Annotated in this window: 110 protein-coding genes; 62 read left to right on the top strand and 48 right to left on the bottom strand. The window is 72.1% G+C overall.

All coding sequences use genetic code 11. The annotated features are described in order from the left end of the window. Positions 1-462: 462 nt before the first annotated feature. A complete protein-coding gene (locus ACZ5VD_RS35205) occupies positions 463-3,237 on the top strand; it encodes a M4 family metallopeptidase (RefSeq protein WP_468684601.1) in 2,775 nt (924 codons plus the stop codon). 227 nt (positions 3,238-3,464) lie between these two features. After that, on the top strand, positions 3,465-4,367 hold the full coding sequence (locus ACZ5VD_RS35200) for an aminoglycoside phosphotransferase family protein (RefSeq protein WP_468684599.1): 903 nt from the start codon (positions 3,465-3,467) through the stop codon (positions 4,365-4,367). Between the two features lie 31 nt (positions 4,368-4,398). Here ACZ5VD_RS35200 and ACZ5VD_RS35195 read toward each other — a convergent pair whose 3' ends face one another. The 3 genes from ACZ5VD_RS35195 to ACZ5VD_RS35185 form a co-directional block, all read right to left on the bottom strand. Next, positions 4,399-5,502 carry a hypothetical protein gene (locus tag ACZ5VD_RS35195; RefSeq protein WP_468684597.1) on the bottom strand — a complete coding sequence of 368 codons (1,104 nt, stop codon included), beginning with the start codon at positions 5,500-5,502 and terminating at the stop codon, positions 4,399-4,401. A 101-nt stretch (positions 5,503-5,603) separates the two neighbouring features. Continuing rightward, a complete protein-coding gene (locus ACZ5VD_RS35190) occupies positions 5,604-6,161 on the bottom strand; it encodes a DUF1990 family protein (protein WP_468555042.1) in 558 nt (185 codons plus the stop codon). A gap of 39 nt (positions 6,162-6,200) precedes the next feature. Continuing rightward, entirely contained in the window at positions 6,201-8,012 is a 1,812-nt protein-coding gene (locus tag ACZ5VD_RS35185) for a serine/threonine-protein kinase (RefSeq protein WP_468684595.1), read from the bottom strand. A gap of 523 nt (positions 8,013-8,535) precedes the next feature. Between ACZ5VD_RS35185 and ACZ5VD_RS35180 the strand changes: the two genes are divergently transcribed. The 3 genes from ACZ5VD_RS35180 (at position 8,536) to ACZ5VD_RS35170 (ending at position 12,709) form a co-directional block, all read left to right on the top strand. Beyond that, a complete protein-coding gene (locus tag ACZ5VD_RS35180) occupies positions 8,536-10,806 on the top strand; it encodes a M4 family metallopeptidase (RefSeq protein ID WP_468684594.1) in 2,271 nt (756 codons plus the stop codon). 163 nt (positions 10,807-10,969) lie between these two features. Next, a complete protein-coding gene (locus tag ACZ5VD_RS35175; protein WP_468684592.1) occupies positions 10,970-11,674 on the top strand; it encodes a DUF2470 domain-containing protein in 705 nt (234 codons plus the stop codon). 57 nt (positions 11,675-11,731) lie between these two features. Further along, on the top strand, positions 11,732-12,709 hold the full coding sequence (locus tag ACZ5VD_RS35170) for a bile acid:sodium symporter family protein (protein ID WP_468555046.1): 978 nt from the start codon (positions 11,732-11,734) through the stop codon (positions 12,707-12,709). Between the two features lie 135 nt (positions 12,710-12,844). Here the strand turns inward: ACZ5VD_RS35170 and ACZ5VD_RS35165 are convergent, their stop codons facing one another. Beyond that, positions 12,845-13,408 (bottom strand): snapalysin family zinc-dependent metalloprotease, encoded by a 564-nt coding sequence (locus tag ACZ5VD_RS35165; RefSeq protein WP_468555047.1) that lies wholly within the window; start codon positions 13,406-13,408, stop codon positions 12,845-12,847. 222 nt (positions 13,409-13,630) lie between these two features. Here ACZ5VD_RS35165 and ACZ5VD_RS35160 point away from each other — a divergent pair, with 222 nt between their 5' ends. The 4 genes from ACZ5VD_RS35160 (at position 13,631) to ACZ5VD_RS35145 (ending at position 18,144) form a co-directional block, all read left to right on the top strand. Next, positions 13,631-14,659, top strand: a complete 1,029-nt coding sequence (locus ACZ5VD_RS35160; protein WP_468684590.1) for an ArsR family transcriptional regulator — start codon at positions 13,631-13,633, stop codon at positions 14,657-14,659. 201 nt (positions 14,660-14,860) lie between these two features. Then, positions 14,861-15,811 carry a hypothetical protein gene (locus ACZ5VD_RS35155; protein WP_468684589.1) on the top strand — a complete coding sequence of 317 codons (951 nt, stop codon included), beginning with the start codon at positions 14,861-14,863 and terminating at the stop codon, positions 15,809-15,811. 90 nt (positions 15,812-15,901) lie between these two features. Beyond that, positions 15,902-16,360, top strand: coding sequence for a hypothetical protein (locus ACZ5VD_RS35150; RefSeq protein ID WP_468553839.1), 459 nt, complete (start codon positions 15,902-15,904; stop codon positions 16,358-16,360). 203 nt (positions 16,361-16,563) lie between these two features. Next, positions 16,564-18,144 carry a hypothetical protein gene (locus ACZ5VD_RS35145; RefSeq protein ID WP_468684587.1) on the top strand — a complete coding sequence of 527 codons (1,581 nt, stop codon included), beginning with the start codon at positions 16,564-16,566 and terminating at the stop codon, positions 18,142-18,144. A gap of 66 nt (positions 18,145-18,210) precedes the next feature. Here the strand turns inward: ACZ5VD_RS35145 and ACZ5VD_RS35140 are convergent, their stop codons facing one another. Next, complete coding sequence (locus ACZ5VD_RS35140; protein ID WP_468553841.1) at positions 18,211-18,798, bottom strand: TetR/AcrR family transcriptional regulator; 588 nt, start codon at positions 18,796-18,798, stop codon at positions 18,211-18,213. A 95-nt stretch (positions 18,799-18,893) separates the two neighbouring features. Between ACZ5VD_RS35140 and ACZ5VD_RS35135 the strand changes: the two genes are divergently transcribed. After that, the gene (locus ACZ5VD_RS35135; RefSeq protein WP_468684584.1) at positions 18,894-19,937 is read left to right on the top strand and encodes an NAD(P)-dependent alcohol dehydrogenase; all 1,044 of its coding nucleotides are present in this window, start codon (positions 18,894-18,896) and stop codon (positions 19,935-19,937) included. 107 nt (positions 19,938-20,044) lie between these two features. Here the strand turns inward: ACZ5VD_RS35135 and ACZ5VD_RS35130 are convergent, their stop codons facing one another. Continuing rightward, positions 20,045-21,571, bottom strand: coding sequence for a hypothetical protein (locus ACZ5VD_RS35130; protein WP_468553843.1), 1,527 nt, complete (start codon positions 21,569-21,571; stop codon positions 20,045-20,047). A 196-nt stretch (positions 21,572-21,767) separates the two neighbouring features. Here ACZ5VD_RS35130 and ACZ5VD_RS35125 point away from each other — a divergent pair, with 196 nt between their 5' ends. From ACZ5VD_RS35125 to ACZ5VD_RS35115, 3 genes are all read left to right on the top strand, one after another. Then, on the top strand, positions 21,768-23,279 hold the full coding sequence (locus ACZ5VD_RS35125) for a hypothetical protein (protein ID WP_468684583.1): 1,512 nt from the start codon (positions 21,768-21,770) through the stop codon (positions 23,277-23,279). Positions 23,280-23,405: 126 nt separating this feature from the next. Next, complete coding sequence (locus ACZ5VD_RS35120; protein ID WP_468684582.1) at positions 23,406-23,534, top strand: hypothetical protein; 129 nt, start codon at positions 23,406-23,408, stop codon at positions 23,532-23,534. Positions 23,535-24,095: 561 nt separating this feature from the next. After that, the gene (locus ACZ5VD_RS35115) at positions 24,096-24,746 is read left to right on the top strand and encodes a hypothetical protein (protein WP_468684580.1); all 651 of its coding nucleotides are present in this window, start codon (positions 24,096-24,098) and stop codon (positions 24,744-24,746) included. Between the two features lie 468 nt (positions 24,747-25,214). Here ACZ5VD_RS35115 and ACZ5VD_RS35110 read toward each other — a convergent pair whose 3' ends face one another. Next, complete coding sequence (locus tag ACZ5VD_RS35110; RefSeq protein WP_468553847.1) at positions 25,215-25,565, bottom strand: hypothetical protein; 351 nt, start codon at positions 25,563-25,565, stop codon at positions 25,215-25,217. Positions 25,566-25,726: 161 nt separating this feature from the next. On the opposite strand from ACZ5VD_RS35110, the gene ACZ5VD_RS35105 reads away from it, so the two are divergent. Next, a complete protein-coding gene (locus ACZ5VD_RS35105) occupies positions 25,727-25,960 on the top strand; it encodes a hypothetical protein (protein WP_468684579.1) in 234 nt (77 codons plus the stop codon). A 14-nt stretch (positions 25,961-25,974) separates the two neighbouring features. Here the strand turns inward: ACZ5VD_RS35105 and ACZ5VD_RS35100 are convergent, their stop codons facing one another. Together ACZ5VD_RS35100 and ACZ5VD_RS35095 are read right to left on the bottom strand one after the other, a co-directional pair. Then, positions 25,975-26,493 (bottom strand): P-loop NTPase family protein, encoded by a 519-nt coding sequence (locus ACZ5VD_RS35100; protein ID WP_468553849.1) that lies wholly within the window; start codon positions 26,491-26,493, stop codon positions 25,975-25,977. Positions 26,494-26,816: 323 nt separating this feature from the next. Continuing rightward, the gene (locus ACZ5VD_RS35095; protein WP_468684578.1) at positions 26,817-27,956 is read right to left on the bottom strand and encodes a M23 family metallopeptidase; all 1,140 of its coding nucleotides are present in this window, start codon (positions 27,954-27,956) and stop codon (positions 26,817-26,819) included. Between the two features lie 463 nt (positions 27,957-28,419). Here ACZ5VD_RS35095 and ACZ5VD_RS35090 point away from each other — a divergent pair, with 463 nt between their 5' ends. Together ACZ5VD_RS35090 and ACZ5VD_RS35085 are read left to right on the top strand one after the other, a co-directional pair. Next, entirely contained in the window at positions 28,420-29,790 is a 1,371-nt protein-coding gene (locus tag ACZ5VD_RS35090) for a cytochrome P450 (RefSeq protein ID WP_468553851.1), read from the top strand. A gap of 112 nt (positions 29,791-29,902) precedes the next feature. Then, a complete protein-coding gene (locus ACZ5VD_RS35085; RefSeq protein ID WP_468553852.1) occupies positions 29,903-30,328 on the top strand; it encodes an ATP-binding protein in 426 nt (141 codons plus the stop codon). Between the two features lie 61 nt (positions 30,329-30,389). Here ACZ5VD_RS35085 and ACZ5VD_RS35080 read toward each other — a convergent pair whose 3' ends face one another. Together ACZ5VD_RS35080 and ACZ5VD_RS35075 are read right to left on the bottom strand one after the other, a co-directional pair. Continuing rightward, complete coding sequence (locus ACZ5VD_RS35080) at positions 30,390-31,385, bottom strand: MASE1 domain-containing protein (RefSeq protein WP_468684576.1); 996 nt, start codon at positions 31,383-31,385, stop codon at positions 30,390-30,392. 101 nt (positions 31,386-31,486) lie between these two features. Next, positions 31,487-32,317, bottom strand: coding sequence for a PP2C family protein-serine/threonine phosphatase (locus ACZ5VD_RS35075; RefSeq protein WP_468553854.1), 831 nt, complete (start codon positions 32,315-32,317; stop codon positions 31,487-31,489). 181 nt (positions 32,318-32,498) lie between these two features. On the opposite strand from ACZ5VD_RS35075, the gene ACZ5VD_RS35070 reads away from it, so the two are divergent. Next, on the top strand, positions 32,499-33,035 hold the full coding sequence (locus ACZ5VD_RS35070) for a DUF2269 domain-containing protein (RefSeq protein WP_468553855.1): 537 nt from the start codon (positions 32,499-32,501) through the stop codon (positions 33,033-33,035). A 390-nt stretch (positions 33,036-33,425) separates the two neighbouring features. Then, on the top strand, positions 33,426-34,817 hold the full coding sequence (locus tag ACZ5VD_RS35065) for a Tat pathway signal sequence domain protein (protein ID WP_468684574.1): 1,392 nt from the start codon (positions 33,426-33,428) through the stop codon (positions 34,815-34,817). A 34-nt stretch (positions 34,818-34,851) separates the two neighbouring features. On the opposite strand, the gene ACZ5VD_RS35060 is transcribed toward ACZ5VD_RS35065, so the two are convergent. Next, entirely contained in the window at positions 34,852-35,580 is a 729-nt protein-coding gene (locus ACZ5VD_RS35060) for a DUF1775 domain-containing protein (protein WP_468553857.1), read from the bottom strand. 285 nt (positions 35,581-35,865) lie between these two features. On the opposite strand from ACZ5VD_RS35060, the gene ACZ5VD_RS35055 reads away from it, so the two are divergent. Genes ACZ5VD_RS35055 through ACZ5VD_RS35040 form a run of 4 tightly spaced genes read left to right on the top strand, consistent with a single transcriptional unit; the run spans position 35,866 to position 41,242 of the window. Further along, entirely contained in the window at positions 35,866-37,683 is a 1,818-nt protein-coding gene (locus ACZ5VD_RS35055; RefSeq protein ID WP_468553858.1) for a methylmalonyl-CoA mutase family protein, read from the top strand. After that, complete coding sequence (scpA, locus tag ACZ5VD_RS35050; RefSeq protein ID WP_468553859.1) at positions 37,683-39,857, top strand: methylmalonyl-CoA mutase; 2,175 nt, start codon at positions 37,683-37,685, stop codon at positions 39,855-39,857. The genes ACZ5VD_RS35055 and scpA overlap by 1 nt, the downstream gene beginning before the upstream one ends. 5 nt (positions 39,858-39,862) lie before the next feature. Beyond that, the gene (gene meaB / locus ACZ5VD_RS35045; protein ID WP_468684572.1) at positions 39,863-40,858 is read left to right on the top strand and encodes a methylmalonyl Co-A mutase-associated GTPase MeaB; all 996 of its coding nucleotides are present in this window, start codon (positions 39,863-39,865) and stop codon (positions 40,856-40,858) included. Between the two features lie 51 nt (positions 40,859-40,909). Next, positions 40,910-41,242 carry a glyoxalase superfamily protein gene (locus ACZ5VD_RS35040; protein ID WP_468553861.1) on the top strand — a complete coding sequence of 111 codons (333 nt, stop codon included), beginning with the start codon at positions 40,910-40,912 and terminating at the stop codon, positions 41,240-41,242. Positions 41,243-41,485: 243 nt separating this feature from the next. On the opposite strand, the gene ACZ5VD_RS35035 is transcribed toward ACZ5VD_RS35040, so the two are convergent. Next, on the bottom strand, positions 41,486-41,608 hold the full coding sequence (locus ACZ5VD_RS35035; protein ID WP_468684570.1) for a hypothetical protein: 123 nt from the start codon (positions 41,606-41,608) through the stop codon (positions 41,486-41,488). Positions 41,609-41,820: 212 nt separating this feature from the next. Between ACZ5VD_RS35035 and ACZ5VD_RS35030 the strand changes: the two genes are divergently transcribed. From ACZ5VD_RS35030 to ACZ5VD_RS35020, 3 genes are all read left to right on the top strand, one after another. After that, positions 41,821-42,939 carry an acyltransferase family protein gene (locus ACZ5VD_RS35030; RefSeq protein ID WP_468553863.1) on the top strand — a complete coding sequence of 373 codons (1,119 nt, stop codon included), beginning with the start codon at positions 41,821-41,823 and terminating at the stop codon, positions 42,937-42,939. Positions 42,940-43,133: 194 nt separating this feature from the next. Continuing rightward, entirely contained in the window at positions 43,134-44,477 is a 1,344-nt protein-coding gene (locus tag ACZ5VD_RS35025; protein WP_468553864.1) for a hemolysin family protein, read from the top strand. Next, positions 44,474-45,493: a hemolysin family protein gene (locus ACZ5VD_RS35020; RefSeq protein ID WP_468553865.1), complete on the top strand. Its 1,020-nt coding sequence runs from the start codon at positions 44,474-44,476 to the stop codon at positions 45,491-45,493. Before ACZ5VD_RS35025 ends, ACZ5VD_RS35020 begins: the two co-directional genes overlap by 4 nt. A 58-nt stretch (positions 45,494-45,551) precedes the next feature. Here the strand turns inward: ACZ5VD_RS35020 and ACZ5VD_RS35015 are convergent, their stop codons facing one another. Beyond that, entirely contained in the window at positions 45,552-46,484 is a 933-nt protein-coding gene (locus tag ACZ5VD_RS35015; RefSeq protein WP_468684568.1) for a M56 family metallopeptidase, read from the bottom strand. 6 nt (positions 46,485-46,490) lie between these two features. Continuing rightward, positions 46,491-46,880 carry a BlaI/MecI/CopY family transcriptional regulator gene (locus ACZ5VD_RS35010; protein WP_468553867.1) on the bottom strand — a complete coding sequence of 130 codons (390 nt, stop codon included), beginning with the start codon at positions 46,878-46,880 and terminating at the stop codon, positions 46,491-46,493. Between the two features lie 147 nt (positions 46,881-47,027). Here ACZ5VD_RS35010 and ACZ5VD_RS35005 point away from each other — a divergent pair, with 147 nt between their 5' ends. Further along, positions 47,028-47,603, top strand: a complete 576-nt coding sequence (locus ACZ5VD_RS35005; RefSeq protein WP_468553868.1) for a TerD family protein — start codon at positions 47,028-47,030, stop codon at positions 47,601-47,603. Positions 47,604-47,704: 101 nt separating this feature from the next. Continuing rightward, on the top strand, positions 47,705-47,998 hold the full coding sequence (locus tag ACZ5VD_RS35000) for a hypothetical protein (RefSeq protein WP_468553869.1): 294 nt from the start codon (positions 47,705-47,707) through the stop codon (positions 47,996-47,998). A 64-nt stretch (positions 47,999-48,062) separates the two neighbouring features. Here ACZ5VD_RS35000 and ACZ5VD_RS34995 read toward each other — a convergent pair whose 3' ends face one another. The 3 genes from ACZ5VD_RS34995 to ACZ5VD_RS34985 form a co-directional block, all read right to left on the bottom strand. Continuing rightward, positions 48,063-50,063: an alpha/beta hydrolase gene (locus ACZ5VD_RS34995; protein WP_468684567.1), complete on the bottom strand. Its 2,001-nt coding sequence runs from the start codon at positions 50,061-50,063 to the stop codon at positions 48,063-48,065. Between the two features lie 115 nt (positions 50,064-50,178). Further along, positions 50,179-50,847, bottom strand: a complete 669-nt coding sequence (locus ACZ5VD_RS34990) for a response regulator (protein ID WP_468553871.1) — start codon at positions 50,845-50,847, stop codon at positions 50,179-50,181. After that, on the bottom strand, positions 50,844-52,022 hold the full coding sequence (locus ACZ5VD_RS34985; RefSeq protein WP_468553872.1) for a sensor histidine kinase: 1,179 nt from the start codon (positions 52,020-52,022) through the stop codon (positions 50,844-50,846). The genes ACZ5VD_RS34990 and ACZ5VD_RS34985 overlap by 4 nt, the downstream gene beginning before the upstream one ends. A gap of 119 nt (positions 52,023-52,141) precedes the next feature. On the opposite strand from ACZ5VD_RS34985, the gene ACZ5VD_RS34980 reads away from it, so the two are divergent. Next, entirely contained in the window at positions 52,142-53,050 is a 909-nt protein-coding gene (locus tag ACZ5VD_RS34980; protein WP_468684566.1) for an SMP-30/gluconolactonase/LRE family protein, read from the top strand. Positions 53,051-53,123: 73 nt separating this feature from the next. Then, the gene (locus ACZ5VD_RS34975; protein WP_468553874.1) at positions 53,124-53,690 is read left to right on the top strand and encodes an isochorismatase family protein; all 567 of its coding nucleotides are present in this window, start codon (positions 53,124-53,126) and stop codon (positions 53,688-53,690) included. Positions 53,691-53,742: 52 nt separating this feature from the next. On the opposite strand, the gene ACZ5VD_RS34970 is transcribed toward ACZ5VD_RS34975, so the two are convergent. The 6 genes from ACZ5VD_RS34970 to ACZ5VD_RS34945 all read right to left on the bottom strand — a co-directional run bounded on the left by ACZ5VD_RS34970 (position 53,743) and on the right by ACZ5VD_RS34945 (position 60,476). After that, a complete protein-coding gene (locus ACZ5VD_RS34970) occupies positions 53,743-54,567 on the bottom strand; it encodes a hypothetical protein (protein WP_468684565.1) in 825 nt (274 codons plus the stop codon). Positions 54,568-54,605: 38 nt separating this feature from the next. Continuing rightward, positions 54,606-55,871: a glycosyltransferase family 4 protein gene (locus tag ACZ5VD_RS34965; RefSeq protein ID WP_468553876.1), complete on the bottom strand. Its 1,266-nt coding sequence runs from the start codon at positions 55,869-55,871 to the stop codon at positions 54,606-54,608. Positions 55,872-56,032: 161 nt separating this feature from the next. Further along, positions 56,033-57,487: a glyceraldehyde-3-phosphate dehydrogenase gene (locus ACZ5VD_RS34960; protein ID WP_468684563.1), complete on the bottom strand. Its 1,455-nt coding sequence runs from the start codon at positions 57,485-57,487 to the stop codon at positions 56,033-56,035. A 94-nt stretch (positions 57,488-57,581) separates the two neighbouring features. Beyond that, complete coding sequence (pdxR, locus tag ACZ5VD_RS34955) at positions 57,582-59,132, bottom strand: MocR-like pyridoxine biosynthesis transcription factor PdxR (protein ID WP_468684562.1); 1,551 nt, start codon at positions 59,130-59,132, stop codon at positions 57,582-57,584. Positions 59,133-59,136: 4 nt separating this feature from the next. Next, positions 59,137-59,868: a B3/B4 domain-containing protein gene (locus ACZ5VD_RS34950; protein ID WP_468684560.1), complete on the bottom strand. Its 732-nt coding sequence runs from the start codon at positions 59,866-59,868 to the stop codon at positions 59,137-59,139. 2 nt (positions 59,869-59,870) lie between these two features. Further along, the gene (locus tag ACZ5VD_RS34945) at positions 59,871-60,476 is read right to left on the bottom strand and encodes a LysE family translocator (protein ID WP_468553880.1); all 606 of its coding nucleotides are present in this window, start codon (positions 60,474-60,476) and stop codon (positions 59,871-59,873) included. A gap of 254 nt (positions 60,477-60,730) precedes the next feature. On the opposite strand from ACZ5VD_RS34945, the gene ACZ5VD_RS34940 reads away from it, so the two are divergent. Further along, the gene (locus tag ACZ5VD_RS34940) at positions 60,731-62,170 is read left to right on the top strand and encodes a hypothetical protein (RefSeq protein WP_468684655.1); all 1,440 of its coding nucleotides are present in this window, start codon (positions 60,731-60,733) and stop codon (positions 62,168-62,170) included. Between the two features lie 95 nt (positions 62,171-62,265). Beyond that, positions 62,266-62,730, top strand: coding sequence for a hypothetical protein (locus ACZ5VD_RS34935; RefSeq protein ID WP_468684559.1), 465 nt, complete (start codon positions 62,266-62,268; stop codon positions 62,728-62,730). Between the two features lie 25 nt (positions 62,731-62,755). Here ACZ5VD_RS34935 and ACZ5VD_RS34930 read toward each other — a convergent pair whose 3' ends face one another. Continuing rightward, positions 62,756-63,631: an NAD(P)-dependent oxidoreductase gene (locus ACZ5VD_RS34930; RefSeq protein ID WP_468684558.1), complete on the bottom strand. Its 876-nt coding sequence runs from the start codon at positions 63,629-63,631 to the stop codon at positions 62,756-62,758. A 135-nt stretch (positions 63,632-63,766) separates the two neighbouring features. On the opposite strand from ACZ5VD_RS34930, the gene ACZ5VD_RS34925 reads away from it, so the two are divergent. After that, positions 63,767-64,261 (top strand): lamin tail domain-containing protein, encoded by a 495-nt coding sequence (locus ACZ5VD_RS34925; RefSeq protein WP_468684557.1) that lies wholly within the window; start codon positions 63,767-63,769, stop codon positions 64,259-64,261. Between the two features lie 28 nt (positions 64,262-64,289). On the opposite strand, the gene ACZ5VD_RS34920 is transcribed toward ACZ5VD_RS34925, so the two are convergent. Continuing rightward, on the bottom strand, positions 64,290-64,436 hold the full coding sequence (locus tag ACZ5VD_RS34920; protein ID WP_468553885.1) for a hypothetical protein: 147 nt from the start codon (positions 64,434-64,436) through the stop codon (positions 64,290-64,292). 180 nt (positions 64,437-64,616) lie between these two features. Here ACZ5VD_RS34920 and ACZ5VD_RS34915 point away from each other — a divergent pair, with 180 nt between their 5' ends. The 3 genes from ACZ5VD_RS34915 to ACZ5VD_RS34905 all read left to right on the top strand — a co-directional run bounded on the left by ACZ5VD_RS34915 (position 64,617) and on the right by ACZ5VD_RS34905 (position 66,268). Further along, a complete protein-coding gene (locus ACZ5VD_RS34915; protein WP_468553886.1) occupies positions 64,617-65,387 on the top strand; it encodes a serine/threonine protein kinase in 771 nt (256 codons plus the stop codon). A gap of 103 nt (positions 65,388-65,490) precedes the next feature. Beyond that, positions 65,491-65,865 (top strand): SH3 domain-containing protein, encoded by a 375-nt coding sequence (locus ACZ5VD_RS34910; RefSeq protein WP_468553887.1) that lies wholly within the window; start codon positions 65,491-65,493, stop codon positions 65,863-65,865. A 28-nt stretch (positions 65,866-65,893) separates the two neighbouring features. Continuing rightward, complete coding sequence (locus ACZ5VD_RS34905) at positions 65,894-66,268, top strand: peptidase M23 (protein WP_468553888.1); 375 nt, start codon at positions 65,894-65,896, stop codon at positions 66,266-66,268. 81 nt (positions 66,269-66,349) lie between these two features. On the opposite strand, the gene ACZ5VD_RS34900 is transcribed toward ACZ5VD_RS34905, so the two are convergent. Continuing rightward, positions 66,350-67,549 carry a serine hydrolase domain-containing protein gene (locus ACZ5VD_RS34900; RefSeq protein ID WP_468684556.1) on the bottom strand — a complete coding sequence of 400 codons (1,200 nt, stop codon included), beginning with the start codon at positions 67,547-67,549 and terminating at the stop codon, positions 66,350-66,352. 343 nt (positions 67,550-67,892) lie between these two features. On the opposite strand from ACZ5VD_RS34900, the gene ACZ5VD_RS34895 reads away from it, so the two are divergent. The 6 genes from ACZ5VD_RS34895 to ACZ5VD_RS34870 are packed head-to-tail and all read left to right on the top strand — an operon-like array spanning position 67,893 to position 73,136. Then, positions 67,893-69,317 (top strand): ATP-binding protein, encoded by a 1,425-nt coding sequence (locus ACZ5VD_RS34895; RefSeq protein ID WP_468684555.1) that lies wholly within the window; start codon positions 67,893-67,895, stop codon positions 69,315-69,317. After that, the gene (locus tag ACZ5VD_RS34890) at positions 69,314-69,736 is read left to right on the top strand and encodes a roadblock/LC7 domain-containing protein (RefSeq protein ID WP_468553891.1); all 423 of its coding nucleotides are present in this window, start codon (positions 69,314-69,316) and stop codon (positions 69,734-69,736) included. The genes ACZ5VD_RS34895 and ACZ5VD_RS34890 overlap by 4 nt, the downstream gene beginning before the upstream one ends. Next, on the top strand, positions 69,733-70,095 hold the full coding sequence (locus tag ACZ5VD_RS34885; RefSeq protein WP_468553892.1) for a DUF742 domain-containing protein: 363 nt from the start codon (positions 69,733-69,735) through the stop codon (positions 70,093-70,095). The genes ACZ5VD_RS34890 and ACZ5VD_RS34885 overlap by 4 nt, the downstream gene beginning before the upstream one ends. Beyond that, the gene (locus ACZ5VD_RS34880; RefSeq protein ID WP_468553893.1) at positions 70,067-70,675 is read left to right on the top strand and encodes a GTP-binding protein; all 609 of its coding nucleotides are present in this window, start codon (positions 70,067-70,069) and stop codon (positions 70,673-70,675) included. The genes ACZ5VD_RS34885 and ACZ5VD_RS34880 overlap by 29 nt, the downstream gene beginning before the upstream one ends. After that, entirely contained in the window at positions 70,672-71,910 is a 1,239-nt protein-coding gene (locus ACZ5VD_RS34875; protein ID WP_468553894.1) for a cytochrome P450 family protein, read from the top strand. The genes ACZ5VD_RS34880 and ACZ5VD_RS34875 overlap by 4 nt, the downstream gene beginning before the upstream one ends. Next, positions 71,907-73,136: a cytochrome P450 family protein gene (locus tag ACZ5VD_RS34870; protein WP_468684554.1), complete on the top strand. Its 1,230-nt coding sequence runs from the start codon at positions 71,907-71,909 to the stop codon at positions 73,134-73,136. Before ACZ5VD_RS34875 ends, ACZ5VD_RS34870 begins: the two co-directional genes overlap by 4 nt. Positions 73,137-73,267: 131 nt before the next feature. On the opposite strand, the gene ACZ5VD_RS34865 is transcribed toward ACZ5VD_RS34870, so the two are convergent. After that, positions 73,268-74,800 (bottom strand): helix-turn-helix domain-containing protein, encoded by a 1,533-nt coding sequence (locus ACZ5VD_RS34865; RefSeq protein ID WP_468553896.1) that lies wholly within the window; start codon positions 74,798-74,800, stop codon positions 73,268-73,270. Between the two features lie 270 nt (positions 74,801-75,070). Between ACZ5VD_RS34865 and ACZ5VD_RS34860 the strand changes: the two genes are divergently transcribed. The 5 genes from ACZ5VD_RS34860 (at position 75,071) to ACZ5VD_RS34840 (ending at position 80,330) form a co-directional block, all read left to right on the top strand. After that, positions 75,071-75,691, top strand: a complete 621-nt coding sequence (locus ACZ5VD_RS34860) for an L-threonylcarbamoyladenylate synthase (RefSeq protein ID WP_468553897.1) — start codon at positions 75,071-75,073, stop codon at positions 75,689-75,691. Between the two features lie 150 nt (positions 75,692-75,841). After that, positions 75,842-76,597, top strand: coding sequence for a dienelactone hydrolase family protein (locus ACZ5VD_RS34855; RefSeq protein ID WP_468553898.1), 756 nt, complete (start codon positions 75,842-75,844; stop codon positions 76,595-76,597). 186 nt (positions 76,598-76,783) lie between these two features. Next, entirely contained in the window at positions 76,784-77,641 is an 858-nt protein-coding gene (locus tag ACZ5VD_RS34850; protein ID WP_468553899.1) for an MHYT domain-containing protein, read from the top strand. Positions 77,642-77,688: 47 nt separating this feature from the next. Continuing rightward, the gene (locus tag ACZ5VD_RS34845; RefSeq protein ID WP_468684553.1) at positions 77,689-79,203 is read left to right on the top strand and encodes a metallophosphoesterase family protein; all 1,515 of its coding nucleotides are present in this window, start codon (positions 77,689-77,691) and stop codon (positions 79,201-79,203) included. A gap of 71 nt (positions 79,204-79,274) precedes the next feature. Continuing rightward, positions 79,275-80,330 (top strand): LLM class flavin-dependent oxidoreductase, encoded by a 1,056-nt coding sequence (locus tag ACZ5VD_RS34840; protein WP_468684552.1) that lies wholly within the window; start codon positions 79,275-79,277, stop codon positions 80,328-80,330. Between the two features lie 26 nt (positions 80,331-80,356). On the opposite strand, the gene ACZ5VD_RS34835 is transcribed toward ACZ5VD_RS34840, so the two are convergent. After that, positions 80,357-81,331, bottom strand: a complete 975-nt coding sequence (locus tag ACZ5VD_RS34835) for a TauD/TfdA dioxygenase family protein (protein ID WP_468684551.1) — start codon at positions 81,329-81,331, stop codon at positions 80,357-80,359. Between the two features lie 235 nt (positions 81,332-81,566). On the opposite strand from ACZ5VD_RS34835, the gene ACZ5VD_RS34830 reads away from it, so the two are divergent. Together ACZ5VD_RS34830 and ACZ5VD_RS34825 are read left to right on the top strand one after the other, a co-directional pair. After that, positions 81,567-82,397, top strand: coding sequence for an aldo/keto reductase (locus ACZ5VD_RS34830; protein ID WP_468684550.1), 831 nt, complete (start codon positions 81,567-81,569; stop codon positions 82,395-82,397). Positions 82,398-82,546: 149 nt separating this feature from the next. Beyond that, positions 82,547-82,981, top strand: coding sequence for a cupin domain-containing protein (locus ACZ5VD_RS34825; RefSeq protein WP_468684549.1), 435 nt, complete (start codon positions 82,547-82,549; stop codon positions 82,979-82,981). A gap of 32 nt (positions 82,982-83,013) precedes the next feature. Here ACZ5VD_RS34825 and ACZ5VD_RS34820 read toward each other — a convergent pair whose 3' ends face one another. The 4 genes from ACZ5VD_RS34820 to ACZ5VD_RS34805 all read right to left on the bottom strand — a co-directional run bounded on the left by ACZ5VD_RS34820 (position 83,014) and on the right by ACZ5VD_RS34805 (position 87,125). Further along, on the bottom strand, positions 83,014-85,353 hold the full coding sequence (locus tag ACZ5VD_RS34820) for a SpoIIE family protein phosphatase (RefSeq protein ID WP_468553905.1): 2,340 nt from the start codon (positions 85,351-85,353) through the stop codon (positions 83,014-83,016). A 65-nt stretch (positions 85,354-85,418) separates the two neighbouring features. Further along, on the bottom strand, positions 85,419-85,886 hold the full coding sequence (locus ACZ5VD_RS34815; protein WP_468553906.1) for a peroxiredoxin: 468 nt from the start codon (positions 85,884-85,886) through the stop codon (positions 85,419-85,421). After that, complete coding sequence (locus ACZ5VD_RS34810) at positions 85,883-86,263, bottom strand: DoxX family protein (RefSeq protein WP_468553907.1); 381 nt, start codon at positions 86,261-86,263, stop codon at positions 85,883-85,885. Before ACZ5VD_RS34810 ends, ACZ5VD_RS34815 begins: the two co-directional genes overlap by 4 nt. 31 nt (positions 86,264-86,294) lie before the next feature. Further along, a complete protein-coding gene (locus tag ACZ5VD_RS34805; RefSeq protein ID WP_468684547.1) occupies positions 86,295-87,125 on the bottom strand; it encodes an AraC family transcriptional regulator in 831 nt (276 codons plus the stop codon). Positions 87,126-87,212: 87 nt separating this feature from the next. Between ACZ5VD_RS34805 and ACZ5VD_RS34800 the strand changes: the two genes are divergently transcribed. Beyond that, entirely contained in the window at positions 87,213-88,364 is a 1,152-nt protein-coding gene (locus ACZ5VD_RS34800) for an MFS transporter (protein ID WP_468684654.1), read from the top strand. 11 nt (positions 88,365-88,375) lie between these two features. Here ACZ5VD_RS34800 and ACZ5VD_RS34795 read toward each other — a convergent pair whose 3' ends face one another. Both ACZ5VD_RS34795 and ACZ5VD_RS34790 read right to left on the bottom strand, forming a co-directional pair. Next, entirely contained in the window at positions 88,376-88,897 is a 522-nt protein-coding gene (locus tag ACZ5VD_RS34795) for a MarR family winged helix-turn-helix transcriptional regulator (RefSeq protein WP_468553910.1), read from the bottom strand. An 82-nt stretch (positions 88,898-88,979) separates the two neighbouring features. Next, positions 88,980-89,765, bottom strand: a complete 786-nt coding sequence (locus ACZ5VD_RS34790; protein ID WP_468684546.1) for an SAM-dependent methyltransferase — start codon at positions 89,763-89,765, stop codon at positions 88,980-88,982. A 78-nt stretch (positions 89,766-89,843) separates the two neighbouring features. Here ACZ5VD_RS34790 and ACZ5VD_RS34785 point away from each other — a divergent pair, with 78 nt between their 5' ends. Beyond that, a complete protein-coding gene (locus tag ACZ5VD_RS34785) occupies positions 89,844-90,035 on the top strand; it encodes a hypothetical protein (RefSeq protein WP_468684544.1) in 192 nt (63 codons plus the stop codon). Between the two features lie 81 nt (positions 90,036-90,116). Here the strand turns inward: ACZ5VD_RS34785 and ACZ5VD_RS34780 are convergent, their stop codons facing one another. The 5 genes from ACZ5VD_RS34780 to ACZ5VD_RS34760 all read right to left on the bottom strand — a co-directional run bounded on the left by ACZ5VD_RS34780 (position 90,117) and on the right by ACZ5VD_RS34760 (position 94,396). Beyond that, a complete protein-coding gene (locus tag ACZ5VD_RS34780; protein ID WP_468684543.1) occupies positions 90,117-91,301 on the bottom strand; it encodes an NAD(P)/FAD-dependent oxidoreductase in 1,185 nt (394 codons plus the stop codon). Further along, a complete protein-coding gene (locus ACZ5VD_RS34775) occupies positions 91,298-91,492 on the bottom strand; it encodes a ferredoxin (protein WP_468553936.1) in 195 nt (64 codons plus the stop codon). The genes ACZ5VD_RS34780 and ACZ5VD_RS34775 overlap by 4 nt, the downstream gene beginning before the upstream one ends. Positions 91,493-91,545: 53 nt before the next feature. Further along, positions 91,546-92,778, bottom strand: coding sequence for a cytochrome P450 (locus ACZ5VD_RS34770; protein WP_468553914.1), 1,233 nt, complete (start codon positions 92,776-92,778; stop codon positions 91,546-91,548). 213 nt (positions 92,779-92,991) lie between these two features. After that, a complete protein-coding gene (locus ACZ5VD_RS34765; protein ID WP_468553915.1) occupies positions 92,992-93,714 on the bottom strand; it encodes a response regulator transcription factor in 723 nt (240 codons plus the stop codon). A 31-nt stretch (positions 93,715-93,745) separates the two neighbouring features. Continuing rightward, a complete protein-coding gene (locus tag ACZ5VD_RS34760; protein WP_468684542.1) occupies positions 93,746-94,396 on the bottom strand; it encodes a TetR/AcrR family transcriptional regulator in 651 nt (216 codons plus the stop codon). 192 nt (positions 94,397-94,588) lie between these two features. On the opposite strand from ACZ5VD_RS34760, the gene ACZ5VD_RS34755 reads away from it, so the two are divergent. From ACZ5VD_RS34755 to hemC, 7 genes are all read left to right on the top strand, one after another. Next, positions 94,589-96,070 (top strand): MFS transporter, encoded by a 1,482-nt coding sequence (locus ACZ5VD_RS34755; protein ID WP_468553917.1) that lies wholly within the window; start codon positions 94,589-94,591, stop codon positions 96,068-96,070. A 205-nt stretch (positions 96,071-96,275) separates the two neighbouring features. Next, entirely contained in the window at positions 96,276-96,725 is a 450-nt protein-coding gene (locus ACZ5VD_RS34750) for a hypothetical protein (RefSeq protein ID WP_468684540.1), read from the top strand. After that, positions 96,722-97,708, top strand: a complete 987-nt coding sequence (gene ligD, locus ACZ5VD_RS34745) for a non-homologous end-joining DNA ligase (protein ID WP_468553919.1) — start codon at positions 96,722-96,724, stop codon at positions 97,706-97,708. Before ACZ5VD_RS34750 ends, ligD begins: the two co-directional genes overlap by 4 nt. A 130-nt stretch (positions 97,709-97,838) precedes the next feature. Further along, a complete protein-coding gene (locus ACZ5VD_RS34740) occupies positions 97,839-98,615 on the top strand; it encodes an NPP1 family protein (protein WP_468684539.1) in 777 nt (258 codons plus the stop codon). A gap of 85 nt (positions 98,616-98,700) precedes the next feature. Further along, a complete protein-coding gene (locus ACZ5VD_RS34735) occupies positions 98,701-99,231 on the top strand; it encodes a hypothetical protein (protein WP_468684537.1) in 531 nt (176 codons plus the stop codon). Continuing rightward, positions 99,228-99,695, top strand: a complete 468-nt coding sequence (locus ACZ5VD_RS34730) for a GNAT family N-acetyltransferase (RefSeq protein WP_468553922.1) — start codon at positions 99,228-99,230, stop codon at positions 99,693-99,695. Before ACZ5VD_RS34735 ends, ACZ5VD_RS34730 begins: the two co-directional genes overlap by 4 nt. A 139-nt stretch (positions 99,696-99,834) precedes the next feature. Beyond that, entirely contained in the window at positions 99,835-100,770 is a 936-nt protein-coding gene (hemC, locus tag ACZ5VD_RS34725) for a hydroxymethylbilane synthase (protein ID WP_468684535.1), read from the top strand. Between the two features lie 25 nt (positions 100,771-100,795). Here hemC and ACZ5VD_RS34720 read toward each other — a convergent pair whose 3' ends face one another. The 4 genes from ACZ5VD_RS34720 to ACZ5VD_RS34705 form a co-directional block, all read right to left on the bottom strand. Next, positions 100,796-101,311 carry a hypothetical protein gene (locus ACZ5VD_RS34720; RefSeq protein WP_468553924.1) on the bottom strand — a complete coding sequence of 172 codons (516 nt, stop codon included), beginning with the start codon at positions 101,309-101,311 and terminating at the stop codon, positions 100,796-100,798. Positions 101,312-101,501: 190 nt separating this feature from the next. Beyond that, a complete protein-coding gene (locus ACZ5VD_RS34715) occupies positions 101,502-102,362 on the bottom strand; it encodes an ABC transporter permease (RefSeq protein WP_468684534.1) in 861 nt (286 codons plus the stop codon). Beyond that, entirely contained in the window at positions 102,322-103,161 is an 840-nt protein-coding gene (locus ACZ5VD_RS34710; RefSeq protein WP_468684532.1) for an ATP-binding cassette domain-containing protein, read from the bottom strand. Before ACZ5VD_RS34710 ends, ACZ5VD_RS34715 begins: the two co-directional genes overlap by 41 nt. Next, positions 103,158-103,613 carry a MarR family winged helix-turn-helix transcriptional regulator gene (locus tag ACZ5VD_RS34705; protein WP_468553927.1) on the bottom strand — a complete coding sequence of 152 codons (456 nt, stop codon included), beginning with the start codon at positions 103,611-103,613 and terminating at the stop codon, positions 103,158-103,160. The genes ACZ5VD_RS34710 and ACZ5VD_RS34705 overlap by 4 nt, the downstream gene beginning before the upstream one ends. Positions 103,614-103,888: 275 nt before the next feature. On the opposite strand from ACZ5VD_RS34705, the gene ACZ5VD_RS34700 reads away from it, so the two are divergent. Then, a complete protein-coding gene (locus tag ACZ5VD_RS34700; protein WP_468684529.1) occupies positions 103,889-104,677 on the top strand; it encodes an RNA polymerase sigma factor SigF in 789 nt (262 codons plus the stop codon). 55 nt (positions 104,678-104,732) lie between these two features. Here ACZ5VD_RS34700 and ACZ5VD_RS34695 read toward each other — a convergent pair whose 3' ends face one another. After that, positions 104,733-105,071, bottom strand: coding sequence for an ANTAR domain-containing protein (locus tag ACZ5VD_RS34695; RefSeq protein ID WP_468553929.1), 339 nt, complete (start codon positions 105,069-105,071; stop codon positions 104,733-104,735). Positions 105,072-105,252: 181 nt separating this feature from the next. Between ACZ5VD_RS34695 and ACZ5VD_RS34690 the strand changes: the two genes are divergently transcribed. Continuing rightward, positions 105,253-106,056, top strand: a complete 804-nt coding sequence (locus ACZ5VD_RS34690; RefSeq protein WP_468553930.1) for a VOC family protein — start codon at positions 105,253-105,255, stop codon at positions 106,054-106,056. A gap of 31 nt (positions 106,057-106,087) precedes the next feature. Here ACZ5VD_RS34690 and ACZ5VD_RS34685 read toward each other — a convergent pair whose 3' ends face one another. Continuing rightward, positions 106,088-106,828 (bottom strand): neutral zinc metallopeptidase, encoded by a 741-nt coding sequence (locus ACZ5VD_RS34685; protein ID WP_468684528.1) that lies wholly within the window; start codon positions 106,826-106,828, stop codon positions 106,088-106,090. A 213-nt stretch (positions 106,829-107,041) separates the two neighbouring features. Here ACZ5VD_RS34685 and ACZ5VD_RS34680 point away from each other — a divergent pair, with 213 nt between their 5' ends. After that, positions 107,042-107,944 carry a hypothetical protein gene (locus ACZ5VD_RS34680; protein WP_468684527.1) on the top strand — a complete coding sequence of 301 codons (903 nt, stop codon included), beginning with the start codon at positions 107,042-107,044 and terminating at the stop codon, positions 107,942-107,944. Here the strand turns inward: ACZ5VD_RS34680 and glgX are convergent. Then, entirely contained in the window at positions 107,907-110,078 is a 2,172-nt protein-coding gene (gene glgX, locus ACZ5VD_RS34675) for a glycogen debranching protein GlgX (protein WP_468684525.1), read from the bottom strand. The genes ACZ5VD_RS34680 and glgX overlap by 38 nt on opposite strands. Beyond that, the gene (locus ACZ5VD_RS34670; RefSeq protein WP_468684524.1) at positions 110,075-110,587 is read right to left on the bottom strand and encodes a pep a2; all 513 of its coding nucleotides are present in this window, start codon (positions 110,585-110,587) and stop codon (positions 110,075-110,077) included. The genes glgX and ACZ5VD_RS34670 overlap by 4 nt, the downstream gene beginning before the upstream one ends. A gap of 310 nt (positions 110,588-110,897) precedes the next feature. Between ACZ5VD_RS34670 and ACZ5VD_RS34665 the strand changes: the two genes are divergently transcribed. Next, on the top strand, positions 110,898-111,197 hold the full coding sequence (locus ACZ5VD_RS34665; protein ID WP_468553937.1) for a DUF5133 domain-containing protein: 300 nt from the start codon (positions 110,898-110,900) through the stop codon (positions 111,195-111,197). 73 nt (positions 111,198-111,270) lie between these two features. Further along, positions 111,271-111,899: maltotransferase domain-containing protein (locus ACZ5VD_RS34660; RefSeq protein ID WP_468684523.1), on the top strand; the 629-nt coding region annotated here is incomplete at its 3' end.

The raw sequence follows: 111,899 nt of genomic DNA, 5'->3' as shown, positions 1-111,899 counted from the left end.
GGCCAAAAGCGTTCACGACGTGAAGACCACGTGGAGTCCGCGTGGAGGCGTCGAGCGTCTCGCATCCGCGCACGTGGCCGGGGTGCGGCGGGACGGTGGCGCGGGACGGTGACACCGGTCGGTCGCTCGGTGCCGAAGGATGACATTGGCTCGTATCGGATCCAGGGGGCCCTTTCGAGGCCGGTCGGTGTCCCGGGAAATCTCGGCCATCCGCCGCTTTCCGGCCCGGGTTTCCTCGGGGCCGGAAGTGACCTGTGGAAACCCCGGCCCCATTGATGAGTGGGCGTATCGCCGGTTGCATGGCCCTGCCCGGCGGCGATCCGCCGTCGGTCCGGATCCTCGCTCTGAGGATTTTCCTGCTGTGGGGATGGGGGGACTGTGCGTCAGTCCGGAACGAGTTCGGAGAGACCGACCGCGTTATCGAGAGCGGGACGACACGGCATTTCCGGTGCGGCGGCGCTCATGGGCGTCGCCGCACTCGTCGTGTCGGCGCTGCCCACCGCCGCGAGTGCGGCGCAAGCGGCACCACCACCGAGTCCGGGAGAGGTGATCCCGGGACAGCGAACGGCGACACCGGCCCTGGTGGAGGGGATCCGGGAGCAGGCCCCGGCGGCACGGAACGCGGCGGACGCGGCCCGCGCCCATCTCGCCGACCAGCGGCAGCGCTACCGCATCGCGGACCCGGGCCGCGACCTGGAACCCGGCGGGACCGTCACAGCCGACGGCCAGGAGACCGTGCGCCTGCGCCAGCGGCACCACGGCGTGCCGGTGCTGGGCGGCGAGTACGTCGTCCGCATGGAACGGCGGGACGGCGACCGGGTCGTCACCGGCACCTCGGGCCGGTACTTCACCGGGCTGCGGGCCGACACCACCGCCGAGGTCGACGACGCGCTCGCCGTCGAACGGGCGGTGGACGCCGTACTGTCCGGGCTCGGCGGCGAGACCTTCACCGCCCATGAGGACGACGAGGAGGACGGGACCTCGCTCACCGGCACCTCCCACGGCCTGGTCGTACTGCCCACCGGAACTGGTGTCCTCACCCGGCATGTCACGGTGCGGGGCAAGGATCCGGCGAGCGGCGAACCGGTGCTGCGCGAGGTGTACATCGACGCGCAGGCCGGATACCCGGTCCTCCAGTACAACGGCATCCGGACATTCACCGCATCCGGTACGGCAGCCTCCGGTACGGCCGCCTCCGCCGGGACCGCGACAGGCCGCCGCGGTGGCGCCGAGGAGCCGGCCGCGACGGTGGCGGGCTCCGGCGTCAAGCTCGACGGCACGACCGTCGAACTGCAGGTCACCCACGACGAGTCGCGCGACGCCCATGTCCTGCGCGACCGGTCCCGGATCCAGAACGACACCGGCGATGTCCTCGCCACCTGGGACGCGCGCGACAAGTCGGTCGGTGACGTCGGCGGCGTCTGGCCCGACGGCATCCAGGAGTTCGCCTCGCCGACCCCGGCCTTCGGCGCCGAGGCGACCGAGGCGGGCGCGGTGGACGCCCACTGGGCCTCGGGGCAGGTGTACGACTACTACAAGAACAAGCACGCCCGGGACAGCCTCGACGGCCGGGGCATGACGGTCAACTCCCTGGTCGGGGTGACCGATTACGGCCAGCCGTACGTCAACGCCTTCTGGGACGGCCAGAAGATGGTGTACGGCTCCGGCGACGACGAGTACCGCCCGCTCTCCGCCGGGCTGGACGTCGTGGGACACGAGATGACCCACGGTGTCATCGACCACTCCGCCGGCCTCGTCTACGCGGGCCAGTCCGGCGCCCTGAACGAGGCGGTCGCGGACTACTTCGGCAACGCCATCGAGACGGAGGTGTCCGGCGGTGCCATGGACGACCCGGACTCGGGGCTCCTGGGCGAGACGCTCTGCCGGACCAGGACCGCGCGCGAGTGCGCGCTCCGCGACCTCAACGACGGGCGCACCACCGCCAAGCACTTCCTCGGCGTGGGGTTCGGCACGGACAGCGGCGGCGTCCACCTCAACTCCACCATCTTCTCAGGGGCGTTGTGGGACATCCGCGAGGACCTCGACCCCGCGCTCGCCGACCGGATCGTCTACAAGGCGCTGACCGAGTACCTCACCCCGCTCGACGGATTCACCCAGGGCCGGGACGCGGTGGTCGCCGCCGCCAAGGCCCTCGGGATCGGCGGCCAGGACCTGACGGCCGTCCAGCGGGCCTTCAACGCCCATGGCATCGTGGCCAACTGGGAACTGGCCCTGGGCATCGACTCCGACCTGCTGCTGGAACGCGTCAACACCGCCGACTCGCGCGTCGGTGCGGGTGGCGACTGGTGGACGGCCTCCTCCTCCAACGAGGAGGGCTCCGAGCCGTACTCGGTGTGGGCCGGACGTACCGACGGCACGGGCCGGTTGAAGCTGATGAGCCCCAACGACGGCCGCTACCACGTGAATCCGGCCACCGACGGCAGGACGGTGGTGTGGCAGGCGCACGGGGCCAGCGGCGTCGACATCCTCGCCCGGCCTCTCGCGGGCGGACCCGTGAAGGTCCTGTGGCACGGCCGGAGCGTGGGCAGCGCGCTGGACGTCGACGGTGACGTGGTGGCCTTCGCCTACAACAACTACGGCGGCCGGGCGGGCGTGGCCTATCTGAGCCTCAAGAACCCCTCCGACGTGGTCCAGCGCGGAGGCGGCACCTACCGCAGGGCGACCTTCCCCTCCGTCAGCGACGGGAAGGTCGTCTACCAGGACCGGCGGCGGGTGAGTCTGGTGTACGAGTCCACCACCCGGGTGATCGACGTGGCGACCGGCGAGGAGACGGTGATCCAGCAGGCCGCACCCACCGCCAGTCCGGGACCGACGGCCGTCACCGGCACACACGTCTACTGGCTGGTCGACGAGATCCGCCAGAACGGCGTCACCACCCTGCGCCGGGCCGGACTCGACGGCTCGGGCATCACGGATCTCAGCACGGAGACCGGCCCGGAGGCACTGAACGTCTCCGACGTGACGGCTTCCGAGGCGGCGGTGACGATGATCGCCCGGACGCCGGACGGCGAGTACCGCAACGAGTCGCTGGCCAAGCTCTGGCAGTTCTCGCCGTCCGCCACCGGCGAGGGCGTGCGCCGGAGCCGGGTCTCCTGCAACCGGGGCGAGCAGCTCTCGGCCTCGGCGGCACCGGGCACCCAGGTGGTGTGGCTCGACGCGACCACCGGCGTCAGCAACGTGGTGACGCGAACCCGGCCGAGCGGTACCTGCGGCTGACCGGTCCGGCAGCGGGCGAAACGGTGGTCCGCCGGCCTCTGGTCCGGCGGACCACCGGCCGCCCGAAGGCCGCGTGACGCCGAGTGCGGCGTGCGGTCGTTCGTGGGGTCGTCGGGTCGTGGGGTCGGTCGGGTCGGTCGGGAAAGCGATCGACAGCCGGGGCCACGAGACGCTGTGATGGTGGTGACCGTCCGCCGCACGGAGCGGGCCCAGCGCGGGAGTTGTTCTTGGCGACGACCGGGAGAACCGCGGACCACCGGCCCGCGATCGACGCCGTACTGGCCAGGCGCCTGGTCGACACGCAGTTCCCGCAGTGGGCCGAGTTGCCGCTCGAACTGCTCGACCCGGCCGGTTCGGACCATGTGATCCACCGGCTCGGCGAGGAGTTGTCCGTCCGGCTGCCCCGGCACGCGGGGGCCGTAGGACAGGCCGCCAAGGAGTTCGAGTGGCTTCCCCGGCTCGCCCCGCACCTGCCCCTGGCCGTCCCCGTACCGGTGGGGGTGGGTGAGCCCGACTTCGGCTACCCCTGGCCATGGGCGGTGTCCCGCTGGCTGGACGGCGAGGTGGCCACCGCCGAGGCCCTGGCCGACTCGTCCCGGACCGCCGTCCGACTGGCGGAGTTCCTCACCGCGCTTCAGGCGTTCACACCCGAGGACGTCCCGGTCACCGTCGTCCGCGAGGACCTCGCCGGTGGTCCGCCGGCCGACCGGGACCGTGCGACGCGCACCGCGATCACGGAGCTGGACGGCAGGTTCGACGCCACGGCCATGACCGAGCTGTGGGACGCGGCGCTGAGCGCCCCCGGATGGGATCGCTCGCCGGTCTGGTTCCACGGCGACTTCCACACCGGCAACCTGCTGACCGTCGACGGCCGCCTCAGCGCGGTCATCGACTTCGGCGGGCTCGGTATCGGTGACCCCGCCTGCGACCTGATCATCGCCTTCACCCTGATGTCCGCCAGGAGCCGGGCTGTTTTCCGCGGCGCGCTCGGCATCGACGACGCCACCTGGACCCGGGGCCGCGGCTGGGCCCTGGCCACCGGCCTGAACGCCTACACGTCCTACGCCGCCGTCAGCCCCCGGGTCGCCGCGCAGACCAGCCGACAGATCAACGCGGCCCTCATCGGCTGATCGACTGGTCTGCGGACCGGCGGGCGGGTTGCTAACCCGCCCGCCACATCAGGGCCTTCACGCCCTTGCCCTCGCCCGTGAAGGACACCATCGCCGGGCGGTCGCCCTTCGGGAGCAGGTGGACGGTGCACAGGGTCAGGGCGGAGTTCGGTTCGAGACGCGTGTTGGGCACGCTGCCCCGGCACTCGTCGATGCCCTCGCCCTCCCCGGCGCCGGAGAAGGAGAGGTCGAGCAGCGGCACCGGCTGGACCTCACGGCCCCCGGCGGAGCGCATCCCGATGCCGTCGTCCATGGTCGGCAGGAGCTTCACCTTGCCGTCGTTGCGGTACGCGACCGTCACGTACCAGGGCACGAGCTTCTTCTGGCTGTCATTGAGGTCGTACGCGTCGAGATCCTTCAGGCTGCCGACGCGCACACTCTTCGGCGTGACACGGATCGGTACGGCGACGCCGTCGGTGGTGACGTCCTCGTGTGCCGAGTCGGCGGTCGTGCCCGCGGCCAGCAGTCGGCCACCGTTGTCGTCGCCCTTGCCGTCGGCGACCTTCCACAGCAGGGTCTCACCGGCCTCGTCGGCGTAGGCGACGGTGGCGGGCTTGTGCCCCTTGGGCAGCATCACGAGCCGGCACACCGTGGCCGTGGCGCCGGCCGCCACCGAGGCGGGGCCGGTCTTGTCGCAGTTGTCGGGGAGCGACGAACTCGATTGGGTGGCAAGGGGGTTGGACCACAGGGAGACCGTCTCGCCGGGCGTGCCGTCCGCGAGGGTGACCGAGAAGTTCGCCTCCGGGTCCGGCTGGGCCAGCGGCGCCGAGCCGGTGTTGGTGTACTTGACGGTGAGGTAGTAGGGGATCAACCCCTTCAGGTCCTCGTCCAGTTGTACGTCTTCCAGATCCGCCGCCGTACCGCGCGCGAGCCGCTGGGGCGCCAGCGTCAACCGGTGGGAGGTGCTGCGGTCGGTCCACACCGCCTTGCGCACCGTCGACTCGACCGTCAGTGCCGTGGCCACGGCGGGTTTGCTGGTTCCCTTGTCGGAACCTGATCCCGTCCCGGAGTCACCCGCCCCGCACGCCGTCACGACCAGCGCGAGCACTCCACCCCCCGCGATCGCGGCCGTCGTCCTGCGCGTACGCATGAGCATCCCCGTAACTTTCCTCTGTTCCGTTCGCAACGCGATCAGCTTACGTGTCCTGCCACGGCCTCTTTCGCCACGTGAACCGCTCCCCTTCGGAGGGCGAAGGCTCAGGCCAGCGCGCGCAGATACCGTCGCCGGGCGTACCGCTGGGCGAGGAGGAGGAAGGGGAACAGGTACCGCCAAGTACCCGCGGGGGCGGGGCGGGTCAGGGATCTGAGGGTGAGGAAGACCGTGCCTCCGTGGTCACGGTGGACGACGAAGGCCTCCTCGCCGCTGACCGGGTGGCCGTGCCGGGTGCCGTACGCGAAGCCGCACCGGCCGGAGGTCTCCACCACGGCGACGACCTCGACGGGCTCCCGGACGACGAACCCGCCCCACCCCGCCGTGACGCTGTAGCGCCCCCGCTCCCGCGCCCGGGTGCGGCCTCCGTCCGCGGAGGCCACCCTGAAGCCGCTGCGTGTCTTGACCTCCCAGCGCATGACGGCGTCCGCCGCGGTGCGCCAGGCGTCCTCGCCCCGGCCGATCTCGACGGTCCGTTCGAACCGCCGGAACCCGGGCGGACCGTCACCCCAGTGCGGGTCCTCCGGACGTGTCCCGCCCGGGATGCCGTAGCTCAGGCCGTCCCGTGAGGGCGGCGCGCCCGGCCGGCTCGCGTCCGCCGTCATCTGTCTCTCCTCGTGCCGGAAGCCGGAAGCCTCGCCCGATCAGCCATCGGCGGGGTACAAGCGGGTCACCTTGCCGGCGGCGTCGGCCTTCAGGTAGCCGGTCTGACCGTACTCGCCGCTCAGGTAGATGTTCATGCCCCCCGGAGTGCCGAAGACGTTGCTGGGCGGATCCAGCAGCAGGTAGCGGGATTCGGGATCCTCGACGTTCAGCTTCCGCTCCGCCTCTTCGAGAAGCGCCGGGACCCGGTCCCAGTCGAAGTCGTCGAGACCGACGGGCCGCAGGGAGGACGGCAGTGAGCCCTTGATGATGCCCTGCTCCACGCCCTTGCCGGGGCGGTAGGTGTAGGTGTCGTACTTGGTGTCACTGCCCTTGACCATCAGCCAGGCCGACACGTACTCCGGGTGGACGGAGAGGCTTCCGTACATGTCCCGGCCGGTCTCGTCCTTGAACGCCTTGATGGCGGTGCGGATGCCGTGCGGACTGAGCATGCCCGTGGCCCCCGGTTTCGCCGACTGCCGGGCGGCCGGGGAAGCGGCGGTCGGAGAGGTGGCCGTCTTCGACGGCGGGCCGGTGGTTTCCGGGGCCGAGACGCTGGACGAGACGCGTGCGTCCGGGGCACCCGCGTCCGAGTCGCCCGAGTCGCCGCCGAAGGGCAGCAGCCACCCGAGCAGAACCAGCGCGCCGACCACCGAGGTCCCCGAGACACCCAGCAGGACCGACCGGCCGGGGACGCGTCGGCGTTCGGTCCGCACGGGCGCGGTCACCGGCAGGGGTACGGGTCCGCCGGACGGGACCGGCGGTGGTCCGAACCCGGCGGGGGCCGCCGCACGCGCCGGACCGGGGGCGTCGGACGGGACGAACGTGGCCGGTTCGGCGGTGGCCTCCGGCGCGACGGGCGCCGAGGCGGGCGGCGGGCTCAACCGGTAGGAGGTGGGCTCCTCGCGCGAGGGCGCAGGACCGGCGCCCGACCAAGGACCGGCGTCCGCAGCCTCCTTCCCCGGCATCTCCGCCTGTGCCAGATCGCGGTCCAGCTCGGCCGCGGGCGGGCGCGCCGACGGATCCCGTACGAGCACGCTCACCAGGATGTCGCGCAGGGCACCGGCACGCACCGGCGGCGGTACGTCGTCGTGGAGGACGGCTGCGAGGGTGGCCAAAGTGGTGCCCCGGCGGAGCGGGTGGTGCCCCTCGACGGCGGCGTACAGCATCATCGCCAGCGACCACAGGTCGGAGGCGGGGCCGCCCTCCTGGCCCGAGACGCGTTCCGGTGCCATGAAGTCGGGCGTTCCGATGAGGGACCCGGTGGCGGTGAGGGCGGTCGTCTCGCGGATCGCGGCGATGCCGAAGTCGGTGAGGACGGCACGACCGTCGGGGCGCAGCAGGACGTTGGCGGGCTTGACGTCACGGTGCTGGATTCCGGCCTCGTGCGCGGCGCGCAGCGCGGCCAGCACACCCCGGCCGATCCGGGCCGCCTCGGCCGGTGGCATCGGCCCCTCGGCGAGCCGGTCGGCCAGCGAGCCGCCGCCGACCAGTTCCATCACGATCCACGGGTAGGTGCCGTCGCCGCCGTCGACTATGTGGTGGATGGTCACGACGTTCGGATGGTCGATCCGGGCCAGGGCCCTGGCCTCGCGCAGCACGCGCTCGCGCAGCATCCGCGCGCCGTCCGGGTCGTACTCGGCGAGGTCCCGGTCGGGCGGGCGGACTTCCTCGACCGCCACCGACCGGTGCAGCACCAGGTCCCTGGCCCGCCAGACCGTCCCCATCCCACCGCCGCCGAGGCGGGCCTCCAGCTCGAAGCGCCCGTCGACGACCCGTCTCCCGGTGCCTCTGCCGGCCTCACTCTCACTCATGTACGGGAGCTTAATTGTCGCCACCGACGCCGTTCGCCGTCCCGGCACCGGCCCGGGCGGGCGCATCGGCGGCGCTCCGGCGTCGACGCCCGTCCGCTCGACCGGCTCATGGTCAACTCCCGTGTGTGGCACGCCTGATGGCGGTTGCGCGGCGGTCACACGGCACGGCACCGGAGGAACCCGCCCGGCTGAAAATCTCTGCTCGCATGACAAACCCGCAGCACGCAATGGTCAATTCAGGCCGTTACTTTGTCTCGCCCATGACAACCCTGTGAGCGCGGTGCCACCCTTCTCTCGAACGTTCACCAATCGTTCACTCCCCCACCTCATCCCCCACTCCCCCCACATCGCGCCACCCCACCCCCACGCCCCACCCCTCGCACGTCACGGTCGGCGCGGAGACCCGCGCGACCTGGCGTATGCGGTGTTCCTTCCCGTTCGACGGGCCCCTGTCCGACACCACCCCGTCGGTCCCGCCCGTCCCGGCCCGGTTCCCCGACCGGCCTCACAGAAGGAGAAGCCCGTGCCCCGGCCCCACCACTCAGCCCACCGGCGCAGATACACCGCCGCCCTCGCCCTGACCACCATCACGACCCTGCTCACCGTCGGCATACAGAGCGGCTCCGCCGGGGCCGCCCCGGCCGACCCCGGTCCCGCCGGGAGCAGCGCCGCACCTCGCGCCGGCGCCGCCCCCGTCGCCCTCTCCCCCGCCAAGCGCGCCGCCCTCCTGAAGAGCGCCGGCCAGGCCGCAGCCGGCACGGCCCGCGAACTCGGCCTCGGCGCCAAGGAGAAGCTTCAGGTCAAGGACGTCATCAAGGACGCCGACGGCACCGTCCACACCCGCTACGAGCGCACCTTCGCCGGGCTCCCGGTCCTCGGCGGCGACCTCGTCGTGCACACCGGTGCCGGCGGCACGACCGCGTCCCGGGCCACACAGACGCCTGTCGCCGTCGCCTCCACCCGCCCGGCGGTGACCGCCGCGAAGGCCGGCACCAAGGCGCTCGCCGCCGCGAGGAAGGCCGACACCGCGCGCGCCGAGGTCGGCGACGCGCCCCGCCTCGTCGTGTGGGCCGTCTCCGACGCGCCCTCGCTGGCCTGGGAGACAGTGGTGGAGGGCGTCCAGGAGGACGGCACGCCCAGTGAGTTGCACGTCGTCACGGACGCCGCCTCCGGCAAGACCCTCCAGACCTACGAGGGTGTGCACACCGGCACGGGCGTCGGCCAGTTCAACGGTCCGGTGCCGCTCGGCACCACGCTGTCGGGTTCGACGTACCAGCTGCTCGACGGCGACCGGGCCGGGCACCGCACCTACGACCTCAACCAGGGCACCTCCGGCACCGGCACCCTGTTCACGGACGACAACGATGTCTGGGGCAACGGCACCCAGGCCGACCGGCAGACCGCCGGGGTCGACGTGGCCTTCGGCGCGGCGGCGACCTGGGACTACTACAAGGACGTGCACGGTCGCAACGGCATCCGCAACGACGGTGTCGCCGCCTACAGCCGTGCCCACTACGGCAACAACTACGTCAACGCCTTCTGGTCCGACAGCTGCTTCTGCATGACCTACGGCGACGGCTCCGGCAACGCCGCCCCGCTCACCTCGCTCGACGTGGCCGCCCACGAGATGAGCCACGGTGTCACCAGCGCCACCGCGGGTCTGACCTACGCGGGCGAGTCCGGCGGGCTGAACGAGGCGACGAGCGACATCTTCGCCGCCGCCGTGGAGTTCCGCGCCGACCTGCCCGCCGACGTACCGGACTACCTGGTCGGCGAGAAGATCGACATCAACGGTGACGGCACCCCGCTGCGCTACATGGACAAGCCGTCCAAGGACGGCGCCTCCCGCGACTACTGGAGTTCCACCCTCGGCAGCGTCGACGTCCACTACTCCTCCGGCCCGGCCAACCACTTCTTCTACCTGCTCTCCGAGGGCAGCGGGACGAAGACGGTCAACGGCGTGGACTACGACAGTCCCACCTACGACGGCGGGGCGGTCGCCGGCATCGGTATCGAGAACGCCGCGCGCATCTGGTACCGGGCGCTGACGACGTACATGACCTCGTCGACCGACTACGCGGCGGCGCGCGTCGCCACGCTGCGGGCGGCGGCCGACCTGTTCGGCGCGTACAGCGCGACCTACCTCACCGTGGCCGACGCCTGGGCCGCCATCAATGTCGGTGGTCGTATCGCGCTGGGCGTCAACGTGGCCGGGATCGGCGACCGGAGCAGCGGGGTGGGCCAGGAGGTCGGCCTCCAGGTGGAGGCGTACACCACCAACTCGGGCGCCACGCTCTCCTACGAGGCGACCGGTCTGCCGGACGGGCTCGCCCTCGACGCGGACGGCCTGATCTCGGGTGTGCCGACCACCACCGGGTCCAGCGAGGTCGAGGTGACCGTCACGGACAGCACGGGCTCGTCCGTCACGGAGGCCTTCACCTGGCGGATCGCGTACATCTACGCCAACTCCACCCGGGTGGACATCCCCGACGTGGGGGCGGCGGTGGAGTCGCCCGTCACGGTCACCGGCCGCTCGGGCAACGCGTCGGCCACCACCCAGGTGTACGTCGACATCGTGCACACCTACCGCGGTGACCTGACCGTCGACCTGGTCGGCCCGAACGGCACGGTGTACTCGCTGCTCAACCGCAGCGGCGGCGCCGCCGACAACGTCGACCAGACCTTCACCGTGGATGCCTCCGCGCAGCCCGTCGAGGGCACGTGGAAGCTGCGGGTGCGTGATGTCGCGGCGATCGACGTGGGCTACATCCGGGGCTGGCAACTGACTCCCTGACCTCGGCCCGCTCCCCGTCCGCCCGGCACCGGTCACGGTGCCGGGCGGACGTGTTCCGGGAACCGGCTGTCCCGGAAGGGCACTCCACTCCCAAGAATTCTTAGGTTAGGCTTACCTAAGTACACCGTGCGGTTCTCTTCGACCACGCAACTGGAGAACAGAGATGGCCCTTCGTCGTTCCCACGTCACGCAGCCGAGCCCTGCCGAGCGCGTGCGGTCGATCCTGGCCGTGGCCCATTCGATGACCGTCTCGGCCGACGGGCTGCACCGCGAAGTGCACCGATTCGACGGCGTGGGAGCGATGGGCCACATCCACCTGCACGCCCCCGGGGAAGCCGGACCCGCCCGGCCCGCCGAACGCGTCCCCGTCCGGCTGGAGTTCGCGGACATCGCGCCGACACCCGTCCGCGAACGCCTGCGCGCCCGCCTCACCCTGACCGGTCTGCTGCCGGCCCCATACCGGGCGGAGTCCGCGGAGAGCACCTGCATGGAGTTCGGGCAGGCGGTCCTCGAAGACGCCTCGGGGCGTACGTTCGTGACCCTGGACATGCTGCAGGCGACCGAGCCCGACCCGGTCGCGCCCCACGAGGCCGACCTGCTGACGCACCTCATGGACGGCCACGGCGACCTCGTCCTGCTCCTGCTCCGCCTCGTCCAGCCACAGCCGCGGCAGGGCATGCTGCGCGCCGTCCCGGTGGCCATGGACCGCTACGGACTCACCCTGCGCCTGGAATACGGCAGTTCCCAGCGCGACGTCCGGCTGCCGTTCCCGACGCCCGTGGCCGACATCGAGCAGGCGACCCCTCGGATCCACGCCCTCATCGCGGCGGCCCGCCGCTCCTCGCACTCCAACCGGCTCATCGCCTGATGATCACATCGCGAGACACGCTTGCATCGCACCCCTGACCGGGCGTTGCCTCGAACGGTGAGTACCGAACGCCCCGCACCGCCGCAAGAATCCGCACCCCACGGCGACGACGTCGCCGACGACCGCTCCGCGCGACGCGCGGTCACCGTCTTCCCGGTCCTCGTCCTCGCGGCCGGCGCCGTCGGACTGCTGTTCCCTGGCGGCTTCACCGGCTGGGGCGAGACGGTGCCGTACCTCCTGGGCGTGGTGATGTTCTGCATGGGCATCACCATGACCCCGCAGGACTTCCGCGGTGTCGCCAAGCGGCCCTGGGCGGTGGCCCTCGGGCTGGTGGCGCACTACGTCATCATGCCGGGGCTCGGCTGGGCCGTCGCCCATCTGCTCCAGCTGCCGCCGCAGTTGGCCGCGGGGGTGATCCTCGTCGGCTGCGCCCCCAGCGGCACCGCCTCCAACGTGGTGACCTATCTGGCGCGCGGCGACGTCGCGCTGTCCGTCTCCGTGGCGACCGTCTCCACGCTCGTGGCCCCGCTGGTCACCCCGCCCCTCACACTGCTGCTGGCGGGTGAGTACCTGCCGGTCGACGCCGGCTCCATGGTCACCGACATCCTCAAGACGGTGCTGCTGCCGGTGCTGGCGGGTCTCCTGGTACGCCTTCTGGCGGGCCGATACGTCCAGCGGGCCCTGCCGGTGCTGCCCTGGCTGTCCGCGCTGACCATCGGCGTGATCGTGACGGTGGTCGTGGCGGGCAGCGCCGCCGCCATCAAGTCGGCCGCCCTGCTGGTGTTCGTCGCCGTGGTGCTGCACAACGGCCTCGGACTGGCGCTGGGGTACGGCGCGGGACGCGTCGCCCGGCTCGGTGAGCCGGGGAGCCGTGCCATGGCCTTCGAGGTCGGCATGCAGAACTCCGGGCTCGCGGCCTCGCTGGCCACCGCCCACTTCAGTCCGCTGGCCGCCCTGCCGGCCGCGGTGTTCTCCGTCTGGCACAACGTCTCCGGCGCCCTGGCCGCCGCCTGGCTGTCCCGCCGGACGCGCTGACGGCCCGCGGACACCGGGAGTTCCGTCGCTGTCCCGGCCCTGGACGGCATCAGCCGGGCACGAGCGCCGGCATCGGCGTCCCCGGCAGCTGACCGGTGTGCGCGGGAACGGTCCGTCCCCGCGCACGTCCGTGACTCAGTCCACGACCAGCACGTTGCGGACGGTCGACGCCGCGGGGGCGAGCGCGGCGCCGAAGTTGCCCTCGACCTGCGCCTTCTCGGCCGCGTTCGGGTAGGGATTCGTGCACGGTACGCCGGCGCTGGAACCGGACATCAGGCTGGTGCAGGGTCCGGGCTTGCGGTCCGGCAGGCCGAGGATGTGACCGAGTTCGTGCGCCGAGATCCGAACCGTGTTGTAGCCCTCGTCGACGGCCTGGCGCCCGATGTAGACCGTTCCGTTGCCGAGCGAGGTGGTGAGCGCCCGGGGCCAGCCGTTGTCGGCCAGGACGCGGATGTTGGCGCGCTGGCCGGCGGTCGCCGGGCGCAGTTCGACGGCGTCCACGCTCTCGTTCCAGATCGCCGCGCCCCGGTCGACGGCGGCCTTGAACTCGGCCGACGCACTCGCGTCGTAGGTGACGACGCGGGCGGCGGCCACCTGCTCGGCGGCGCCCGGCGCCGCGGCGTAGGCCTGGCCGCCGGCCAGGGTGAGAGCCACCGTGAGGGCAGCGGTGAAGCCATGGGTGAAGGTGCGCGCGTACATGGTCGGCCTCCTGTGGGGGGAGAAAGAAGAACAGGCATGCTCATGCCACACACTGTCAGGCTCCCTCCCCACACCGCGCGGACCCCAATCCGTCAATCGGCACCCGAACAATATTGTGTGCGTCAAGTGATCACGGTGTGCTCTTTCTGTGATTGCCTCAACTCCCCCGGTCGGCCATCCTGTTGCCCTGGTTGCAAAAGCCCAGTTCAGCAGGGGGAGAACGTGGCACTCCGGATACATTTCACCGAAATCGACCTAGCGAGAACGCGCGTCGCGACGCGTCTGGACCCGCTGTGGGAGATCGCCGCGAGCCTGCACCGGCTGCAGTCGCGGCGGGGCCGGTGGGCCTACGCCGACTGGTACCGCGGAGCCCGAGTGGCGGTGCGTGAGCAGGGGTTGGAGCGGGCCCTGCGCGGCACACTGCTGCCGCTGTACCCGAGAGCCGCGTACTTCCCCGACTTCCTCACGCCCGCGCACACGCCGGGCGACCTGAACGCCGGACTCGACGAACTCCTCGCCACCCCGCCCCGACGCGTCGGGGCGGAGATCGAACTGCTCGACCGGGCCGTCGGAGCACCGTCCTGGGCCCACCGGCTCGCGGAGCAGCCGGAACGGGCCGCGCTGGCAGGGGTGTTACGCGCCTACTACGGTGCCGTCATCACCCCCTTCCATGACCGGATGGCGGCCCGGATCGAGGCCGAGCGCACCGCGCGATGTCGTGGGCTCATGGACGGGGGCATCGAGGGCATGCTCGCCGGTCTCGGCCCCACCATGCAGTGGCGGCGCCCCGTGCTGCACGTCCGCTATCCCGCGCAGGAACGCGACCTGCACCTCAACGGACGGGGCATCACGCTCGTCCCCTCCTACTTCTGCTGGGACGCCCCGGTCAGCCTCGCCGACCCTGAGTTGCCGCCCGTCCTGTACTACCCGCTCCTGCACGAACAGCCCCTCCCGGACGGCCTCTTGGGGAGCGCGTCCGCCGACCGTCCGCTGACCGAGCTGCTCGGACGGGCACGCGCCGCCACCCTCCACGCCACGGCCACCGGAGCCACGACCGGCGAGATAGCGCGCGCCGCCGACGTGTCCGCGTCCTCCGCCAGCAGGCACGCGACGGCCCTGCGCAACGCCGGCCTGATCACCACCACCCGGGACGGCGCGACGGTCCTGCACACGCTCACCCCGCTCGGCGCCTCCGTGCTCCGTGCCGTGACCGCCACGCCGGCTCCCCGGCCGGAGTCGGTACGCCCCTGAGTGACGCGCCGGCGTGAGGTGTCCGAAGGAACCACCTCGGGCGACACAAACCAGGTGCCCGCCGACCGCCGAACGTCGACATCCCCCCGCTGACCTGTGCTTTTGCGGTGAGCTGCAAAGGCATGGCCTGAGGCCGTACCGCAGGGAATCGTATGCGGCACGCCCCGCCACGGGGCCCGGCCGAATCAAGGGGGGACCGGCATGAAGCGAGCGTGCGCCCTCGCCTGCGTGGGTGCGGCCGTCGTCGCCATGACGTCGGCCGGCTGCACCGCGAGCGCGAACCAGGACGGCGGCCGGGCCGGCGCCGGCAGCGCCGGGACGGTCGACGCGGCCTCGGGTCCCGGGGCCGGCGGCCGGGAGCTGACCGACGCCGAGCAACTCCTCGTTCAGCGCGCCGAGGCCCAGCTCGTGAAGAAGTGCATGGAGAGCGAGGGCTTCAGGTACTGGGTGTGGACGGCGGTGACCGTCGACGACCTCAAGGGCAACGGATACGTCCTCTCCGACATCGCCTGGGCCAGGAAGCACGGCTACGGCAGCCGGCTCACGGACCGGCTTCAGGACGTCCAGCGCGACGACCCGAACAGCCGCTACGCCAACACGCTCCCGCGCCAGGAGCGCATCCGCTACGGCAAGACCCTCGAAGGCGGCCCGTCGAGCGGGATGCTGAGCGCCGAACTGCCCGCCGGCGGCACCGTCCAGACCCCGCGCCACAGTTGCCAGACCGAGGCGAAGAACCGGCTCTACGGCGACTTCGAGACCTGGTTCCGGGCGGAGAAGACCGCCACCAACCTGTCCCCGCTGTACGTGCCCGCCCTGATCAAGGACAAGCGCTTCACCCACGCTGTCGAACAGTGGTCGACCTGTATGCGCCGCAGCGGCCACCCCTACGCCGACCCGCCGAGCATCCGGCGCGAACTCCCCGCGCTCACCGAGGGATTGACGTCCCGCAAGGCCTACGCCGTCGAAGTCGAGCTGGCGGTCGCGGAGGCCACCTGCGCGACCGGCACCCCGCTGTCCGAGACGGCCCACACCCTGGACGCCGAGTACCGCGACAAGCGACTCGGCCGGTACGCCACGGACATCGCCACCTACCGGCGCATGGCCCTGACCGCACTGAACCGGGCCGAGGACCTCACCGGCTCCGGCGCCTGACGACAGACGATCGGGCCCTCCCCACACGTCCGCGGCACCTCGCCCGCGGAGCATCCCGCACGACATCAGCAGAACTAGGAGTGATCCCTCATGCGCAAGACCCTGGCCGTAGCTGCCACCCTCGGCCTCGCAGGCCTCGCGGTGATCGTCCCCTCCGGCGCCGCCCAGGCCGCCACGCCGTGCGACACCGCGTGGGCCAACGCCACCGCCGGCTACTTCTACGCCTACTCGGGCGACAACTGCACCGGCTACCTCGGCAGCGCCGACGGCGTGGACGCGAACTGGGGCAACGGCCAGGGGGCGTTCCAGGGCGGCGACACGAACAACGCGGAGTCCATCCTGCACAAGGGAACCTCCGGCCTCGCCGTCCAGGTCTTCAACGGGACGGGAGAGGACTGGGCCGGCGGTCACACCTGCATCAAGAAGTCCGAGTACTACATGAGCAGCCTCAACGGGTTCACGTTCACCAGCGGTTACGCCGTGGACAACGAGATCAGCTCGCACCGCTGGCTGGCCGAGGGCTCCTGCGGGAAGTTCCTGGACTCCTGACTTCTGCCGCACCACGTCCTGTCCCCGTGGCCCGCCGCACCCCGGCGGGCCACGGCCCTGTTCCCTGCCTCCCCGGGGGCGCCTACCGCTCGGCGGCGGCCGTCGGACCCCAGTCCCTACGGCCCACCCTCTGTCATGAATCAGCCACTGGCCGTACCATGACAAGTCATAGAACTTCAGGCGTGTGGACTTGGGGAGCCATCATGTCCTGGGATCATCATGACCCGCGTGACGACTTCGTCGTTCCGCCCATGCCCACCGCGCCACCATCGCCGCCGCCTCCGCCGCCACCACTCGCACCCGCGGACCCGTGGCGGGCCGTCGCGGTCGCGTTGCTGAACCTCTGCGGGCTCGGCCTCGGTTACGCCCTCCTGCGCCGCTGGGGGCCGATGGCCGCCTGCTGGGTCGCGACGGCGCTCCTGCTTCTGCTGAGCCTGCCGGCGGACCCGGACGGGGTCCCCGGCACGGTGCTCGTTCTCTACCTGGTCTTCCTGGTGCTCGCCGCCGCGCACGGGGCGTTCGCCGGCCTGCGGACCCCCCTCGTATGGCCGCCGAGCACGCCGATCGCGGCCGCACTGGGCATCGTGCTGCTGGCCGTTCCCGCCGGAGGCGTCGTCCTGTACGACGGGGCGCGCGACGAGGCCACCGAACAGATGCTGCTGGAACGGCTGGACGGGGCGGACGAACTGGTCGCGGAGTCCGGGACGCAGCCCTTCGAGACGGCCGAGGCGGGCTACCGCCGGGCGCTGGCCGTCTACGGCGGGCTCAGCGACGACCACCCGGGCTCGCGGGCCGCCGAGCGGGTTCCCGACCGGCTCAGGACCTACTACACGACCGTCGCCTCCGCCTACGCGGAGAAGAACTACTGTGCCGCCATAGCGCCGTTGAAGTACCTCCGCACGGTCCCGGGCACGGTGGACAAGAAGGATCTCGGGGCCCTGTCCGGCTGGCCGGACGACCGGCTGGCGACGTCGCTCTACGAGTGCGCCTCGACGTCACTGAGCGGTGGATCCGAGGGCTGGACCGCCCAGTTCGCGGAACTCCTGTCGACGTTCCCGAAGTCCGCGCAGGCCGGGAAGGTGGAGCCCGCCGTGCAGGCCGCCGTCGACAAGGCGGTGAAGTCCGTGCGCGGTGACGAGCCCTGCCCGGCCGTCGAGCGGCTCGAAGGCCTCGGCGCCCAGGTCCGTACCCTCCCGACGGAGCCGGCGGATCTGACCGACGGCTTCGAGAAGGACGCCGACCGGGCCGATTCGAGCGCGGCATCGGGCACGTACACCTGCGGTGTCGACCAGTACAAGGACGGCGACTTCAGCGACGCCGTCACCACCATGAACGCCTTCGCCAAGGACAACCCGCACCACAAGAACCGCGAGCGCGCCAAGAAGATAGCCATCGCCGCCGAGATCGCCCAGACGATCCCCGCGGCCGGCAAGCGGCTGCCGACCACGGCCTCGGGCGGCAGCATCTCCGTCACGGTCAAGAACGACAGCCCCGACGACATCACGGTCATGTACACCGGACCGGTGACCGGGAGCTTCACCCTCAAGGCCTGCGGCAGTTGCACCTCGTACTCACTGATCGGCTCCTCGGTGCTCGGCTTCGAGCCGTGCAGCGACAGCGGCAAGAACTACCCCCAGCGGACCATCCGGCTGCCCGTCGGCACCACCTACTTCGTGCACAAGTCCCAGGAAGGGGACGGCAAATCCCCGGCCTCGGACACCGCCAAGCTGTCGTCGGGCTACATCTACACCGAGTGCGCCTACACGACGAGCTTCAGCTACTGACGCGGCCCGCGGACACGCGGACACGCGGACGGACGGCGGGAGCCGGAAGGGGCCGAGCAGTCGGACTCAGTCGGCCGTCATGGCGCGGCGGACGCTCTCGCGCAGCAGGGCGCGGCGCTGCTCGTGCGCTTCGGGGGCCTCCTGGGCGGTCGCCGCGTAGACGTTGCTGACCGGTGACCAGGCCATGGACATGGCGATCACCATGGCCATCACGTCGAACGGGTCTCCCCGGCGCACCTGACCGGCGGCCTGCGCGTCGGCGATGGCCCGCAGCTTGCGGTCGTCGAGGCGGTCGGGGTCGTCCACCAGGTGGCCGGCCGGGCGGCGCTCCAGGCGTGCCCAGGTGGCCAGTCGGATGAGGTCGGGGCGGCGGAGGTACTCGTCGTAGAGGCGGACGGCCCAGTCCGCGAGGTCGGCGGCGTCGATCGGTACGACGTTCACGATCCGCTCCAGCGAGCCGAAGAAGATGGCGTCGAAGAGCCCGTCCTTGCTGCCGAAGTAGGCGTACAGCTGCGCCTTGTTGGTGCGGGCGGCGGCGACGATCCGCTCGACGCGCGCTCCGGCGATCCCGTGCTCGGCGAACTCCCGGGTCGCCACGTCGAGGATGCGCTGGTACGTCGCCGCGCCGCGCGCGGTCAGGGGCTGATCAGCCATGTTTCCACGCTATCAAACAGAACAGTTTGTTTGCCTGTCGCGCTTCCGGTGTGCCACTGTAAATAGACCGAACAGTCTGTCTATGAGGAGGAAGCATGAGGAGAACCGTGGGCTGGCAGGTGGACGGTCCGTCGTCGACACTGCGGCGCACGCCGCTGGAGCGGCGCGATCTGCGCCCCGACGACCTGGCGGTCCGGGTCGACTACTGCGGTGTCTGCCACACCGATCTGCACGCCGTCGGCGCCCGGGAGGGCGCGGAGGGCCGATCCCTGGTTCCGGGGCACGAGTTCACCGGCGTGGTGACCGAGACCGGACCCGAGGTCACCGCCTTCGCCGTCGGGGACCCGGTCGCGGTGGGCAACATCGTCGACTCGTGCGGCGAGTGCGCGATGTGCCGGGCGGACCAGGAGAACTTCTGCCACGCCTTCCCGACCCTGACGTACGACGGCGTCGACCGCCACGACGGATCGACCACCCTGGGGGGCTACAGCCGGGAGTACGTCGTCCGCGACCGCTTCGCCTACACCCTGCCCGCCGGTCTGGACCCGGCCGCCGCAGCCCCTCTGCTCTGCGCCGGAATCACCGTCTGGGAGCCAATGCACGCCCTCGGCGTGGGGCCGGGGACCCGCGTCGCCGTGGTGGGACTGGGCGGTCTCGGCCATCTCGCGGTGCGGATCGCCGTGGCACTCGGCGCCGAGACCTCGGTCGTCAGCCGCTCACCCGACAAGGCCGAGGACGCCCGTCGACTCGGCGCCCAGGACCTCATCGTGTCCACGGACCCGGATCGACTGGCCGATGCCCGCGACCGGTTCGACGTCGTCATCGACACCGTCTCCGCACCGCACGACCTCGGCCCGTATCTGCGTCTGGTCGCCATGGACGGCACCCTCAGCCACCTCGGACACCTCGGCCCCGTCACCGTGGAGACCACCGACCTCCTCGTGGGGCGCAGGAAACTGAGCTCGGCGGGCAGCGGCGGCAGGTCCGCGACGGCCGCCATGCTGGACTTCTGCGCGAAGCACGGCATCACCGCCGACATCGAACTGCTCCCCTCGGCACGGGTGAACGAGGCCCTCGACCGACTGCGGCGCAACGACGTCCGCTATCGCTTCGTGCTCGATCTGTCCGACCTCGACTGAACAGCCAAGGCCGTGAACCGCGGTACGTCCGGGGCGACTTCGACCGGAGCCGGGCCCGGACCAGGGCCCGGCCGGGACGGGACGGTCGACCGGCAGCCTCCCGACGGCTACGGCACCAACTCCCGCATGACGGCGAGCGGCAGCGACGGGTTGGCGGCCGCCGCTGCCGCCACCCCCCGGTCGGGGTCGGCGAGCAGTTCCACGACGTACCGGGGCGGGAGTGCCGGGTGACCCGCGGCAAGGGGCCTTGCCCGGCTGTCCGCCAGGCAGGCGAGCAGCGCCGGGGCGGTCGCGTGGGGGTGACAGGCGACCTCGCGGAACACCCTCCGTACCGGTGGCTCGTGTCGCGTCAGGTCTTCCAGGAGCGCCGGTGTCGCGTCGGGGTTGGCCGCCACCTTGGCGACGACCCGGACTCCGTGCCGGTGGACCATGTCGCGCAACTGCCCCTCGGAGAGGCCCGGGTGGGGAGCCAGCGACGTGAGGACCTTCGCGTCGGGGTCGGTGGCCAGCCTGTCGCGGATCCCGGCCGGCAGATCGCGTCGCTGGGCCAGGAGCATCCGCGCGGCCGGCTGCGGCGACCGGGCCAGCTCCGCGACCTCGGCGGGAGAGGCGGTCGCGATCCGTGGCAGGAGCGTGGCGCCGATCTTGACGGTGGCGGCCAGGTGCACGAGCACGTCGAGGGGCACGTGCGGGTTGTGGGCGAGGCTGCGCCGCACGTCGTAACCATGGTCGTCGGCCAGCGTGCGCATCAGGGCCTCGTCGATCGCGGGGTTCTCGGCGAGGTCGGACCGGACCCCCGGGGTGGGGTCGGCGGCGAGCCGTCGGCACACCTCCCGCGGCAACTCGGGGCGGGCGGCGAGTGCCCGGCGCAGCAGGCTCGAAGGATGGTCCACGAAGCCGGTGACGGCTTCGGTGGGCGTGTTCGGGTTCTCCAGCGCCGCCTGGAGCATGCTGCGCCGGGTGGACTCGTGGGAGCCGTCGCAGGAGGCGCCCGGCGGTAGATCGCAGTCGGGCCGCGGGCAGTGCGGATCGTGCACGAACGGCGTCTCCTGCTGGTCGCAGACCAGGCACCACCGCGCCGGCGGCAACCCCTCGCCGCCGATCAGCATCGCCAACACCCCTGGAGGCGTTGCGTCGTTGAAGGCCACCGCCCGGCGGACCTCGGCATGCGGATGCCCCGCGAGGACGGCCGCCGTGTCCGCCGTCGTCCACAGGGCGAGTTCCGCGACGACCCGCACATCCGGATCCACGGCGAGCGTCGCCACCACGTCGGGCGGCAGGCCGGGGCATTCAGCCAGCTTCTCCCGGCGCTCGACCATCGGGTCCGCCGCGAGGAGACGCCCCCATTCCGGGCTGCCGAATCCGGCGTCGAGCATCGCCAGAGCGACGTGGGGCTGTGCCACGGGGTCGACGTCGGTGGCGGCCAAACGGCCCTCACGGGCCAGTAGTACAGCGCAGTCCTCGGCCCGTGCCGCCAACGCGAGCGCCTGCCGGTGAGTCAGATCCGGGCGATCGGCGAGTTCCGCGCCGATGTCGCCGAGGTCATCGTCCGCGACCGCGACCGCGATCAGCCGGTCGACCAGCTCGGACGGCAGTGCGGTGTTGGCGGCGAGCCCGCGCAGGACATGGTTCACAGAGGTCATCCTGCCGGGGCGGTGCCCGGATGACCCACGGGTTTTTCACCTCACCGGGCCGCCGGCGGCACCGGGCACTTCGCGGCAAGGGGATCCCCGGCGAGCCGCACGGGCGAATCTCCGCCCACGCCGTGCGCGACACCGGACCCGAACGCCTACTGCGGCGGCCGTCGGCGCCCGCTGGCACACTGCCCGCATGCTCCGACGCATACAGGTCGCCCGTCACCCGGCCGCCCTGGCGGCGAGTCTCGTCGCCGTCCTCTCCCTGGCCTCGGCGCCCGCGGGGGCCGACGGCTCCCGCGAGGTCGCGTTGCGGTTCGAGGCGCCGAAGACGTTCCGCATGTACCCCGCCGACGAGGGCGCCCAGGCCGCGAACAGTGACTTCGTCGTGCCGGTCGCCGTCGTGCGCGGGGACGGCGGCCCGGCCCGCGGCGTCAAGGTCGTCGTGGACGCGTCGGGGTTGCAGGGCGTCGCCCGGGCGGTGAAAGGCGGCGCCGGGAACTGCGCCGGCGAGGGCCCGGTGTTCACCTGCCTGTACGGCGATCTGCAGAACGGCGACGGGGAATCCAACACGCCCTTCACCCTTCACGGTGTGGACGGCGTCGAACCGGGCGACAGCGGGACCGTCACCTACACCGCCACCGCCGACAACGCGGCCCCGGTCACCGGCACCACCCGGATGACCGTGGGCGGCCCCACCCTGCACACGCCCGAGGAGGAGAAGGCGGTCACGGGCGCGGTGCCCGGGAAGTCCGTGCCGCTGACCCCCAGGTTCGCCAACCACAGCCGGTTCACCGCGAAGCGGGGCGTCGCCCTGCACCTCACCGCTCAGGACGGTCTGCTGGTGAGGTCGCGCCCCGACAACTGTTACTTCGACACCACGTACACCTCCGCATGGTGCGCCTTCCCCACCCAGGCCGCCCCGGGCACCGCCTACCGCACCAGCTCCCCGGTCGACTACACGCCCGCCGCCGGGAAACTGACGGGCACACTGCTCTACAGCTGGTCCTCGGAGCCCGACCGGCCCGACGACCTCACCGTGCGCGGCACGGGTGCCCCGCTGACCCTCGCCAGGACGGCCGACCGCCGACTCACCGACGGCAGCAGCGAGGTCCGTGTCGAGACCACCGTGCAGGCCGACTACGAGCCGGTCACCGCGACCGTCCGGGGCCGGGTCGGCGACACCGTGAAGGTACGGCTGGGACTACGGGACCACGGACCGGGGCGAGTGACCGACTCCGAGACGATGGGCGGCTTCGAGGTGGTCCCCCCGCAGGGCACCACCGTCACCTCCATCCCTTACGTCTTCGAGGACTCGGGCGGAAAGTGGGCATGTGAGCGGCCGAAGAAGTCCGGCGGCGCGTTCGTCTGCGACATCGGATACGACGACTTCCTCGACGCACGGCACGAAGACGGCACGACCACCATCGACTTCCACATGCGCATCGACCGGCAGGTCCCCGGAGCACGGGGCACGATCCGCACGTACAACCCCTACGACCGGACCCCGCGCAACGACACCGCCGTCATCCCCCTCGCCGCGTCCCCCGGCCCCTCTTTCCCCGCCCCCGCCGTGTGGACCGCGGGGGCGGCGGCGGTACTCCTGGCCCTGGTCCTGGAGGCGCTGTACCGGCGCCGCCACACGAAGGGTGAGCCGCACGGCGCGGACGTGAGGGAGAACGGCGGCACGGACATCCCAGCGCCTTGAACGATGCCGTTGCATCACGTCAACGGTTGACCACCGGTTGACAACCCGCGCCGCCCAGAGCCCAAGGGGCCCGAACACGGCACCCCGGGCGTCGGGCGAAAGCCGAGCGGGCGAGGGGACCACGGGGTGAGGGTCCCGGCCCAGTTCACGTACGACAGGGCGCGCGGCGTCGAAGGGACGATCACGCTGTCGGACCGGCTCGGTGACACGCCCCCGACGGTGGCGGGCGGGCACGGCCCGATCCCGATGACGTAGCTCGCTCGTGCGCGACGACCGCCTCCCGAGCCGTTGCCCACCTCTCTCGCCGGCATCCTGGCCACACCGTTTGAGTAACTCGGCACGACGGCGACCGCGGTCGTGGTGGCCGTGGTGGTGAACAGCATCCGGCGGCGGGTCGAGCCTGCGGTGTCATGTGGTGCCATGTGGTGCGGTCAACGTGCGGGGCTCCCTTCGGTGAGTGTGGGGCGAAGTACTGCTCAGAATTGAATCGTTTTTTCAGTGCGGCTGCAGCAGCCAGGTTCAACCATGGCAAGCGTCAAGGCTTTTCACAGGTCGTGATTGAAGGGTGTCGCACCGACGGCACAACATGCCAGGTGGAGCACGCCAGTTACTCCCCCGCGGACATCACTGCCGTCCGACGAGGATGTCCAACACCCTTACCGAGGAGTTGTATTGAAACGTTCAATTCTGGGCGTCTCGGCAGACCGGGAGAGGAGCCTATGACTTACAAGGGGGCCCACCCTGTTTTCGGTTGTCCGTACTATCGCTATGACAGGGCCCTTCAATGCGGCTTCGGCCGAGAAAGTGGTGCGCCCCATGTCCGAAAACGTCTCAGCCACCGAACTCACCTCGCAGTACACCGCCCAGGTGACCGCAGACCTGGAACGCAACACCAAGGAACAAGAACGTGTCAGCGCCGAAATCGCCGCTCTTCAGGAGCAGTTGAGCGCCCTGCAGCGTGACCACCAGGTACTGGTGAGCATTCAGCAGGCGATCGGAACGGTCCCTGCCCCCGCAGCGCCGGCGTCCGCACCGGCCGGTGCCGTGGTGCCGACACCCCGCAAGAAGTCGGCCGCCTCCAGGGGCAACGGCAGGCGCACACGGACGAAGAAGTCCGCCCCCGCGGCACCCTCCGTCCAGCCGGAAGCCGAGCAGGGCGTGGCCAAGACCAAGGCCAAGTCCGACAAGAGCGCGCAGCCGACGCTGGTCGCCCTGGTCCGCAGTCACCTCGGTGAGCAGCGCGAGCCACGCTCGGCGGCGGAGGTCGCCACGGCGCTCGGTGCGGCCCATCCCCGTCGCGGCATCAAGACGACCGTGGTGCGTACCACCCTCGAAGGACTCGTCGCCCGCAACCAGGTGCAACGCGCCAAGCAGGGCACGTCCGTCTTCTACACCGCCTCGGACACCACGTCGGCCCAGGCCGCACCGCCGCAGACCAAGGAGCAGCCCGCACCCGCCGACGCGTGACACACGGAGTGGACGTACGGACACAGTGAATGTCCGTTCCATGTCGCGGCCGCCCGGGCCGACACCCGGGCGCCGGACCCCCTCCGGCTCACCCACCGAGCACGGGGCACAACGGTCATCGCGCGCACATGGGGGAGGCGCCGCCCGGCGGTCGGTGGCGTCGACGACCATGAGCACTGTTGAACTGACCGCGGGTGTCCCGGACTTCGGCTGTCCGGTCGCTCTCGTGTGTGAGCGCGCAGGTTGAGGTGGAGGCTATGACTGCCCGCCGGTCGAGCCGTTGCCGTCGACCGGTTCGAGGTCCTTCAGCGGTGGCATGTCGTGACGCCCTGATGCCGGGGGCAGCCGGTGGCGGCGAAGCCTCCGTCGGCGACGACTCGACGCTGGGCGTGTCACCGCCGCGCAGCACTCGCCGGTCCCGGACGAGTCCGTCGGCGCCGTCCCGGTCGCGTCCTCGTCGAGGTCCGGTCAGGCCACGCGCAGGCGTCGCTGCGCTGCCCGCACAGGCGCGGTCGGGCTGCGCGCGGGCCGTACGCGGTAGGTCGTCTTGGTCGGGTCGACGACCGCCTCGCCGAGAGTGATCCGTCCCGCGGCGTACAGCGCGTCGCATTCGGCGGTGGGCAGGGCGGCGTAGCAGCTGCCCCTTCCGGTCGCGGGGTCGAAGGCCTGCCAATAGCTGTATCTGCGACGTCCGTCGGCGTGGGCCGTGAGATACACGGGGGTGCAGGATGCGGTGATGACGCGCAGGACGTCGTGCTCGGCTGCACCGACCGGGACGCCGGACCGGCGGAGCTGTACGGGTTCGGGGGTGGAGCGCATCGACGGTGGCCTTCCTGGGCGGGGACTCAAGACCGTCTACCCAGGGCGGACCATCTTGATCTTGCTTTCATCGCATTGTTCAACACAGCACTGACAACGCGACATCGAACTCGCCGTCAGAGACCAAGTCCGTGCACCGAGTTCACAGGAACACGGCGGTTGTGAGACCGATCGAGACCGCCGCACCGGCCGACGGACACATACAGCGCACGTCGGCCCGCGAGGTCCGCGAGGTCCGCGAGGTCCGCCTGACGGCGTTGTTCGGCCTGCGCGGCCGACACGTTCTCCGGCTCCTCGGTCAGAGCGGCGAACACCTGGCCGTCCAGACGGTCCGCGGCGGCCGACGGCCGCCCCATGTACGCGGCGATCTTGGATCTCCCGGCATGGACCGATGAGCTCGCGACCGGCCCTACAGAGAGGCGACCCACGTGGCGGCGTCCTCGGGGCGGGAGAACCGGAGTGTACGGAGAGGGGCGAAGCGCGGGTCGCGGGTACGGCGTTCGATCTCGCGCCGGCGCCGCGCGTGCTGGGACCAGGCCCACCATGCTGGGTGCTCGCTGCTCAGCCAGCCCGCCCAGGTCTCCCTGTTGCCGCCGAAGACGACCTCCCGGGTGAGGGTGCGCCGGAGGGAGCGGCGCAGGACACGGGGCATGATGACGCGCCTGGTGTAGTCGAGCCAGATCACGGTGTCGGCCTTGTCCCAGAGCAGGTCACGGACTTCCGGCGAACCAAGTGAGTCGAAGATCCAACGAGGTCGGGCCGTGACGCGTGACACCTCTTCGGTCAACCTGTCGTTCACCGCCCAGCCGGGTCCGGTGAAGTACAGCGCGTCCATCTCGCAGTAGGGGAGCTCCAGACGGGCGCTCACGGTCCGGGCGAGCGTGGACTTTCCCGCACCCGTACTGCCCACCACCAAGATCCGTTCCATACCGGCACCCTACAAAGGCCCCGCCCTTCCTGCCGGACACCCCGGCACCATCAGGATCGACGCCGCCGCCAACGTGCTGGAGATGGGGCGCGGGGCCGGCTCGGCGGCCCCGCGCCCTCACCCACCGCGCGAACTTCGCGGACGCGTTCTGGGCATCGACCTCGGCCCCTGCCTCATGGCACCCGCGCAACACCTCCGCCTCGCCTACGCCTACGTGGCCGGACGCCCCGGTGCTACCGAAGTGACGCTGCCGCAAAGGACGTTCGGACCACACGGCCACCATGATCACGCGACCGACGCTGCCCCGTCACCCCGTCACCCCGTCAGCCCTGTGCCGCCAGCCATGGCTGCGGGTCGGCGTAGTAGCCGTCGTAGATCACCTCGAAGTGCAGGTGTGGACCGGTGGACAGACCGGTGGAGCCGACGCGGCCGATCGGTGCACCGCTGCTCACGGTCTGTCCGACGGTGACTTCGAGCGCGGACAGATGGCTGTACGTCGTCTGCAGAGGCTTGCCCTCGATCGTCCCGTGGTCGATGACGATGCGGTTGCCGTACGCCTTGGTCATGGCCGCGAAGACCACCCGGCCCTCACGGGCGGCGGAGACCTGGGCACCCTGCGGTGCCCCGAAGTCCACGCCGGTGTGGAGTTTGGTGATCCCGGTGAGCGGGTGTTGGCGCGATCCGTACGGCGAGGTGATGACGAGGGTGCTCACGGGCGGGGCCAGGATCGCCGACGACGGTCCGGCGGTCGGGCTCTCCCGGTCGAACGCCTCGTAGCGCGGAAGGAGTTCCTTCACCTCGGTCAGGTAGGCCCGGGCTCCGTCGGGCACCCGCCCCGCCTCAGAGACCTCCCGGACCCCCACGGCGTAGGCGGCGAGGGTGAGGTCCACCAGCTCGCCGCTGACGGTGCCGTCGGTTCTGAGGTCCGTGACCTTCCGGGCAAGGGAGCAGTCCTGCCGGCCGAGCGCCATGATGGCGTCGGCCGGGTCGTGCGGCGAGGAGGTCCCGTTGCCGTCGTCGTCCTTGCCCCAGGTGCGCCACTGCGCCGTCGTGAATCCGGCGATGCCCTGCCCGCCCGAAAGCTTGCCGTCGTCGTCGCGCCAGCCGGACAACTGGTCGATCTGAGCGGCGAGCACCGACGCGGTGACGACGTTGCAGGCGGCCGCCTTGCGCAACCACGGACCGTACGTCTCGTTCACGCCGCCCGCGGCCGACTGCGGTGAATCCCCGTCCGAGGTCCAGTCCGAGGAGAGTCCACCGGTCAGGGCGAGGAATCCGGCGACCCCGAGGAGAGCCACCAGACCCGGCAGCACCAACAGGGTGAAGGGTCCCGGACCGCGCCGCCGGGGGCGTTGCGCGGGCCGCTCCTCCTGGGGCGGGTCGGAGGGCTCGACGGTGTCCGCCGGTTCCGTGGCGGTGGGTGCCTCGTGTGTGGGTGTCCCGAGGGCCCTGTCGTCGCTCACGCCACCGGCCGTTCGGGGAAGTTCCTCGTGCTCACGGGCGGACGCTAGCGCGGGACCCGTCGGACGTCACCGGACACGGAGGCAGACAGAACGGCCCCTCGGGGCAGACTTGGTGCACCTTGGTCCGGCAGACACCTCGGACGGGCCGACATGGCCTGCGTACGCCTCTCCCCATGGGAGATCGGCCGGCCCACGGGCGCGCAGAACCGAACTCGGAACACCCGTGGCCCACTTGGGGCGGCCAGCACGCCCGATCGCCCCAGTCGCCCAACTCGACTCCCCCGCACACCGGTTGGACGTATCCGCGCACGCCTCGCCCCGAGCCCGACAGGCCCCGTGACTGCCAGGTGAACGGCGCGGACCAGCACCCGTGGCGAACAACACCCGCCACCTCGGATTGCACCCGCCCCTCGGACGGGAATCGATCTCTGCGCCAGTGATCGCCGTGAAGGGAGCACCCCCCGTGACGCTCGCAGCGTCTCCCCCCGTCCCCAGAGCAGCAGGATCGTTTCCCCTCCTGGGCCACGCGTTCCAACTCGTCCGTGACAACCTCGGCTTCATCGCCTCGCTCCGCGACTCCTACGGCCCTCTCGTCGAGATCACCCTCCAGCCCGGCACCCGAACCGTCGTCGTACAGGACCCCACCCTGATCAAGGCGATGCTGGTCGACCTCGGACCCAGCCTCGACAAGGGCCGCTTCTTCGAGAAGATGGGCCAACTACTGGGCGACAGCGTCGTGACCGCCGCCGGCCAGGCCCATGTGCGCAAACGCCGTCAACTACAGCCCGCGTTCACCCAGACGAACATCGCCCGCTATGTCGACCTCATGCGCGACGAGGCCACCGCCACCGTCGCCGCCTGGAAACCCGGCCTGACCCTCGACGTGCGTGAGGCGATGGTCGGGCTCTCTCTCGACATGCTCGCCAAGACGGTCTTCTCCGGCAGTCTCGACGAGGCCACCTTCCGCCGGCTGCGCCGCGATCTGTCCGTGGTGATGAACGGAGTCGGCGCCCGCATCATGCTGCCCGACTGGGTCGAGCGCCTGCCCCTACCCTTCAACCGACGCTTCGACCAGGCCCGCGAGGGCGTACGCGCCACCATCGGCGCCGCCGTCGAGGACCTGCAGTCCTCCGGGCACGACACCGGGGACATGCTCTCCATGCTGCTGCGCGCCCGGGACGAGGAGACCGGCCGGCCGCTGACCGGCCATCAGATCTGTTCCGAGATCCTGACCCTGGCCGTGGCCGGCACGGAGACCACCGCCTCGGTGCTGTCCTGGGTGCTGTACGAACTCGCCCGTGATCCAGGTGTCGAGGAGCGGGTGCTGGCCGAACTCGACGACGTCCTCGACGGGCGACCGGTGACCTTCGACGACCTCGGCCGACTGCCGTATCTGAACCGCGTCATCACCGAGACCCTCCGTCTGCACCACACCGGCTGGCTCGTCACCCGCCGCACGACCCGGGAGACCCGCCTCGGCGCGTGGACGCTGCCGGCCGGCACCGAACTGGCCTACTGCCAGCACGCCCTGCACCGCGATCCCGAACTGTTCCCCGATCCGCTCAGGTTCGCCCCGGACCGGTGGGCGGACGACGAGCCGCCCCTGGCCTTCCTGCCGTTCGGGGCGGGGAAACACAAGTGCATCGGCGACCGTTTCGCGCTCACCGAACTCGTCACGGCCATCGCGACGATCGTCCGGCAGGTCCGGCTCGGCCTCCCGCCCGGCCGGAGGGTGGAGCCCGTGGCGCGGGCCACGGTACGGCCCAGGACCCTGTCCATGACGGTCGAGCAGCGCGGGAACGCGGACCGCCGGGCAGCACACGCGAAGGACTGAGGCGACGACGCCTGCTCGGCGGGGAGATCCTTGTCCGCCCGCCGAGCGGGGCCGAGTCAACGTCAGCCGGGCGGGTACCCGTTAGGACATGACCACGGTAGGGAGGCGCAAGGTGAGTGATCCTTCGCTGCGGGCGGTGGGTTGGGCGCGTTCGCTGCCTTTGGACAGCAGTGTCAAGGGGGCGCGTGACTGGGTGCGCGCCCATCTGGTGTCACTGGGGTGGGAGCGGTCCGCGCCGGAGACGATGGACGCCGTCCTCGTGACGGTCTCCGAGCTCGTCACCAACGCGCACCGGCATGCGCACAGCAGTGCGCAGCTCGTGCTGGCCTGGGACCACCGTTGTCTGCACGTGAGTGTGCACGACACCTCGTCTCTGCTGCCCACTCCCCGCGCGCCGGGCACGGACGCGCTCGGGGGACGCGGCATGCTGCTCGTCGACGCGTTGGCCGACACCTGGCACGTCCGTCCGTGTCGGCACGGAAAGATCGTGCACGCCTGCTTCGAGCCGCCCGGGCCGAAGCCACGGGTCGATCACTGACCGGGTCTCAGCGTTCGGGGACCGGGAGTGAGCGCCGGGGTGCCCGGGGCGGGGTCGGCCGTCACGGACGGTGGTGCAGCCCGTCCGGGTCCCTTCCCGGCCGGTTGCGGGGTGCGTCGCCCGCGGTGAGGTGTTCCAGTACTTCCGCCAGGTCCTGGCAGGCCCGTTCCACCGAGCGTCTGGTGTTGCGCTGCTCGGTGATGACCGCCGAGAGGAGCAGGGCCGTCAGGGCCATGGAGCCGTTGAAGGCCTGCAGTTTGATCATCACTTCCACAGGGGTGAGGTCCGCGAAGGGGCCGGCCTGGTCCGTCGCGGCGATGGTGGTCGCGGTGGAGGCGAAGAGGGCACACAGGATGCTGCCCGCCAGCTGGAAGCGCAGGGCGGCCAGGATCAGCAGGGGATAGACGAGGAAGAGCAGGCTGATGCTGCTGTAGGCGGCCAGGGGCACGAGTCCGCAGGCGACGAGGGCGAGCCCCGAGGCCTCCTTCCATCGGGACGGGTTCGGCGGCCGGCGTGCCGTGTGGAGCAGCAGCAGGATGGGCGTGACGATCAGGACGCCCATCGCGTCGCCCACCCACCACGCCAGCCACACGGTCCAGAAGCCGGGCGCGTCCAGCTTGCCCAGGACGACCAGCAGACCGACACCGACGGTCGCGCTGATCAGCATGCTGGCCAGCGCCCCCAGGAACACCAGTGCGACACCGTCCCGCACCCGGCTGAGGTCGGTCCGGAATCCCACGCGGCGCAGCATGAGGTACGCGCAGACGGGGGCCGCGGTGTTGCCGACGAGGGTGCCGATCACGGCGGGCTGGAGCGCGGTGAGGGACATGACCACGAAGAGGACGCCGAGGGTGATGCCGAGCAGGGAGCGCATGCCGAGGATCAGCAGGCAGGCCACGGCGACGCCGGTGGGCGGCCAGATGGGTGTGACCACGGCGCCCTGGACGACGAGCTCCCGCATGAGGCCGAGCCGCCCCGCCGCGAAGTAGGAGGCGGCGACCGCCAGCGTCTGGAGGGCGTAGAGCGCCGGTCGACGCAGATCCTGGTTACCCGCCACAGCAGCCATCACATACCGATGCCGCGCCGACGGCGAGCCGAGAGCGCGGCCGTTCCGCCCCGCGGGTCACTGCCGCCGCACGTCCGTACCGCTGCGTGTCCCTATCGCCGCACGTCGGGTCCGTCGTGTCCGACGACCAGTACGGCCGCGTCGTCCTCGTGCCCCACCCGCTCGGCGCCCTTGATCACGGCGGCGGCGAGGGAGGAGGCGTCCATGCCCGCGACGGCGGCGACACCCGCGAGCCTGACCACCTGGTCGAGCCCTTCGTCGAGGCTCAGCGAGGGCCCTTCCACCACGCCGTCCGTGACGAGGACGAACACGCCGCCCGTGCTGAGCCGGTAGCGGGTCACCGGGAAGTCCTGGCCCTTCTGGATGCCCAGCGGGGGTCCTCCTTCGTCCTCGGCGATGCCGGACTTCCCGTCCGCGGTCGCCCAGACGCAGGGGATGTGACCGGCCCGGGCGCTCTCCAGTACCCCGGTCGAGGGGTCGAGCCGCATGAAGGTGCAGGTCGCGAACAGGTCGCTGCCCAGGGAGAGCAGGAGGTCGTTCGTGCGGGAGAGGAGTTCGCCCGGCTCGCTGGTGACGGAGGCGAGCGCCCGCAGCCCGACCCTGACCTGCCCCATGAAGGCGGCGGCCTCGATGTTGTGGCCCTGCACGTCGCCGATGGACAGGCCGATGCGCCCGTCGGGCATCCGGAAGGCGTCGTACCAGTCGCCGCCCACGTTGAGGCCGTGGAAGGCGGGTGAGTACCGGACGGCCAGGTGGAACCCGGGGGCGACGGGCATCTCCCCGGGCAGCATGCCGCGCTGCAGGGCGACGGCCAGCTCGACCAGAGAGCGCTGCAGCTCGGCTCGCTCTCGCGCCTGAGCGGTCAGCGCCCCGAGTCTGGCCAGCAGTTCGTCACCGTCGTCGGTTGAGCGCTTGCGGGACATTGACCACTCCGGAAGGTTCGCGTCCCTTTGAGTATAAGAACCTATTTGACCCATTAGGGTGATCTGGGGCGCCGGCCGGGGCAGGGCACCGGCAAGGCCGCGCCCGTACGCCGAGCCGAGTACACCGGGTTACTCCCCCTGTCAGACGTTCTCCGCGCCGCCTCCCGGCACCGTGGGGAAGGTGAAACTCAGCCGCCCCGCACGCCGGGCCTCCCTCGTCGTCCATGTAGTCGCCTCCGCCGGCTGGCTCGGGCTCACGCTCGGACTGCTGGCGCTCGGGATCACCGCGGCCACCACCGGGTCCGCGGTGACCGTGGAGGCGTCCGTCCGGGCCATGAAGCTCTTCGCCGACTGGCTCCTGCTTCCGCTCGCGTTCCTCGCCCTGTTCAGCGGCGTACTGCTCTCCCTGGGCACGCCGTGGGGGCTGGCACGGCACCGGTGGGTCTACACGAAGTTCTGGCTCACCCTGGCCACGACCACCGCGACGGTCTTCGCCCTGCGCCCCGGCGTGAACAGCGCGGTCTCCGCCGTCGCCGCGGGCGGAACGCTGCCCGACGCCGGGGACATCCTGTTCGGGCCGGTCGTCTCGCTGTCCGCCTATCTCTTCATGACAGTGATCTCGGTCCTCAAGCCCTGGGGGCTCACCCGGCGTGGCAGGCGCCTGCGGGCCGAGACCGGTACGCGGAAGAACGTCCGGCGTGCCCGGCAGGCCGCCTGACCCGCTCGGCCGTGCCCCGCGGCCGGACGCCGGCCACCGGCTCTTGGTGGCCGACGTCGAAGGCGTCGAGACCGAGCAGGCCGGCGCGGCGGACGCACCGACGGCCGACGCGGAACCGGGCGGACGCCGGTCCGGCCGGGCTCGACGGCGCAGACCGTCCGTGCCGGTGAGTGACGGTTCCCAGGAACCGGCGCTCGCCCCTGCGTCGATCACCTGCGCGGCGCTCCGGGGCCCGGTCTCGACCCGCGCGGCACAATTGACGCGCCCGGCACAGGCGTTGACCGGACTCCGACACGACAGCACAATGAGCGCGCACGCTTGAGAGCGCTCTCAGCCCTCTCGTGCCCCCAGTCCCGCCATCGCGTCCGACGAGATGTTTCGAGGAGACCCATGACCGGCAGCCAAGTTCCGGGACCCAGCCGCCGGGCGCTCATCGGAACCGGACTCGGAGCCGGCGTCGCGGCCTTCACCGCGGCCGGCGGCGGCGCGGCCCGGGCCGCGGAGAGCACCGCCGCGGGCAGGGGCTCCGCGCAGCGCCGGGCGTACGGCTTCCTCGCCGCGGCCATGGACGCCTATCCGGACCACGGCACCGTCCGTCTCGCCCAGAGCTACACCGACCAGGCCGGTCTGTTCAGTACGGCCTTCACCTACGACAACGCCCTCGCGGTCCTGGCCGGCCTCGCCGCCCCCACCGCCGAGGGCCGCTCCCGGGCCGTGGCCCTCGGCGACGCGCTCCTCTACGCCCAGGCCCATGACCCGGTCCACGACGACGGGAGGCTGCGCCAGGCCTACAACGTCGGGCCGTACACCTTCTACGACGGTTCACCGCAGCCGGACGGCTTCGTGCGGGCGGACGGCACGGCCAACGTCGGCACCCAGTTCGGCTTCACCGGCACCGCCGTGGGCGACATGGCGTGGGCCGGCATCGCGCTCGCCGCCCTCGCCCGCCGGACCGGACAGCGGCGCTTCCTCACCGGCGCCGTGCGGATCGGGGAGTGGATCGAGAGGGTCGGCCGTACCGACGAGCCGCTCGGCGGCTACAAGTTCGGGGTCGACGGGGCCGACCAGCGGCTGCCGTTCACCTCGACCGAGCACAACACCGACCTGGTCGCCCTGTTCGGGCAGTTGGCCCGGCTCACCGGCGACCGGGTGTGGCGGGAGCGGCGCGCGCGGGCCGAGGCCTTCGTCCGGAAGATGTGGGAGCCGTCCGCGGGCTTCTTCTACACCGGCACCAACGACGGCGTGACGATCAACACGTCACCCGTTCCGGAGGACACCCAGACCTGGACCCACCTCGCCCTCGGCTCCCGCGCCCATGCCAGGTCGCTGGACTGGGCGAGGGCCGAACTGGCCGTCCTGGACACGGCCGCCCGGCCCAACAGCACCGTCCCCGCGGGCCAGTCCTACGAAGGGGTCACCTTCAGCTCGGCCAGTCTCGTGGCGAACGAGGACGCCCCGATCGCGGCCGGCCAGCCGAAGCCCGACCGCAACGGCGTGTGGTTCGAGGGCACCGCCCACCTCGCGCTGGCCCTGCGCGAGCGGCAGGCCGCCGGGGACGGGGCACGCGCCCGGCGCCTGATCGCCTCCGTCGAGCGGGCCCAGGACCTCCTCGGCGGCGGCCAGACCATCGGGGGCTCAGCGGTGCCCGGGCGCTCCGGCGTCGTGTCGGCGAGCAGCCCGCTCGACACCGGTTTCGGGTTCGGCTACTACCCGTACCGGCACACCGGAGCCACCGCCTGGTACCTGCTGGCGGCGACCCGCACCAACCCGCTGCGGGCCTGACCGGCACGGCGGCTCCGGGGACGGACGCGGCGGCTCAGGCCGATCCGCCGCGCCGGCTCCGCAGCCACCAGGCCCCGGCTCCGGCCACGACGAGGACCGCGCCCACGCCCAGCGGTACGGCGAGGGGCACCCCGTCGTCGCCTTCCGAACTGTCCGCGACCGGCTGGGACGACTCCGCCTGCGCCTGCGCCGATTCGGGCGAGGGGGCGGCCGTGGTGGCTTCCTCGCTGGGGCTGGGGCTCACGAGCTTCGCGCCGGCCGCGGCGGGCTCCAGGTCCAGGCGGGGTGCGGGGTGGCCGTGTCCGTGGCCGTCCCCGCCGGTGTCGTTCAGCTCGATCCAGCGGTCGACCTTGCCGTCGCTGTAGGACTGCAGGGTCTTGAAGACGACGGTCTCGGCATCGGGCAGCTGGCGTACGGCGACGACGTGTTCGGCGTCCTCGCCCACGGGCAGTTTCGGCCCCGAGACCGTGTAGCCCCGGGAGGTGGCGGCGAAGTCCCAGCCGTCCGGGCCCTCCTTGTAGGTGATGTCGGCGGGGGTGATGCCCTTGGGCAGGATCACCTCCAGCTTGGTGATGCCCGCCGAGCCGGACTCCGATTCGGCGCTGAAGGTGAGCGCGACGTTCTGGTCGAGGGCCCGGGCGCCCTCCGCCTCGACCTCCGTGTGCGCGGCGGCGGGCCCCGCGGTGGCGAGGGCGAGCGCGAGCGCGCCCGCGGTCAGGGCGCCGGAGCGGCGCAGTCTGCGTGCCAGGGTCGGGCGATGCACTGTGAACTCCCTCGTGCCGATGGGGTGGCGGCTGCATTGAAGCGCAGGGCAGGTCCTGCGGCCAGGCCGGGACAGTCGGGGCCGTGCCACACCCTGTACGACGGGAAGGCCCGCCGGGTTCAACGGCGGTGCCCGGGATGTACGGGAGCGGGTGCGCGTCGGGGCGTGCGCGCCCCCTGAAACCCCGTTCGCGCCCTGGTGTGACGTGCGCCGCCATCACGGCGAGGGCAAGATCACATGCGCGCCCTCTGCTGCTCCTTTGCGGCTCTGTCCTAGCATCCGAGCATGACGGTCCTGCCTGACGACGGGCTTGAGCTGGCCGGCGAGTTCCCTGACGTGACCCATGAGCAGTGGCAACGCCTTGTGGCGGGTGTCCTGCGCAGGTCGGGCAAGGACGTCGAGGACGCTCACGCCGAAGAAGCCCTGTCCACCGCACTGGAGGACGGGCTGCGCACCCGCCCTCTGTACACCGCGCGCGACGCCGCGCCCGAGTCGGGTCTCTCGGGTTTTCCCGGGTTCGCCCCCTTCGTACGAGGAGGCCGGGCCGAGGGCAACACCGTCGGCGGCTGGGACGTACGACAGCGGCACACGGCCGCCGACGGCGACGCGGTCCTCGCCGACCTGGAGAACGGCGTCACCTCGCTGTGGCTGGCCGTCGGCGAGGGCGCCATCCCGGTGTCGTCCCTCGGCCGGGTCCTCGACGGCGTCCTTCTCGACCTGGCGCCCGTCGTCCTGGACGCCGGTCGTGACGTGGAGCCCGCCGCTCGCGCGCTGCTGGCCCTCTATGAGGCGCGGGGCGTCGCCAAGGAGGCGGCGCGCGGAAACCTCGGCGCGGATCCGCTCGGCCACGAGGCCCGCACCGGGCAGCCGGGCGACCTCGCGGCGGTGGTCCCGCTCGCGCGGCTGTGCGCACAGGAGTATCCGGGGCTGCGGGCGCTGACCGTGGACGCGCTGCCCTTCCACGAGGCCGGCGGCTCGGCCGCCCAGGAACTGGGCTGCTCGCTGGCGACCGGCGTCGCCTACCTGCGCGGGCTGACCGAGGCCGGGCTGAGCGTCGCGCAGGCGTGCGCGCAGCTGGAGTTCCGGTACGCGGCGACCGCCGACCAGTTCCTGACGATCGCCAAGCTGCGGGCCGCGCGCAGGCTGTGGGCCCGGGTGGCGGAGGTCTGCGGTGCTCCGGCGGCGGGCGCGCAGTTCCAGCACGTCGTGACCTCGCCGGTCATGATGACGCGTCGTGACCCGTGGGTGAACATGCTGCGCGCGACCATCGCCACGCTCGCCGCGGGGGCGGGCGGAGCGGACTCCGTGACCGTGCTGCCCTTCGACCACGCGCTCGGCCTGCCGGACGCGTTCGCGCGGCGCATCGCCCGGAACACCTCGACGATCCTCATCGAGGAGTCGCACCTGTCACGGGTCGTCGACCCGGCCGGCGGCTCCTGGTACGTGGAGCGGCTCACCGACGAACTCGCCCACGCCGGCTGGGATTTCTTCCAGTCGATCGAGAGCGCGGGCGGGCAGGCCGCCGCCCTGCGGTCGGGACGCCTCGGCCAGGACCTGGCCGACACCTGGCAGGCCCGCAGCGGCAGGCTCGCCAAACGGCGGGAACCCATCACGGGCGTCAGCGAGTTCCCGCACCTGGCCGAGAAGCCGGTCGTGCGGACGGGCATGTACGAGCCGCCCTCGGGCGGCCTGCCGCGGGTGCGCCGCGACGAGGGGTTCGAGGCACTGCGGGCCCGCTCCGACGCCCATCTCGCCGCGACCGGGTCCCGCCCCCGGGTCTTCCTGGCCACCATCGGCCCGGCCGCCGCCCACACCGCGCGCGCGACCTTCGCCTCCAACCTCTTCCAGGCGGGCGGCATCGAGCCGGTCACCGAGGGCACGTTCGAGGAGAGCGGTGCCACCGAGGTCTGTCTCTGCTCCAGTGACGCGCTCTACGAGGAGCAGGCGGCCGAGGTGGCGGCGACACTGAGGGCGGCGGGCGCCTCGCAGGTGTTCCTCGCCGGCCGGCCCGGGCAGTACTCCGGAGTGGACGCGTACGTCTTCGCGGGCTGCGACGCCGTCGCCGTACTCTCCGCCACCCTCGACCGCATGGGAGCGTCCTGATGGGAATCCCCGACTTCTCCGAGATCGAGCTGGGGAGCCCGGCCGCGGACGGGGGCGCCGACGAGTGGCGCGCGGCCGTGAAGAAGGCGGCCGGCGGGGACGACCTGCTCTGGGAGACCCCGGAGGGCATCCCGGTCAAGCCGCTGTACACCGGGCAGGACCTGGAGGGCCTGGACTTCCTGGGCACCTACCCGGGCGTCGCCCCGTACCTGCGCGGCCCGTACCCGACGATGTACGTCAACCAGCCCTGGACGATCCGCCAGTACGCGGGCTTCTCCACGGCCGAGGAGTCCAACGCCTTCTACCGGCGCAACCTGGCGGCCGGCCAGAAGGGCCTGTCCGTCGCCTTCGACCTGCCCACCCACCGCGGCTACGACAGCGACCATCCGCGGGTCACCGGTGACGTCGGCATGGCGGGCGTCGCGATCGACTCGATCTACGACATGCGGCAGCTGTTCGACGGGATCCCGCTGGACAAGATGACGGTGTCGATGACGATGAACGGCGCGGTGCTGCCCGTGCTCGCCCTGTACATCGTGGCGGCCGAGGAGCAGGGCGTGCCGGCGGAGAAGCTGGCAGGGACCATTCAGAACGACATCCTCAAGGAGTTCATGGTCCGCAACACCTACATCTATCCGCCGAAGCCGTCGATGCGGATCATCTCCGACATCTTCGCCTACACCTCGCAGCGGATGCCCCGCTACAACTCCATCTCCATCTCCGGCTACCACATCCAGGAGGCGGGTGCGACGGCCGACCTGGAGCTGGCGTACACGCTGGCCGACGGGGTGGAGTACATCCGGGCGGGCCGGGAGGCGGGGATGGACGTGGACGCGTTCGCGCCCCGGCTGTCCTTCTTCTGGGCGATCGGCATGAACTTCTTCATGGAGGTCGCCAAGTTGCGGGCGGCCCGCCTGCTCTGGGCCAAGCTGGTCAGGCAGTTCGACCCGCAGAACGCCAAGTCCCTCTCCCTGCGCACCCATTCACAGACCTCGGGCTGGTCGCTGACCGCGCAGGACGTCTTCAACAACGTCACGCGTACCTGTGTGGAGGCGATGGCGGCGACACAGGGCCACACCCAGTCGCTGCACACCAACGCCCTGGACGAGGCGCTCGCCCTGCCCACCGACTTCTCCGCGCGCATCGCCCGCAACACCCAGCTGCTGATCCAGCAGGAGTCCGGCACGACCCGGGTGATCGACCCGTGGGGCGGCAGCGCCTACGTGGAGAAGCTGACGTACGACCTCGCGCGCCGGGCCTGGCAGCACATCGAGGAGGTCGAGGCCGCGGGCGGCATGGCCAAGGCCATCGACGCGGGCATCCCCAAGCTGCGCATCGAGGAGGCGGCGGCCCGCACCCAGGCCCGTATCGACTCCGGACGCCAGCCGGTGATCGGGGTGAACAAGTACCGGGTCGAGACCGACGAGGCGATCGACGTCCTCAAGGTCGACAACTCCTCCGTACGCACCCAGCAGATCGAGAAGCTGCGGCGGCTGCGCGCCGAGCGCGACGAACGGGCCTGCCAGGACTCGCTGGACGCGCTGACGCGGGCCGCCGGGGGCGAGGGCAATCTGCTGGAGCTGGCGGTGAACGCGGCACGCGCGAAGGCGACCGTCGGCGAGATCTCCGACGCCCTGGAGAAGGTGTACGGCAGGCACGCCGGCCAGATCCGTACGATCTCCGGTGTGTACCGCAACGAAGCAGGCGAGTCCCCCTCCGTGGACCGCACCCGCGCCCTCGTGGACGCCTTCGAGGAGGCCGAGGGGCGCCGCCCGCGCATCCTGGTCGCCAAGATGGGCCAGGACGGCCACGACCGCGGCCAGAAGGTGATCGCCACGGCCTTCGCCGACCTCGGCTTCGACGTGGACGTCGGCCCGCTGTTCCAGACCCCGGGCGAGGTGGCCCGGCAGGCCGTCGAGGCGGACGTGCACATCGTGGGGGTGTCGTCGCTGGCGGCCGGACACCTCACCCTTGTACCGGCGTTGAAGGAGCAGCTCGCCGAGGAGGGGCGCGAGGACATCATGATCGTGGTCGGCGGAGTCATCCCCCCGCAGGACGTGCCGACCCTCCTGGAGATGGGCGCGGCGGCCGTCTTCCCGCCCGGCACGGTCATCCCGGACGCGGCCCACGATTTGGTCGAGCGCCTGTCCGACGCCCTCGGGCACGACCTCTGAAGCCCATGGCGATCGACCTCGACACCTATACGAAGGGTGTTCTCGACGGGAAGCGGGCGGTCGTCGCGCGCGCCATCACCCTCGTCGAGTCCACCCGGCCCGGGCACCGGGCGCTGGCGCAGGAGCTGCTGACCGCGCTGCTGCCGCACAGCGGAAAGGCCCGCAGGATCGGGATCAGCGGGGTGCCCGGCGTCGGCAAGTCGACCTTCATCGACGCGTTCGGCACACTGCTGACCGCGCAGGGGTACCGGGTGGCCGTACTCGCCGTCGACCCGTCCTCCAGCCGCACCGGAGGCTCGATCCTGGGCGACAAGACGCGGATGGAACGGCTCGCCGTGGACCCGGCCGCCTTCGTCCGCCCCTCCCCCACCTCGGGCACCCTCGGCGGGGTGGCCAAGGCGACCCGCGAGTCGATCGTGGTGATGGAGGCGGCGGGCTACGACGTGGTGCTGGTGGAGACGGTCGGGGTGGGCCAGTCGGAGACCGCGGTCGCGAACATGGTCGACTCCTTCCTGCTGCTCACGCTGGCCCGCACCGGCGACCAGTTGCAGGGCATCAAGAAGGGCGTCCTGGAACTGGCCGACGTGATCGCCGTCAACAAGGCGGACGGCCCGCACGAGCGCGACGCCCGCGCGGCGGCCCGGGAGTTGGCCGGCGCCCTGCGGCTCATGCACGGCAAGGACGCGGCCTGGACACCGCCCGTGCTGAGCTGCAGCGCACGGGAGTCGGCGGGCCTGGACACGGTGTGGGAGCGTCTCGAACAGCACCGCACCCTGCTGGACTCGACGGGGCGGCTCGCCGCCAAACGCCGTGACCAGCAGGTCGACTGGACGTGGTCGATGGTCCGCGACGAACTGCTGGGGCGGCTGCACACCCATCCGGGCGTGCGGTCCCTGGCACCGGAACTCGAACGGCAGGTCAGGGACGGCGAGTTGACGGCCACCCGGGCCGCCGAACGCATTCTCGGGGCGTTCGAGGGGCCCGGCATCGAGGAAGGCTGAGCGCCCGGCCGTCTCCCCCTGGCGGGCGTCCACATCTGCGAACATGACCTCATGGACGAAGAAGTCATCCCGATCCTGCGGGTGGCCGACGCCGCCGCAGCCGCCCACTGGTACGCGCGTCTGGGCTTCGTCCAGCAGTGGGAACACCGCTTCGAGCCGGGGCTGCCGGCCTTCGTCGAGGTCGCGCGCGGGCGGATGCGGCTGTTCCTCTCGGAGCACACCGGGGACGCGCGGCCGGACACGCTGGTCTATCTGCGGGTCGCCGACATCGAGGCGGTCGCCGCCGAGTTCGGTGTGCCGGTCGAACAGGCGCCCTGGGCCCGCGAGGTCGAGCTGCGCGATCCCGACGGCAACCGGCTCCGCGTCGGCACACCCACCGAGTGACACGTCCACCGCCCCATGCCTGTTCGCGCCACACAGGACGGGAGCCCTTCGGCCCGCGAGCGGCTGGCGGCTGGCGGCTGGCGCATCCGAACACCCGCCCCTTATTGCACATTCGTCGCAACAGCTTAAAGTAGGCGTCTCGGTGCTGGTCCGGGTTCTTCGATCGCGCCGGGCACCGACCGGGGCAGCGCGCGTGGGGGATCCGCGCGCTGCCCCGGTTCCCCTTCCACGGGCCCTCGTCGCTCAGGCCGCGAGGGCGTCCGGCTCGTCCAGCAGGTCCACCCGGGTGGCGCGGACGCGGGCCACCCGGGAACGGACCGTGCCGATCGAGCTCTGGCCCGCCTCAGCCGCCGTCCTGCGCGGCAACGGACATCGCCCCGGCCTCACTCGACGCAGACCCTGCGATCCACACCACCGAACCGCATAGGTGAGCCGTACAACGACTTTGCCCGGAGGGGGTTTACGCCGCGCGGAAGTGGTGAGGCGCTTGGGATGTCTTGGTCGATCGCCTCATGCGCCCCTCCCGTAAGACGCGTATTCGCCCGTACGCGTTCCCCCCATCAAGCGCAGGGGGTGTGGTGAGCGACAACGCGACGGCAACCGACAGCCGCACGACCCTCGGGTCGATACCGACCCCCCGGGCCGCACCCGCGCGGGCCAAGCAGCGCGACTCCTTCTTCGACAACGCCAAGTACCTGGCGATCGTGCTGGTCGCGATGGGTCACGCCTGGGAACCGCTGCGCGCCGACAGCCGTGCCGTCACCGCGCTCTACACGGTCGTCTACGCCCTGCACATGCCGGCGTTCATCATCATCTCCGGCTACTTCTCGCGCGGTTTCGACGCGACCCCGGAGAAGATCAAGCGGCTGATCACCGGTGTGGTCGTCCCCTATGTCGTGTTCGAGACGGCGTACACCTTCTTCACCCGGTGGACCGACAACGTTCCGGACCGCCAGGTCACGCTGCTCGACCCCCTCTATCTGACCTGGTTCCTGGCCGCCCTGTTCATCTGGCGGCTGACCACCCCCATCTGGCGGGCCGTGCGCCATCCGCTGCCGATCGCCCTCGCCGTCGCGGCGCTCGCGACACTGTCGCCGTCCATCGGCCCCGACCTCGACCTGCAACGCACCCTGCAGTTCCTGCCCTACTTCGTGCTCGGCCTGTGCCTGCGGCCGGAGCACTTCCGGCTGGTGCGGCGCCGCAGGGCCCGGGTGATGGCGGTGCCGGTCCTCGCGGCCGCGCTCGCGCTCGCCTACTGGGCCGTCCCGCGGATGGACTACGCCTGGTTCTTCCACCGCGCCAGCGCCGAGGAGATGGGCGTGCCCGCGTGGTACGGACCCCTCATGACGCTGGCCCTCTTCGGCTGCTCGCTGACCCTGGTGGCCTGCTTCCTGGCCTGGGTGCCCGGGCGCCGGACCTGGTTCACGGCGCTCGGCGCGGGCACGCTGTACGGCTATCTGCTGCACGGGTTCGTCGTCCAGGCCGCCAACCACTGGCACTGGTCGCGCCTCGACTGGACCCATCGGCCGCTCGGCGAGGTCACGGTCACCCTCATCGCGGGCGTGGTCGTCACCGCGCTGTGCACGGCGCCCGTCCGCCGGGCCTTCCGCTGTGTGATGGAGCCGAGGATGGCGTGGGCGTTCCGGCAGGACACGGCGGCCGGCGGCCTCCAGGGCCGTGCCGTCACGCACCGGTGAGACGGGGCGGGGAGATCAGGTGAGGTTCCCGCAGGCGCCGGGAACCGGAGTATGGCCAGAATCGTTTACCTGATTCCACTGTTGCGTGAAGGAGTGCCGAGCTTGTCCGCCAGATCGACGGACCCCTCGGGGCACAGTCCCCGACCATCCCGCCAGGTCTTTCCTGGCTCCGGCACACGGCGGGGTGGTGGCGGATGAGTGCCGTGAGCGCCCTGCTGGGCCTGCTGTCCGTCTTCGTCCTGACAGCGGGCACCGGCTACTTCGTCGCCCAGGAGTTCGCGTACGTCTCCGCCGACCGGCTCGCCCTGGCCCGCGAGGCCGCGGCCGGGGACAAGAGAGCCGCCCGGGCGCTGAAGGTACTGGAGCGGCTGTCGTTCATGCTGTCCGGCGCCCAGCTCGGCATCACCGTGACCGGACTGGTCGTCGGCTTCATCGCCGAGCCGTCCGTGTCCGCGCTGCTCAAGCCCGCCCTGTCCGGCCTCGGCCTGCCGGACGCGGCGGTCGGCGGCATCTCCGTCACGCTGGCCTTCGTGGCGGCCACGGTGGTGCAGATGGTGCTGGGCGAGCTGGCGCCGAAGAACCTCGCCATCGCCGTCCCGGAGCGGCTCGCGAAGTCGTTGGCCCCTTCCACGCTGGCGTATCTGAAGGTGGTCGGCCCGCTGGTGCGGGTCTTCGACGGGGCGGCCAACCGGCTGCTGCGCACCATGGGCATCGAGCCCGTCGAGGAACTGCACCACGGCGCCACCCTGGAGGAACTCGGCCACCTGATCGGCGAGTCCCACGAGCAGGGGGAACTGCCCAAGGACACCGCCGCCCTGCTGGACCACGCCCTGGAGTTCTCCGAACGGACGCTGGGCGAGGTGATGGTGCCGCGCGCGGACTCCGTCTTCGTCCGCAGGGACGCCTCCGCCGCCGAGGCCGTCGACCTGATCGGCAAGCACGGCCACTCCACCTACCCGGTCCTCGGCGACCATCCCGACGACATCACCGGTGTGCTGGGGGTGCGCGAGCTGATGCGGCTGCCCGCGGCGGAGTTCACCGGCTCGACCGCCGGTGCCCTCGCCCGGCGTCCGCTGCTGCTCCCCGCCACCCTGCCCCTGCCGGAAGCCGTCGTGCAGATGCGGGAGAGGGACGACGAGTTCGCGGTGGTGCTGGACGAGCACGGCGGGGTGGCGGGCATCGTCACCTACGAGGACATCGCCGAGGAGCTGGTCGGTGACATCGCCGACGAGTCGGACACCGTCACCGAACTCGCCGTCGCCGACGGACAGGGCTGGCTGGTGGACGCCGGACGACGCCTGGACGAGGTCGCCGAGGCCACCGGTGTCGAACTGCCCGAGGAGGAGGACTTCGACACCGTGGCCGGCCTGATCGTGGACCGCCTGGGCCGCTTCCCCGCCGTCGCGGACCGGCTCACGGTCGAGCTGCCCGACGGCGGGCGCGTCCTGATCGACGTACGGACCCTGGACCGGCACGTGCCGGAACGGGTGCGGCTGGAGCGGCTGCCCTCGGCGGACCGTGAGGAGGAGCGGGCATGAGCTTCCCGATGGCGCTGTTCGTCACCGTGCTGCTGCTGATCGGCAGCGGTTTCTTCGTCGCCGCCGAGTTCGCGCTGGTCGCCGCCAAGCGGCACCGCATGGAGAAGGCGGCGGCCCAGGGGCAGCGCGGAGCCAAGGCCGCGCTGGCCGGCATGCGCGAACTGTCCCTGATGCTGGCCGGCGCCCAACTCGGCATCACCGTGTGCACGTTGGGCCTGGGCTCGCTCTCCAAGCCGGCGATCTCGCACGAACTGGACCCGCTGCTGCACTCCTGGGGCCTGCCCAGCGCGCTGAGCTACGGCGTCGCGTTCGCCGTCGCGATGATCGTGGTGGTGTTCCTGCACATGGTGGTCGGCGAGATGGCTCCGAAGTCGTGGGCCATCGCCCATCCGGAGCGCTCCGCGATGCTCCTCTCCCCGCCCTTCCGGGGTGTGGTGAAGGTGGTCCGCCCGCTGATCTCGGTGCTCAACCGGATCAGCAACGCCCTGGTACGGCTGTGCCGGGTCAGTCCGCGCGACGAACTGGCCTCGGTCCACAACCGGGAACAGCTGACGCACCTCGTCGAGGAGTCGCAGCGGCTGGGTCTGATCAGCGAGACCGACTCGGAGCTGCTCACCCGCTCGCTCACCGAGCCCGAGACGCCGGTGCGCGAGCTTCGGATCCCGGCCGCGGACATCACCTCGGTCGACGGCGGCGCCGGCATCGACGACATCCTGCGGGTGGCCGCCGACAGCGACCGCACGCGGCTGCTCGTCCGGGAGCGGGAGAGCGTCCTTGGCTCCGTGCACGCCCGTGACGCCCTGGTCGCGCGCGCCCAGGGCCGGACCGTGACGGCCCGCGCGCTGGCCCGGCCGGTGCCGGAGGTGGGTGAGGAGACCACGGTGGCGGACGCGATCGACCTGCTGCGGCGGCGCCGCGCCACGCTCGCGGTGGTCCGCGACGAGTCCGGTCGCCTGACCGGCATGGTGAGCCTGGACGACCTGCTGGCCCGCTATCTGCAGCCGCAGGCGGCCTGAAACCCGACGTCGTCTGGTCCGCGGCACGAGAGAGCGCCGGGGCGAAGACGGCGGGACCTCAGAGGGGTGTCGCCGCGTGCAGGACGAGGAGCATCGTCACCGCGGAGTTGGCTGACGACAGCGCGGAGACCGCGGTCCCGGCCGCCGCGCCCCAGGCGGCCAGGCCGACCGAGGTGAACACCGGGGGCCAGCTGCGCGGCGCGGGGGCGGGGCCGAGCAGGGCGGCGACCCGGCGCGGCACCGGGCCCGGCGCGGCGAGTCCCGCGAGCGTGGGTGCCGGGGTGCCTCGGGAGACCAGGGCCGCCGTGCCGATCGCGCGCGCCACGTCCCGGCGGCTGCCGACCGTCCGCGCCGCCTCCTCGTCCGCCCAGCGTTCCACGGTGTAGGACACGGCGGTCCGCAGCGGACGCAGGAACGGGTTGGCGCGCGCCGCCAGTTGGACGGCGAGCAGGAACCGGTGATGCCGGGCGGCGAGATGGGCGCGCTCGTGGGCGAACAGGGCGCGCCGCTCGGCCGGTTCGAGGCGGGAGAGCAGGCCGGTGGAGACGACCACCCGGGCCTGTCGCCGCCCGGGGAGGGCGTAGGCGTACGGCACCTCGTCGGGAAGCACCGCGACCCCGGTGCCCGGCAGTCCGGCCAGGGCGCGGTGGGCACGGCGGCGGATCCTGCCGTGCCGCCACCAGGTGCGGCCCCCGGCCAGCAGGACGGCGAGCAGGGCGGGGATGGCCACCTTCCCGGCGACCTCGTCGTACGGCAGGGCCGCACGCACTTCGGGGTCCGACCAGCCGTCGGGCAGCGGGTTGCCGGGCAGCTGTGCGGTGCCGACCACCATGAGCAGTCCCAGGCACACCGTGCTGCACACCGCCATGACCACGGCCACCCCGGTGAGCAGCCGGGTCCCGGTCCGTGGATGCAGTCGTTGCTCGGCCAGGCGCGCGATCGGCCACGCCGTGAGCGGCAGGACCAGGGGAAGAAAGACGAACACCCCCATGAGGCCTCAGCCCTCCCCCTCGCCCCTCGCGTGGTCCAGCAGTCCCCGCAGCAGCCGCTCGTCGTCCGGGGCCAGGGAGGTGACGAAGCTGGCGAGCACCGCCTCACGGTCGCTCTGACCGTCGAGCACCTTGCGCATCTTGTGGGCGGCCAGGCCGGCCTGGTCCGAGGCGGGGGTCCAGGCGAAGGAGCGGCCGGCGCGTTCGCGGGTCACCGCACCCTTGGCCAACAGCCGGGTGAGGATCGTGATCACGGTCGTGTAGGCGAGGTCTTCGCCGAGGCGTTCCTGTACCCATCCCGCGCTCGCCGGGCCGTCCGCCTCGCGCAGTGCGGTCAGCACGAGCACTTCCAGTTCGCCCTGCCCCCGCCGCCGGGAACGCTGCCGCCCGTCCGTCACGCCTGGCTCCCTTCGGCCTGCTCCGCTTTCACGGCCGGTCCATCGTATCGCCGGACACCTCAGCCCCACCCTTTCTTCTACAGTGTTGTAGATTTTAATTCCGGGTCCTCCGGGGCTCATCCCGACGTACCGAGAAGGAGTTTCATCGTGGGAGTTTCCCTGTCCAAGGGCGGCAACGTCTCGCTGAGCAAGGAGGCGCCGGGGCTTACGGCCGTGCTGATCGGCCTCGGCTGGGACGTCCGCACGACCACCGGCACCGACTACGACCTCGACGCCTCCGCACTGCTGCTCGACACCTCCGGCAAGGTGCTCTCCGACCAGCACTTCGTCTTCTACAACAACCTGAAGAGCCCTGACGGTTCGGTCGAGCACACCGGTGACAACCTCACCGGCGAGGGCGAGGGGGACGACGAGAGCGTCAAGGTGAACCTCGCGGGTGTGCCCGCCGAGGTCGACAGGATCGCCTTCCCGGTCTCCATCCACGACGCCGAGAACCGCGGTCAGAGCTTCGGCCAGGTCCGCAACGCGTTCATCCGCGTCGTCAACCAGGCGGGCGGCACGGAGATCGCCCGCTACGACCTCTCCGAGGACGCCTCCACGGAGACAGCCATGGTCTTCGGTGAGCTGTACCGCAATGGCGCCGAATGGAAGTTCCGGGCCGTCGGACAGGGCTACGCTTCCGGCCTGGCCGGAATCGCCGCCGACTTCGGCGTGCAGGTCTGACGCCCGCGCACCGGCCCGGTCCCGCTCCCTGGGCGGCCGGCCCGGCCGGTCCTCGCCCCACGCCGGATCCGGCACCGCCCACCTCGCCGTCAGGAGGCCGCATGACCGACACGTCCGACCTTCGTCCAGAAGACCGGGCGGGCTCCGCGACCGGCCTGCTGCCGGCTCTCGCGGTGCTCACGCCGCTCCTGGCCGCGGTGTCCGCCGCGGCCCTGCTGGTGCTCGGCCATCTGCTCCGGCTGGCCGCTGTGCGCGGGACGCTGCCCGGCTCGCTGATCGCCGCCGGCTGGACCCTCGCGGTCGTCGCCGCCGTCAGCGCCCTGGCCGCGCTGGGCTCCGTGAAGCGCAGACGGGGCGGCTCCGCGGGTCCGCCCGGCTGGAGCGGACGCGGCTGAACCGGCGCCGGGCGGGGCCCGCCGTCCCACCGATGGCGGTGGATCCCGCCCGGTCGCGCACCCGTCAGGTGCCGGGGGCCGCCGGTCCGGGCGGGTCCGGTGCGAGCGCCCGCAGCAGCAGCGGGAGCCAGTGGTGCAACTCCCGTTCGCCGTAGGCCGGATGGTGGGTGCCGCAGTGGTAGTGGCCGGTCACCGGAACGCCGAGGCTCCGCAGCCGGGTGTCCAGGGACCGTGTCAGGTCGTGGATGACGGCTTCCGAGGGGTCGTGTGCGCTGCCCGGCGGGTCGAGGGGTCCCGGGGTGCCGTTCCCCGTGGAGAGGAAGACCGGGGTGTGGCGCAGGCCTTCGGCCAGGTGGTACGGGTCATGGGCCTGCCACCGGGCGCGCTGGGCGTTCCGGTCGCCCCAGAGGGCGTCCAGGTCACCGCCGTTCGCCTCCTCCATCAGTGGCCAGACGTCGCGCATCCGCGGGTGGAGGAGGTGGACGGGTCCGCTGAAGCTCGCGGCGGCGCCGAAGAGGCCGGGGCGGCGGGCGGCGTAGGAGACCGCGCCGAAGCCGCCCATCGACAGCCCGGCCACCGCGCGGCGGGTCCCGGCGCCGTAGCCGCGTTCGAGCAGCGGGCGCAGTTCGTCCAGGTGGAAGGTCTCCCAGGCGGGCGGGCCGCCCGTGCCGTGGTTCCACCAGTTGCTGTAGAAGCCGATCCGGCCGCCCTCGGGCATGACGACCAGGACGTCCCGCAGCTGCGGCAGTTCCTCGATGTCGGACTCGCGGATCCAGGTCCGGTACGTCTCCGGCTCGAAGCCGCCGTGCAGGAGGTAGAGAACGGGCCAGGTCCGACCGGGTCGCCTACGTTCCCAGCCGTCCGGGGTGAGCAGCCGCACCTTGGCGGTGCCGCCCAGTGCCGGGGAGGCCACGGTGAGATCGACCTGGCGTGGGCCGACCCGCTCCTCCCCCACGATCCGGGGTCGGTCGTCGTCGGGGCCGCCGCTCCCGCGCAGGGCGTTCAGCAGCATCGGCAGCGAGCGGTGGAACTCCCGTGCCCAGTACGGCGGGGCGTGCGTGCCCGCGTAGAAGTGCGTCGTCACCGGCGCTCCGAGCGCGGTCAGCCGGGCGGCCACGGCCCTCGACTCGCGTTGCATGAGCGTCTCGGTCGGGGAGATCACCTCTTGCGGGAACGGATCGGCGGGGTCCTCCAGACCGGGGACCTCCACGTCCGGTGGGGTGCCCGGCGGATCGAGGGCGCCTGCCGTGCCGTCGCCGCTCGCGAGGTAGACGGGTGTGGTGCGCAGTCGCTCGGCCAGGTAATAGGGGTCGTGGGCCCGCCAGTTGGCGCGCGTGGTGACCGGGTCGCCCCACAGGGCCTTCCAGTCCAGGCCGAGGTACGTCATCGCGGCACGGACGGCGTGCGGGTGCCGGCTCGGGTGCACGAATCCGCTGTAGCTCGCCACCGCCCGGAACAGCCCGGGGTGGCGCCCGGCGTACGAGAGCGCCCCGAACCCGCCCTGCGACTCCCCCGCGGCCACGCGCCGGCTGCCCGCGCCGTAGTGGCGTTCCAGGAGGGGGACCACCTCCTTCAGGTGGAAGGTCTCCACGGCGGGCGGTCCGCCGCGGCCGTGGTGGGACCAGTCGCTGTAGAAGCCGAACAGCGGCATCTGAGCCATCACGACCAGGACCTCGCGCAGGGAACGCAGGTCCTTGAGTCGGGCGTCGTAGTCCTCGGTCCACGCCTTGTGGTTGCCGTCGCCGCCGACCAGGAGGTACAGCGTCGGCCAGGTCTGCCCCGGCCGCCGGTCGTCCCAGCCGTCCGGGGTGAGCAGCCGGACCTCGGCCCTGCGGCCCAGGGCCGGGGAGTCGACCGTGAGATCGACCAGGCGGTCGCCCGCCCGTCTCTCGTCGGTGACCCGGGCGCCGTGCGGGGCGGGGGCCATCGCTGCGGCGTCCGTCCGGCTCACTCCCGTCAGCAACAGGAGATCGGCGACGATCAGGACGAGCAGCAGGCGCAGGCGTGCGGAACTCCAGGGCATGACGGGTCTCCCGTCGTCGGCGAGGTCATGTGGTCGGAGCATGCCGTCGACGGTAGGAAGCCATGACGATCCGGACATCCTTCACGGGGAGTCGGTGCCTGCTCCCACGGGAGTAGGCGGGTTCGACGCGGCACGCCGGCCGGCCGCGCCGGGTCGCTCAGCGTTCCCCGGCCCGGACCAGCCCGCTCTCGTAGGCCAGCACCACGAGTTGGGCCCGGTCCCGCGCGCCCACCTTGGTCATCGCACGGCTTACATGGGTCTTCGCGGTCAGAGGGCTCATGAGCAGTTCCCGGCCGATCTCCTCGTTGCTCAGCCCAGCCGCGACCAGTGCCATCACCTCCCGCTCCCGCCCGGTGAGCACCGCCAGCCGCTCCGCGCCCGCCGCCTCGGGCCGCTTCAGCCGGGCGAACTCCTCCACCACCGAGCGGGTGACGGCCGGCGCGAGCAGGGACTGCCCGGCCGCGACCGTGCGGATCGCCGCCCGCAGCTCGTCGGGTTCGATGTCCTTCAGCAGGAATCCCGCCGCGCCGTGCCGCAGTGCCTCGAAGACGTAGGAGTCGACCCGGTAGGTGGTGAGGACGACCACGCGTACACCGTTCAGCGCGGGGTCGGCGGCGATGCGGCGGGTGGCCTCGATGCCGTCGACGCCCGGCATGCGGATGTCCATCAGGACGACGTCGGGTCTGGTCAGCCGCACCACCTCGACGGCCTGCCGGCCGTCGGCCGCCTCCGCGACCACGACCAGGTCGTCGGTCAGGTCCAGCAGGGCGCGGAAACCGGCCCGTACGACGGTCTGGTCGTCCGCGAGGACCACCCGCACGGTCATGGCCGGCCGCCCGGGGTGTCGTCGGCCGGGAGCACGGCCCGCACCCGGAACCCCCCGCCAGGGACCGGCCCGTGATCGATCCGGCCGCCCGCCGCCACCGCGCGCTCCCGCATGCCGATCAGCCCGAAGCCGCCCGGCCCGACCGCGGACGGCGCGCCGTCGTCGACGACCTCCACCACCAGCCGGCCGTCCTGCCGGGCCACGCGGACGGACGCGTGCCGGGCACCGGAGTGCTTGACGACGTTCGTCAGGGACTCCTGCACGATCCGGTACGCGGCCAGCCCCACGACCGCCGGCACCGAGTCCGGTTCTCCCTCGCGCTGGAGCGCTATCTCCACACCGCCGCCGGCGAACCGGCCGACCAGTTCCGCGAGCCCTTCGAGGCCCGGCGCGGGCTCGGCCGGATCGCCCTGCCGCTCACGTACCAGGGTGACGGTGGCCCGCAGCTCCCGTACCGCCTCCTTGCCCGAGTCCCGCACCTGTCGCATCGCCCGCCGGGCCGTCTCCGGCTGTACGTCGAACGCGTCCAGGGCGAGCCCCGCCTGCACGGTCATCGCCGTGACCGTGTGGGCGACGATGTCGTGCACCTCGCGCGCGATCCGCTCCCGCTCCTCCCGTACCCGGCGCGCCGCCTCCCGCTCCCGGTCCTCCTCGGCGCGCATGGCTCTCGCCGCGTACTCGGCGAGCAACTGCCTTCTTGTGCGCACCACTTCACCGAGCAGCAGCGGCACCAGGGGCCACAGCATCTCCAGGACCGGCAGCCCCTGGGGATTCACCACGTCGTGGCCCACCCACAGCGCCACCGCGCCCGACATGAGGGAGGCGACGAGCCCGGTCCACAGGGTGCGGCTCCGCTCCCCCTGAACGGCGACCGTGTACAGCGCCACGATCGTCGGCAGGTTCAGCAGTTCCCCGATGTGCCCGTGCAGCGCCCAGCCCGCGCACGCGGCTCCGGTGACCACGGCGACCGGCACCGGGCGGCGGCGCCGCCCCAGCAGGGCGAGCAGCGAGACGGCGAGCAGCAGCCAGGTGACCTGGTCGGCCTGCCGGTAGGGCGGTTCGTTCACCGCCGCGTCCGCCCCGGTGAACAGCCCGACCACGACCACCACGAGCAGGTCGGCGGCGGCCGGGGACAGGACCCGCAGCCGGCCGGCGAGGGTGTCGAGGATCGTCACCTGACCACCGTAGGAGCGGGAATGCCCGAGCGCATACGACAGCGGGAGTACCCGCCTGGCGAGTACGGGGTACGACCGGGTGGAATGGACATGCCGATCAATCACCGCGAGAGGACGCCATGGCTGCCGAGGGCCTGTACGAGATCCTGGACGAGCGCTTCCGCACCGGCCACTGCGCGAACGGGGACAGCGCGCTGGAGGTGCTGCACGACGGCTGTCGCTGGGCCGAGGGCCCGCTGTACGTCCCCGCGTGGCGCCAGCTGATCTGGAGCGACATCCCCAACGACCGCATCCTGCGCTGGGACGAGGCCACCGGCGCCGTCGGGGTCTTCCGCGCGCCGGCCGGCCACAGCAACGGCAACACCCTGGACCGCCAGGGCCGGCTGGTCAGCTGCGAGCAGGGCAACCGGCGTGTCACCCGCACCGAGCCCGACGGGACCGTGACCGTCCTCGCCGACCGGTACGCCGGCAGGCGGCTCAACAGTCCGAACGACTCCGTCGTACGCTCCGACGGCACGATCTGGTTCTCCGACCCCGACTTCGGCATCGTCAGCGACTACGAGGGGCATCGCGCCGAGTCGGAGATCGGCGCGTGCAACGTGTACCGGATCGACCCCCGGACGGGAGAGGTGCACCTCGCCGCCGACGGGTTCGAGGGACCCAACGGGGTCGTCCTCTCCCCCGACGAGCGGCGGTTGTACGTCTCCGACTCCCGGGCCGCCCGGATCCGGGTGTTCGACATCCGCGAGGACGGCGCCCTCTCCGACGGGAAGGTCTTCGCCGAGGCGCGGGGTGACGTCCACTTCGACAACATCCGCTTCGACGACGAGGGCCGCCTGTGGGCCGCCGCCCTGGACGACGGCGTGCACTGCTACGACCCCGACGGCACCCTGATCGGCCGGCTGCGGGTGCCCGAAACCGTCTCCAACCTCGCCTTCGGCGGGCCGCGGAACAACCGGCTGTTCATCACGGCCACCACCTCGCTGTACTCGCTGGTGATGTCGGTGACCGGAGCACCCCGCGTCTAGATTTCGGGGCCGGTGTCAGTGGGTGGGGCTAGCGTGCGGGGAGACAGAGATCCCGCACGAGCAAGGGCAGACCATGACCACACTCGACAACCGGCCCAACACCGCACTCCTCGTCGTCGACGTACAGCAGGGCGTCGTCGAGGGGGCCCACGAGCGCGACGCGGTCGTCGCGAACATCGGCAGCCTGGTCGAGAAGGCGCGGCGGGAGCGGATCCCCATCATCTGGGTCCGGCATTCCGACGAGGACATGGTGAAGGGCGGCGACGACTGGCAGATCGTGCCGGAGCTGACTCCGGGCATCGCCGAGCCGCTCGTCGAGAAGAGCTACGGCGACTCCTTCGAGGACACCATGCTCGAAACCGTGCTGTCGGGCCTGGCAGTCGGGCGCCTGGTCATCGCAGGCGCGGAGAGCGACGCCTGTATCCGCTCGACGCTGCACGGCGCGTTCGTCAGAGGCTACGACGCCATCCTGGTCGGCGACGCCCACACCACCGGGGACAAGTCGCAGTGGGGGGCGCCGCCGCCGGCCCAGGTCATCGCGCACACGAACCTGTACTGGACGTACCAGACGGCGCCGGGACGGACGGCCGGGACCGTGCGGACCGAGGACGTCGACTTCGCCGTCGGCGGCGCGTCCTGAGGTCCGCCGGAGATCCCGGCCGTCGCTCGCGCCTCGCGTCCCGGCCGTCGCCTCAGCCCGTCTTCTCCACCTCCACGGAAAGGTCGTTGTCGATCGTGTAGTAGGGGTGCAGGAGAGCATCGCCGACCGAGGCCGTCGGGTAGACGAAGACCTCCTTGCGGTCGGCGACATCGTCCAGGAGGCGGGCGACCCGGATGGCCGGGGCGTCCGCCGCGGGCTTCACGAAGACGTTCCAGACGGCGGTGCCGGGGCCGGTCGCGGCGGCCAACTCCTCGTAGCCGACGGTGCAGGAGAAGCTCAGGCCGTCCGCCGCGGCCCGGGGTTCCAGCGTGCGTACGGCGCCGCTGTCGCCCCGCAGACGCAGGCGGACGACGGCTCCCTCCTGGAGCCGGGCACCGTGCAGACGGGCGCGGACCGTCATCGACCGGTCGGTGAGGTCGATGCCGTCGACCTCGGCGTGGGCGGCGCGCAGCCATGCCCGGACGGTGAGGTTGCCGTCCTTGGTGGCGTAGGGGATCCGGACGGCCAGGGGGGTCCGCGGGGTGCGGAGGTGTCCGTCGACGAGGGCCCGGGTGTCGCGCGTGCCCGGGCGCAGTCGCTGCCGTGGGCCGTCCGGCTCCGGGAGCAGGTACACGTCCCAGCGGCCTTCGGTGAGGACCGGGTGCGGGCCGAGGACGGCGCGCCGACGGCCGTCGTCGGTGGGTTCCAGGTCGAGGAGGTGGACGGTCTTCTCGGGCTCGCCCTTCTTCGGGCGCAGTCGCAGCAGCAGTTGCGGACGGCCGGCGGCCGGACCCGGTGGCAGGTCGAAGGTGATCCGCCCGTCCGCGTCGACCACGCAGGCGACCCGCTGGGCCACTCCGTTCGATTCCGTGCTCACCGCTGTCCCCTCCGCACCCACCATCTGCCCTTCCGTACTCACCGCTGCCCCTTCCGTACGATGCGCAGCGCGCCGCTGGCCGCGGAGAACGCGGCGTCGCGGGCGGCGAAGCCCTGGCTGACCAGGGCCCGACGGGCACGGGTGCGTTCCTGGGCGGCCGGTCGGCCGGCCCGCCGTGCCGAGACGGCCTCGTCGAGAAGGCGTTCGGCCTGCGCGACGACGGGGCCGGGTGCGAACCGGAGCGCGTTCTCCTGGGCCGCGCGGCCCATCCGGCGGCGCCGTTCGTCGTCCTTGACCAGTTCGAGCAGGGCGGCGCCCAGCGCGTCGCGGTCGTCGACGGGCACGAGCCTGCCGTCGACCCCGTCCTCGATGATCTCGCCGGGTCCGTAGGGGCAGTCGGTGCTCACGACGGGCAGGCCGCAGCGCATCGCCTCGACGATCGTCATGCCGAACGGCTCGAAGTTGGAGGCGGCGGCACCGATCGAGCCCTTCACCCACTCCGCCTCCATGGGTGCCGCGGCGCCCATCAGGAAGACGTTGTTCCACAGGCCGAGTTCCGCGATCAGCCCCCGCAGCCGATCGCGTTCCTCACCCTTTCCGTAGATGCGCAGCTGCCAGTCCGGGTGGGCGGCGGCGACCGCGGCGAAGCCCCGTATCAGCAGGTCGTACCGTTTCACCGGGACCAGCCGGCCGGCCGCGACGATCACCTTCGCGGTGCTGTCCGCGGCCGGGAGGACGGGGTCCGGGACGCTGTTCGGCAGGGCCTCCACCCGGACCCCCGGCAGCCTCATCTTCAGCCGGTAGGAGGCGGCGTCCGCCTCCGTCACCGTGGTGAGGACGTCGAGCCGGCGGTAGGCCCCGCGCAGCGCGGTGCGCAGCCGCGGTGGATGGTTGTCCAGGGTGAGGTGTTCCTGCCCGACCCGTCCCACGTGGCGTGGGGCCTGGAGAGCGAGATGCACGTTGAGTCCCGGCCGGGTGCCGATCACCGCGTCGGCGTCGATGGTGGCGAGACAGTCGCCGATCCGCTGGTCGGTCAGCTCGCTGTACTGGTGGTACCGGTACTCGGCCCGGGGGAACACCTTCGCCGGTCTCAGGTGCGAGGGATGGTCCTTGTCCTGTCTGAGATCCACCAGTGGTCTCAGGGACACCCTCGGGTCCAGGGTGAAGTTCGGGCGCTCCCGGTGCCTGAGCACGGACACGATCTCCACCTCGTGGCGCTCGGCCAGTGCGTGGGCCAGATTGAAGGTGGTGGCGATCGTGCCTCCGATCCCGTAGGCGTTGTGCAGCAGGAAAGAGATCTTCATGGCGGACTAGACCAGCCCTACTCCCCATACGGTTGCCACCTGTTACCACTTCGTAGTGAACAGTTCGTACGGTTCCGGAGGCCGGGGGGCGACGGACTCCCGTACGGGCGGCCCTGGAGGCGGCGATTCCCTCGGCCGGGGCTCGCCGCCTCCAGGGATTCTCAGACCTGCGGGGCCGGGTAGGTGGGGTACTCCACCCCGGAGACGTGCTGGACGACGCGGATGACCTGGCAGGAGTAGCCGAACTCGTTGTCGTACCAGAGGTAGAGGATCGCGTTGTCGCCGTCGACCTTGGTGGCGCCGGCGTCGACGATCGACGCGTGGCGCGAGCCGACGAAGTCCATGGAGACGGCGTCGGGGGCGGTGGTGAAGTCGATCTGGCGCTTGAGCGGCGAGTTCAGCGACACGTCGCGGAGGTGGTCGAGGACCTCCTCGCGGGTGGTCTCGCGGCCCAGTCGCAGGCTGAGGATCGCGATCGAGACGTCCGGGACGGGGACGCGGATCGAGCTGCCGGTGATCGGCGCCTTGAGGTCGGGCAGCGCCTTGGCGACGGCGGAGGCGGCGCCGGTCTCGGTGATGACCATGTTGAGCGGCGCGGAGCGGCCCCGGCGGTCGGCCTTGTGGTAATTGTCCAGCAGGTTCTGGTCGTTGGTGAACGAGTGGACGGTCTCCACGTGGCCGCGCAGGACGCCGTACTCGTCCGCCATGGCCTTCAGCGGCGGGACGATCGCGTTGGTGGTGCAGGACGCGCAGGACAGGATCTGCTCGTCCGGCTTGATCGTGTCGTGGTTCACGCCGTGCACGATGTTGGGGACGTCGCCCTTGCCCGGCGCGGTCAGGACCACCTTGTCGATGCCGGGGCGCAGGTGCTGCGCCAGGCCCTCGCGGTCGCGCCACTTGCCGGTGTTGTCGATGAGGATGGCGTCCTTGATGCCGTACGCCGTGTAGTCGACCTCCGAGGGGTCGCCCGCGTAGATCACCTTGATCTCGTTGCCGTTGGCGGTGATCGTGCTGCTCGCCTCGTTGACGGTGATCGTGCCCTGGAACTGGCCGTGGATGGAGTCGCGGCGCAGCAGCGAGGCGCGCTTCACGAGGTCCTCCGAGGCCCGGCCGCCGCCACCGCGGACCACGATGGCGCGCAGCCGCAGGCCGTTGCCGGAACCGGACTTCTCGATGAGGAGGCGGGCGACGAGCCGTCCGATGCGGCCGAAGCCGTACAGGACGACGTCGCGTCCCTCCCGGCGCTCGATCTTGTCGGCACCGGTGGCGCCGGCGACGGCTTCGGCGGTGAAGTCCGCCACCGACAGGCCGCGGTCGTCGGTCCGGTACGTCGCGGCGAGCATGCCGATGTCGATCTGGGACGGGCCGAGATCGAGGGTGGTGAGGGCCTGGAGGAACGGCAGCGTCTCGGTGACCGAGAGTTCCTCTCCGGCGATCTGCCGGGCGAACCGGTGGGTCTTGAGAATGCTGACCACCGACTTGTTCACCAGGGAGCGGCTGTGGAGGAGCACGGTGACGTCCCGCTCCCGGTGCAGCCTCCCGATGATCGGGATCATCGACTCCGCGATCTCCTCGCGGTTCTTCCAGGCGGTGAACGAGTCCTCGTTGACAGTCACAGTTTTCTCTTTCGAGCTAGGTGGCGCTCATATGCTAATCCCTCCTCGTTCTGGTCATGCGGGGGCCCCGGATGTGGGCGTGCGGAGGCGTCGCTCACCCTCGCGCCAGCTCGCGCAGGGCCTCGCCGAGTGCGGCCACGCCGTCGTCCATGGCGCCGGGCGGGGTGGACGCGTAGCCGAGGACCAGGCCGGGGCGGCCGGGGAGTTGGCGGTGCCAGGACAGGGGCTGGCACTTCACGCCCCGGGCGAGGGCGGCGGCGGCCAGTTCGGTGTCGGGGACCGGTGGGCCGTAGGTGACGGTGAGGTGCAGGCCGGCAGCGGCGCCGTGCACGGTCGCGCCCGGCAGGTGCCGGGCGAGAGCGTCGATCATCGCGTCCCGGCGGCGTCGGTGGCGGCCGCGCAGCAGGCGCAGGTGCCGTTCCAGGTCGCCGGAGTCCATGAGCCGGGCGAGCACCAGCTGCGGCAGGACGGCGTTGCCCAGGTCCGTGAAGCGTTTCGCCTCGATCAGCGCGGCGCGGTGCCGGGGCGGGGGCACCAGCCAGCCGATCCGCAGGGCGGGGGCGAGGAGTTTGGAGACGCTGCCCGCGTAGCAGACGTGGTCGGCGAGCAGGGCTCGCAGTGCGGGCACCGGTGACCGGTCGTAGCGGTGTTCCGCGTCGTAGTCGTCCTCGATGATCAGACCGCCCTCCTGCGCCCATCGCAGCAGCTCTCGGCGGCGTTCGCCGCTCATGACCACGCCGGTGGGGAACTGGTGGGCGGGCGTGAGCAGTGCCGCGCGGGCGCCGGTGGCGCGCAGCGCGTCCACCCGGACGCCGTCGTCGTCGACCGGTACCGGTGGGGTGGCCAGGCCTCCGTGCTCCAGGTGCTGGCGGGTGCCGAGCGAGCCGGGATCCTCCACGGCGACGCTGTCGATGCCCTCCGCCCGCAGCACGGGGTGCAGCAGGGTGAGCGCCTGAGCGGTGCCGGCGACGATCAGTACCTCGTCGGGCTCCACCCGGATGCCCCTGCTGCGCGCCAGCCAGCCGGACACGGCCCGGCGCAGTCGCGGGGCGCCGCCGGGGTCGCCGTAGCCGAGGTGTGCGGCGGACAGGTCGGTGAGGACGGCTCGTTCCGCGCGCAGCCAGGCGGCGCGGGGGAACGCGGCGAGGTCGGGCTGGCCGGGGGTGAAGTCGACGCGGGCGCGCACGGCGCGCAGGGCGTCGAAGATCTCGGCGCCCGGTTCACCGGCGAACAGCGTGCCCGCTTCGGGGGTGCCGGCGCCACCGGCCCGGCCGCCGGTGGGCGCGGGTGGTGGCACGGCGGGGGCTGCCACCACCACCGTCCCGCCGCGTCGGCGTCCCTCGACGTGACCGTCCTCGGTCAGCCGCCGGTAGGCCTCGGTGACCACGCCTCGGGAGACGCGCAGTTCGCCGGCGAGGACCCGGGTGGGCGGCAGTCTGCTGCCCACCGCGAGCCGGCCGTCCGCGATCGCCTGCCGCAGCCGCCGGGCCAGCCAGTCGGCCTTGCCGGCACCGGCGGCGTCATCGGCGTCGAGCTGGAGGAAGTCGGAGCCGTAGGTGGTCGGAGGCTTGCCGCTCGGTGTCGGCGTGGGCTCGACGGTGCTCTCCGCCGGCGATGTCCGCTCCCCCTCGTCCACCGGGCCCATGGTGTCACGCGTCGTCCCACGCCCTCGGTGAACGCGGTGCGTCGAAGGTGAACTCGGGTGCGGAGCGGGTCAGGACGGCTGAGGCGGTGGTGGTCGGCCAGTGTGCGGTCAGTTCCTCGGCGATGGTCTTGAGGAGCTCCGGTACGGTCTCGGCACCGCCCTCGTGCATCGCTTCCGTGACCACGAGGATCCGGCCGGTGTGCGCGCCGACCGCGGAGTGGCCGCTCTGGCGGTTGGTCCAGCGGCGGGCGTGGGCCCGGCCGGCCGAGTCGACGAAGGTGACCTCGCCGGGCGCGGGATGCTCGGTGCCGCCGCCGAAGGGCGTGTAGTGCTCGTCGCCGTGGGCGTGGCGCACCTCCAGCAGGGGGCCGTGGATGCGGTCGACGTCGAGGACCGCGACCGGTACGCCGTGGGCGGCCGAGAGGGCGTTGCACAGGTCGACCACCGGGTGGATGCGGGGCAGTTCGCCCTCCTTGCGCAACCGCCGCAGCAGCGACTCCGAGGCGCACCGGTACTGCGTCGGCCGGAGTCCCATCCGGGAGAAGGTCCGCCGCCACGCCATCACCTCGGGGAACGCCCCCTCGGAGGTGCCGGCCAGCCGGGCCGTGGCGCGGGCGGTGTGGGCGGCGACGCGCGGGGTGACGTCGGCGGCGGCGTCGATGTCCGTGGCGTACAGGGCGCCCGCGCAGAGGGTGGGGTGGTCGCGCCAGAGGGCGTCCGTGTGCCGGAAGCGCATGCTCACGCCACCGCCAGGCGGGCGCCGAGGCCCACGAAGCAGACGGCGAACACCCGGCGGATGCCGGTCATGACCCGGGGCCGGGCCAGCACCCGCTGCCGTACGGCGGCAGCGCACATGCCGTACGCGGCGAACACGACGAAGGTGAGCGCCATGAAGACGCCGCTGAGCCGGAGCAGTGTGCCGAGGGAGCCGGGCTCGCCGACGGGAACGAACTGCGGCAGGAACGCCACGAAGAACATCGTCAGCTTCGGGTTGAGCAGGTTGAGCAGCACCCCGGAGACGATCACCCGGGACGCCGGTCGTGGCTCGGTTCCCGTGTCGACCGTCAGCGCATCCTTGTCGCGCAGGGTCGCCCACGCCATGTACAGCAGGTATCCGACGCCGAGGTACTTGACCGTCTCGTAGGCCACGGCACTGGCGTGCAGCAGCGCGGCGAGGCCGGTGATGGTCGCGATCAGGTGCGGCACGATGCCGAGGGTGCAGCCGAACGCGGCGACGATGCTCGCGCGGCGGCCGTGGGACAGTCCGGCGGAGAGCGTGTAGACCACGCCGGTGCCGGGGGTGACCACCATGACGAGGGTGGTCAGCAGGAACGCGATACTCAAGGAGGGCCTCCGCCTGGTTCGTCGTCCCCTCACCCTGTCGCGGCCTTGGCCCGGTGGACAGGGCCAAAGTGAGCGGGGTCGTGTGGTCCATAAACGATGCCGGCGAACACTATGAACGCAACGATCGCTCCTGTGGCCCCCGGGCCGGTCCCTCCCTAACATCGCGGCCGCGGCGCAATGGTGCGCCGATGAGGTCGAGGAGCCGTGCCGTGAACAGACCCGGAACGCCCCCGCGGATCCTTCGCTGGTCCACCCTGCGTCACTCCCGTCCGGCCCGGGCGGCCGCCGCCGGTCTGGCGGCCGTTCTCGTCATCGGCGCGCTCGCCGAACTCTCCCCCGCCCGGGCCGACACCGCTCGGCCCGACACCGCCCGCCCGGCGCCCGTGGCCTGTCCGGCCGTCCTCGGCGGAAAGGCCGCATGCTACGGCGGCCGGGACACCGAAGGGGCCCCCTACTCGATCGCGGTCCCCACCGACTGGAACGGCTCACTCGTCGTGCACGCCCACGGCGGCCCCGACCTCGGCGATGCCGCCGACCCCGCCCGTAGCGCGGACGACCTGGGGCGATGGGCCGTCCTGGTCGAGGAGGGCTACGCGTGGGCCGGGTCGTCCTACCGCCGTGGCGGCTACGGCACGCGCATGGCCGCGGCGGACACCGAGAACGTGCGCCGCCTGTTCGTGTCCGCGTTCGGAACACCCCGGCGCACCTATGTGCACGGGCAGTCCTGGGGCGGGAACGTCGCCGCCAAGGTGGCCGAGGTCTACGGCCGCAGGCGCGGCGCGTACGACGGGGTGCTGCTCACCAACGGTGTCCTCGGCGGCGGCTCGCGCGGCTACGACTACCGCGTCGACCTGCGCGTCGTCTACCAGTACTACTGCGGCAACCACCCCCGCCCGAGCGAGCCGCGGTACCCGCTGTGGAAGGGCCTGCGCGCCGACTCCACCATGACCGGCGCCGGCCTGCGCGCCCGCCTGGAGGAGTGCACCGGGTTCTCCTCCGCGCCCGAGGCCCGCACCCCGCTCCAGCAGCGCAACCTGGACGACATCCTCGCCGTCACCCGCATCCCGGAGCGCGCTCTGGAGTCCCATCTGCGGTTCGCGACGTTCACGTTCCGCGACATCGTGAGCAACCGCCTCGGCGGCCGTAATCCCTTCGGCAACCAGGGTGTGCGGTACTCCGGGTCGCACGACGACGAGGCGCTGAACGCGGGCGTCGAACGGTTCACCGCCGATCCGACGGCCCGTCGCGACCTGTCCTACGACAGTGACCTCACCGGAGTGGTGTCCCTGCCCGTCCTCACCCTGCACGCGATCGACGACCCGACCGCGTTCGTGGAGCACGAGGCCGCCTACCGGGCCACGCTGCGTGGCGCCGGGCGGGCGGATCACCTCGTGCAGAGCTTCACCCGGGAGAGCGAGCACAGCGGTCTGAGCGCTGCCGAGTACGCCAACTCCCTTGCCGCGCTGGACTCCTGGGTGCGCACGGGGCGGAAGCCGACCCCGCGGTCGATCGCCGCGTCCTGTGCCGCCCACGACCGGGTGTACGGCACCGGCTGCTTCTACGACCCCGCCTTCCGTCCCGCCGCGTACGCCTCCCGGGTCGAGCCCCGGCCGGGCGGGCTGACCTGGCCGGCGATGACCGCGGGCCGGGAGAAGTCGTGGGGGCGGATTCCCGGGGTCGGGATCGCGCCGTGAGCCCGGACGGCTGGGCCGTTCGAGTGGTGCCTCGCCGGGCACGGTCGTAGCGTCGTGCGGGTACGGGTGGCGGGTGCGAACGGCCGGGAGCGGACATGCGGAGACTCGCGACGACCAGGGCGGCGGCCCTGTGTGCCGCGGTGGCGTTCGTGGCGGCGATGGGCCCGGCCTCCGCCTCCCCGGCGCCGTCGGCGGCGGGGCGGTCCGTGGTGCGGGCGACCGGGAACACCGTGCTGGTCGACTGCTTCTCGCAGCCCCTCACCCGTCCCGCCGACTTCATCCTGGCCTGCGGCGACGGCAACAGTCGCCTGACCTCGCTCCGGTGGGCGCGGTGGGATGCCGGGGCGGCCCGGGCGCGGGGCCTCAACGCGGTGAACGACTGCGAGCCGTACTGCGCGGCGGGGACGTTCCACTCGTATCCCGTCGTCGTCCGGCTGGAGCGGCCGACGTCCTGGACGAAGGACCCGCGGCGGCAGCGCTACGCCCGGATGACGCTCACCTTCACCGGCGACCGGCCGGAGCGGGCGGCCCGCACGGTGACGTACACGCTCTGGAACTGACCACCTCACGCGTCCGGACGGCCCCTCACCCGGCCTGGTCCGGTCCGCTCCCGTCGCCCTGCGCGAAGAGGTCGGCGAGCAGCCGCCCGCTGGTCACGGTGGTGTCGTCCTTGTGGGCGTGCCAGCGCTCGAAGGTCTCCGCCGCGGCGTCGGCGAAGGAGCCCTGAAGGCCGCTCCCCCGCCAGGCCTCGGCGATCTCCCGCATCTCCGGCTCCCAGCGCCAGGCCCGCGCGCCGGCGCTCGCCAGTTGCCCCGGCCGGGCCAGCGGGGTGTCCGGCAGCAGGTGCGCGGCGACGTCGAGGAGGTCGTCCAGGACACCGTGGCCCTCGGCGAGGGCGCAGGCCTGGGCGGCGAGCGCGTACGAGATCTTGTTGTAGGCGGCGAAGGCCAGCTTGAGCGCGGAGGCCCGGCCGACCGGGCCGGCCAGCACGACCGGCGTCAGCTGCGTGCCCTCGAACAGGGCGCGGACGCCGGCCACGACCGTGTCGTCGCCCGACAGGTAGAGCCGGGTGGTTCCGAGCGTACGCGGCGGCGGTCCGGTGATCCCTCCGTCGACGAGCCGCGCTCCGGTGCCGTGCAGCGCCTCCGCGCTCTGTGTCATGCGCTGGGGACCGACCGCGTTGGCGTCGACGTAGACGCCGTCGAAACCGGCGGCGGCGGTCCGGCGGGCCATGTCGAGGGCGGCGGCGGGAGGGCACACGCTCAGGAGCACGGTGCACTCGGCGGCCAGCTCCGCCATGTCGGCGGCGGGCCGCAGCCCCCGCTCGTCGGCCCGTTCCCGGGTCGCGGCCGAACGGCCCTGCGGTAGCCACCACACCCTGGCGCCCGCGGCCATCGCCTGGGCCGCCACCTGCGCTCCCATGGCGCCGGGGTGCACGATCCCCACGTCGGTATGAACCATGCCGGGACCCTATCGCCCGTCTGCGGGTCGCCCCGATGCCCATGGTTCACATTTCCCACACGTATCCATCACGTCGTGTTCATCGTCGCGGTAAGCTCCCCTCCGCTCCATTCGCACCACCGAGGGGGGATCCTCATGCGCACTCGCCATGTCCTGGCACTCGTCGCCGCCGTCGGATCGATAGCCGCGATGTCGGCCGCGCCCGCACAGGCCGCCGAATACACATCCGCCCTGAAGCTCAAGGGTGTTCAGTACGACGCGCCCGGCTCGGACTCCAACAGATGCTCGGGCGGCAACACGAAGGACGAGTACCTCACGATCAAGAACTACTCGCCCTCGAAGACCGTCAACCTCAAGGGCTACCTCGTCAAGGACGCCACCGGCAACAGCTTCCGCTTCACCGCCAGTCACTCCCTGGGCCCCGGCGACTACGTGAAGCTGCGCGGCGGCAAGGGCACCGACTCGGACGCCAAGAACGTCGTCTACCGCCAGAACTGCAACTTCATCTGGAACAACGACAAGGACACGATCTACTTCTACAAGCCGTCGGGCAGCCGGGCGGACGTGCACGCCTACACCAAGAGCGGTTCCGACCGCGACGGCAACGGCTACATCAGCTTCCACAGCTGACGAGCCGTCACGGCCGTCACGGTTGCGGTCACCGGCGGCTGCGCCACCTGCTCAGGAAGCGCTGAGCCTGGGCGCGGCGACGCGGGTCGGAGGCGGTACGACGCACCTGTTCCACGGTGCGGCGCCCCTGCGGACTCCTGGTGAACTGCTTGATGCGCTGGATGAGGCTCGGCATGGTCGTCTCTCCTCGGTCGGCAGGAACACACCCTCGTCGCTGCGCCTACCCGGTGGCGGACGCTTCAGGCCGCGGCCGGGGCGGGTGAACGGCGACTCCCGCGAACTGACGCGTTCCGGCACTCCGGAAAGCACGGTCGGCCCTTTAGAATTCTGCCGACCAACGCGGGGGATGAGTGTTGTGGACACCGTTATCGTGCAGTTGCCCGACGAATCGGGCTCTCGTTCCGGAGTAATTGACCAAAAGCCGCGACTCCTTCACATGGGGCCGGGGGAGACGAAGGACTTCGGGCGCGGTGCGCCGGGCCGGGCACCGGCCATCGTGCTGCCCGATGCCGGTGTGTCGCGTCACGCCGGGCGCATCGAGGCGGCGGGCGACTTCTGGCGGTTGTCGAACTTCAGCGCCACGTCCACGTATGTCGTGGAGAATCTCGAAGGGGCGGGCGAATACCTGAAGGTGGCGCCGGGGCGTCTGGGCGCGCCCGTGCCTTTCGAATTCTCCCGTGTGGTGCTGCCCGCTCTGGACACCACCGCGAGTTTCAAGGTGTTCGCACCGCAGCACGCCTACGCACAGGACGGTGCCGGGCCCGATCACGGGGAGCGCACCGTGAGCCCCTTCTCCCTCGACCCGACGTCCAAGTACTTCCTGGTGCTGGTCGCCCTGTGCGAGCCCCGGCTGCGCACCGCGTCCGCCGTGGCGCTGCCCGGCGCCGGGGAGATCGTGGAGCGGCTGCGGCACCTGGAGTCGTGCCGGGACCTGACCCGCTCCGCGGTGAACTACCACATCGACTATCTGACCTCCACCAAGCTCCGGCTGCGGACCGGGGCGGAGGACGACACCCGGGTGGGGGGCAAGCGGGAGGACCTCGTCACGCTCGCCCTGCGGTTCAACCTGGTGCGCGAGGAGCATCTCGTGCTGTTGCCGCAGCGCCTGCTCGGATACGCGCACTGACTCCTGACATCTGTCAGGGACCACGTCACCGCACGTCTCCCTAGAGTGCTGAGAGTCGGCCAAGTGCCGCGCGGAACCACATCAGTTCAGGGGGAAACACGTCATGCCCATGCGCACTCTCACCCGAGCCGTACTCGTCGGCGCGGGCACGCTCGCCCTGCTCGGCCCGCTCACCGCCGCGACCGCCGTCGCCGCCTCCGACGCCGAGCAGGGCTCCGTCGGCGTGCTGGCCGCACCGTTCGGGGTGGAACCGTACGAGACCGTCAACATCCGCAAGGGCCCGGCCAGTTGGACCGAGAAGGTCGGCCAGGTCACCGCGGGCCAGCCGCGCGGCGCCTACTGCTGGACCCGCGGCGAGTCCATCACCGACAACGGCTACACCAACGACATCTGGGTGCAGCTGCTGGAGGGCTACGTCAGCGCCGTCTACCTCAAGGGCAACGAGTACGGCGGCCTGCCCGCGTCCGCGACCTGCTGACCCACACCGACTCATGGGGGAACCACACATGAACAAGCTGATCCGTCGCTCCGCCGTCGCACTGGCCGCGACCGCCCTGACCACCGGCGCCCTGGTCACCACGGCCGAGGCCGCCCCGGCCGTCGCGAGCGGCGGCGACCCGACGCTCACCGACGTCTACATCTGGGCGACCGACGTCAACCTGCGCCAGCAGCCGTCGTCCAATGCCCCCCGGCTCGCGGTCCGTTCGAAGTACTGGCTCGACGCCGTGTGCCAGACCCAGGGCCAGAGCGTCACCGACCCCGCGGTCGGCACCAACAACTGGTGGACCGCGGTACAGGAGTTCGCGGGCAGTGACCTCGCCTACGTGAACAACCTGTACATCCGGGGCGGCGTGAAGATCGCGGGCGTCCCGGACTGCTGACGTCCCCCTCACCCGGTAGGCGCGAGGGGGTCTGTCCGACCTGGTGACCAGGTCGGACAGACCCCCTCGCGTCGGTGTGCCTCAGTGGCCGTCGCGCAGCAGCGCGCAGACGAAGTCCTCCTGGACGGCGCGCAGTTGCCGCAGCTCCTCGGGAGCCAGGGTGCCGTTGATCTGGCGGGTGACGGAGAACGTGAGCGAGCGGCTGCCGTCCGGTGTGGCGGCCATCAGCTGGGTGTAGCCGGGGAAATTACCGGTGTGCCCGAGCATGACGCCACAGCGTGTCGCGTAGCGGAAGAGGGCCAGTCCCGCGGTGTTGCGTCCCGGCCCGGCGGGTTCGGACGCGCCGGCGATCCAGCGTCGCTGTTCCCGTACGACACCCTTGCCGTAGAGCGCTCCCCCGGCGTAGCCGCGGACGAAGCGGGTCAGGTCGGCGGGTGTGGAGACGATGCCTCCGGAGGCCCACACCCCGGAGGTGCCCAGGATCTCGCTGATGTCCTCCGGCGGCGCGGGCGGGCTCACGTCGTATCCGTGCAGGTAGGGCTCGGGGAGCCGGTAGCCCTGCGGAAGGCTGGTGTCGCGCAGCCGCAGCGGCTCGTCGACGAGTTCGCGCAGCAGCCGTTCGTACGGCGTGCCGGTGACCGCCTCCGCCATCAGGGCCACGGCGATGTTGTCGGAGTTGGAGTAGCGGTATCGGGTGCCCGGACGGAACCGCAGGGGTTCGTGGGCCACGTAGTCGAGCAGGCGGCGCGAGTCGAAGCGGTGCCGCGGGTCGGCGGTGACCTCCTTGAGGAAAGCGGGGTCCTCGGTGAAGTCCGGCAAACCGCTGGTGTGGTGGAGGAGTTGGCGCAGCGTCACCGAGCCCCAGGCGGCCGGCAGGCGCGGCAGACGCCGACGCAGGGTGTCGTCCAGGCCCACGGCGCCCCGGTCGACCAGGCTCAGTGCCACCGCTCCGCTGAAGGCCTTCGCCGTGCTCGCGATGCGCATGTGGTCGTCGGGCCTCGGCGGCCGGCCGGTGGCGAGGTCGGCGACGCCGGCCCGGACGATACGGCTCTCGTGGCCGCGGCGGAGCACGACGATGGCGCCGGGCGGGCCGCCCGGACCGCGGACGAACCGGTCGAGCCGCTGTTGCAGGCTGTGCTCGTCCGGCGGGCGGGGAGTGGCGTCGGCCGCGGTGCTGACGGTGGCCGGGGTCAGACCGACGAGACAGCCGGCGAGGACGGCTGCCGCGCGCAGCCTCGGTAGGCGGGCGCGGCGGCGGGACGGTGCGGTGCGCTGGGGCATGGCGGCTCCTGAGGTGAACTGGGTCGCGGCCCCAGCCTCTCCGCGGCCGGGCGCCGCCCGCCCTCCGTGCTGCTGCATACGGCCCATTCGACTCGCGGCCCGGATACGCCTGACGGCCACCACGGACCGGCAGCCGTCTGCGCGAACGCCCCGGGCATCGGCACGGCATTTCGGACACTCGACGCAGAAGCGAACGGAGACCGGGCGGTTTCGAAACGAAGTATCGATCTACCGCACGAGAGCGGTCAATGACGATGTGTACTGTGCTGCGAATGCCTCTCGGCGTGGCCCCGGGACCGCGCCGTGCCCGAACGCTCGCCGACGTCCCTCTGGAATCGATGCGATGACCGAACTACCGGACCTCGTCGCCGGTGCTCTCGCCGCCGGCACCCTGGCCGCGCTCGCCCTCGGCGGCGGGCTGCTGCGGTCGCGACGCAGACAGGCCGCGCTGGATGCGGAGATCGCCGCGCTCCGCTCCCTGCTCGACGCCGCGCCGCTGACGTTCCTGGCCGAGGTCGAGCATCTGGCGGCACGGCGGGTACCGGCCGCCGCCCGGCAACTGGCCCATCCGCACGTGGTCGTGCCGGGTCCCGCGCAGCCGCAGACCGCCGGGGCGCCGCTGGGCATCGCGCTGGACGACGTCCTCGGGGCGCTGCGGGTCGAACTGGCCTCGCAGCGCACCCGGATCGACGCCGCGGCGCAGGCCGGGATGCGCGGGGCCACCCGCGAGATCCAGGCGGCCCTGTACCGGCTGCAGGATGCCCTGCGCGGTCTGCAACAGCGCTTCGACGACCCCGAGCTGGCGCAGACACTCTTCCAACTGGACCACGAGAACGAGCAGTCGCTGCGCCGGGCACAGGTCGCCGCGGTGGTGTGCGGGGCCTGGGTCGGTCTGGCCCGCGAGGAGTCGCATCTGGTGGAGGCGGTGACCGGCGGCCAGGCCCGGCTGGCCGGCTACCACCGGGTCCGGGTGAACAACCATCTGGAGACCGGTACCGCCCTGGTCTCGCACGCCGTCGAGCCGGTCGCGATCATCGTCGCGGAACTCCTCGACAACGCGCTGCGGCACTCCGCCCCGGACACCGACGTGGTGGTCGACCTGGAGCACGTCCATCACGGCGTCTGCGTCACCGTCGACGACGCGGGCGTCGGCATGACCCAGGACGAACGGGCGCGCGCGCAGCGGCTGGTGGCCGGGACCGAGCCGATCCTGCTCACCGACCTCGGTGATCCGCCGCGCATGGGGTTCGCCGCGATCGGCCGGCTGACCCGGCAGTTCGACCTGGCCGTGGACGTGTCGTCACCGTCACCGTACGGCGGGGTGCGCGCGGTGCTACGGGTCGACAGCAGCCTCCTGAGCCACCTCGACCCCGCCGAACAACCGCCCGCGGCCAGTGCCCCCCGTTCCACCCGCGGGACCGCACCGCGGACGCCGGCCACCGACACCCGCGGGCACGAGAGGGCCGAGCCGGGCGACGACACCGCCACCGCCGCACCGGGGCACCGGGCGGCGCGGGAGGACACGGGCGGACTGCCGCAGCGACGGCGCCGGGCGCGGGCCACCGCACCGGACCGGACCACGCCCCGGCGGCCGGCGACCGGCCCCGAGGAGGCCGCGGCCGCGCTCGGCGCACTGCAGTCCGGCACCGCCGCGGGCCGCGGGGACACCGAGGGGGCACGGACCGCCGTACCGGAGGAGAGCGCCGTGGCGGACGGGACCGCGCACGGCACCGAACAGACCGACTACGAAGGGGGAGCGGCTCGATGACAAGCCGCGAAGCGGGCGACACGGCGTGGGTGCTCCAACCGATCCTGGAGGTGCCGCACGTCGTCGCCGCCGTCCTGCTGACCCGGGACGGACTGGTGACGGGGTACACGGAAGCCCTGTCCCGGGCCTCGGCCGAGCGGGTCGCCGCCATCACGAGCACCGTGCAGGGGGCGTGCCGTACCGCCGCCGCCGCGTTCGCCGACGCCGACCGGGCCGAGGTGCGCCAGGTCGTCGTCGAGTCGGACCACGGGTACGTCCTGATCGTGCCGACCGACCACGGCACCTGTGTCGCCGCCTACGGGGACGGCGAGGTGCGCCTGGATCTGCTCGCTCACCGGGTGCACTCGCAGGTGGCCCGGCTCGGCGAGAAGGCGATGGCCGCGGCGCCCCGGGGCGACGACGGCGGCGCATCGGCATGACCGGCCGCCGTGCCGGCCGGCCCCTGGTTCCCGCCTACCTGTCGACGGGCGGGGTGGCCCGGCCCGGTGGACCCCGGCTGGACCGGCTGTCGGTGCTCACCGGCAAGGGGCTTCCCGTTCCCGAGGGGCTGTCCGCCGCCACGCTCGCCCTGCTGGACGCGCTCGGCGGCGGATCGCTGACGGTCGTGGAGGCGGCGGCGCTGCTGCGGCTGCCGGTCTCGGCGATCCGGGTGCTGGCCGCCGACCTGATCGACCGTGACCTGGTGCTGGCCCGGCCGCCGATTCCGCCCGCCGCCCCCTTCGACCCCGACCTGCTGAAGAGAGTGGCCGATGGCCTGCGCACCCTCAAGCGCCCCTAGCGCCGTCCACCTCCCCGACACCGCCCGCGACCTGGTGAAGATCCTGGTGGCGGGCCCCTTCGGGGTGGGCAAGACGACCCTGATCGACTCGGTGTCGGAGATCCGCCCACTGCACACCGAGGAGCGCCTCAGTGAGGCGTCCGCGCACCTGGACGATCTCGCCGGGGCGCGGGACAAAGAGACGACCACGGTCGCCATCGACTTCGGGCGGGTCAGCCTGCCGGGCGGGATCGTGCTGTACCTCTTCGGCACCCCCGGGCAGGAACGCTTCCGTTCGCTGTGGCAGGACATCGCGTACGGGGCGCTCGGCGCTCTCGTCCTGGTCGACAGCCGCCGCATCGACGCGTCGTTCGACGTGCTCGGGCTGGTGGAGGAGGCCGGACTGCCGTACGCGGTGGCCTTCAACACCTTCCCCGACACGCCGGGCCACTACACCGAGGCGCAGTTGCGCACCGCCCTGGACCTGGAGCCGGGCACGCCGATGGTGACGTGCGACGCCCGGGACACGAACTCCTCGATCGACGCGCTGCTCGCCCTGATCGACCCCGTGATCGACCGCCACCTCCCGGAGTACCGGTGACCACCTCTCCCCCCGCCCGGCAGGCCTCCTCCCCCTCCACCCCCGTGCGCCTGTGGGAGCACGGGTTCGCGCTGGACCCGCACCGCTACTACGCCGCTCTGCGCGCCCAGGGTCCCGTCGGCCGGGCGGAGTTGGCGCCGGACGTCCCGGCGTACGTCGTCACGGAACGGCGGGCCGCGCTGGACCTGCTCAACGACACGGAGACGTTCTCGCACGACCCACGGCCCTGGGAGTCGACGGTCGCGGACGACTCGCCGGTGCTCGGCATGATGCGCTGGCGTCCCAACACGCTGTTCGCGGACGGGGCCGCCCACATCCGGTACCGCGGTGCGCTGATCGACACCTTCGACCGGATCGAACCGCACGACCTGCGGGCCAAGGTGCACCTGGCGGTGCACCTGCTGGTGCGGCGGATCGGGCCGCGCGGCGAGGCCGACCTGGTGGGCGAGTTCGCGCGGCCGTTGATGGCGCTGGTGTTCAACAGCCTCTTCGGGCTGCCGGACAGCCAGAGCGAGCGGCTCGACTCGGCGCTGGGCAGGATGATCGAGGGCGGCGCCGAAGCGGCCGAGGGCGAGGCGGAGTTCGGCCGCTATGTGCTGGAGCTGATCGCCGCCAAGACGGAGCGGCGCGGTGACGACCTGCCGAGCCGGCTGTTGGACCATCCGGCCGGGCTGAGTCCGGAGGAGGTCGCCTGGCAGGTGTTCCTCACCCTCGGCGCCGGGCACGAGCCGACCGCGAACCTGGTGTCCAACGCGCTGTCCCGGATCCTCGGCAACCCCCTCTACTACTCGACCCTCACCAGCGGGGCCCGCCCCGTGATGGACGCCGTGGTCGAAGTGCTCCACCACGAGACGCCGCTCGCGAACTACGGCGTCCACTTCGCCCGCGACCCCGTCACCTTCCACGGCACGCGGATCGAGGCGGCCGTCCCGGTCGTGATCTCCTACGGGGCGCTCGGGCAGACCGCCGAGCAGGAGGTCACCCGTGGCCGCCATCCCCAGGACGCGTCCCATCTGTCCTGGTCGGCGGGCCCGCACGCCTGCCCGGTGAAGCAGCACACGCTGCTCATCGCGACCGAGGCGATCGAACGGCTCACCCAGTGGCTGCCCGACCTGGAACCCGTCCTGCCGCGCGACCTCCTCACCTGGCGGCCCGGGCCGTTCCACCGCTCGCTGACGTCCCTGCCCGTCCGGTTCAGCCCTCGCACCCTCGACCAGCCGGGAGAGCTGTCGTGACCGTGACCGAACGCATCGCCCTGGACCCGTTCGGCGCCGACATCGCCGGAGAATGCGCCCGGCTGCGCGCGCTGGGCCCGATCGTGCCCGTCGAACTGCCGGGCGGCATCCCCGCCTGGGCGCCCACCGGCCACGACGTCCTCAAGGCCCTGATCCTCGACCCGCGGGTCAGCCGGGACCCCCGCAAACACTGGAAGCTGTGGCCGGAAGTCGGCGAACACCCCTCCTGGGGCTGGGTGCTCGGCTGGGTGGGCGTCGTGAACATGCTCTCCACGTACGGCGCCGACCACGCGCGGCTGCGCAAGCTGGTCGCGCCGAGCTTCACGCATCGGCGTACCGAGGCGATGCGGCCCCGGGTGGAGGCGATCACCACGGAGCTGCTGGACTCCCTGGAGGCGGCCTCCGATGCCGACGTCGTCGACATCCGTGCGGCGCTCGCCCATCCGCTGCCTATGCGGATCATCTGCGAACTGTTCGGTGTGCCCGAGGAGTTGCGGGCGGTCACCGGACGGCTGATCACGGCCATCATGGACACCTCCGACCCGAGCCCGGAGCACACCGCGTTCGTACAGGAGCAGATCGGCACGGTGCTGCCCGCGCTCATCGCGCACCGCGCCGAGCACCCCGGCGACGACCTCACCACGGAGCTGATCCGGGTCCGGGACGCCGACGGCGACCGGCTCGGCGACGAGGAGCTGTTGTACACCCTGCTGCTGGTCATCGGTGCCGGATTCGAAACCACCGTCAACCTCATCGGCAACGCGGTCGTCGCCCTGCTCCGCGATCCCGGACAGCTGGCCGCCGTACGGTCCGGGGAGCTCGGCTGGGACGCCGTCGTCGACGAGACGCTGCGGTTCCACCCCTCGATCGCCTCGCTGCCGCTGCGGTTCGCGGTCAGCGACCTCACAGTCGGCGGCGTCACCGTGCCGGCCGGGGACGCGATCCTCACGACGTACGCCGCCGCGGGACGGGATCCGGTGCGCTACGGGCCGGACGCGGACGTCTTCGACGCGGCGTGCGGGGACGAGGACCACCTGGCGTTCGGGATCGGCGTGCACCGGTGCATCGGCGCGCCGCTGGCCCGCACGGAGGCGCTGACCGCACTGCCGGCGCTGTTCGAACGGTTCCCGGAGCTGCGCCTGGCCGTCCCGCCGGACGAACTGCGGCAGGTGCCGTCGTTCATCGCGTTCGGCTGGCAGGAGATTCCGGTACGGCTGCACGGCTGACCCGGCGCCACGGCACCTCGCGGGAGCGCGACCGGTCCCCCGTTCCGGTCGTGCCCCCGCGGTGCATTGAACTTACGTCCGAAACGGGACGTTGTGAATCGCGTCCATGCCCGCTGTGCCGGGCACAGGGCTCACCCGTGCACAGGTGAGTCCGGATGGCCCGGTTTCGTCCGGTCCAGGACGGGCGGTTCCAGGTCCCCCAGGAACAGGTGGGCCAGGACGACCTCGTAGAGATCACTGCCGACGGCGAGCAACTGGCGTTCCAGGACGGGTTCCGCGCTGCGGACGTGCTCGCGGACGGTCTGCGCGTGCATGCCGAGTGTCAGCGCGGCCCGTTCGGCGTTGCCGCCGGCCGCGATCCAGACCCGCAGCGTCCGGCGCAGGTCCCGGGAGTCGGTGTCCAGCCGCCCGAGGAGGTCGTGCGCCCACACCCGCACGGCGGTCCCGGCGAGCAGCTCGGCGAGATGGCCGGGTGCCTGCCGCGCGGCCCCGCGGACGTCCGGGAGCTCGGCGAATCCGACCTGGGTGTTCAGGGCGAGGTGGGCGGCGGCGCGGACGGTCAGGTCGGAGAAGTCGGTGTCGAGCAGGCCCTCCACGCGTTCCATGCGGGCGCGCACGGTGTTGCGGCTCACGCCGAGGATCTTCGCCGCGTTCACTGCCGTGAACTCCAGGCCGAGGCGAGTGGTGGCGAGGAGCTCGGCGCGGGTGTGGTGCGGCAGGGTGTCGAGGGGGTGCAGTACGCGGGCGGTCCAGGCGCGGAGGACGACGGGGTCCATCAGGCGTTCGGGGTGGGTGCGTTCGGCGTAGACGGCGGCCTTGTCCGGGCGGAAGCGCGCCACGGCCAGCGCGCTGACCGCCTGCCCGTAGGCGGTGGCGGTGCGGGCCAGGCCCTGCCGGACGCTGCCGCCGAGGTAGGTGTCGGGGTTGCGGACGACGAGCGAGCGCAGGGCGGCGCCGGCACCCTCTTCGGGAGTCACGACGATCACGTGCTCGTCCTTGGCGGGGCAGCGCACCACGAGGGCCTGCTCCTGTGTCGCGTCGAGGCACTCCTCGGCGAGACGGTCACGCTCCTCGGCACAGCCTTCGAGGACGTAGACGCAGGCGGTCTCCGTGTCGAGGAGTCCGGGCCACAGTCCCGCGGCGACGCGGCGGGCGGCCACGGTGTCCTCGACCATCAGCAGTTGCAGGATCGCCAGCCGCAGGTCGGAGGTCGCGCGCCGCAGCCGGTGTCCGGCGGCGGTCGTCTCGCGGGCCCGCAGCAGCAGCTCGACGACCTGTGCGGTGTGCGCGACGATGTCGGACGCCCGCCGGTCGAAGGGGGCCGTACGGGCCACGGCGAGCACGCCGGGCGCGGCCGGGGCCGGCCGCTCCACCCTGACGAGCCGCAGGTGCCGGCCCTCGCCCTCCCAGGCGGCGGAGGCGATGCGCCCGGCGACGATGTCCGCGACCAGGTCCGCCTCCAGCGGCATCCGGGTGCCGGCGAGCGGCGTGCCGGTCTCGTCCTGGAGGGAGGCCTCGCCCTGTACGGCGGCGGCGAGCCAGGTGACGACCCGGCGTGCGTCCCGCCCGGCGGGCCGCAGGTGGTCCAGCAGCTCCTGGGCCCATGCCGCGTCGTGCGTGCCGGGCGTCTCCGTACGGCGGACTCCGTCCTCTCGGCCAGCCACGTCGGCCTCTCCTCGCGTCGTGCGGCGTTCCGCTCGGGGACGTTACCTCACACTGACCGAAGGTCAACCGATGCGGGCACCGCACCCCACCCGTCGCGTACGCGAACCTGCCGGTGTCGGTCGCCGGGCTCAGGTCGGCTCGCCGGGAGGGCCCCGCCGGCGCGGACGGGAGGGGTGACACGCCGAGGCGGGCCGGCGTCCGGGCCCGGACGCACCGCGCGCCACCCGGCCCGGCACGACCCCCGCACCCGTACGGCATAAGCTCGATGGATGGCCAAGTACTTCGACGTGCACCCCGACAACCCGCAGCCGCGCACCATCTCCCAGGTGGCCGACAGCATCCGCTCGGGAGCGCTCATCGCGTATCCGACGGACTCCTGCTACGCGCTGGGCTGCCGACTGGGCAGCCGTGACGGCATCGACCGGATCCGGACGATCCGACGGCTGGACGACCGGCACCACTTCACCCTGGTGTGCCAGGACTTCGCGCAGCTCGGTCAGTTCGTACGGGTCGACAACGACGTCTTCCGCGCGATCAAGGCGTCCACGCCCGGCAGTTACACCTTCATCCTCCCGGCGACGAAGGAGGTGCCGCGCATGCTCCAGCACCCGAAGAAGAAGACCGTGGGCGTGCGCATCCCCGACCACGTCGTCACCCAGGCCCTGCTGACCGAGCTCGGCGAGCCGCTGCTGTCCAGCACGCTGCTGCTGCCGGACGAGGAGGAGCCGATGACACAGGGCTGGGAGATCAAGGACCGGCTGGACCACGTCCTGGACGCGGTGGTCGACTCCGGGGACTGCGGCACCGAGCCGACGACCGTCATCGACTTCTCCGGCGGCGAGGCCGAGATCATCCGCAAGGGCGCGGGCGACACCTCCCGGTTCGAGTAACGGGTTCACCAACGGCCGTCCATGACCAGGTCAGGGGGCCAGGGGTGCCGGAAGTGCCCCTGCGCGGGCGTGCCACGATGACCGGGATCCGGCCGACCGTCCGTCCGGGCGGTCCCGCCGGCCCCGCACCTCAGAGAGGCAGCCTCAGCCATGACCGTCGTACAGGGAACCGCCGTCGACATCCCCACCGAGGACGGCATCGCCGACGCCTATCTGGCCCACCCGGGTGACGGGACGCCCCGGCCGGCCGTGCTGCTCTACATGGACGCGTTCGGGCTGCGGCCGCAGCTGACGGCCATGGCCGACCGGCTGGCCGAGGCCGGCTACACGGTCCTGGTGCCCAACCTTTTCTACCGGCACGGCCGGGCCCCGGTGTTCGACCTGCCGGAGTTCATCGACCCGGGAGCGCGGCCGGAGATCTTCCGGCAGATCGGCCCGGTCATGGAGGAGCTGACCCCCCAGCTGGCGATGCGGGACGCCGGCGCCTGGCTGGCCTGGCTGGCCGAGTCCCCCTTCGCCACCGACGGTCCGGTCGCCCTCACCGGCTACTGCCTCGGCGCCCGCCTCGCCCTCCTCACCGCCGGCACCCACCCGGACCGGGTCGCGGCGGCGGCCGGCTTCCACGGCGGGCGGCTGGCGACGGACGCGCCGGACAGCCCGCATCTGGTGGCCGGCACCGTGACCGCCGAGTTGTACTTCGGGCACGCCGACCAGGACCCGTCGCTGCCCGTCGAGCAGATCGAGCGCCTGGAGGAGGCGCTCACCGCGGCCGGTGTCCGCCACACCTGCGAGGTCTACTCCGGGGCGCACCACGGTTACACGCAGGCCGACACCGCCTCCTACGACCGTGCGGGCGACGAGCGGCACTGGGAGGCCCTGCTGGACCTCCTCAAGCGCACCTTCTGAGGCGCGCCCCCGGAGAGATCTCCGGAAGCGCACCCACGGATCCGCCTGGCTGGAAATCGTCGCTGCGTGACCGAAGTTGAATCGCAGTCAGTAAAAGTTGGCCGTTACCCTCGGGAACCGCTTGCTTTACGCGGCCATGACCGTAAACCTTCCCCCACGAGCCGTGACTCTGGGGGGAGCTGGCGTATGAATGGCACGGTTGACGGTTTCCGCTATGGCCTGGTGACGCCTGTGGCGGCCTTTGTGATGGCATGCCTGGGAGGGGCACTGGGGCTGCGCTGCACGGTACGCACGCTGCTCGACACCCAGTCCTGGAAGACGGGCTGGCTGGCGCTCGGCGCCGCCGCGATCGGGTGCGGCATCTGGACGATGCACTTCATCGCCATGATCGGGTTCCAGGTCGTGGAGACCCGGATCCGCTACGACGTGGGCCTCACGGTGCTGAGCCTCGCGGTGGCGATCGTCGTGGTCGGTATCGGCGTGTTCATCGTGGGCTACCGCGGCACCAGTACGGCCTCGCTCTCGGTCGCGGGCACGGTCACCGGTCTCGGTGTCGCCGCGATGCACTACCTGGGCATGGCCGCGATGCACATCAACGGCGAGGTCCACTACGACCCGCTCGTGGTCGCGCTCTCGGTGCTGATCGCCGTCGTCGCCGCCACCGCGGCCCTGTGGGCGGCGGTCACCATCCGCGGCTTCCTGACCAGTCTCGGCGCCAGCATGATCATGGGCGTGGCCGTGTCCGGAATGCACTACACCGCGATGGCCGCCGTCAGTGTCAAGGTGCACGACACGACGGGCGGCACCTGGGCCGGCGACTCGCCCACCTCGCTGCTGCTGCCGATGCTGGTGGGCCCGGTCATCTTCCTCGTCCTCGCGGGCGTGGTCGTGATGTTCGACCCGCTGCTGGTCCTGGGCGACGGCGAGTGGACCCGGTCCATGCCGACCCGGGAAGCCGCGCCCGCCGAGCCGCGCACCGGGCTCGTTCCCGGGCAGCGGCCACGGGTGTCCTCCGGGTCTCCGCAGCGCGTGCGGCGGCGCTGAACGGCCCCAACTCCAGGCCGGTTCTAGATCGTTGTTACGGTGCACGGGTGGCTGAATCATCACGTGACACCGCCGAGGGAGCCGGTTGGGGCGCTGCCGAACAGGGCCGCTACCGGCAACTCCTGCCGCAACGGGTTGAGAAGATCTCCTGGCTGAACCCGAGGACGCTGTGGGCCGCCCGCAACGGTGTCGTGGCGTCCTGGCTCGGGGATCCCACCGGCCGGACCCGTGGCCGGTGGGTCGCGCAGCGCACGGCGGCCGGCGCCCCGGCCGACAAGGTGATCCGGCGCGAGGACCCGGACCGCTTCTCCTTCATGGTCATCGGTGACACGGGCGAGGGGGACGACCCCCAGTACGCCGTCGTCCCCGGGTTCCTGAAGGCCGGTCAGGACACCCGGTTCGCCGTGGTCGCCAGTGACGTGATCTACCCGGTGGGCAGCGCCGACGACTACGGCACGAAGTTCTTCCGCCCGTACCAGGACTACCCGGCGCCCATCTACGCGATCCCCGGCAACCACGACTGGTACGAGGACCTCGGCGCCTTCATGCGCGTCTTCTGCGACGACGCCCCGCCCCTCCCACCGGAGCCCGCGCCCCGCCCCCTGACCCGCGCCCGGCTGCGCTCCCTGCTGTGGCACCGGCCCCGCGCACAGGACGGCCAACGCCTGCAGCAGGCACGGCAGTTGCGCCCGGCCCCGGCCCAACAGGCCGTCCAGCCTGGCCCGTACTGGGCGATCGACGCCGGACCGGTGCGGATCATAGGCATCGACACCGGTCTGCTGGGCACCCTCGACGCCGAACAGGGCGCCTGGCTCCGCGAGGTCTCGCGGGACCCGCGCCCGAAGATACTCATCACCGGGTCGCCGCTCTACGTCGACGGCGAGCACCACCCCTGCCCCATCGACGGCGGCGGCACGGTCGACGACATCGTCCGCGACCCCGACCACCGGTACGTGGCGGCGATAGGCGGCGACATCCACAACTACCAGCGCTACCCGGTCCAGGTGGACGGCCGCACCCTCCAGTACGTCGTCTCGGGCGGCGGCGGCGCGTTCATGCACGCCACCCACACGATCCCGCACGTCTCGGTCGCGGACGTCACCGAGAAGGACTTCCGCTGCTACCCGCTGCGCGGTGACTCCCTCGCCTTCTACAGCCGACTGTACGGCCACCGACTGCGGATGCGCCGCTTCTTCACCCTCACCGAGGCCGAGGCCACGGCCGTGATCGCCGAGCGGCTCGGCATCACACCGACCCGCAGCCCGGGACAGCCCGCCCGGATCACCCTGCGCACCCGGCTCGTCGCCAGTCTGCTGGGCGCGGGAGGCCGCCCCGACCGCACCTCGCGGTTCCGGCTCCCGGTCCGCAAGATCTACACACAGCTGTTCTCGCCGAGTTCGGTCACCTACAGCCCGCCGTTCTTCAAGTGCTTCCTGCGCCTGGACGTCACCCCGGAGGCGATCCGGCTGCGCTGCTTCGCGGCCACCGGCAACCGCGCCCAGGAGATCGATCCGCCGGTCGAGGACGAGGTCACCATCCCGCTCCCCGCTCCGCCGGCCTGATCCCGGCCGTACGACCACCACCTGCGACAATCCCACAGAACCACTGTTCGACCCGCCCGCTGGAGGAGCCCGTGCCGCCGACCTCTCGACCGTTGCGCAAGCTGGGTTTCCTGACCATCGGGCTGTTCGACGAGAACGATCCGCGCCGGGGCCACGAGTCCACGCTGGAGATCATCGAACTGGGCGAGCGGCTCGGCTTCGACAGCGCGTGGCTGCGCCACCGCCATCTCCAATACGGCATCTCCTCGCCCGTCGCGGTCCTCGCGGCGGCCTCGCAGCGCACCCGCCGCATCGAGCTGGGCACCGCGGTGATCCCGCTGGGCTGGGAGAACCCGCTACGGCTGGCCGAGGACCTGGCGACCGTCGACCTGCTGTCGGGCGGCCGGGTCAACCCGGGCGTGAGCGTGGGCCCGCCGATGCACTACGACCAGGTCAAGAACGCGCTGTACCCGGACACGGCGGACACCGAGGACTTCGGCCACGGACGGGTGCGGCGGCTGCTGGACTTCGTACGGGGCAAGCCGGCCACCGACTTCAGCGGGGTCGAGGGCTTCGAGGCCACGCGGCGGCAGCCGCACATCGAATACAGCGCCGACCGGGTGCAGCCGCACTCCCCCGGCCTGGGCCGCCGCCTCTGGTACGGCGGCGGCAGCCTCGGCTCGGCGACGTGGGCCGGCGAGCACGGCATGAACTTCCTGACCAGCAGCGTCGTCAAGGCCGAGGACGACGGGGAGGCACCGGACTTCGCCGCGATCCAGCTGTCGCACATCCGCGCCTTCCGCGCCGCCCACCCCGACGGCGAGGCGGCCCGCGTCTCCCAGGGCCTGGTCGTGATCCCCACCGACTCCGCCTCACCGGAGCAGCGCGCCCGGTACGAGGAGTACGCGGCCGAGCGCCTCCCCCGTACCGCCGCTCCGCAGGGCCCGGCCAAGCTGATGTTCGCCCCCGACCTCGTCGGCCCCTCGGACGAGATCGCCGAACGGCTGCAGGCCCACGCCGCGTTCCGGGAGGTCGACGAGGTCGCGTTCGCGCTGCCGTTCACCTTCGGGCACGAGGACTACGTGCAGATCCTCACCGACATGGCGACGAAGCTGGGCCCGGCTCTGGGGTGGCGGCCCGGCGTCTGAGGGCGGTCACCTGCGTCCGGGCGAGGTCACCAGCGTCCCGGCTCGGTCCCGACGATCGGCTCCGACGGCTTGCCGTCCACGCCGACCGGCACGTCACCGGTGAGCATCACCCGGTGCATGGTCCGGGGGTGGCCGAGATGGGCGTTGTCGCCCGGGGCGAGGTGGATGGTGGCCCTGTTGTCCCAGAAGGCCACGCTGCCCGGCTCCCAGCGGAACCGGACCGTGTACTCGGGCCGGGTCGCCTGCGCGAGGAGCATCTCCAGGATCGCCGCGCTCTCCGCGCGGGAGAGGTCGGCGAGCTGCTCGACGTAGTAGCCGTTGACGTACAGGATCCGCTCCCCCGTCTCCGGGTGGACACGCACCAGAGGGTGCAGTGAGGCGACCTGGTGGTCCAACAGGTGCCGGACGTAGGCGTCGTCGCCCGGCCGGGGCTGGTAGCCGACGCCGAGCCGGTGCTCGGCGCGCAGCCCGTCGGCGAACTCCCGGACGGGGCCCGAGAGTCCGGCGTACGCCGCCGCGAGATTCGACCAGGTGGTGTCGCCGCCGTAGGGCGGTACGGTCTCCGCGCGCAGGATCGTCGCGGCCGGCGGGTCGATGCGGGCGCCGTGGTCGCAGTGCCAGCCGCGCAGCAGGGTGTGGCGCCTGCGTCGCAGCCACTCGTCGTGCTCCATGCCGAACCCGCCACCGAGTTCCAGCCGGTCGGCGGTCGTCTCGACCTCGGGGAAGTCGGGCGGCGAGGCGCTGCCGCGGCGGCGCGGGACGACCGGTTCACCGAACCGGCGGGCGAAGGCGACATGCCCCGCGTGGTCGAGGCGCTGGCCGCGGAAGAACACCACCTTCCAGCGCAGCAGCGCCGCCCGGATCGCGGCGACCACGGTGTCGTCGAGGTCACCGGCCAGGTCGACGCCGGTGATCTCGGCTCCGATGTGTCCGGCGGCCGGTGTCACCTCGATCCCGGCGGCCTCGTCCGAGCGGCCCGCAGAGGCCCTGTCCGTCGTCATACACGCTCCGATGGTCCGTCCCGGCCGGCCCCGGTCCGGCCGGCTCCCCCGAAGATCGTGGCAGCGTTCGCCCTGCTTGGCGACAGCGCCTCGCCACCATGTCGTCTCCGGGACTCCCGGGCCGGTCGGGCCCGGGACATGGCATCGACATGTCGACCACTCCCCTCTCCGGTTGATCACGACCCGCCTCATCCCTGAGGCTGGAGGTACGACACCGTCAAGGGAAGGTCCCACAGTGATCAGCATCCCGACCCGCACGCTGAACGACGGCACGACGCTGCCCGCCCTCGGACTCGGCACCTGGCCGATGGACGACACGCAGGCGGAGCAGGCGGTACGCGCCGCGCTGGAGGCCGGTTACCGCCTGCTCGACACGGCGACGAACTACCGCAACGAGACCGGTGTCGGCCGTGGCGTGGCCACCGGTGACGTGCCCCGCGACGAGATCGTCGTGACGACCAAGCTCCCCGGCCGGCACCACGGCTACGAGGAGACCCTCGCCTCCTTCGAGGAGTCCCGCGCCCGCCTCGGACTGGACCGGGTGGACCTGTACCTCATCCACTGGCCGCTCCCCCGCGTCGACAGGTACGTCGACTCCTGGAAGGCCATGGTCAAGCTCCGCGAGGAAGGGCTCGTCCGCTCGATCGGCGTCTCCAACTTCACGGCGGAGCACATCGACCGCCTGGAGAAGGAGACCGGGGTCCTGCCGGCGGTCAACCAGATCGAGCTGCACCCCTTCTTCCCGCAGGACGAGCTGCGCGCCTTCCATGCCGCCAAGGGCATCGTCACGGAGAGCTGGAGCCCGCTGGGCCGTGGCACGGCCCTGCTGGAGGATCCCGCCGTCGTCGCGGTCGCCGAGGCCCACGGGGTGACGCCCGGGCAGGTCGTCCTGCGCTGGCACAGCCAACTCGGCGCCGTCCCCATCCCCAAGTCGGGGGACCCCGAGCGACAGCGTCAGAACCTCGACGTCTTCGGCTTCGAACTCGGCCCGGCCCAGATGGCGGCGATCGGCGACCGCGCCCACGGGCGCATCGGCGGGGATCCGGAGACCCACGAGGAGTTCTGAGACCCGGCTGCCGCGAAGGTGGGTGATCCGTGGAATCCGGCCCCAACCGGCCTGCTGTGCCTCTAGGTTCGGGGCGGCACGGCGTTCCCGCGTCCGGCGTACCCGCGTCCGGCGTGTGCCCTGCGCCCACCGAGCCGGGAGGATTCCGTATGCGTCCACCGTTCCGCACCGTCCTGAGCGCCACGGTCGCCGCCGCCACGCTGTTCGTCGGCGGCAGCGCCCACGCGACGCCCGCCGGCCCGGGGGTGAGCGCCCGGCTGATCTCGCAGAAGACCGTCGGGAACACCGACTACGTGGTCAGGGAGATCACCCTGCCGCCCGGCCAGGCCACTGGCTGGCACTACCACGACGGCCCTCTCTACGCCTTCGTGCAGCAGGGCACGCTGAGCCACTTCGACTCCACGTGCGCCTCCGACGGCGTCTACCCCGAGGGCAGCGTCGTCGAGGAGCCGGCCGGGCCGGGCAACGTCCACATCGGCCGCAACCTGGGCGACTCCGCCGTGGTCCTCGACGTGCTGTACGTGCTGCCGCACGGGGCGCCGTTCTCGCAGGACGCGCCCAACCCCGGCTGCCCGTTCGAGTGAGCGCGACGTTCGCGTGGCCGCAAGGGGCGTGATCAGAACGAGGGCGGTTCGAGGGACTGCTCGGCCCAGATCGTCTTGCCCGTGCCGGTCTGCCGGCTGCCCCAGCGCTGGGTGAGCTGGGCGACCAGCAGCAGTCCGCGCCCCCCTTCGTCGAAGACGTGGGCGCGGCGCAGGTGCGGGGAGGTGGAACTGGCGTCGGAGACCTCGCAGATGAGGGTCTGGTCCCGGATCAGCCGTAGCCGGATGGGCGGTTCGCCGTAGCGGATCGCGTTGGTGACGAGTTCGCTGACGACGAGTTCGGTGACGAAGGCGGCCTCGTCCAGTCCCCACGCGGTGAGTTGCTCGGTGGCGGCCTGCCGGGTCGCCGCCACACGGGCGGGGTCCGGTGTGACGTCCCAGGTGGCGACGCGGTCCTCGCCCAGGGCCCGGGTGCGGGCCAGCAGCAGGGCCACGTCGTCGCCGGGCTCCTCCGGCAGTACGGCCTTGAGGACGGTGTCGCACAGGGCGTCGAGGGTGTCGGTGCGGGCGGTCAGGGCACGGCAGAGTTCGGCGGTGGCGTGGTCGATGTCGCGGTCCCGGTCCTCGACGAGTCCGTCGGTGTAGAGGGCGACGACGGAGCCCTCGGGCAGTTCCACCTCGCTGGCCTCGAAGGGCAGGCCGCCCACGCCCAGCGGGGGTCCCACGGTCAGGGGGATGAGCCGCGCGGTGCCGTCGGGCAGTACGAGGGCCGGCGGCGGGTGGCCGGCGGCGGCCATGGTGAGGAGGCGGGAGACGGGGTCGTAGACGGCGTAGAGGCAGGTGGCGCCGAGTTCCGCGACCTCGGTGTCGGTGTCGTCCGCCGCGAGATGGGTGACCAGGTCGTCGAGGTGGGTGAGGAGTTCGTCGGGCGGGAGGTCGACGTCGGCGAGGGTGCGGACAGCCGTACAGAGGCGTCCCATGGTCGCCGAGGAGGGGATGCCGTGGCCGACGACGTCGCCTACGACCAGGGCGACCCGGCTGCCGGACAGCGGGATCACGTCGAACCAGTCACCGCCGATGCCCGCGAGGGACCCGCAGGGCAGATAGCGGTGGGCCACCTCGACCGCGGCCTGTCCGGGCAGGCCGCGGGGCAGCAGGCTGTGCTGGAGGGCCAGGGCGGTGGCGCGTTCGCGGGCGAACCGGCGGGCGTTGTCGACACAGACGGCGGCCCGGCTGGCGAGTTCCTCGGCGAGGACGGCGTCGTCCTCACCGTAGTCGTCCGGGTGCGCGATGCGGACGGCCACGGCGACGCCGAGCGTGGTGCCGCGGGCCTTCAGCGGCACCGCGAGCATCGAGTGGACGCCGCTGCGGTGGGAGCGCCCGGCGGGGGCCCGCGCGTTGCGCTCGTCGACCCATCGCATGAAGTCCGACTCGCCGGCCCGGCTGAGGACCGCCCGTCCCTCCCGCAGTGCCCGCGCGGGCGGCGAGTACCCGGGATAGACATCCGTCTCCCCCAGGTGCACGGCTGCTTCCGGTGTGCCCTCGGTGCCGGAGCCGTGGGCGACGCGCCGCAGGACGATCTCCTCGTCCCGCGCTCTGGGGGGTTCGTCCGCGCCGAGGACCCAGTCGAGCAGGTCCACGCTGACGAAGTCCGCGTACCCCGGGGTGAGGAGCTCGACCAGTTCCTCGGAGGTGCGCACCACGTCCAGGGTGGTGCCGATGCCGGCCGCCGCCTCGTTGAGGAGGGCCAGGCGCTGCCGGGCCCAGTACTGCTCGGTGCTGTCGAGCGCGGCCAGGGCGACCGCGGTGACCGCTCCGGAGGCGTTCCTCACGGGCCACATCTCGATGTTCCAGGCGTGCTCCCGGTTGAGGGCGGGCGCCCCCGTGAAGCTCTGGTACTGCACGGGCCGGCCCGTCTCGGCGACCTGGCGCAGATTGCGGTGGAAGCCCCGGCTGTGCTCGGCGTCCTCCACGCTCTCCGGGAAGGGTCTGCCGAGCAGGACGTCCTCCGGCACGCCCATCACCCGGCAGGCCGTGTCGTTGACGCGCAGATAGCGCTGCCGGGTGTCGAAGACCGACATGGACACCGACGCCTGCTGGAAGGCCTGTCCGGCGAGGGTCGTCTCGCCGGGCGGCTGCCCGGTGATCACATAGCCGTTCGCCGTGCCGTCGACGCCGAGGACCGGGTGGGCCGTGAGGGCGAGCGCGACGGCGGCACCGTCGCGGTGGCGCAGCACGACGGTGCCGGCCAGTGCCGCGACGGCGCCGTCCGGCGGGTCCTCGGCGAGCAGTTCCCGTGCGGCGCGTCCCACGACCTCCTCGGCCGGGTATCCCGTCAGTCGCCGGGCGCCGTCGCTCCACCCCGTCACCATGCCCCGGGTATCCGTGGTCGCCGCAGCGGAGACGTGCTCCATAACGTCCAGGATGGTCCCTTTGTGGCGGCGCATCAACCGTGATGCGCCCTTTGGGACCCGGCTCCTCAGGCGCGGTGGGCGCGCAGGGCCTCCAGGGCCCGGTCGGCGTGGGTGTTCATCCGCAGTTCGCTGTGGACGACCTCCAGGACCGTCCGGTCCTCGGCGATGACGAAGGTGATCCGCTTGGTGGGCGCGAGGGAGAAGCCCCGCTTCACACCGAACAGGTCCCGGACCTTTCCCTCGGGGTCGGACAGCAGCGGCATGCCGAGGCTGTGCTGTCCGGCGAACTCCTGCTGGCGCTCGACGGCGTCCCCGCTGATACCGACGGGCCGGGCGCCGACGGCGGCGAACTCGGCGGCCAGGTCACGGAAGTGGCAGGCCTCCGCGGTGCAGCCGGGGCTGAGGGCGGCCGGGTAGAAGAACAGCACGACGGGTCCGTCGGCGAGCAGTCCGGACAGGCTGCGAGGGGTGCCGGTCTCGTCCGGCAGGGTGAAGTCCTCGATCCGGTCACCGGTCTCCGGGCGCCCGCTCATGACCGGCCCTCCCCGCTCTTCGCGACACTGCGGGCCCACAGGACGAGGGGCAGCTGGAGCGGCAGCCTGCCGATCGCGGCGGCCTTCAGGGGTGCGGGCCGGTGGCGCCAGTCGACGGCCATCTTGACGTTGGCGGGGAACACCCCGACGAAGAACGCGGCGGCGGCCTGCGCGGTCCTGCGCCGGGTGCGCGGTACGGCGATGCCCGCGGCCAGCGCCAGTTCGACGACTCCGCTGGCGTACGTCCAGGTCCGGGGCGCGCCCGGGAGGCTGCGGGGGACGGTCGCGTCGAACGAGCGTGGAGCGGCGAAGTGGGCGACACCCGCGGTGGCCAGCAGGCCGGCGAGCAGCAGGGGCGAGCGTTCGGACCGGGACACGGTTCCTCCTCTGGTGACCTGCCGCGCGATATTACTGGACGGTACGACTCCGCTGTGCGGCAGGGCCGCTCCGGCCGTCGGGACCGGCGGTCCGGGAGCGGCGCCCGTGTGTGCCCGGGGTGTAGCCGAAGGCGCGGTGGAACACGTCGATGAACGCGCTGGCGGAGGACCAGCCGCAGCGGTGGGCGACGGTGGTGACGGGGAGGTCGTCGGCCAGCAGGAGCAGGGCGTGGTAGAGCCGTGACTGGGTGCGCCACTGCGGGAAGGTCATGCCGAACTCCCGCCGGAAGAGCCGGCTGAGGGTGCGCTCACCGACACCGGTGGCGGCACCGAGCCCGGCGAGGGTGCGGGGGTCGGCCGGGTCGGCGTGGACGATCCGGCAGACCTCGACGAGGCGCGGGTCGGTGGCGGCCGGCAGGCGCAGGGGCTGTTGCGGCGAGGCGCGCAGTTGGTCGCGGAGGACGGCGAGCAGGCGTCGGCGTTCGGCGCTGCCGTCGGCGGGGTCGCGGGTGTAGGCGAGGATCAGCTCGCGCAGCAGCGGGCCGACGGCGAGGACGGTCGGGGCGTCGAGGCCGGGCGGGTTGTCGTCGGCGGGCAGTCCGACCAGGTGCAGGTCGAGCCGGCCGTGGGCGCGGTGGGCGTGCACGGTGCCGGCCGGGACCCAGATGGCCCGGGTGCCGGGGGCGAACCAGGTGCCGGCGTCGGTGGTGACGGCCAGGACGCCGGAGCCCGCGTAGACGATCTGGTGGTCGTCGTGGCGGTGCGCGTCGATCTCCTCCCCGGCGGCCAGTAGCCGGGCCCGGGTAGGGGCCGTGGGCGCATGGCGGACGGCCGGTGCGACGCGGTGGCGGATGTTCGGCACAAGAGGGCAGTTTATCGAAAGCGGGCCGGTCCGTCGGCCCGCGACGATCGAGTGGTGGCCAAGAACCGCGATCGAACCCTCACGCTGATGTCCCTGGGGCACGGCTGCGTGGACGTCTACCAGGGCGCCGTCGCCGCGCTCGTCCCCTTCTTCGTCGCCGAGCGCGCGTACACGTACGCCGCCGCGTCCGGGATCGTCCTGGCGGCCTCGCTCCTGTCGTCGGTGGTGCAGCCGCTGTTCGGCGCGCTCACCGACCGGTGGGCGACGCCGTGGTTGCTGCCCCTGAGCACGCTGACCGCCGGGGCCGGGGTCGCCCTGAGCGGGGTGGGGGGTTCGTACGCCCTCACCCTGACCGCGGTCGCCGTGTCCGGGATCGGGGTCGCCGCCTACCATCCGGAGGCGGCCCGCGCGGCCCGCGCCGCGGCCGGGGACGGCAACACGGCGATGGGCTGGTTCGCTCTCGGCGGGAACGTCGGCTTCGCCCTGGCGCCGCTGCTCGTCGCCGCCGTCGTGGCCACCGGCGGGCTGCGCGCCTCTCCCCTGCTGGTCGTCCCGGCCGTGGCGGGCGCCGTCCTGTGCTCGGCCGCGGCACGCAGGACCGGCGCCCGTGTCACGGGCCGCCGTCCGGCCGGGCGGGGCGGCAGCGACGACTGGCCGTCGTTCCTGCGGCTGTCCGGTGCCGTCGTCTGCCGCTCGATCGTCTTCGTCGGTCTGAGCGCCTTCGCCCCGTCGTACGTCCGTGAGCGCACCGACGGTGGGGCGATGGCCGCCACGGCCACACTGTGCGTGCTCTACGCCGGGGGTGCGGTGGGCACGCTGGTCGGGGGCCGGCTCGCCGACCGGTACGGCCGCGTGGGGGTGGTCAGGTGGTCCTATGTGCTGACGGTGTTCGCCGTCGCCGCGGTGGTGCTGGTCCCGGGCCCGCCGGTGCTCGCGTTCGTCGCGCTGAGCTCGGCCGGCCTGTACGTCCCCTTCTCCCTGCACGTCACGCTCGGTCAGGACTTCCTGCCCGGACGGGTGGGGACCGCGAGTGGGGTGACGCTGGGGCTGGCGGTGAGTATCGGTGGCGTGGCCGCGCCGGTCCTGGGTGCGCTGGCCGACGCCACCTCGCTGCGGATGGCTCTCGTGCCGCTGGTGGCCCTGCCCGCGCTGGGCCGACTGCTGCTGTGCGGGCTGCGCGAACCGGCCGCGCCCGGGGGTGCTGAAGTGGTCCGCCGCCCCCGTACGGCGCCGAGGTGAGAGACCGCCGGTCAGGCGGTGCCGGCGGGGGCCGTGGACTGCTGGTCGGCGTCGTCATCGATGGCGTGCGCCAGGAAGTCGTCGACCATGCGGTGGAACAGCGTGGCGAGCAGGCCCAGTTCCTCGGGCGACCACTCGGACAGGGCCAGCTGCATGCCGCGGGCACCGGCATCACGGATGCGGTCGATGGCCTTGCGGCCGGTCTCGGTGAGTTCGATGCGCTGGGCCCGGCGGTCGTCGGGGTCCGGGACCCGGGTGACGTATCCCGACTTCTGCAGTTGCTGCACGGTACGGGTGACGTGGGAGGCCTCCACACCCAGCCGGTTGGCCAGCTCCCCGGGCCGCAGCGGCTCGGAGTCGGCCACCTGCCTGAGCAGCGCGACGGCGGCACGGTCCAGCGGGACTTCGGCGAGGGCCATCAGCCGGTCGTGCTGCCGGGCGCGCGTGCTCAGGTAGGTGATGCGGGTGAGTGCCCGCTCTATGTCGATGACTTCCGGGGACGCGGGCACGTCGGGGAGCGGCGGTGTGGGCATGAGAACCACTTTACCATCTTGTTGCGTAACTCAAGTAATTTACCGCTTCCCTTGACGCGGCGTACGACGGCCGTCCTACGACCTAGCCCTTACGGCCGACGCCTCCGAAGTCGTCGACCTCCGGCGCCTCGCCCGGTCCCGGGCGCCAGCGGGAGACGGACACCACGCCGGGTTCGAGCAGTTCCAGGCCGTCGAAGAAGCGGGCGAGCTGCTCCGGGCTGCGGTTGACGCGCGGGTTGTCGCCCGCCTCGTTCCACTGCTCGATCATGGTGCGCATCCCCTCGGGGTCGAGGACCTCGGTGTCGTCGCAGAGCACCAGGTGGCTGCCGGAGGGGAGCGCGTCCACCAGGCGGCCGACGAGGTCGTACGCGGTGTCGTCGACGACGTGGGCCGTGATGCCGAGCAGCACGAGGGCGATCGGTTCGGTGAAGTCCAGCGTCTCGGCGGCCCGGCCGAGGATCTTCTCCGGTTCGCGGAGGTCGGCGTCGATGTAGTCCGTGGCGCCCTCGTGCGAGCTGGTGAGCAGGGCCTCGGCGTGGGCCAGCACGATGGGGTCGTTGTCGACGTAGACGATCCGCGTCTCGGGTGCGAGTCGCTGGGCCACCTCGTGGGTGTTGTCGGCGGTGGGCAGGCCGGTGCCGACATCCAGGAACTGGCGGATGCCGACCTCGCGTACGAGGTGGTCCACCGTGCGCACCAGGAACGCCCGCTGGGCCCGGGCTATGTCGAGGATCTGCGGGTTGGCCTCGACGATCTGGTCGCCGACCTGCCGGTCGATCTCGTAGCAGTCCTTGCCGCCCAGCCAGTGGTTCCAGATCCGGGCCGAGTGCGGCACGCTGCTGTTGATGAGTGGGGCGTCAAGTGGCATGGGAACTCCCGGAGTTGATCTGCTGTGCCGCCTCCGCACATTCTGGCAGGCGGGCGCGTCGGACGCGGCGGGAACACCGTGTCCCAGCGGCGCCCCCACACCCGGTCCGCCCTGCGTTCCGCCCGCGGCAGCCGGGCCGGGTGTGGGGGCGCCGCCCACGCCTGCGACCACGCCGACCGGCAACAGCGCGGAGCCGGTGACGCGTTGGACAGGTCCGGCGTCGGCGCGGCGGGCGCGGACCAGGTGACGCGGGTCCGTGTCGGCCGCTGAACCAGGAGGGGCGCCGACGGCCGGACAGGCCGTCGCCGCCCCGCGTCGTACCGGACGGCGGTCACCGCTGCACCGGGGGTGTCAGGCCCCGGTCACCGGGATCCGAGTGCGGACGGTCTCACTCCAGGCGGCGCCCGCCACGATCGCCTGCCGCCACAGCCGGATCGCCTTGGGCGGCATGCCGACCGCGAGGGCCCCGCTCACCCGCTCGCCGGTGCGGTACACGGCGACGAACCGGCGCTCGGCCAGGTCCCCGTCCACCACGGCGACCTCGTCGTGGCCCCGCAGATAACCGTGCGCCTGGACCTTCATGTCGTACTGGTCGGACCAGAAGTACGGCACCGGCGCGAACGGTCTGCGTGCCTGCGGACGGAGCAGGTTGCGGGCGGCGGCCATGCCCTGTTCGGCGGCGTTGGTGCGGTGCTCGATCCGCATCGACGTCCCGAACAGCGGGTTGTACCAGCGGGCGACGTCACCGGCCGCGTACACGTTCCGGGCAGCCTCGCAGAACTCGTCGCACACCACGCCGTCGCCCACGGTCAGACCGCTGCCGTCGAGCCACTCGGTGTTCGGCACCGAACCGACGGCGACGAGCACCTCGTCGGCGTCGATCTCCTCGCCGTCCGCGAGCCGCACGCCGTCCTCGGTCACCTCGGCGACGGTGACACCGCAGCGCAGGTCCACGCCCCGGTCCGCGTGAGCTCGGGACAGCATCTCCCCGACCTCCGTGCCGACGGCGTGGGCCAACGGCACCGGGGCGGGTTCCAGGAGGGTGACCCGGGCCCCGAGACGCCAGGCCACCGCTGCCGCCTCCGCCCCGAGGAACCCCGCGCCCACCACGACCAACCGCCGCCCGGGGGTGAGCCGTTCCCGCAACATGAGGGCGTCGTCGAGAGTACGCAGCACATGCGCGCCCTCGCCGGGCAGCCGGCGCGGCCGGACGCCGGTGGCCAGGATCAGTCCGTCGTAGGGCACTTCGGAGCCGTCGGCCAACGCCACCGCGCGGTCGGCGAGTTCTAGGCCGGTCGCGGCCACGCCCAGCCGCAGGTCGAGCCCGAGCCCGGCGAGCTGGTCCGGCGCGCGCAGGGCCAGCCGCTCCGACTCCCACTCCCCGGACAGCAGTTGCTTGGACAGCGGCGGGCGGTCGTAGGGAGCCCGCGGTTCGTCTCCGACGAGCGTGAGCGTGCCGTCGTAGCCCTCCCGACGGAGCGTCTCGGCCGCCGCGAGGCCGGCGGCCGAGGCACCGACGACGACGATCCGCCTCACTGGTCGACCAGACGGATCGCCGCGGCCGGGCAGACCGCGATGGCTTCCCGGACGTCGTCGAGCTGTTCGACCGCGGGTTTGTCCTCCAGCAGGATCGCGATGCCGTCGTCGTCCTGGTCGAAGACCTCCATCGCGGCGAGCACGCACTGCCCCGAGGCGACGCACTTGTCGGCTTCCAGCTCCACCTTCATCGGACTCTCCTTCATCACACGTGCTTCTTGTTCGTTTACGGGACGGGGAACCGTCACCAGGAGACGGGCAGTTCGTGCACGCCGTAGATGAACGCGTCGTCCTTGAACTTGACGTCCTCCAGGGCGCAGGCGAGCTTGAGCGTCGGAATGCGCTTGTAGAGGGTGCCGTAGACGACCTGGAGTTCCATCCGGGCCAGTGGCTGACCCAGGCACTGGTGGACACCGAAGCCGAAGGCGACATGACGGCGGGCGTCGCGGGTGAGGTCGAGCCGGTCCGGGTCGGGGAACACGTCGGGGTCGCGGTTGCCGACCTCGTTGACCATGATGACGCCCTCGCCGGCCTTGATGACCTGGCCGCCGATCTCAATGTCCTCGGTCACCGCGCGCCGCCGCCCCAGGTGGGTGATGTGCAGGTAGCGCAGCAGTTCCTCGACCGCGGAGGCGACGAGTTTCGGGTCGTCGGTGTCGCGCAGCAGGGCGAGCTGGTCGGGGTTGCGCAGGAGGGCGGCGGTGCCGAGCGCGATCATGTTCGCGGTGGTCTCGTGGCCCGCGATCAGCAGGAGCAGTGCCATCTCCGTCGCCTGCTGGTGGTCGAGCTCACCGGCCGTGACGCGCCCGGCGATGCTCGACAGCAGGTCGTCCTCGGGTTCGGCGATCCGCTGGCCGATGAGCGCGGCCAGATAGCCTGCCACCTCGCGGCTGGCCAGTCCCCGCTGCTCGGGGGTGGCCTCCCGGTGGACCATGGTCTTGGTGTTCTCCTGGAAGAACGCGTGGTCGTCGTAGGGCACGCCGAGCAGTTCGCAGATCACCAGGGAGGGGATCGGCAGGGCGAACGCCTCGACGAGGTCGACCGGCTTCGGACCGGCGAGCATGTCGTCGATCAGGCCGTCGACGATCTGCTGCACGGCGGGCCGCAGGGCCTCCACCTTCTTGATGGCGAACGGCGCCGTCACCATCCGGCGCAGCCGGGCGTGTTCGGGGTCGTCCATCATGATGAAGCTGAGCTTGCCCTCGCCCGCGCCGGGCGAGGCTTTGGTCGGGTAACCGGGCCGGTCCGTGTCGGCGCTGACCCTGGCGTCGCCCAGCAGGGCACGCTGTTCGGCGTACCGGGTCACCAGCCACGGCTCGCTGCCGTCCCACAGGCGCACCTTGGTGAGGGGGGCCTGCTCCTGGAGGTCCTTGAGGGCGGGTGGCGGGTCGAAGGGGCAGCGGGCCGCGCGGGGCATCGGGAACTCGGGGGTGGTGTCCGGTACTTCGGGCACGGGTCCGGCCAGGGTGTCGGCCATGCGTTCTCCTCGGAGTGGGGGCTCCGCTCGGTGGGCGGAGCGCCGGGGTGAAGTGGTCGAGGCCTCGATGAGCACATGCAAACAGAGCGGGCTGACGCCTTCCCGTCAGTTTCCTGACAGAAGGCTGACGTGACCCAGATCACACACGCCACGGGAGGCAGTCAACTCCCCTACCCTGTAAGCACGTTGCAAGGGTCGGTTAGGCGCGGGGTGTCAGGATTCGACGTCGGCGCAGCCCAGCCAGTAGCCGAAGCCGCGACGCGTGTGAATGAGCACGGGCGCATCGCGGTCGACCTTGCGCCGGAGCCTGGAGACGAGTTGCTCGATGGCGTTGTCGCCGCGGAAGTCGCCCCAGACATAGCGGCCGATCTGTTCCTTGGACAGCACCCGGTGCGCGTTGGCCAGGAGATGGCGCAGCAGCCGGTACTCGGCGGGGGTGAGGTCGAGCGTCCGCTCTCCCCGGCGGGCCTCGCACAGGGTGTCGTCGAGGGCCAGGTCGCGGTAGCCGAGTGCGCCGTCGCGGGGCCGTCCGGCGCCCGCGCCGCGCAGCAGGACCTGGACGCGGGCCAGCACCTCGGCCATCCGGAAGGGCTTGGTGACGTAGTCCCGTTCACCCAGGCCCAGTTCGGGCGTGAGCCGGTCCAGGGAGTCGTACGGGGTCAGCAGGAGCACCGGCGGACGGTGGGCGAGGACCGGCCGGTCCCGGCCGATGCTCTCCAGGTCCGGCAGTGCGGTGTCCAGGACCACGAGGTCGAAGCGTCGCCCGGCGAGCCGGCTCAGCGCCTCGGCGCCGGTGCCGGCCGCGCTGGTCCGGTAGCCCGCCAGTTCCAGGGTGGTGGAGAGCAGTTCGGCGACGTCCGGCTCGCCCGCGACGACCAGGAGGTGCTGACCGGCTCCGCGGGCGAGGGCCGGTTTCTCACGGGTGGTGCCGTCCATGGAGCCCACCCTACCGCCTTACTTGCCTAACTCAAGTAATCTGCCGGCCCGGGGTGACGGGCGCCAGCCACATGCCGACGACCGCGTCCACCAGCCCGGTGGCGGCGTCGTCCCAGGTGGAACGGGGCGTGGAGGTGTTCTCGGCGAGGGCGCGCTCCCGCTCGGCGGACACGTGCACGATCAGATGGCGGACCATGTCACCGCGTTCGGCACCGACCTCGACGGGGAGATCGGGCAGGCACCGCCGCACCCCCTCGATGATCTGCCGCAGGGACGGCGAGGAGAGGGACTCCTCCGCCATGATCTGCCGCAGCGCCGGATCGGTCATCACCTGGGCACAGAACCGCGCGTACCAGGTGGGGCTGCCCAGCGCCGCGAGATGCTGGGGAACCGGGCGCACCAGAGCACCCACCCAGTCGCGTACGTCCGTGGAGTCGCCGATCCCGGCCAGCAGCCGGCCGCGGATCTCCTCGACCCGTTCCGCGTGCTTGCGGATGATCGCCCGCACCAGGTCCGCCTTGGTGCCGAAGTGGTAGCCGACGGCGGCATTGTTGCCCTGCCCGGCGGCCTCGCTGACCTGACGGTTGGAGACCGCGTACACCCCGCGCTCGGCGAACAGCCGCTCCGCCGCGGTCAGGATCAGCTCCCTCGTCGCGCTGACCTGTTCGGCCCGTACCGCCATGACCACTCCTCACCGCCGCACCGGGACTGCACGCGCCCCTGCGGCGGCCAGTCCCCGGAGCCGTCACAGGCCGCCGCCGGACCGGCGGTTCCCGGAGCGAAGCCTACGCAAGCAGGAGCACCCACTAAGCTAAGTCAATCAGCTGCTTTAATTCTGGCCGACTCTCTTTTCCGACGCCCTCGGAGGCCCCGCATGTCCGACGCCCTGGCCGGCACGACCGACGCGGGGGGCGGTGCCCCGCCGAAGCCGAACGCCGTCGTGGCGGTGCTGGCCTTCGCCGGAATCGTCGTCGCGCTGATGCAGACCCTGGTCATCCCGATCGTCCCCGAGCTGCCGAAGCTGCTGGACGCCCCGGCCTCGGACACCGCCTGGGCGGTCACCGCGACCCTGCTGGCCGCGGCCGTCGCCACCCCGGTCGTGGGCCGGCTCGGCGACATGTTCGGCAAGCGCCGCATGCTGCTGGTCAGTGTCGTGATGCTGGTGATCGGCTCGGTGGTCTGCGCGCTCAGCGACGCGCTGGTGCCGATGATCGTCGGGCGGGCCCTGCAGGGGCTGGCCTCCGGGGTCATCCCGCTCGGCATCAGCATCATGCGGGACGAACTGCCCGCCGAGCGGCTCGCCGGGTCGACGGCGCTGATGAGCGCCTCGCTCGGGGTGGGCGGCGCCCTGGGGCTGCCCACGGCCGCGCTGATCGCCGACAACTTCGACTGGCACGTGCTGTTCTGGGCCTCCGCCGCGATGGGGGTGATCGCCTTCGCCCTGGTCGTGTCCCTGGTACCGGAGTCGCGGGTGCGCACCGGCGGGCGCTTCGACCTGGTGGGCGCGCTCGGCATGGCGACGGGTCTGGTCTGTCTGCTGCTGGCGATCTCCAAGGGCGCCGACTGGGGCTGGACCAGCGGCACCACGCTCGGCCTGCTCGCCGCCGCCGTGCTGGTGCTGCTCGCCTGGGGCGTCTTCGAGCTGCGCACCTCGGAGCCCCTGGTGGACCTGCGCACCACGGCCCGCCGCCAGGTCCTGGTGACCAACCTCGCCTCGATCGCGATCGGCTTCTCGATGTTCGCGATGTCCCTGGTGCTGCCGCAGCTGCTCCAGCTGCCCGCGCAGACCGGCTACGGTCTCGGCCGGTCCCTGCTGACGGCCGGCCTGGTGATGGCCCCGTCCGGCCTGGTGATGATGGCGACCGCCCCGGTCTCCGCCGCGGTCTCCAAGGCCAAGGGCCCCAAGGTGACGCTGATGATCGGTGCGGTGATCGTGGCCTGCGGGTACGGCCTCAACATCGTGCTGATGTCCGAGGTGTGGCACCTGGTGCTGGTCTCCTGTGTGATCGGCGCCGGCATCGGCTTCACGTACGGCTCGATGCCCGCCCTGATCATGGGCGCGGTGCCCGCGAGCGAGACCGCCGCCGCGAACAGCCTCAACACCCTGATGCGGTCGATCGGTACGTCGGTGGCGAGCGCCATCGCGGGTGTGGTCCTGTCGCAGATGACCATCGGATTCGGCGGCTACGCTCTCCCCTCCGAGGACGGCTTCAGGACGGTCATGGCCCTCGGCGCGGGCGCCGCCCTCCTCGCCTTCGCCATCGCCTCGTTCATCCCGGGCAGGCGCCCCGAGGTCACGGCCACCGCGACACCCACGAGCGTGGAGCCGGCCGCGGGCGCGCCCTCCGTGAAGTGAGCACACCCCACCGACCCCTCCGGGTCGGACCCAGAGCCCGTCCGGCCGATCACGCCGGACAGGCCCTGCCCTAGTCCATGAAGGCCACGGCATATCCGAAGGCGACCGCGACCACCAGGCAGACCACGACGGCGGCGATCAGGACGACGCCCCCGCGGTCGGTTACACCGCCGAGCTCATACGGTCCGGGATCGACACCTCGGTCGTGGTGCCCGGCGCCTTCACCTCCGGCACCCGGCACTTCGCCCACGCGGCAGCCCCGGCCGACACGGACCGGGCCGCCGCCTACGACGCCCGCCACGGGGCGCTCATGGACGACGTCAACGCGCGGCTCGCCCGGCTGGACCTGCCGGACGCCGATGCCGTCGACGAAGCCGAGGCTGTCGTCCACACCGCGGAACCGCCCGCCGGCGGCGGACGGTTCCGGGCGCACGTGGATCCGAGCCGGGACGGCAGCGAGGTCGTCTCGGCCGTCGCCGACCGCGTCCGGGCCCAGTTCCTCCGCCGGGTGGGCCTTCGACGACCAGCTCACCCCGGCGGGCAGTCCGCAGGCAGAGCCGTCCGCTCATCGGTACGGACGGACCAGCGCCGTTCAGGGGAAACCGGCGCGGCGGGCGCGTGGCGGCGGACGGGCCGGTCGACAACTGACCCGTGAACCTCCCGCTGATCCCTCCCATGCTCGCCACACCCGGCGCCCTGCCGTCCGCCGCGCAGGACACCCGGTGGGCGTACGAGACGAAGCAGGACGGCCAGCGGGTGGTGGCCCAGCTCGCCGGGGACGGCGGTGTGGTGCTGCGCGCCCGGTCCGGAGAGGTCGTCACCGTCGCCTACCCCGAACTGCTGTCGCTGGGCCGGGCGCTCGGCGCCACCCCGGCCGTCCTGGACGGCGAGGTCCTGGCACTGGACGAGCGGGGCCGGGCCGACTTCCAGTCGCTCCAGTCCCGCATGGGCCTGATGCGGGCGCCGGGCAGGGCGGCGCGTCGGGCGGCGGAAGCCCCTGTCCATCTCGTCCTGTTCGACGTGATGCACCTGGGCGGGCACTCCCTCCTCGCCCTGCCCTACGCGCGCCGGCGCGCGCTGCTGGAGGAGCTGGCGCTGACCGGCCCCTACTGGTCGACCCCGGCCGCACTCGTCGGCCACGGCGAACAGGCTCTGCGCGCCACCCGCGAACACGGTCTGGAGGGCCTGGTCTGCAAACGACTGGACTCGGTGTACGAACCCGGCGTGCGCTCCCGCGCCTGGATCAAGATCCGGAACATGCGCAGCGAGGACGTCGTGGTGGGCGGCTGGCTGCCCGGCAGGGGACGGCTCACGGGCCTGCCCGGTGCCGTACTGGTCGGCCAGCGCTCCGCCGGGCGACTGCGCTATGTCGGCGGGGTGGGCACCGGCTGGAGCGAGGCGGAGCGGGAGCAACTCGCCGCGCTGCTGCGGGCCGCGGAGACGGACACGTGCCCCTTCGACCCCGCGCCCCGGGTGCCGGGAGCGCGCTGGGTGCTGCCCCGGCTGGTCGGAGAGGTCCGCTACAGCACCCGCACCCGGGCCGGGCTGCTGCGCCAGCCGTCCTGGCTGCGACTGCGGCCGGATCTCGCGCCGGAGGACTCCTCGGCCGACCTCCCGGACCCCGGCATCTCGTCATGATCCAAGTGTTGGGGCGCCCGTAACCAGAGAGACGTCTGCGACCTCTTGGCGCGGACATGAAAAGAAGGGAAGCTGAACTTCCCATTCCCCCACAGCCGTTGGGCTGCGCCCGGAACAAGAGGAGGACGCAGTGTCGTCATCGTCGTTCAAGGCACACCGCAGGAGATGGCTCACCGGGCTGGCCGGCGCCGCCGCGCTGGTCGTCGCCGTCCCCACCGTCGCCTTCGCCGCCCCGCCGAGCACGTTGCCCGCCAACGCCGAGGCCGCCGAGAACACCTATCTGCCGGCCTTCGACTACGACACGGACGGCTGCTACTCCACGCCCGCGATCGGCCCCGACGGCACGATCAACGGTGGCCTGAACCCGACGGGCGCCCTCAACGGCGACTGCCGCGACGCCTCGGACCTCGACAACACCAACAGCTACTCGCGCTCCAAGTGCAACAACGGCTGGTGCGCCTACATGTACGGCCTGTACTTCGAGAAGGATCAGGCCGTCGCCGGCAGCAGCATCGGCGGGCACCGCCACGACTGGGAACACGTCGTGATCTGGGTGCAGAACAACCAGGTCCAGTACGTCTCGACGTCCAACCACGGCTCGTTCACCGTCACGGCGGCGTCCGGCGTCCGCTTCGACGGCACGCACGCCAAGATCGTCTACCACAAGGACGGCGTCAGCACGCACTGCTTCCGGCTGGCGAACTCGAACGACGAGCCGCCGGAGAACCACAAGGGCACCTGGCAGTACCCGCCGCTGGTCGGCTGGAACGGCTACCCGTCGGGCCTGCGCGACAAGCTGAGCGCTTACGACTTCGGCAGCGCCAACTTCGGCCTCAAGGATGCCAACTTCGCCGCCCACCTGTCGTCGGCCAAGCCGTCCGGGATCACCTTCGACCCCAGCGCCTGAGCCGGGCGACGAGATCGGGCCCGGGACGTGGGACGCCGGACACCTGGCGCTTCCGTCCCGGGGCCGACCCTCCGATGATGTCCCCATGGATCACCGAACGGATCGCCAAGGGGAACTGCCCGCGGCCGTCGACACCAAGGCCCTGACGGCCCTCGCCGCATCCCCCCACTCCCGCGCCGCCCGGCCCGCCGGGACCCGGGAGGCCGCCGGCCACCTGGTGAAGGTGTACGCGCTGGAGGCGCCCGGCCGCACGGTGACCGCCCGGGCCGTGGACACGTCCGCGCACCTCGCCGAAGGACATCTCCGGCTAGGCCCGCTGCGGGGATCCCTCGGACTCGCCGTCCTGATCGTGCACGCGGGCGGCGACGGCGACTACGTGCTGGTGCACACCTGGATCGAGGGCCACATGTCGGACCTGGCGGTCTTCACCGGTCCGGCGGACAGGCCCGGGGAACTCCGGCCCGGCCGGGCGGGACTCGCGCCGTGCGTGTGGGAGGCGGCCGTACTGGCGCACGAGCGGGACGCGTTCACGCGGCACGTCCTCGACGGTTCCGGCCCGCTGCCGGACCGTCTCGCCGCCTGGAGCGCGGACACCCTCGACGGAGACGTGCGATGAGCGAGGCGCCCCGCGTCCGCCACGCCGCGCCCGCCGATCTGCCGCGCGTCGCGGAACTCGCCGCGCTGCACGCGGAGTACGAGCGCGCCGCCGCCCCGGCCGGCGACCTGGCCCTGCGACTGCACGGACTGCTCTTCGGGACTCCCGCGCCCCGGCTGCGCTGTCTGGTGGCCGCACTGCCGGGCGGCGCGATCGTCGGCTACGCCACCTGTGCGCCGGAGATCTCCACCTGGGGAGGGTGCGAGTACCTGCACCTGGACTGCCTGTTCCTGGAGCCCGGGCACCGCGGCCTCGGTGTCGGCGGTCTCCTCCTGTCGGCGGTGGCCGCCGAGGCGCGTCGGCTCGGTCTCGCCGAGGTGCAGTGGAACACTCCCGCCTGGAACGAGGGCGCGGTGCGCTTCTACGACCGCCAGGGCGCCCACGCCAAGGAGAAACTCCGCTACACCCTGCGGGTCGGGGACTGAAGGGGTCCGAAGGGGCCGAAGGGGGCCGGAAGAGGACGGGCGGGGAGAGCCTCACGGGCCGGGCGGACGGCGGCGGCGTCGGAGCGGGAGTCGGCCGGTACGGCACGGCGGCACCCTCCTGAGGGACTATCGTGTCCGCATGTCCGTGCCCGAACTGATCCGTATCGTCTCCCGCGACTCGCCCATGGCGCTCGCCCAAGTGGAGCGTGTCCGTGCCGAGTTGACGGCCCTCCACCCCGGGGTGCGCACCTCGGTCGTCCCGGTGAAGACGACCGGTGACAAGTGGATGGGCGATCTCTCCCAGGTCGAGGGCAAGGGGGCGTTCACCAAGGAGGTGGATGCCGCGCTGCTGGCCGGCGAGGCGGATCTCGCGGTGCACTGCGTCAAGGACGTGCCCGCCGACCGGCCGCTGCCCGCGGGCACGACGTTCGCCGCGTTCCTGAAGCGGGACGACATCCGGGACGCCCTGATCCACCCCGGCGGCCTCACCCTGGACGAGCTGCCGGCCGGCACCCGGATCGGCACCTCGTCGGTGCGCCGGGTCGCGCAACTGGCCGCCACCCATCCGGAGCTGGAGTGCGTGCCGTTCCGCGGCAACGCCAACCGGCGGCTGACGAAGCTGGCGGCCGGCGAGGCGGACGCGCTGCTGCTCGCGGTGGCCGGCCTGGAGCGCATCGACCGGCGGGACGTGATCAGCGAGGTCCTCTCCCCCGAGGTGATGATGCCGCCGATCGGCGCGGGCGTCCTCGCCCTGCAGTGCCGGGAGGGCGACACCGAACTCATCGACGCGGTCAGCGGGCTCGGCGATCCCGACACCCACCGGGAGGCGACCGCGGAGCGGATGTTCCTGCACGTCCTCCAGGGGCACTGCAACAGCCCGATCGCCGGGTACGCGCGCGTGGACCGCGGTGGCGAACTGTCCCTGCGCGCCTGCGTGTTCACCCCGGACGGCAAGACCCGGCTGAACGCCCACGAGTGGGCGGGCCGCCTCGACCCGGCGACGCTCGGCACCTCGGTCGCCGTGGCACTGCTGCGTCAGGGCGCCCGGGAGATCATCGACGGCATTCCGCACTGACCGTCGCCGATCCCTCGGGAGTCCGTCAGGCGGTGCCCTCTTCGGCCTGGTCCCGCAGGAAGTTGCTCACCTGACAGGCGAGGCCGTCGCGTACCGCGCCGGTGCCGAGGGCCTGTTCGTCGAGTCCGATGCCGCCCGCCCACAGTCGGCGGTCGGCCCAGTCGTCGTCGACCCGCAGCTGGACCTGGACGTCCACCTGGCTCAGGGACGCCTCCGGTCCGGCCGCGTACAGCACGGCGGTCGCCCGGCGCAGCGGATAGACGTCGAAGCCCTCGATGAACTGCGAGTTGCGCCAGTCGATGAAGGCGCTCTCCCCTTCGGGGCCGACCCGCACATCGATCTGGCCGTCCTCCAGGTGGATGGTGGAGTGCCGGCTGCCCCGGTTCTCGACGGTGACCCGGACCCGGAAGTACGTCTGCCCCTCGGCGGCGTCGTCCCGTCCACGCGGCGGCTCGGCCGCCTCCAGTCGGTGGACGCGGACACGCAGACCGGCATGCTCGTCGTACTCCTGCCAGTCCCCGACCACGTTCGGCTCGTACACAATCCACCTCTCGGCCTCAGAGAGCTGCTTCCTATCTGTGCGCTCAGCACACTGTCAAATGAGCAGAATGCGCTGTGGCCAGCGGATTCGTCCCCTTGATCGCTGATCAAGCCCTGCGCAGGCACGATCCGCCCATCGGCCGGACGGCCGGATCCGCCCGCGTGCCGCACATCACTTTTCGGACGGGGGGTCAGCGAGCCAGCCGGCCCAGGAGGGAAGAGGCCGCGGCGACGCCGAGCGCGGCGGCGACGATCAGCACCGCGAAGTCGAGCGCCAGGTGTGCCGGAGTGCCGAGGAGAAGGCCTCGCAGGGCGTCCACTTCGTAGCTCAGCGGGTTGACCTTGCTGACCGCCTGGAGCCAGCCCGGCATGACGGACAGCGGGTACAGGGCGTTGGATCCGAAGAACAGCGGCATGGTGATCGCCTGTCCGAATCCCATCAGCCGGTCGCGGCTGAGGACGATGCCGGCGATCGTCATCGACAGGCAGGAGAAGAACACCGATCCCAGGATCACCACCGCGCCGACGCCGAGCAGTTTGAGCGGGTTCCAGGTGAGCGCCACGCCCAGCAGCGCCGCGATGACGATCACGACGACGGCCTGGATCAGCGACTTCACCCCGGCCGCGAACGCCTTGCCGGTGATCAGTGCCGAGCGCGGGGTCGGCGTGACGAGGAGCTTGTTGAGGATGCCGGCGTCCCGCTCCCAGATGATCTGGATGCCGTAGAAGATGGCGATGAACATCGCGGACTGGGCGATGATGCCGGGCGCGAGGTAGTCGATGTAGGGGATGCCCGGGGTGGGGATCGCCTTGATGCGGGTGAAGGTCTGGCCGAAGATCAGCAGCCACAGGGCCGGTTGGACGGCCCTGGTGTACAGCTCGGTGCGGTCGTGGCGCAGTTTCTGCAGTTCGACGGCGCACATCGCCACGACCCGGGCGGGCAACAGCCGCCAGCCCGCGCGGGGTTCGGGCGGGCTCAGCAGGAGGCCGATGCCCTTTTCGCGGGCGCGGTCAGCCGACGCGGTGGGCGGTGCGACGGGTGCTTCGGACATCGCGGAACTCTCCTGACTGGTCGTCGAGACCGCTGCCGGCGACCTCGCGGAAGACGTCCTCAAGGGTGGGCATCGGGTCGGTCGCCTTGGCGCCCCGACGTTCGCCGAGCCCCCGCCGCAGTTCGGTCGGGGTGCCGAGGGCCCGGATGCGGCCGCGGTGCATCAGTCCGACCCGGTCGCAGTACTGGTCGGCCTCGTCCATGTAGTGGGTGGTGACGAGCACGGTCATGCCGGTGGCCGCGCGCACGGCGTTGATGTGCTCCCACACGCCGGTCCGGGCGATCGGGTCGAGGCCGATGGTCGGTTCGTCGAGGATCAGCAGACGCGGGGCGCTGACCAGGGCCTGTGCGAGTTCGAGGCGGCGGATCATGCCGCCGGAGTAGGTGCCGGCGAGCCGGTCGGCGGCCTCTGTGAGGTCGACCGCGGTCAGGGCCTGGGCGACGCGCTCGGCGCGCTCGCGGCGCGGTACGTCGAAGACCCGGGCGAACAGGGCGACGTTCTCCCGGCCGGTGAGGCCCGCGTCGGCGGACAACTGCTGGGGCACGTAGCCGAGCAGGCGTCGCACGGCCATGGGCTCCTTGGCCGTGTCGCGGCCGAAGACGTGGACCATTCCGGCGGGGACGGGCAGGAGGGTGGTGATGCAGCGGATGGCGGTGGTCTTTCCGGCGCCGTTGGGTCCGAGCAGGCCGAAGACCTCGCCCTCGGCCACCGACAGGTCGAGCCCGTCCACCGCGTTGGTCTCGCCGAAGGAGTAGGCGAGAGAGGTGCAGGCGACGGCCCCGTGCGTGTCCTGGGTCATGACTCCTCGGTCTCCTCGTGCAGGTTGGCGGCGAGCTTGTGCAGGGCCGGAACCGCCGCGCGCAGCGCCTCCCGGTCCGCGGCGTCGAGCCGGGCCAGCTGGCGTCGTACGAGGTCGGCACGGCGGGTGCGCCACGCGCGGAGCCGGGCTTCGGCGGCGGGGGTGGGCAGCAGCCGGGCGGCCCGTCGGTCGGCCGGGTCCGTCTCGCGCACCAGATAGCCCTGCCGGGAGAGCTGGTTGACCAGCGTCGAGACCGAGTTGCCCGCCAGGCTCAGCTCCTTGGCGGCGTCCGAGATGCCGATGCCGGGCCGGTCCACGACGAGGCGCAGCAACTCCACCTCTGCGCCGCGCAGTTGGGGGGCGGGCAGGTGCGCGCGCAGGCGGCGCCGGATCAGCCGCTGGACGCCGACGAGCGCGTCGGCGAACTCCTCGGGGAAGGTCTCTGGTTCCACGTCGAGCAGATTACCTCTGTAGCAGAGGTAATGAGCCCAAGGTCGAGTCAAGGACCGGGCTCACTCACCGCGTTCCATCGATACCGGAAAGTACTGTTTTACCCGTATTTGTTTCACGCGGGTCGACCCCGGGAATCGGCAAGGAAGTGCTTCGGACAGGAGGCACGTCCGTGGGAGCCGGCCCGAACCCGGCCCCGGGCGCCCCTCCGTGTCGTCCGAGTCCGCCCCTCCCGCGGTGTCCGCCCGTACAGCACCCCCGTTGAGGGAGGCGCGACATGCCTGTCACCGCCACGACGCACCACCCGCACGACGACGCCCCCGACACCGCGGCCGACTTCGCCCGCCTCGCGCGACTGCCCGACGGGCCGGAGCGCAAGGCGCTGCGGGACCGGCTGATCGAAGTCTGGCTGCCCATGGCCGAACGCATCGCCGTCCGCTTCCGCGGGCGCGGCGAGTCCCTCGACGACCTGTACCAGGTCGCGGCGCTCGGCCTCGTCAAGGCCGTCGACCACTACGACCCCGAGCGCGGCTGCGCCTTCGAGGCGTACGCGGTGCCGACCGTCACCGGCGAGATCAAGCGGCACTTCCGTGACCACATGTGGACGCTGCACGTACCGCGGCGCGTCCAGGACCTGCGCAACCGGGTGCGCCAGGCGGCCAAGGAGCTGTCGCAGACGACTTCGGGCCGGGCACCGACGCTCGCCGAGATCGCCGGGCGCGCGGGGATGAGCGAGGAGGAGGCACGTTCCGGGGCGGAGGCACTGGAGTGCTTCACCGCACTGTCCCTGGAGGCCGAGATGCCCGGCACCGACGGCTACGCCCTCGGCGACGCGCTCGGCGACCCGGACCCGGCCTACGACACCGTCGTCGACCGGGTGGCCGTCCGGCCCTGTCTGGAGGCGCTCCCCGAGCGTGAGCGGACCATCCTCTACCTGCGCTTCTTCCGCGGCATGACGCAGAGCGGCATCGCGGACCAGCTCGGCATCTCCCAGATGCATGTCTCCCGGCTGCTCAGCGGCTGCTTCGACCGGCTGCGCGAGGAGGTTCTCACCGAGGCGGAGTGAACGGCACCGGGACGCGGGGAGCGGCACCCGCACGCGGTGCGCGACCGGCCCGCCCTCACTCCGGTGGAGGCGGTGCCCCGGGAATCTGCGTGGGGCCGTACTGGTCGAGTGCCCGCTCCAGCGCCGTGCGGATCTCGACAGGCAGCTCCCCGGCACGTCCCCACAGGAGGATGAGTTCGGCGACGTTGCGCAGCTTGATATTGGTGTGCTGGGAGACGTCCCTCAGTACCTGCCAGCCCTCGTCGGGCGTGACCCGGCCGAGCGCGACGACCATGCCGATCGCCTGGTCAACGACGGCGTGCGAGGCGACCGCCGCCTTGAGCTGGTCGACTTCCTCCTGCAGCTCGAAGATGCGGTCCGACTCGTCGGCGGGCTCGTCCGGTACTGCTGACACGCCTCCATCCTGGTCACCCGCCCGGGCCCGCGCCACCGGGCCCGACGCTTACCGGCCACCGTTTCGGTGCCGTCACCGGGGTACTCGGCAGGCGCCCCGGGCGGTTCCCGTCGGACACTGGAGCGAGACCTGTGGCCCCGGCCGACACGAGCCGACCGACGAGACCAGGAACCCGACTGTCATGAACCACGATGTGAAGCCGCCCCGCGCCACCCAGGACGTCCTGTCCACGCGCTCCGTGTTCGGCGCGCCCTGCTGGGTGAGTCTGACCAGCCGCGACCAGGACGCCACGGAGAAGTTCTACGCGGGCGTGCTGGGCTGGGAGTGGCAGCCGGCGCAGCTCGGCGACCGCTTCCGGGTCGCGCTGGCGGACGGCACACCGGTGGCCGGGATCGCCGCGGTGGCCGCCATGTGGCAGATGGCGGTGGCCTGGACTCCGTACTTCGCCGTGTTCAGCGCGGACGAGGCGGCGGCGCGCGCCCAGGAGCGCGGCGGCACGACGGCGGTGGGACCGCTCTCCTTCCCGCCCGGGCGGGCGGCGCTCCTCGCCGACCGGGACGGCGCGGCCTTCGGGATCTGGGAGGGCGAGCTGGTCTCCGGCTGGGAGGCCTGGCGCGAGGCACAGCCGGCCTTCATCAGGCTCCACACCCGTGACGCGCTCGACGCCGCCATCTTCTACGGCGAGGTCCTGGACTGGGCGTCGGACCGCCCCGGCTCCTGCGAGGTCCACTACGAGGGCGGCGAGGTGGTACTGCGCAGCCGCGGCGACGCGGTGGCCCGCATCGGATCGGGAGCACTGGGGTCGGCACCCGACCCGACGATCCGCCCGCACTGGCAGGTCCACTTCGCGGTCGCGGACGTCGCGGCATGCGCGCGGGCCGCCGAGCTGCACGGCGGCAGCGTCCTGTCCGAGAGCGACGACGAGGCCGTCCTGCGCGACCCGGACGGGGCGCAGTTCACGGTGACCTCGCGGCGCGGACACTGACCCACACCGAGGTCGCCTCCGTCGCGACCGCTCACCGGGTGGGCATACAGGCGTCCACCCCGCCCTGGCCACCGGTGTCGAAGGAGGAGATGCGTTCGCTCGCGTCGCCATGGTCCGAGGAGTCCGTCCACGGGGTGTCGTCGGCCAACTCGGCCAGCGCCGCGGCCAGTTCGTCGGTGTCTCCCTCCTCGAACTCCAGGTCCTCGGAGCCGAACAGGGTCGCCCCCGCCAGGCAGTCAGCCTGGGGCTCCCTCGCCACCGAGCTCAGGCCGAGGACACGGTTCTGCACGGCGTGCGCCCATTCGTGGGCGACGACCAGATAGACCCAGGAGTCCCCGCTGCCGTACCCGTCCGCCATCAGCCGGGCGTCCCAGGCGAGGAAGTCGCCGTCCGTGCAGTAGAACGCGTTGTCCGGGGCCGCCGGTTCCCCTGCGCAGGCCGGGGCGTCCACGCTGCCGGCCGTGTAGGCGCCGAACACCCGGGGGGACCGGTAGGTGCCGGTGAAGTAGTCGTTCCAGTAGGCCGCCCAGTAGGCGTCGACGACGGCCACGGCGGACTCCGTCTCCGCCTCCCAGCCGATGTCGCCGCTCACCGGGTCGTCGCCGCCGGTGGAACCGCCGCCCGTGACGCCGGTCCCGGCGCTGGACCCGTCCGGCCCCGCCGACGAGGTGCTCTCGACGAAGGGCGAGCCACCGCCGCCTCCCGAACAGCCGCCGAGCGTCAGCAGCACGCACAGGGCCGCCACCACCCACGGTCCGCGGTACCGGCCCATGTCCCCACGCCCCCTCGACTCGGCACACCGCCTGAACGAGCGTTTCAGACGGCCCGCCCGCCTTGTCCGGGGATGAGCCCGATATACGCCGATCGCACACCCCGCGCCTCCGTCCCGCGCATCAACGCCTCTGTAGCCGGAACGGTTCGTCGTACGCGCGGACGCTCCGCGCGGGGAAGCTGGAGCCGACACCACGTGACCTCGGGGGGACTCATGGCACGGCACCGCTTCGGACCACGACGCACCAGGACGCCCTACGGTGCGCTCTGCGCTCTGGCCCTGGCGGGGTGCGCCGGGGCGCTCCCGCTCCCCCTGTTCACCGCCGTCCCGTGGTCCACCGCCCTCAGAGGCGTTCTCCTGGCGGCCATGCTGGGATCCTGGGCGGCCTGGATGCACCGACGGGTACGGCTCCCCGGCGCCGACGACGTCAGGCGCGCCGACCCACGCCCTCACGTGCTCTTCCTCCGCACCTTCGGCAAGGAGTCCGCCTATTTCTCCAGGAAGGAACTGCCCGGTCGACCGAACCGCGCCCAGCGGGTCGTCAGGCGTCTCGGCGAGGACCAGTTCGAGAGGTTCCAGACCCTGGAGAAGTTCCTGGGGGCCGAACTGGGCAGTCGGGTCGGCCCGTTCGTGGCGCTGGGTGATCCCGCCGACCACACACCGCGGGAGGGCGCGGCCCGCACCTACCTGGAGTACGACACCTGGTGGCCGGAGTTGGTGGGCCTGCTGCCCGGGGCGCGGTGCATGCTCGCCGCGGTGCACAGCTCCCCCAGTCTGGGGCGGGAGCTGAGGCACGTTCGCGAGGAGGGGCTGCAGCGCAGACTCTTCCTGTTCACCCCGACGTACGACCAGGACGGGCTCCTCCACCGGATGCTCTCCGCCAACGAACGCCTGTCCAAGCAGCAGCCGGAGCGCTGGGAGAGACTGGTCCCCTTCATGAAGCACCTCGGCTACACGCTCCCCGAGGCCCATCCCGGCCCCGGTGCGGTCATCGGCTTCGGCCCCGACGGCAAGGCCCGTGTCCTGACGACCGGCGCCACCACCGCGGCCGGCTATGTCACCCCGCTCCTGGCGGCTCTCACCGCTCTGGAGGCCGCGGAGGGGACCCGGTCGTGACCGCCGGGGGCCTCGACAGCAGCACCAGGCTGCGGGCCTCGACGGTCAGCTCCGTGCCCGCCTTGTGCTCCGACTCGTCGGCGCCCTGGGGTTCGGCGGTGTCGATCAGCGTCGTCCAGCGTTCGCCGTAGGCGAGGTCGGGCAGGCGGAACTCCACCGGCTCCCAGTATCCGTTGAGCAGAAGCAGGAAGGAGTCGTCCACCACGGGTTCGCCGCACGGGTCGGGTTCGGCGATGGCGTCGCCGTTGAGGAAGACACCGACGGAGTGGGCGTCGGAGCGCCGCCAGTCCTCGTCGGTCATCTCGCGCGCGTCCGGCAGCAGCCACACCAGGTCGGGCACCGGCCGGCCCGCGTGCGTGACCGTCTCGCCCCGGAAGAAGCGCCGTCGGCGCAGCACGGGGTGTCCGGCGCGCAGTCCGATGACGTACCGGGTGAAGTCGTTCAGCGCCCGTTGGTCCTCGGTCAGCCGCCAGTCGATCCAGGAGACCTCGTTGTCCTGGCAGTAGGCGTTGTTGTTGCCGCCCTGGGTACGGCCCAGTTCATCGCCGTGGCAGAGCATCGGGATGCCCTGCGAGAGCAGCAGTGTGGCCAGGAAGTTGCGCTGCTGGCGGGCGCGCAGTTCCAGGACGGCCGGGTCGTCGGTGTCGCCCTCCGCACCGCAGTTCCAGGAGCGGTTGGTGCTCTCGCCGTCCCGGTTGCCCTCACCGTTGGCCTCGTTGTGCTTGTCGTTGTACGAGACGAGATCGCGCAGGGTGAACCCGTCGTGTGCGGTGACGAAGTTGACGCTGGCGCGCGGGCGGCGCCGGCTGTGCTGGTACAGGTCGGCGGAGCCGGTCAGCCGGGACGCGAACTCGCCGAGGGTGTGCGGTTCGGCGCGCCAGAAGTCCCGTACGGTGTCCCGGTACTTGCCGTTCCACTCGGACCACAGCGGCGGGAAGTTGCCGACCTGGTAGCCGCCCTCCCCCACGTCCCACGGCTCGGCGATCAGCTTGACGCGGCTGATGACCGGGTCCTGCTGGATGAGGTCGAAGAACGCCGACAGCCGGTCCACCTCGTGGAACTGCCGGGCGAGGGTGGCCGCGAGGTCGAAGCGGAACCCGTCGACGTGCATCTCGGTGACCCAGTACCGCAGCGAGTCCATGATCAGCTGAAGTACGTAGGGGTGCCGCATCAGCAGGCTGTTGCCGGTTCCGGTGGTGTCGTAGTAGTGCCCCCAGTCGCCGTCCACCAGGCGGTAGTACGACGCGTTGTCGATGCCCCGGAAGGAGAGCGTGGGGCCCCGCTCGTTGCCCTCGGCGGTGTGGTTGTAGACCACGTCGAGGATCACTTCGAGGCCGGCCGCGTGCAGTGCCTTCACCATCGACTTGAACTCGGTGACCTGCCGCCCGCGGGTCTCCTGGGCGGCGTAGGCGTTGTGCGGCGCGAAGAAGCCGATGGTGTTGTAGCCCCAGTAGTTGGACAGGCCGCGGTCCGTCAGCGCGCCGTCCTGCACGAACTGGTGCACCGGCATCAGCTCCACGGCCGTCACGCCGAGCGAGGTCAGGTGCTCGACGACCGCCGGGTGGGCGAGTCCGGCGTAGGTGCCGCGGAGTTCGGGCGGGACCTCGGGGTGGGTGCGGGTGAGTCCCCGTACGTGTGCCTCGTAGATCACGCTGTCGGTGTAGGGCCGCCTCAGCAGCCGGTCGTCGCCCCAGTCGAAGGCCGGGTCCGTGACCACGCCGAGGATGGTGTGCGCGGCGCTGTCGGCCGGGTCGGGGCCCTCGGGTGCGCGCTCGAAGAGCGAGGCGTGGTTGTCGGCCTGCCCGTCCACCGCCCGGGCGTACGGGTCCAGGAGGAGCTTGGCCGGGTTGCAGCGGTGGCCGAGGGCGGGCTGCCAGGGGCCGTGCACCCGGAAGCCGTAGCGCTGGCCGGGGCCGATCCCGGGCAGGTAGCAGTGCCAGACGAAGCCGTCGACCTCGGTCATGGGGGCGGCGCGGTGCTTGCCGTCCTCGTCGACGAGGACCAGCTCGACCCGTTCGGCGACCTCGCTGAACAGGGCGAAGTTGGTGCCGTCGCCGTCGTGGGAGGCGCCCAACGGGAAGGGGTGCCCGCTCCGGACGGGCACCCCTTCCCGGGGCGGGGGGCGCCTGGTCACCGGGCGCCCTCCAGGACGCCGTCCGGTGTGCCGGCGGGTCCGGCCAGGGCCGCGACGGGCAGCGCGCGCGGCACCTGGAGCCCTTCGCTGAGGCGGGGCGACGGCGCCGTCGGCACCAGCGGTACCCGCTCGCCGGCGCGGGCACGCTGCGAGAACCAGATCACCTTGCTTCCGGTGTCGGTGGCGCAGCAGCCCCAGCCGTCGCTCATCGCGGCGATGCGTTCCAGACAGCCGCGCAGGTCCTGGTCAGGGCGCAGGTCGCAGTCGTTCTCACCGACGGCGGTGATGAGGTGCTGGCCGTTCCACCACATCTCGATCGAGGTGTTCTTGTCCGTGGCGTGCTCGTCGATGGCCTCGAGCAGCATCTCGGCGCCGCGGCAGACGGACTCGACCAGGATCTCCAGATCCCAGTACCGGAGGTGGGCGGCCAGGATGCGCCTGACCTGTCCGACCCGTTCCGGGCTGACCTCCACGTCGAGGTGGTAATAGCAGGGCGATGCGGTCTTCATCGTCGTTGGCTCCTCACCGGCGAAGCTCTCGCTTCTCCTCACCCCCTGCGGGACAGGATCCCGAACACGAAGTGTGACAACTAATCACTTCTGAGTCACCACCAGCCTGGGGGTGCTACGCCATTCGTGCAACACGAGCGAACGGGTGAGGTCGGCGTGGTCGTTGAAGGTCCAACAAGACGCTGAGTCGTCACACGTGCACCATGTGTGAAGACCTCGATGCCCGTAACGGATCCGTGCGCGCCCGCGCACGGCCGCCGCCCGACGGTCGGGAGACACGCCATCGAGCCCCTGGAAGGTGAACGGCACCATGCTGCTGCCGGCCAAAGCCGAAGTGGCCCGCCAACTGCGGCGGTATCGGGCGTGGGAGCGCATGATGCTCGCGGCCCCGACCGACCGCGGGGTGCGGGCCACCTTCGAGGACTCGGGCTACACCCTCTGCGTGCTGATGGGGAAGCGCTGCGCGCGCGAGGCCGCGGATGCCGCGGAACGCTATCTGCGGACCACTCCGGTCGCCTCTCTGCGGGAGGGCAGTGAGCGGCCCCGCTCCCGCCCCCTGGCCAGGCGTGACCCGCCGGTCTCGGACCGGCGTTCCCCCGCGGGACGGTAGCCACCTTCCCGCACAGCTTGGATCCCCCGGCCGGGCCACGGGCCCGGCCTCCAGCACGGCGGAGGTGCATCCCATGAGTACGAACCAGGTCATCGGCCGTATCCCGGTGCGGGACGTCCGGCCGGCCGTGGCGTGCGGCAGGCGTCCCGCGAAGGCCGTGGTGGGCGAGACCTTCGAGGTCTCCGCGACCGTGTTCCGCGAGGGCCACGACGCCGTCGCCTGCAATGTCGTCCTGACGGATCCGGAGGGCGGACACGGCCCCTGGACGCCGATGCGGGAACTGGCCCCCGGCAGCGACCGCTGGGGCGCCGAGGTGACCCCCGGCGTGGAGGGCGACTGGACCTACCGGGTCGAGGCGTGGAGCGACCCGCTGACCACCTGGCGCCGCACGGCCCGGATCAAGGTGCCGGCCGGCATCGACACCGGCCTGGTCCTGGAAGAGGGCGCCGACCTGTACGAACGGGCGGCGGCCGGGGTGCCGCAAGGCCCGGAGCGCACAGCGGTACTGGTCGCGGTCGAGACCCTGCGCGACGACACCCTGCCGGTCTCGACCCGCCTGGCCGCGGCGTTGACGCCGGAGGTCGACGCGGTGCTGGCCCGGTATCCACTGCGGGAGTTCGTGACGGCGTCGGAGACGTTGCCGTTGCTGGTGGAGCGGGAGCGGGCGTTGTTCGGCTCGTGGTACGAGTTCTTCCCCCGTTC

It is taken from the genome of Streptomyces sp. NPDC032822 (assembly GCF_055578825.1).
The sequence above is the reverse complement of the archived record's forward strand: the minus strand, read 5'-3'. Positions and strand labels throughout refer to the sequence as shown.

Coding starts and splice junctions, on each gene's coding strand:
- ACZ5VD_RS34685 (WP_468684528.1), bottom strand. CDS start 106,828: ATGGGCCGGTACCGCGGACCGTGGGTGGTGGCGGCCCTGTGCGTGCTG.
- ACZ5VD_RS35150 (WP_468553839.1), top strand. CDS start 15,902: ATGCGCAAGACCCTGGCCGTAGCTGCCACCCTCGGCCTCGCAGGCCTC.
- ACZ5VD_RS35165 (WP_468555047.1), bottom strand. CDS start 13,408: ATGTACGCGCGCACCTTCACCCATGGCTTCACCGCTGCCCTCACGGTG.
- ACZ5VD_RS34700 (WP_468684529.1), top strand. CDS start 103,889: ATGCCTGTCACCGCCACGACGCACCACCCGCACGACGACGCCCCCGAC.
- hemC (WP_468684535.1), top strand. CDS start 99,835: ATGTCCGTGCCCGAACTGATCCGTATCGTCTCCCGCGACTCGCCCATG.
- ACZ5VD_RS34900 (WP_468684556.1), bottom strand. CDS start 67,549: ATGCCCCAGCGCACCGCACCGTCCCGCCGCCGCGCCCGCCTACCGAGG.
- ACZ5VD_RS35065 (WP_468684574.1), top strand. CDS start 33,426: ATGACCGGCAGCCAAGTTCCGGGACCCAGCCGCCGGGCGCTCATCGGA.
- ACZ5VD_RS34920 (WP_468553885.1), bottom strand. CDS start 64,436: ATGCCGAGCCTCATCCAGCGCATCAAGCAGTTCACCAGGAGTCCGCAG.
- ACZ5VD_RS34995 (WP_468684567.1), bottom strand. CDS start 50,063: ATGCTCCGACCACATGACCTCGCCGACGACGGGAGACCCGTCATGCCC.
- ACZ5VD_RS35190 (WP_468555042.1), bottom strand. CDS start 6,161: ATGACGGCGGACGCGAGCCGGCCGGGCGCGCCGCCCTCACGGGACGGC.
- ACZ5VD_RS34950 (WP_468684560.1), bottom strand. CDS start 59,868: ATGCGCTTCCGGCACACGGACGCCCTCTGGCGCGACCACCCCACCCTC.
- ACZ5VD_RS34980 (WP_468684566.1), top strand. CDS start 52,142: ATGGCTGCCGAGGGCCTGTACGAGATCCTGGACGAGCGCTTCCGCACC.
- ACZ5VD_RS35195 (WP_468684597.1), bottom strand. CDS start 5,502: ATGCTCATGCGTACGCGCAGGACGACGGCCGCGATCGCGGGGGGTGGA.
- scpA (WP_468553859.1), top strand. CDS start 37,683: ATGGGAATCCCCGACTTCTCCGAGATCGAGCTGGGGAGCCCGGCCGCG.
- ACZ5VD_RS35125 (WP_468684583.1), top strand. CDS start 21,768: ATGCTCCGACGCATACAGGTCGCCCGTCACCCGGCCGCCCTGGCGGCG.
- ACZ5VD_RS35140 (WP_468553841.1), bottom strand. CDS start 18,798: ATGGCTGATCAGCCCCTGACCGCGCGCGGCGCGGCGACGTACCAGCGC.
- ACZ5VD_RS35115 (WP_468684580.1), top strand. CDS start 24,096: ATGTCCGAAAACGTCTCAGCCACCGAACTCACCTCGCAGTACACCGCC.
- ACZ5VD_RS34815 (WP_468553906.1), bottom strand. CDS start 85,886: ATGAGCGGGCGCCCGGAGACCGGTGACCGGATCGAGGACTTCACCCTG.
- ACZ5VD_RS35040 (WP_468553861.1), top strand. CDS start 40,910: ATGGACGAAGAAGTCATCCCGATCCTGCGGGTGGCCGACGCCGCCGCA.
- ACZ5VD_RS34890 (WP_468553891.1), top strand. CDS start 69,314: ATGACAAGCCGCGAAGCGGGCGACACGGCGTGGGTGCTCCAACCGATC.
- ACZ5VD_RS34670 (WP_468684524.1), bottom strand. CDS start 110,587: ATGAAGACCGCATCGCCCTGCTATTACCACCTCGACGTGGAGGTCAGC.
- ACZ5VD_RS35020 (WP_468553865.1), top strand. CDS start 44,474: ATGAGCTTCCCGATGGCGCTGTTCGTCACCGTGCTGCTGCTGATCGGC.
- ACZ5VD_RS35055 (WP_468553858.1), top strand. CDS start 35,866: ATGACGGTCCTGCCTGACGACGGGCTTGAGCTGGCCGGCGAGTTCCCT.
- ACZ5VD_RS34760 (WP_468684542.1), bottom strand. CDS start 94,396: ATGGCGGTACGGGCCGAACAGGTCAGCGCGACGAGGGAGCTGATCCTG.
- pdxR (WP_468684562.1), bottom strand. CDS start 59,132: ATGGGCCCGGTGGACGAGGGGGAGCGGACATCGCCGGCGGAGAGCACC.
- ACZ5VD_RS34855 (WP_468553898.1), top strand. CDS start 75,842: ATGACCGTCGTACAGGGAACCGCCGTCGACATCCCCACCGAGGACGGC.
- ACZ5VD_RS34860 (WP_468553897.1), top strand. CDS start 75,071: ATGGCCAAGTACTTCGACGTGCACCCCGACAACCCGCAGCCGCGCACC.
- ACZ5VD_RS35110 (WP_468553847.1), bottom strand. CDS start 25,565: ATGCGCTCCACCCCCGAACCCGTACAGCTCCGCCGGTCCGGCGTCCCG.
- ACZ5VD_RS34905 (WP_468553888.1), top strand. CDS start 65,894: ATGAACAAGCTGATCCGTCGCTCCGCCGTCGCACTGGCCGCGACCGCC.
- ACZ5VD_RS34710 (WP_468684532.1), bottom strand. CDS start 103,161: ATGACCCAGGACACGCACGGGGCCGTCGCCTGCACCTCTCTCGCCTAC.
- ACZ5VD_RS35075 (WP_468553854.1), bottom strand. CDS start 32,317: ATGTCCCGCAAGCGCTCAACCGACGACGGTGACGAACTGCTGGCCAGA.
- ACZ5VD_RS35185 (WP_468684595.1), bottom strand. CDS start 8,012: ATGAGTGAGAGTGAGGCCGGCAGAGGCACCGGGAGACGGGTCGTCGAC.
- ACZ5VD_RS35015 (WP_468684568.1), bottom strand. CDS start 46,484: ATGGGGGTGTTCGTCTTTCTTCCCCTGGTCCTGCCGCTCACGGCGTGG.
- ACZ5VD_RS34820 (WP_468553905.1), bottom strand. CDS start 85,353: ATGGAGCACGTCTCCGCTGCGGCGACCACGGATACCCGGGGCATGGTG.
- ACZ5VD_RS35145 (WP_468684587.1), top strand. CDS start 16,564: ATGTCCTGGGATCATCATGACCCGCGTGACGACTTCGTCGTTCCGCCC.
- ACZ5VD_RS35100 (WP_468553849.1), bottom strand. CDS start 26,493: ATGGAACGGATCTTGGTGGTGGGCAGTACGGGTGCGGGAAAGTCCACG.
- ACZ5VD_RS34715 (WP_468684534.1), bottom strand. CDS start 102,362: ATGTCCGAAGCACCCGTCGCACCGCCCACCGCGTCGGCTGACCGCGCC.
- ACZ5VD_RS34975 (WP_468553874.1), top strand. CDS start 53,124: ATGACCACACTCGACAACCGGCCCAACACCGCACTCCTCGTCGTCGAC.
- ACZ5VD_RS34730 (WP_468553922.1), top strand. CDS start 99,228: ATGAGCGAGGCGCCCCGCGTCCGCCACGCCGCGCCCGCCGATCTGCCG.
- ACZ5VD_RS34735 (WP_468684537.1), top strand. CDS start 98,701: ATGGATCACCGAACGGATCGCCAAGGGGAACTGCCCGCGGCCGTCGAC.
- ACZ5VD_RS34880 (WP_468553893.1), top strand. CDS start 70,067: ATGGCCTGCGCACCCTCAAGCGCCCCTAGCGCCGTCCACCTCCCCGAC.
- ACZ5VD_RS34765 (WP_468553915.1), bottom strand. CDS start 93,714: ATGGACGGCACCACCCGTGAGAAACCGGCCCTCGCCCGCGGAGCCGGT.
- ACZ5VD_RS34690 (WP_468553930.1), top strand. CDS start 105,253: ATGAACCACGATGTGAAGCCGCCCCGCGCCACCCAGGACGTCCTGTCC.
- ACZ5VD_RS35205 (WP_468684601.1), top strand. CDS start 463: ATGGGCGTCGCCGCACTCGTCGTGTCGGCGCTGCCCACCGCCGCGAGT.
- ACZ5VD_RS34665 (WP_468553937.1), top strand. CDS start 110,898: ATGCTGCTGCCGGCCAAAGCCGAAGTGGCCCGCCAACTGCGGCGGTAT.
- ACZ5VD_RS34885 (WP_468553892.1), top strand. CDS start 69,733: ATGACCGGCCGCCGTGCCGGCCGGCCCCTGGTTCCCGCCTACCTGTCG.
- ACZ5VD_RS35000 (WP_468553869.1), top strand. CDS start 47,705: ATGACCGACACGTCCGACCTTCGTCCAGAAGACCGGGCGGGCTCCGCG.
- ACZ5VD_RS34850 (WP_468553899.1), top strand. CDS start 76,784: ATGAATGGCACGGTTGACGGTTTCCGCTATGGCCTGGTGACGCCTGTG.
- meaB (WP_468684572.1), top strand. CDS start 39,863: ATGGCGATCGACCTCGACACCTATACGAAGGGTGTTCTCGACGGGAAG.
- ACZ5VD_RS34935 (WP_468684559.1), top strand. CDS start 62,266: ATGCGGAGACTCGCGACGACCAGGGCGGCGGCCCTGTGTGCCGCGGTG.
- ACZ5VD_RS34775 (WP_468553936.1), bottom strand. CDS start 91,492: ATGAAGGTGGAGCTGGAAGCCGACAAGTGCGTCGCCTCGGGGCAGTGC.
- ACZ5VD_RS34680 (WP_468684527.1), top strand. CDS start 107,042: ATGGCACGGCACCGCTTCGGACCACGACGCACCAGGACGCCCTACGGT.
- ACZ5VD_RS34835 (WP_468684551.1), bottom strand. CDS start 81,331: ATGACGACGGACAGGGCCTCTGCGGGCCGCTCGGACGAGGCCGCCGGG.
- ACZ5VD_RS34770 (WP_468553914.1), bottom strand. CDS start 92,778: ATGGCCGACACCCTGGCCGGACCCGTGCCCGAAGTACCGGACACCACC.
- ACZ5VD_RS35135 (WP_468684584.1), top strand. CDS start 18,894: ATGAGGAGAACCGTGGGCTGGCAGGTGGACGGTCCGTCGTCGACACTG.
- ACZ5VD_RS35155 (WP_468684589.1), top strand. CDS start 14,861: ATGAAGCGAGCGTGCGCCCTCGCCTGCGTGGGTGCGGCCGTCGTCGCC.
- ACZ5VD_RS34795 (WP_468553910.1), bottom strand. CDS start 88,897: ATGCCCACACCGCCGCTCCCCGACGTGCCCGCGTCCCCGGAAGTCATC.
- ACZ5VD_RS34755 (WP_468553917.1), top strand. CDS start 94,589: ATGTCCGACGCCCTGGCCGGCACGACCGACGCGGGGGGCGGTGCCCCG.
- ACZ5VD_RS34930 (WP_468684558.1), bottom strand. CDS start 63,631: ATGGTTCATACCGACGTGGGGATCGTGCACCCCGGCGCCATGGGAGCG.
- ACZ5VD_RS34790 (WP_468684546.1), bottom strand. CDS start 89,765: ATGCCACTTGACGCCCCACTCATCAACAGCAGCGTGCCGCACTCGGCC.
- ACZ5VD_RS34910 (WP_468553887.1), top strand. CDS start 65,491: ATGCCCATGCGCACTCTCACCCGAGCCGTACTCGTCGGCGCGGGCACG.
- ACZ5VD_RS34990 (WP_468553871.1), bottom strand. CDS start 50,847: ATGACCGTGCGGGTGGTCCTCGCGGACGACCAGACCGTCGTACGGGCC.
- ACZ5VD_RS34925 (WP_468684557.1), top strand. CDS start 63,767: ATGCGCACTCGCCATGTCCTGGCACTCGTCGCCGCCGTCGGATCGATA.
- ACZ5VD_RS35175 (WP_468684592.1), top strand. CDS start 10,970: ATGGCCCTTCGTCGTTCCCACGTCACGCAGCCGAGCCCTGCCGAGCGC.
- ACZ5VD_RS35025 (WP_468553864.1), top strand. CDS start 43,134: ATGAGTGCCGTGAGCGCCCTGCTGGGCCTGCTGTCCGTCTTCGTCCTG.
- ACZ5VD_RS34895 (WP_468684555.1), top strand. CDS start 67,893: ATGACCGAACTACCGGACCTCGTCGCCGGTGCTCTCGCCGCCGGCACC.
- ACZ5VD_RS34965 (WP_468553876.1), bottom strand. CDS start 55,871: ATGAAGATCTCTTTCCTGCTGCACAACGCCTACGGGATCGGAGGCACG.
- ACZ5VD_RS34800 (WP_468684654.1), top strand. CDS start 87,213: ATGTCCCTGGGGCACGGCTGCGTGGACGTCTACCAGGGCGCCGTCGCC.
- ACZ5VD_RS34825 (WP_468684549.1), top strand. CDS start 82,547: ATGCGTCCACCGTTCCGCACCGTCCTGAGCGCCACGGTCGCCGCCGCC.